A 115343-nucleotide genomic window follows, 5' to 3' on the forward strand; every position below is an offset into this window, starting at 1 on the left:
AGCTATGTGCGGAAGGGATAAGTGCTGAAAGCATCTAAGCATGAAGCCCCCCTCGAGATGAGATTTCCCATCACGTATGTGAGTAAGATCCCTAGAAGATGACTAGGTAGATAGGTCAGAGATGGAAGCATGGCGACATGTGGAGTTGACTGATACTAATCGATCGAGGACTTAACCACAAAGAGTCATTTTTAAATGAACAGATTGGTCGGTACTCGGCTTTCTTGACATCAATTCTTTATCTAGTTTTGAAGGAACAATCCTTCAATTGAATATTCGTCTGGTGACAATGGCGAAGAGGTCACACCCGTTCCCATGCCGAACACGGAAGTTAAGCTCTTCAGCGCCGATGGTAGTTGGGGGATCTCCCCCTGTGAGAGTAGGACGTCGCCAGGCAAATATGAAAAAGAGTAGCTCTTAGGGGTTACTCTTTTTTTGTTGTGTGTGAATCGATAAGTGATTTGAATTATCCTCTCCACCTCTGTGTGGGATTGGGAGATGATTGGAAAAAGACGCATAAAATGAAAATTAGACGCAAAAACTGTCGGAAATGACGCATAAATTTAAAAAACGACGCAATAACTATCACTTCAGACGCAATCACTTAAGGTCAGAACCAAAGAACCAATGATATAAAGGTCTCTGTCCCCAAGTCGGAAGCAAAAATTACTAAATTTTCATAGAGTCTATCCATAATTCACTCATTCTCTACTAAAACGTGTAAAAAAATCAATTCTACCATTCTGTTAACTACCAATATCACATCCTTCTTTCAAAACTTTCCAATTAAACCCCAAATTCAAAACCAACTAAAAAACCTAAGTCATGAACATCCCCCCATCCCAATCGACCAACATACCCAGCCAAGCACATCGCTTTTCTTTCTAATGGATCCCTCTTATACTATATACAAGTTCTAAAGGAGGTAATTCACATGACAACTACTAACATGCGTGAACAATACAATGAATACATCTCAAAATTCAAAGAGAAAACTCCTCAGGAAATCCAGGATAAGATGGGAAAAGCGATTGAAGAGCTGGCGAAGTCTGATGATGGTAAAGGTCTCCGTGCAGGGGAGAAAGCACCAAATTTCACATTACCTGACGCGACAGGCAAAGAGATTCAACTGGAAGATATGCTTAAGAAGGGTCCAGTTATCCTTACATTCTACCGTGGCGGATGGTGCCCATATTGCAATATGGAGCTGCGTGCATACCAACAGCTGATGGAAGACATTAAAGAAGCGGGTGCTGAACTGATTGCTGTTAGTCCACAAACACCGGATGCATCCCTTTCTACAAAAGAAAAGAATGAGCTTGATTACGTTGTTTTAAGCGATGAAGGAAATAAAGTGGCAGATGAATATAAGCTTGTTTATAAGCTTCCTCCTTACTTAGTAGAGATATACAAAGGCAAAGGTCTGGATCTGGAGAAAGCGAATGACAGTGATTCATGGACGCTTCCTGTTTCAGCAACGTATATTATTAAGCAGGACGGAACGATTGCTTACGAATACACAAAAGCCGATTATAAAGATCGTGTGGAACCTTCTGAGGTTGTTGAGAAGTTAAAATCGTTATAATCCAAAGCAAGACGGCTTTATGGCTGCGATGACACGCTGCCATAAAGCCGTTTTTTGTTTTAATCAGGTCAAAATAGGAAAGACACAAAGTAGGAGATCAGATTTTCTAGAAATTGTCATCGGGAAATCATTCGTAATTTTTCTTGAAGTGGTTCATATTATGGAATTTTTCTAGTAAAATAGGAACTTAATTTGAGCATACTACAAGTAGTAGTGGAGAGAGGAGCATCTTGGTGTTAGACAATAGTTTTGTGATGGTAGCGATTATTTTGATCATCAATGTTGTATACGTATCCTTTTTTACGATCAGAATGATTTTGACGTTAAAGGGTTATCGATATATTGCTGCTTTTGTTAGTACATTTGAAGTAGTGATTTATGTTGTGGGTCTAGGGCTGGTTCTGGACAATTTGAATGAGATTCAGAATCTGATTGCGTATGCGGTCGGTTATGGCCTCGGGGTGATTGTAGGGATGAAAATCGAAGAGAAGCTTGCGCTTGGCTATATTACGGTCAATGTGATTACGAAAGAATATGATAAGGCCCTTCCGAATGAACTCCGTGCAAGGGGCTACGGGGTCACGAACTGGGAAGCCAATGGACTGGAAGGAAACCGGATGGCCCTGCAGATCCTGACTCCGCGAAAGTATGAGATGAAGCTGTATAATACAATTAAAGAGCTTGACCCAAAGGCATTTATCATTGCGTATGAACCGAAAGCGATTCACGGAGGGTTCTGGGTGAAGACAGTCCGAAATATTCGTAAAGGAAAAATAAAAGAATGAGTAAAAAGAAATTATTATTTGAAGTACAAGAAAACGAGAAGATTGCGGATTGTTTAGACCGTATGAAAGAAATGGGTTATATACCGGTAAGACGGATGGAAAAACCTGTGTTTGAAGAACAAAAAGATGGAAAGAAAACAGAGTATGTCCCTATTAAACAGACAATTGTCTTCGAGGGGAAGAAGATTGAAGAGTAAACGCTTCAAATCCGAACATTAATTTTCAGACTTTTATTATCGTTCGATTATTCGTTGACAGAGCCTCTATATCACGTTATGATGGAGACAAATAAACCGAATACCCTCATATAATAATGGGAATATGGCCCATGAGTTTCTACCTGACTACCTTAAATGGTCGGACTATGAGGGAAAGTAGCTGTCTGGATACGAGCTCGTTTGTGGACCCTATCGGATAAAACGGGACCATTCTCTGTAAAATACCCAGATCAATTGCTTTCTCTCAAAAAGTAGAGAACAATTGATCTGGGTATTTTTTGTTAAGAGGGATTAAACTAGGGGAGGTGCCTGTCACCATTATGATATCAGTAATCATGGGAAGTACATCGGACTGGGAGACAATGAAGCATGCGTGTGAGGTATTGGAAGAGTTAGAGATTCCGTTTGAGAAACGAGTTGTATCGGCTCACAGGACACCCGATTATATGTTTGAGTTTGCGGAAGGTGCAAGAGCTCGCGGAGTGAAGGTCATTATTGCAGGTGCAGGCGGGGCTGCTCATCTGCCGGGAATGGTGGCTGCGAAGACCACATTGCCTGTGATCGGGGTACCGGTTCAGTCTAAGGCCTTGAACGGAATGGATTCACTGTTGTCGATCGTGCAGATGCCGGGCGGCGTTCCGGTGGCGACGGTGGCGATCGGGAAGGCAGGAGCTACCAACGCAGGACTCCTTGCCGCACAGATTCTTTCGATAGAAAATACAGAGTTGGCTGCAACTTTGGAAAATAGAAGAGATGCACTACGGGAAAAAGTGATGGAAAGCAGTGATGACCTTGAATAAAAAAACGATTTTACCAGGACAGATGATCGGGATCATCGGCGGAGGACAGCTTGGACGAATGATGGCCCTTGCTGCGAAACAAAATGGCTTTCGTGTGGCCGTTTTAGATCCGGCACCACAATCACCATGTGCCCAAGTGGCAGATCTTGTGATCACGGCCGGTTTTGACCAATATGATGCCCTTTATAGATTGGCAGAAGAGTGTGACGTAATCACATATGAATTTGAAAACATCGATTATGAAGCACTTAAATGGTTGTCGGAGCGTGCCTTTTTACCTCAAGGGGCAGAGCTCATCCGCATTACACAGGATCGCATCATGGAAAAGGAAGCCCTTACACTTGCAGGGGTGAAAGTAGCTCCTTATGCTGTGATTAAACAACAACAGGATATCTATGATAATATAGAAAAGCTTGGCTATCCAGTGGTTCTGAAAACATCAAGAGGTGGTTATGACGGGAAAGGACAGTATGTGATCAGTGAAGAGAGCGGGATAGAAGAAGCCGCTGCTTTATTGGAGAACGGTCCATGTGTGTTAGAGAAATGGATACCTTTTGAAAAAGAATTATCCGTCATCGTGACACGAAATCCCGATGGACAACAAACCAACTTCCCGGTAGTGGAAAATATTCATGTGGATAATATCTTACATGAAACGATTGCGCCGGCAAGGGTGAGTGAAGAAGTAGCAGATAATGCGATCGAGATGGCGAAGAGAATCAGTGAGACTCTTGAGCTAGTCGGAACTCTGGCCATTGAAATGTTCCTGACGGAGGGTGGAGACATCTATATCAATGAGCTGGCTCCAAGACCTCATAATTCCGGTCACTACTCAATTGAAGCGTGCGACTTCTCACAATTCGCCCAACATATCAAAGCTGTTTGTAACTGGCCGCTTGTTCAACCAACCTTATTAAAGGACGCTGTGATGGTTAACCTATTAGGAGAGCATATCGAGCCTATTATGAAGGCTGTTCCAAAGCATCCAGACTGGTTTATTCATCTTTACGGCAAGGATGTACCAAAGCCGAAACGTAAGATGGGGCATGTCACTCTTTTAACAAATGATATTGAAGAGACCTTGATGAACATAAACGAAGCTGGAATTTGGAAGGTTCAAGAGAAGATCGGAGGACGACTGGTATGATAGAACGTTATACACGCCCTGAAATGGGAGCAATTTGGACAGAGGAAAATCGTTTTCAAGCATGGCTTGAAGTAGAAATTTTGGCTTGTGAAGCGTGGGCTGAAATCGGGGACATTCCGAAAGAGGATGTTGCGAAGATTCGTGAGAACGCGGGATTCAATGTAGATCGCATTAAGGAAATAGAAGAAGAAACGCGACACGATGTTGTAGCTTTCACCAGAGCGGTTTCTGAAACCCTCGGAGAAGAAAGAAAATGGGTTCATTACGGATTGACTTCTACTGACGTAGTGGATACGGCACTTTCTTATCAATTAAAGCAGGCCAATGACATCATTCTAAAAGACTTAGAGCGATTCGTAGAAATTTTAAAGAACAAAGCGATCGAGCACAAACATACGGTCATGATGGGCCGTACGCACGGAGTTCATGCTGAGCCGACTACTTTCGGTTTGAAGCTCGCCCTTTGGTATGAAGAAATGAAGCGTAATGTTGAACGTTTCAAAGCAGCGGCAGATGGAGTGGAATTCGGTAAGATTTCCGGTGCAGTTGGAACGTATGCGAATATCGATCCATTTGTAGAATCGTATGTGTGTGAAAAACTTGGCATTAAGCCGGCACCAGTTTCAACACAAACACTTCAGCGTGATCGTCATGCTCATTACATGGGGATACTTGCCCTGATCGCGACTTCGATCGAAAAATTTGCCGTTGAGGTCCGTGGTCTTCAAAAGAGTGAAACCCGTGAGGTGGAAGAGTTCTTCGCAAAAGGTCAAAAAGGATCATCGGCCATGCCTCATAAACGTAACCCGATCGGTTCAGAGAATATGACGGGAATGGCTCGTGTAATCAGAGGCTACATGCTGACAGCTTATGAAAACGTGCCTCTATGGCATGAGCGTGATATCTCTCACTCATCAGCGGAGCGTGTAATCCTGCCGGATGCGACGATTGCTCTTAATTACATGCTGAACCGTTTTGGGAATATCATCAAGAACTTGACGGTCTTCCCGGAGAATATGCAGCGCAATATGGATCGTACGCTTGGCTTGATCTACTCTCAACGTGTTCTTTTGGCCCTTATCGATAAAGGGATGACACGTGAAGAAGCGTATGATACGGTTCAGCCGAAAGCGATGGAGGCATGGGAGAAGCAAGTGGCATTCCGTTCCTTGATTGAAGAAGACGACACGATTACGTCAAAGCTTTCTCCAGCGGACATTGATGATTGTTTCGATTACAATTATCATTTGAAGCATGTGGATACGATTTTTGAACGTTGCGGCTTGGTAGAATAAGTCCTTCTGATAATTGAATAGGGCAGGGGTTTTAGCAGAATCCCTCCCTTTTTTTATGGAAATATAGACTGAAGATTGGCAATATTACGTTAACAGGGGGATTTCATATGGAAAAAGGGACACTTTTATATGAAGGCAAAGCGAAACAAATCTTTGCAACACAGGATGAAGATGTTGTTTGGATTCAATATAAGAATTCCGCCACTGCTTTTAACGGGGAGAAAAAAGCGGACATCGACGGCAAAGGGGTTTTAAATAATAAGATTTCGAGCTTGCTATTTTCAAAGCTTGCTGAAAAAGGGATACAGAGTCACTTTATTAAACAGTTATCGGATTATGAGCAGCTGGTCAAACGTGTACGTATCATCCCGCTTGAAGTCGTGGTTCGCAATGTGATTGCGGGAAGCCTTTCGAAGCGACTCGGTAAAGAAGAGGGAACCCCACTTCAGAAGCCGATCATCGAATTTTACTATAAGGATGATGATCTGGGTGACCCACTCATAACGGATGATCACATTGATTTCCTGGAGATTGCTTCACGGGAAGAACGCGCTGAGATAAGAGAAATGGCTCTTGGAGTAAATGAGGTCCTTCAAGGGATTTTCAAAGAAGTGGGAGTCACACTTGTCGATTTCAAATTAGAGTTTGGGAAAGATCGTAACGGTTCAATTTTATTAGGGGATGAAATATCGCCTGACACATGCCGTTTATGGGATGCAGAGACCAACCAAAAGCTGGATAAAGATGTTTTCAGAAGAGATTTAGGCAGTTTAACAGAAGTATATTCAATTATTTTAGAACGCTTAGGAGGAAACAAGCTATGTACAAAGTAAAAGTTTATATCACATTAAGAGAAAGTGTATTGGACCCTCAAGGAAGTGCTGTTAAACATGCGTTACATTCAATGGAATTCAAGGCTGTTGAAGATGTGCGCGTCGGTAAGTATATGGAGCTTACTCTTCCATCTTCTGTGGAAAACGTGGAGGCTGCGGTTGAAGAAATGTGTCACCGACTACTCGCAAACCCTGTCATTGAGGATTATCGATATGAAATCGAGGAGAGTGTGGCTCAATGAAGTTTGCAGTGATTGTATTCCCAGGTTCTAACTGTGACATCGATATGTACCATGCGATTAAAGACGAAATCGGCGAAGAAGTCGAATACGTTTGGCACGATGCTGATAATCTGGAAAACTATGATGCTATTCTATTACCAGGCGGATTCTCTTACGGGGATTACCTTCGTTCAGGTGCGATTGCCCGCTTCTCAAACGTCATGAAAGAGGTCGTGAAAGCGGCGGAGCAAGGAAAGCCGGTTTTAGGTGTATGTAACGGATTTCAGATTTTACTAGAAACAGGCTTACTTCCGGGAGCTATGCGCAGAAATGATAGCTTGAAGTTCATTTGTAAAACCGTTCCGTTAACGGTAGAGAACAATGAAACGATGTTTACGAATGGTTATGAAAAGAATGAAGTAATCCAAATTCCGATAGCACACGGAGAAGGAAATTACTTCTGTGATGAAGATACGATGAACACTCTTAAGGAAAACAACCAAATTGTTTTCACGTATAGTGATGAAAATCCCAACGGTAGTGTGGAGAACATTGCGGGGATTACAAATGAGGCTGGAAATGTCCTCGGTATGATGCCTCATCCGGAACGGGCCATGGACACTTTATTAGGTAGTGAAGACGGGAAGAAACTATTTCAATCGATTGTGAAACACTGGAGGGAAAAACATGTCGTTAATGCTTGAACCAACTTCAACAAAAGTGAAAGAAGAACAGCTTTATCGTGAGATGGGTTTAACAGACGAAGAATTTTCAATGGTGGAAAACATCCTGGGAAGAACACCGAACTACACAGAGACCGGGCTTTTCTCTGTTATGTGGTCAGAGCATTGCAGCTATAAAAATTCGAAACCTGTACTTATGAAATTTCCAACGACAGGTGAAAGGGTTCTTCAAGGACCTGGAGAAGGAGCTGGAATTGTTGATATTGGCGATGATCAAGCAGTGGTGTTCAAAATCGAGAGTCACAATCATCCGTCAGCCATCGAGCCTTTCCAAGGAGCGGCAACGGGTGTCGGGGGTATTATACGAGACGTATTCTCGATGGGGGCAAGACCTATCGCACTCCTCAACTCTTTACGCTTTGGAGAGCTGGATTCTCCTCGTGTTCAGTATCTATTTAAAGAAGTCGTAGCAGGTATTGCCGGGTATGGAAACTGTATCGGGATCCCAACGGTAGGAGGGGAAGTTCAATTTGATGCCTCTTACGAAGGAAATCCACTTGTAAACGCCATGTGTGTCGGTTTGATTGATCATAAAGATATTAAAAAAGGTCAGGCCCATGGTGTTGGTAACACGGTGATGTATGTCGGGGCGAAAACAGGGCGTGATGGAATTCACGGAGCCACCTTCGCATCCGAGGAATTAAATGAAGGGTCAGAAGAGAAGCGCCCGGCGGTTCAAGTGGGAGATCCATTCATGGAAAAATTACTTCTTGAAGCGTGTCTTGAACTCGTTCAGAACGATGCCCTTGTTGGTATACAAGATATGGGAGCGGCTGGTCTTACAAGTTCATCAGCTGAAATGGCAAGTAAAGCGGGATCCGGGATCGAAATGAATCTTGACCTTGTCCCGCAGCGCGAAAGAGGCATGACGGCATATGAAATGATGCTTTCAGAATCCCAGGAGCGTATGCTGATCGTCGTTGAAAAAGGACGTGAGCAAGAAATCGTTGATCTTTTTTCAAAATATGACTTAGAGGCAGTTTCGATCGGTAAAGTAACGGATGATAAGCGTCTACGTCTTCTTCATAAAGGGGAAGTCGTGGCGGATGTGCCGGTAGATGCACTTGCTGAGGAAGCACCGGTTTATCATAAGCCATCTCAAGAAGCGGCTTACTACAAAGAGTTTCAAGCAATGGAAACAGTATCTCCAAAAGTAGACGATTATAAAGAAACCCTTAAGGCGCTCTTGCAGCAGCCGACGATTGCGAGTAAAGAATGGGTTTACGATCAATATGATCATCAAGTAAGAACAAGTACGGTTGTAAGTCCGGGTTCTGATGCAGCGGTCGTACGGGTACGCGGCACTAGAAAAGCCCTTGCCATGACAACGGATTGTAATTCCCGTTACCTTTACCTGGATCCGGAGGTCGGAGGAAAGATTGCGGTAGCTGAAGCGGCACGTAATATCGTTTGTTCAGGAGCGATTCCACTGGCGATTACGGACTGCTTAAACTTCGGGAATCCAGAGAAACCGGAAATCTTCTGGCAGATTGAAAAATCAGTTGACGGAATGAGTGAGGCGTGCCGTGAGCTATCGACTCCTGTCATCGGTGGAAATGTATCCCTTTATAACGAATCAATGGGTACTGCCGTTTATCCAACTCCGGTAGTTGGAATGGTTGGATTGATTGAAGACGTCGACCATATTACTACACAAAGCTTTAAGGAAGCTGGAGATTATATCTTTGTCATTGGTGAAACCCATGAAGAGTTTGGCGGAAGTGAGCTTCAAAAGCTGACTGAAGGAAAAATCTTCGGTAAGGCACCGAAAATTGACTTGAAAACGGAGCTTCGTCGTCAAATGCAGCTTTTAGAAGCGATTCAAAAAGGTCTTGTGGCATCGGCCCATGATATCGCTGAAGGTGGTTTCGCCGTCGCTCTTGCAGAATCCACGTTTGGAACAAATGGATTAGGAGCAAAAGTAGAGCTTTCGGGAGAAAACAATATAGCGGACCTTTTCAGTGAAACACAATCACGTTTCATCGTTTCAGTTAAACCTGAAAACAAAGACGAGTTCGAGAAGCTTGTTCCGGATGCCAAGGCAGTAGGAAACGTAGCAGATCATGAATCAATTACGGTGTCATCAGGAAATGGAGAAATCATCTTACAAGCTTCAGTTGAGGAATTAGAGTCAGCTTGGAAAGGAGCCATCCCATGCCTGCTGAAATCAAAGGCTTAAACGAAGAATGTGGAGTGTTTGGCATTTGGGGACATCCTAATGCCGCACAAATTACGTATTATGGACTTCATAGTTTACAGCATAGGGGACAAGAGGGAACAGGGATCGTCGTTTCTGACGGTGACAAGTTACGTTGCTTAAAAGGGGAAGGCCTCGTAACGGAAGTGTTCCAGGAGGGTACCATCGAGAAGCTTGATGGGGATGCAGCCATCGGTCATGTACGATATGCGACTGCTGGGGGCGGAGGCTATGAAAATGTTCAGCCTCTTCTTTTCAACTCCCAGAATGGCAGCCTTGCTCTTGCCCATAATGGAAATCTAGTCAATGCGAACGCCTTGAAGCATCAGCTTGAAGGACAGGGGAGTATTTTTCAAACAAGCTCGGATACAGAAGTGTTAGCTCACTTGATTAAAAGAAGCGGCTATTTCAACTTGAAGGACCGCGTGAAAAATGCGCTGACCATGTTGAAGGGCGCCTATGCATTTGTGGTGATGACGGAAACAGAAATGATGGTGGCCCTGGATCCGCACGGTCTACGCCCACTATCACTTGGTAAGCTTGGGGATGCTTACTGTGTTGCGTCAGAAACATGTGCCTTTGATATCGTGGGGGCTGAATTTGTACGGGATATCGAGCCCGGGGAACTTGTGATCATCAATGATGAGGGAATGACCTCAGAACGGTTCAGTTTTTCAGGTGGGAATGCGATGTGTACGATGGAATACGTATACTTCTCAAGACCTGACAGCAACATTCAAGGAATCAATGTCCATTCCGCCAGAAAAAGAATGGGAATGGAACTAGCGAAAGAAGCGCCGATTGAAGCGGATGTTGTAACGGGTGTACCTGACTCCAGCATCTCCAGTGCGATCGGCTATGCAGAAGCATCAGGAATTCCGTACGAATTAGGCCTTATTAAGAACCGTTATGTAGGTCGCACGTTTATCCAGCCTTCTCAATCTCTTCGTGAGCAGGGAGTGAAGATGAAGCTTTCGCCAGTCAGAGGAGTGGTAGAAGGGAAACGTGTGGTAATGGTAGATGATTCGATCGTACGCGGAACAACAAGTAGACGAATCGTCAGCATGCTGAAAGAAGCCGGAGCCAAGGAAGTTCATGTGTGCATCAGTTCGCCGCCCATCAAGAACCCTTGCTTCTACGGGATTGATACGTCGACTCATGAAGAGCTGATCGCTTCTTCCAATTCAGTGGAGGAAATGCGCCAGATCATCGGAGCCGACTCCCTGACCTTCTTGAGTACAGATGGTGTGTTAAAAGCGATTGACCGAAATGATTCGTCAGAGAATCGCGGTCAATGCTTGGCTTGCTTTACAGGGAAGTATCCAACCGAAATCTACCCGGATACACTTCATCCACATGAAAAAGAGTTAGTGAAATAGGGGGAATCATGATGGCAAACGCGTATCGTCAAGCAGGAGTAGATATAGAAGCGGGATACGAATCAGTCGACCGCATCAAAAAGCATGTGAAAAGAACAGCTCGAGAAGGGGTTCTTGGTCAATTAGGCAGCTTTGGCGGAATGTTCGATTTATCTCCTTTGAATTTAAAAGAGCCTGTTCTTGTATCAGGTACGGATGGAGTCGGAACGAAGCTGAAGCTTGCGTTCATGGCAGATAAGCACGATACGATCGGGATTGATTGTGTGGCCATGTGTGTGAATGACATTGTCGTTCAGGGGGCGGAACCCCTGTATTTCTTAGATTATATAGCTACTGGAAAAGCAATTCCAGAGAAGATAGAAGGTATTGTAAAGGGTATTGCGGACGGATGTGAAATGGCTGGCTGTGCGCTGATCGGTGGCGAAACTGCCGAGATGCCTGGTATGTATTCTGATGAAGAATATGATATCGCCGGCTTTGCGGTAGGGGCTTGTGAAAAAAAAGAGATTATCACAGGTGAAAAAATTTCTGATGGAAATGTGTTAGTCGGACTGGGTTCCAGTGGTATACACAGTAATGGGTACTCTTTAGTACGAAAAGTATTCTTCGAAGATCAGTCGTTCTCTTTGGAAGAAACATTACCAGAGCTTGGAGCCACACTAAAAGAAGCGTTACTGACACCAACCAAGATTTACGTGAAACCAGTGTTAGCTGCACTGAAGCAATTCTCCATCAAGGGGATGTCCCATATTACAGGCGGAGGCTTCATTGAAAATATCCCACGGATGCTGCCGGATCATTTGCAAGCAGACATTACAGAAGGAAGCTGGGATATCCCAAGTATTTTCACGGCCATTGAGCACTATGGGGAAATTCCCCGCAGCGAAATGTACAACATATTTAATATGGGAATTGGATTTGTGTTAGCGGTTGAAGAAAAGGAAGCAGAAGACATTCTTCAATTCTTCAACGAACAGGGTGAAGAAGCCTTTATCATCGGACGTGTGACCAGTGGAACCGGGGTACGTTTCGTTCGTTGAAATGAAGGGTGAGTAAGTCAATATCGGGGGCGAGTCATGAGACAGATTGCCATTTTTGCATCAGGAAGCGGAAGTAATTTTCAAGCATTGGTAGATGCTGTTCAAGGTGGAACACTGAAAGCGAATATTAAACTTCTTGTATGTGATCAGCCGGGAGCGTTCGTTATTCAACGCGCCCAATCAGCAGGTATCCCTGTTTTCATTTTTCGGGCGAAAGATTATGAAAACAAGCAGGCGTTTGAACAGGAAATCCTAAATGAGCTGGCTCATTTGGGTGTTGATTTTATTGTATTAGCAGGGTATATGAGATTGATTGGCCCTACCTTATTGGAAAGTTTCGGAGGACGGATCGTGAATATCCACCCTTCCCTTCTTCCATCCTTTCCGGGAAAAGATGCCATCGGTCAAGCCATCGATGGGGGAGTGAAGATCACCGGCGTCACCATTCACTATGTAGACGCTGGAATGGATACAGGCGAAATCATCGCACAGGAAATCGTCCGGGTGACAACAGGCGAAACCAAACAATCACTCCAGGACAAAATCCAGCACGTCGAGCACCACCTATACCCAACTACCCTCAACCACCTCTTCCTCACCACAGGCCACTAAAGGTGTAGAGTGAAAAGGGATTGCTTTATCGTGGTAGTGTGGTAAAGTGTTGGGGGGCGGACCTTGGGTTTGATTTCATTATAAGGAATGGGTGGAGCAGTGATAGCGTGGGCATACGGTCAGGGTTGGGTGCGTTATTTGCAATTTGGCACAACAAAAGCTGAAAGTGGCACAACATTCCCCAATCCGGGTGGAATGGAGTAAACAAAACAGCCCAGATAAACCGTTTCATAAACCCCGCCCTGCCTTTCCACCCTTTTATTTTATGAAAGCCCTCTAATCAATCTCCAATTTAAGAAAATAATGAAATAAAATCAGCATTACAGCAGGCAGAGGAGGATCAGACATTGAAAAAGAGAGCATTGATCAGTGTTTCAGATAAAAGCGGAGTCATCGAATTTGCTAAAGAATTAAAGTCACTCGGGTACGAGATCATTTCTACAGGTGGAACAAAAAAGCTTCTTCTGGAAAGTGACGTTGACGTTATGGGAGTTGAAGAAGTAACAGGTTTTCCTGAAATTTTAGAAGGCCGTGTGAAGACCCTTCATCCTAATATCCACGGTGGGCTACTTGCGAAACGCGGGGAAGAAAGCCATCGCCAGCAGCTTCAGGAGCAAGGAATCGAAGGAATCGACCTGGTATGTGTCAACCTTTATCCGTTTCAACAAACCATCGCTAAACCGAATGTCGGCGTAGAAGAAGCAATCGAGAATATCGATATCGGCGGTCCAACGATGCTGCGAGCGGCAGCAAAAAATCATCAATACGTAACGGTGGTAGTCGATGCGCTGGACTACGATGAAGTCATCAATGACTTGAAGCTGCAAGGGGAATTATCATTAGAAAAACGCCGCAAGCTGGCGGCTAAGGTGTTCCGTCATACGGCAGCTTATGATGCATTTATCGCTGAGTACATGACTGACATTTCAGGTGAAGAAAACCCGGAGCGCTTTACAAGAACGTACGAGTTAAAACAGACGTTGCGCTATGGGGAAAACCCTCATCAGCAGGCCTCTTTCTACCGTGCACCACTTGGCTCTGAATTCTCTGTAGCCATGGCAAGACAGCTTCACGGAAAAGAGCTCTCTTATAATAATATCAATGACGCGAATGCGGCTCTTCAAATTGTGAAAGAGTTTACGGAACCAGCGGCAGTCGCTGTAAAGCATATGAATCCATGTGGTGTTGGAGTAGGTACGACGATTTATGAAGCCTTCTCTAAAGCCTATGAAGCCGATTCTACTTCTATTTTTGGTGGAATCGTGGCACTGAACCGTATCGTGGATGAAGAAACGGCCAAGCAGCTTCATGAAATTTTCTTGGAGATTGTCATTGCTCCTGCTTTTAGCGATGAAGCATTTGAGATTCTTTCAAGCAAGAAGAATATCCGTTTATTAACGGTTCCATTTGAATCCACAAACAAAATGGAACGTAAATTGACAACCGTTGAAGGTGGATTGCTTGTTCAGGCGGATGACACATTTACCCTTGATGATGCTGATCTGAGAGTGGTAACAAAACGTCAGCCAACAGAAGCAGAGTGGGCAAGCATGAAATTAGGTTGGAAAGTTGTTAAGCACGTGAAATCCAACGCAATCGTTGTAACGGATGCTCACATGACAGTGGGAGTCGGGGCAGGTCAAATGAACCGCGTAGGAGCTGCAAATATTGCCTTGGAGCAAGCAGGCGAAAAAGCAAAAGGAGCAGCGATGGCATCTGACGCCTTCTTCCCAATGGACGACACCGTAGAAGCAGCAGCCAAAGCAGGGATAACAGCCATCATCCAGCCAGGAGGCTCCATCCGGGACGAAGACTCCATCAAAAAAGCCGACCAATACGGCATCACCATGGTCTTCACCGGAATCCGCCACTTCAAACATTAATTTGAGGGACGGACCTCCCTTATAGAAAGAAGCTTTTGTGAAATTACCGTATAAACCATGTGGGGGAACGATTTGTTGGGAACTGGGTGATTAGTCAGAGAGTGGGCAGAGGGACGGACCTCGGCCAAGCTCATACCCATTACCATATCTCTACCCCCGCCTAACCATAGATCCATTCCACATACAACCTCTCCTCATCTTCAACTCTGGTAGGAGAGGTTTTCTTAAAAAGGGGGCTTTTCAAGATGAAAGTACTTGTTATCGGTCGCGGTGGTCGTGAGCATGCCATATGTAAGAAGTTAGCGGAAAGTGAAAGTGTGACAGAGGTGTTTTGCGCACCTGGGAACGCAGGGATTGCCGGTGTTGCTACAAATCTTCCTTATAGTGAATCCAATGTGAGTGAATTAATCGCTTTTGCAAAAAGCGAGAACGTTGCTTATACCTTTGTTGGACCTGAAAATCCATTATTGGATGGAATCGTTAACAGCTTCCAAGCTGAAGGTCTGCAAATTTTTGGCCCGACCAAAGAAGCCGCCATCATAGAAGGAAGCAAATCTTTTTCTAAGGATTTAATGAAAAAATATAGCATTCCTACGGCAAAATATGAGGTATTCACAAGTGTTGAGAAAGCAATCGAATATGTAAAAGAAGTTGGCGCACCTATAGTCGTGAAGGCGGATGGGTTGGCAGCAGGCAAGGGTGTAGTAGTTGCTGAAACGGAAGAAGAAGCGATTGGTGCATTGGAAGAAATGCTTCTTGATGAAAAATTTGGAGATGCTTCTTCTAAAGTGGTAGTGGAAGAGTGTCTGTTTGGGGAAGAGTTTTCTTTAATGGCCTTTGTAAATGGTGAATCCGTTTATCCGATGGTGATTGCACAAGACCATAAGCGAGCCTTTGATGGTGATCAAGGACCGAATACAGGCGGAATGGGTGCGTATTCCCCGGTTCCTCATATTTCGGACGAAGTCGTGCAAGAAGCGATTTCAACTGTTCTTTATCCTACGGCTCAAGCGATGGTAAAGGAGAAACGTCCGTTTACCGGCATTCTGTATGCAGGTCTAATGTTCACAAATGAGGGCCCAAAGGTCATCGAATTCAATGCCCGATTTGGCGATCCGGAAACACAGGTGGTACTGCCGCGTTTAACTTCTGATTTCGGTCTCGTTGTAAAGAACATGATCGAAGGAAAGCCTGTGCAATTAGAATGGTCAGATGAAGCAGTTCTTGGAGTCGTTTTGGCGGCAGATGGTTATCCCGGTAAATATGAAAAAGGGATTGCCATCCCAAATCTTAATCAGTCATTAAAAGAAGGAACCCTTGTGTACCACGCTGGAACTGAGTTAGATGATAAAGGTGCCCTCGTTTCAAATGGTGGAAGAGTGTTACTTGTAGCTTCCTCTGCCGCTTCCGTTGAAGAAGCGCAGGCTAAAGTGTATAAAGAATTAAATAAGGTAGAATTCAATGGATTGTTCTATAGAAGTGACATCGGGAAGAAAGCTATCGAACACGTCTCTTCCTAGTTCTGCGAACATAAACAAAAGCAATGGCAATAATGCCGCCAATCAGGGAAAACAACACATACGACATATCCGTTAAATACTCCCAAAACATAAATAACAACTCCTTATTAATAAAAATATATTAAATCAAGAGTGCCAGGTCCTACCCCATTTAAGGGACGGACCTCGGCACTCTTGCCATTATTGGAATTCAAAGGCGGAATTCAGTTCAGGTAAACATGCCTTTGAATTGGGAAAGGGAGGGAGAGGTCCGTCCCTCAGCGGAGGTCCTTCCCTTCCATATTATCGCCATTTAGTGCTGCTTGGACTTCTTTGTTGGTGAGCTCTTCGGGATTGAAGTTGGATTCTTTTTTTGTATTGTCGAGCGGGTCTTGTTTGTGTTCGTTTGCTTGATGGTGATCTTGGTGACCTGTTGATTTGTCGGATTTCAGCATGTCTTTAAAGTTCATCATATCCTTGGCTTTGAATCCGGCAAATCCTCCGCTTCCGCCATTTCCCTCTGCGCCTTTTTCAAATAAGGCTGTAACAGGGCAGTAGCGCAGAATTCCTTCTCCTACTTTCATGGCGCCAATCACAGCCATCACGAGATAAGAGTCTCTCCAAGGACGTCTCGCAAGCTTTGATGTGCTCCAAGCCAGAATCGTGAAACCAACGGTGATGCGGATCAGGGCATTGATAATGCCGATGTTTGATGATACTTTCATTTGTAAACTCCTCCTTAATAGAAAATTCACATAATTGTTGTAAACCGTTAATGCGTTAAATAGTAAAATATGTTAACATAAAATGAAACTTAAACTAATACCATTCCACTAGAGGAGTGTTCACATTGGAACAGCGCTACAGATGGAAGAACAAACAACTACGAGAACATGTACAAGTACTGAACGGAGAAATATCTCCGAGCCTTCTTTTAAAGAATGCAACGTACCTTCACTCGACTCTAAAGAAATGGGTGCAGGGACACATTTGGGTTTACCGTGATCGAATTGTCTATACAGGCGATCTGCTCCCGGAAAACCTTGAGAATTGCGAAATAGTGGACTGTGACTCACAGTACCTCGTTCCCGGATATATCGAACCGCATGTACATCCGTTTCAGCTTTATAATCCCCAATCTTTTTCCAAGTATGCATCCCAAACTGGTACAACGACATTCGTAAATGATAACCTGATGATGTTTTTACAATTGGAAAAAAAGAAAGCGTTTTCTTTATTGGGGGAATTCAATAAGCTACCTGTCACCATGTATTGGTGGACAAGGTTCGATTCTCAAACGGAGATGGCGAATGAAGAGGTAACCTTTTCAAATGGTGAAGTGAAATCATGGCTGGAACATGATTCCGTACTTCAAGGAGGAGAATTGACTGCTTGGCCGAGACTGCTTCAGGGAGATGACCTGATTCTCCACTGGATGCAGGAAGCGAAAAGAATGGGCAAGATCGTTGAAGGGCATCTGCCGGGGGCATCTGACAAAACCATTGCCAAGCTTGGCTTACTGGGGATTGATGGTGATCATGAAGCCATGACGGGTGAGGATGTATACAAGCGGCTTATTCAAGGGCTGACCGTCACATTGCGTCATTCCTCCATCAGGCCGGATTTGCCGGTCCTATTAGACGGCTTAAAAGAAAAGGGCATCGATTCGTATGATTCCTTATTGTTTACAACGGACGGATCGACACCAGGCTTTTATGAACAAGGTGTATTGGATTTCATGATAAAAATGGCGATTGATAAGGGCGTACCACCAATCGAAGCATATAATATGGCTAGCTACAACGTCGCCAATTACTATCACATCACTCATTTGCATGGGATGATCGCTACAGGCAGAGTGGCGAATATTAACTTCCTTTCGGCAATTGATGACCCGACTCCGATTTCTGTTCTCTCAAAGGGGATTTGGGTACGTAGAGATGGCGAGGAAATGGAGGATTCGACAGAAATAAACTGGGCATCAAACGGATTCAAGCCATTGTCCCTGAACTGGGAAGTGGGATATGATGACCTCCAGTTTTCCATGCCCTTTGGAATTGAAATGGTGAACGATGTCATCACCAAGCCTTACTCCATATCCATCAATCCATCTACTGATGAGCTGGATCTTGATCATGATCAATCGTTCCTCATGCTTCTTGATCGAAAGGGAGAATGGAGAATCAGTACAATGATCAAGGGATTCTCAACGGGTGTCATGGGATTTGCTTCTTCCTATTCGAATACAGGGGACATCATTTTAATTGGAAAAAACAAATCAGATATGATTGCTGCCTTTAAAAGAATGAAGGAAATCGGAGGCGGAATTGTTTTGACGGAGAAGGGGGAAGTCCTTCACGAAATTCCACTTCCATTAAGCGGCATGCTCTCTCATAAAGAGATGCCGGAGCTTATTGAGGAAGAAAAAGCACTTAAAGGTTTGTTAAAAGAAAGGGGCTATCGCTTTTCGGATCCCATTTATACATTGCTATTCCTTCAGTCTACTCATCTGCCTTATATACGGATGACACAAAAGGGAATCTATGATGTAATGAAGAAAACGGTACTCTTTCCAACGATAATGCGTTAAAATAGTAAAGTATAGGGAAAAGGATTTCTATAAAATAGGGGTGTCTAAAAACATGCTGAAAAGAGCTTTGATCATTGCTTTAAGCTCGTTTACACTTGTCGCATGTAGTTCAGATAAAGAGATAAAGAAAGAATCTGATAAAGAAGCTGCAACTCCGGTTGTGAAAGAGGAGACAGGAGTAGAAACGGAAGAGAAAAACCAATCACCTTTAACTGGTGAGGTACAAGAGAGAGAATCCACGGCGCGAGCGATTGCGGTCATGGTGAATAATCACCCAAAGGCCCGTCCACAATCAGGACTTTCAAAAGCAGACATTGTATATGAAGTCTTAGCAGAAGGTGATGTCACTCGGTTCCTGGCTATATATCAAAGCCAAAAGCCTAAAGAAATCGGTCCTGTACGAAGTGCCAGAGATTACTATGTGGAGCTTGCCAAAGGATATGATAGTCTATATGTAGCTCATGGATATAGTCCCGAAGCACAAGAAATGCTGACTAGCGGCTTCATCGACAATTTAAACGGCATGAAATATGATGGAACGCTGTTTAAGCGTGCAAGCTTCCGCAAAGCTCCTCATAATTCCTATATCTCCTTTGAGCATATCAAAGAGGGAGCGGAGCAGAACGGCTTTGATATGAAACGTCCACCGGAAGCATTGAACTTTAGTGACAAAGGGCCTGTAAGCGGAGAAGCATCCCAATCGGTCATGATTTCATATAACGATAATCCGCTGTTTAACGTAGTGTATGATTTCAACGAAGAAGAGGGCAAATACGAACGCTACTCAAATGGTGAACAGACCATCGATTACGATTCCAATGACCCTGTTTTAGTAGAAAATCTCTTTATAGTGGAAGCGTCGCATAAAATAGTCGACGATGCTGGCAGGAGAAACATTGATTTTGATTCCGGCGGGAATGCGTACTTGATTCAAGAAGGAAAACTCCGGGAAGTTCAGTGGAAGAACGTAGAAGGTAGAATTCTACCTTTTGAAAATAATAAACCTATCAGTTTGCGAAAAGGATCTACGTGGATCAATATCATTCCAAGTTCTTCAGGCTTGGCGGGGTCGGTATCATATCAAGAATAGATGGAAAAAGGAGTCTTTTTAATGCAAATAAATAAACTAAGAGGCAAGGAGTTGGATCAGTTATTCAATGCTGTTCTATCTCTACAAGATCTTGAAGAATGTTATCGTTTCTTCGATGACCTTTGCACAATCAATGAAATTCAATCTCTTGCTCAGCGCCTTGAAGTAGCTCGTATGCTGCAGGATGGGAAAACATATCATAAGATTGAAACAGAAACAGGTGCAAGTACTGCAACCATTTCCCGTGTGAAGCGTTGTTTAAACTACGGAAATGATGCCTATCAGCTGGTATTGGATCGTGTACATCAGGAAGAGAAATAATAGAAGAAGGACCGCTGTCGTCATGATGAGCGGTCTTTGTTTTTTTGTGTGATTTCATCGATCTCCCCCTTAGAATCATACAAAGTTTAACAATAGACGAGGTGATGCGGCCCCTTCCTACAAATGATATAATACGTTAGATGGATGTAAGAATGGAGGAACAAAGCATGTATGATGTCCAAAAATGGAGCCATGTATTTAAACTAGATCCGAATAAGACAATCGATGATGGAGATTTAGAAGCTGTATGTGAATCAGGGACAGACGCCATTATTGTAGGGGGAACGGACGGTGTAACCCTTGAAAAGGTTCTTGATTTGATGGCACGGGTGAGACGATATACTGTTCCTTGTATTCTGGAGGTATCAAATTTGGAGTCGATTACTCCGGGCTTTGATTTATATTTCATTCCGATGGTGATGAACAGCAGGGATATGAACTGGGTGACAGGATTGCATCACCGTGCTGTAAAGGAATATGGGGAGATCATGAATTGGGATGAAATCCTTGTAGAAGGATATTGTATATTAAACAAAGACTGTAAGGCGGCACAGGTTACGGAGGCCGATACAGATATTTCAAGTGAAGACGCGGCTGCATATGCCATGATGGCAGAAAGAATGTTCAATCTGCCGATCTTTTACCTGGAGTACAGTGGTACATATGGGGATGTTGAAACGGTGAAAGAGGTAAGAGATTCACTGGAAAACACAACATTATTCTACGGTGGTGGCATCAAAACCGTCGAGCAGGCGAATGAAATGGCTGCAGTATCAGATGTTGTCGTAGTAGGAAATGCTGTCTATGACAATTTGAAAGAAGCGTTAAAAACAGTAAAAGCAGTAAAAGGGTAAGGATTGAACTGGAGATCCGTCCCTAAATAGGATATAATGGAAACATAAATATAGAACGTACGTTCGTTATGGTGGTGTGAGAGTATGCAATTTTTGACTGATCGATTGTTGAATGGAATGAATCCCGAGCAGGCGGAAGCTGTGAAGGCGACAGAAGGGCCGTTACTGATCATGGCAGGGGCAGGCTCCGGGAAGACGAGAGTATTGACGCATCGAATTGCGTATTTAATGGTGGAAAAAGGGGTCAATCCTTATAATATTTTAGCGATTACCTTTACAAATAAAGCAGCGAGAGAAATGAAGGATCGTATTCATAACATACTGGGCGGGGCTTCTGAGAACATTTGGATCTCAACCTTCCACAGCATGTGTGTGCGAATCCTGCGACGGGATATTGATCGCATCGGGATGAACCGTAATTTTACGATCCTTGATTCTACCGATCAGCAGTCGGTTATCAAAGCGATTTTAAAAGAAAAAAATATAGACCCGAAAAAATTTGATCCCCGTTCGCTTTTGGGATCCATCAGCTCTGCAAAAAATGAGCTGACGACTCCTGAAGAATTGTCCAAGCAAGTAGGGGGTTATTACGATCAAGTGGTATCTGATGTGTATACAGAATATCAGAAGCGTTTACGGAAGAATCAGGCCCTCGATTTTGATGATTTGATCATGACGACGATCCAGTTGTTTCAGCGTGTACCGGAAGTATTGGAATTCTATCAAAGAAAGTTCCAATACATCCATGTCGATGAGTATCAAGATACGAACAGGGCTCAATATATGCTCGTTAAACTGCTGGCTTCCCGTTTTCAGAACTTGTGTGTCGTCGGGGATTCCGATCAATCGATATATCGCTGGCGAGGTGCGGACATTGCCAATATCCTTTCCTTTGAAAAGGATTATCCAAGAGCAACCGTTATTTTCCTTGAACAAAATTATCGTTCAACGAAGAGGATCCTGCAGGCAGCAAACGAAGTGATCCAGAAGAACTCGAATCGTAAACCGAAGAATCTATGGACGGAAAATCATGACGGTGAAAAGATCTCGTATTTCAGAGCGGATACCGAGCAGACCGAGGCTCAATTTGTTACCGGTAAAATCAAAGAGATGATGGAAAGCGGTAAGAGGAAGTACTCTGATTTCGCCATCCTTTATCGTACAAACGCTCAGTCCCGTGTGATGGAGGAAGTTTTACTCAAATCGAATATCGAGTACTCCATCGTCGGCGGCATCAAGTTCTATGACCGCAAAGAGATCAAGGACATATTGGCTTACCTGAGACTCATCTCGAATCCGGATGATGACATCAGCCTAATACGTGTCATTAATGTTCCGAAGCGGGGCGTAGGGGCAACCTCTGTGGATAAAATTGCCCGTTATGCACAGGATCATGATATTTCCATGTTCAGAGCGTTGGAAGAAGCGGACTTTATCGGGCTCAGTCCGAAAATAACGAAAGCTGTCATTGAATTCAAGGAAATGGTGAAAGGCTATACGGCCATGCAGGAATATCTGTCCGTAACCGAGCTTGTAGAAGAAATACTGGAGAAATCCGGCTACATCGAGATGTTAAAAGCAGAAAAGTCGATCGAGTCTCAAAGTCGCTTGGAGAACTTGGACGAGTTCCTGTCTGTGACGAAAAGCTTTGAGCAATCCAACGATGACAAGAGTCTGGTTGCATTTTTAACGGACCTGGCATTAGTGGCGGATATCGATAAGCTTGATGAAGACGATCAGCCAAAAGACTCGGTTATTTTGATGACCCTTCATGCTGCAAAAGGTCTTGAGTTCCCTGTCGTATTCTTAATGGGGATGGAGGAAGGGGTTTTCCCTCACAGCCGTTCCCTGATGGAAGAAGATGAGATGGAAGAAGAGCGCAGACTGGCTTATGTAGGAATTACCCGTGCTGAGGAACAGCTCTATTTAACAAATGCACAAATGAGAACTCTCTTCGGGCAAACGAAGATGAACCCTGTGTCCCGGTTCATTCAGGAGATCCCAGCTGAACTGTTGGATGATGTGATGGCAGAAAAGAAGAGTGCCTTCACACCTTTCGGGAAATCAGCAGCGAAAGCACCAGCGCGTCCTGCCCCGCGTAAGCCCGTTTCACGACCGGTTCAAACGACAACCGGTGGAGAATCTGTTGCATGGCAAGTAGGGGACAAAGCACAGCATAAGAAATGGGGGACAGGGACGGTCGTCAGTGTGAAAGGCTCTGGAGACAGTGTAGAGCTTGACATTGCGTTCCCGAGCCCAATGGGAATCAAGCGTCTTCTTGCCAAATTTGCTCCTATTGAAAAAGCGTAGCTTGTCGAGAGGGAATTCCCTCTCGGCTATCTTTAAATATCTGAACACTTTAGCAAGAAAGGGTTGTGGAAATGGATCGACAATCAGCCGAAAACCGTTTAAATGAATTACATGAACTGTTAAATCAATACAATTATGAGTACCATGTGCTCGACAAACCTTCTGTGCCAGATTCTGAATATGATCAACTACTGAGGGAACTTATCGAACTCGAAGATCAATTCCCTGATCTGAAAACATCCGATTCACCTTCTCAACGCGTTGGAGGAGCGATACTGGATGCCTTTGAAAAAGTGGAACACCGTACGCCCATGCTCAGCTTAGGGAATGCCTTCAATGAAGAGGATCTTCGTGACTTTGATCGTCGTGTCCGTCAAGCAGTCGGGGAGGACTTCTCCTATGTTTGTGAGCTCAAGATCGATGGGTTGGCAGTGTCCCTTCGTTACGAGGATGGTGTGTTTATCCAAGGAGCAACAAGGGGAGATGGCTCAATAGGTGAAGATATTACATCGAATCTGAAGACAATCCGTTCCATTCCATTGAAGATTTCTGAAAAGATTTCCTTTGAAGTTCGCGGTGAAGCATTTATGCCAAAAAGATCCTTCGAGGCGTTAAATAAAATCAAAGACGAAAAAGGAGAAGAGCCTTTTGCCAACCCCCGCAATGCAGCGGCAGGTTCACTTCGTCAATTGGACCCTAAAATTGCAGCTTCACGAAATCTCGATATCTTCTTATATGCGTTAGCGGATATTGGGGATACGGGAATTCATTCGCATAGTGAAGGATTAGATAAATTAGAAGGTTTGGGATTTAAAACAAATCCTGAACGAAAACAATGTGCCACGATTGAAGAAGTGATTGAATTTGTTGGAAAGTGGACCGATCAACGTCCTAATCTTTCCTATGATATTGACGGGATTGTGATTAAGGTCAATTCCTTAGAGCATCAGAAGCAGCTCGGAACGACAGCAAAAAGTCCACGATGGGCGATTGCCTTCAAGTTCCCTGCTGAAGAAGTGGTAACCGTGTTAAAAGAGATTGAATTAAGCGTAGGCCGTACCGGGGTGGTGACACCTACAGCGATTTTGGAACCGGTCCGTGTTGCGGGTACAACGGTTCAACGTGCGTCTCTTCATAATGAAGATCTTATTCGAGAAAAAGATATCAAAATCGGTGATCATGTCGTGATTAAAAAAGCCGGGGATATCATCCCTGAAGTGGTCAACGTATTAGAAGAAAAGAGAACAGGTGATGAACAGGAATTCCATATGCCTACTCATTGTCCTGAATGCGAAAGTGAGCTGGTCAGACTGGAAGGGGAAGTCGCCCTTCGCTGCATCAATCCCAAATGTCCTGCTCAGATTCGGGAAGGTCTGATTCACTTTGTGTCCCGAAACGCCATGAACATCGATGGTCTTGGAGAAAAAGTGATCAGCCAGTTATTCAGGGAGAAATTGATTGAAGATGTGGCTGATCTGTACCGTTTAGAGCGGGAGCAGCTTCTTCAACTGGAGCGCATGGGTGAAAAATCCGCAGATAACCTATTGGATGCCATTCAAGCATCAAAAGCCAATTCCCTGGAAAAATTGCTCTTTGGACTTGGAATCCGTCATGTTGGAGCAAAAGCGGCGAAAACATTGGCTCAAGAGTTCGGATCAATGGATAAGTTAATGACCTTGGGCAAAGAAGAGCTGACCAATGTAAACGAAATCGGTGATAAAATGGCAGATGCCATTGTGGCCTACTTTGAAAATGATGAAGCGAAAGAACTGATCCAGGAATTGAAGGATGCCGGTGTCAATCTTGAATACAAAGGACCAAAGCCGGTAGCTGCAAGTGAAGTCGACTCTTATTTTGCAGGAAAAACCATTGTGTTAACCGGAAAGATTGAACGATTAAGCAGAAATGAAGCAAAAGAAAAGATCGAAATGCTCGGTGGAAAAGTCACTGGCAGTGTCAGTAAGAAAACCGATCTTGTCATCGCAGGGGAAGAAGCAGGATCAAAGCTTACGAAAGCCAATGAACTGAACATTGAAGTATGGGATGAGGACAAGCTGATGGAAGAACTTAACCGATAAGAGGTGTAACGAGTAATGAAAAAAGGGATCTCGGTCGCTCTCTCCGCACTATTGTTATTAGGAGGCTGTGCTCCGACATTTGAAAAGCAGGATCAGGTCGTTCAGGAAAATCAAGATAGCGAAGCAAAAAAAGCGATCATTCCAAGCTTCCAGATATCCAAGGAATACTACAAGACGATGCTTCCATATGAAACGAGTAAAACCCGTGGAGTGGTCGTTAATGATTTAGGATCAAGATACGATATCAATGAAATCGAAACGGGCTTATTGAGGGTAGCCCAAAATCGTTTCTCAACGGATGAATACTTTTTCAAAGAAGGCCAATTCCTCACGAAGAAAACAGTTGATAGCTGGCTTCAACGAAAATATACAAGTGAACAGTTGAAAGAAAAGGGAATTCAAGAGTCTGAGAATGTAGGGCTTAACCCTGTCCAGGCAAACGGTGAGAGCGCACCCATCTACTTAGCACATGTGATTGAACATAATTACTTGATGAAAAAAGAAGACAACAAGGTCCACCTGGGTGGAGTGGCAATCGCTCTTTCGTTGAATTCTGTTCAGTACGAAACCAATCTCTCATCTGGAACAAGGACAGTAAAGAACATTAGCAATGATGTCTTAAAGGAACAAGGAGCGAGAATTGCCGACGAAGTCCTCAATCGTCTTCGTCAGAAAAAAGAACTTCAAAACGTTCCGATCATGATCTCACTTTATAAACAGGCTCCGAAAGAACAGGTCGTCCCGGGTCATTTCTTTGCCTACACAACCGTTGAAGCGAACGAAAGCAGTATCCAAAACTGGGAAGGAATCAATGAAGAATTTTACTTATTCCCTTCACCGGAAGCACAAGAAAATCATCCAAACGATTACAAAGTATTTAACGAGCTGAAAACGGATATCGAAAAATACTTTCCTGTTTACACGGGTCTGACGGGACAAGCACTTTACCAGAACCAAAAGCTGTCCAATATGAAATTCGAGGTTGCCCTGTCCTTCCAAGGAAAAGCTGAAACCATCGGATTTGCCCAGCATCTTTCCAGCATGATCAGCAAACAGACGCCAGATACCTGGGATGTGGAACTCCTCGTGTCATCGTCCTATGGACCGGAAGCTCTGATCGTGAAGAAGCCTGGAAGTAAAGAAACGTATTTGCACATTTATGAATAAAAGAGGAAAAGGACTAATCTTATAGGTTAGTTCTTTTTTTTGTTGAGGGATAGAACTGTAGAAGTGTCACAGAAATTAGGCGGATCCTTTCGATAAATAAAAATAAGGTTGGTATATTGAAAATACGGCCGATAAATCATTTTAAAGGTTGATGAGATTGAGTAAGGGTTGATAAATCTCAACAAGGGTCGATAAACCTGATCCTACCATTGTCATGTACTTCACGATATTTACAAAAAACGAAACCAAATGTGACGGATATACGTAATACATATATAGATTGAAGACAGGAAAGGGGAAAAGGCTGATGGAAATAATCGCATTTGTTTTAGCCGGAGGGGCTTTCTCGATTGTCATGATCCTTCTTGAACAAAACAAGAAATTAGAAAAGAGAGTGAAGAAATTGGAGGACAAAATGTAATCGGTAAAAAGCTTGGGGAATCTCAGGCTTTTTTGTTTGGCTTTTACATAGAAATGACCTATCTGCATCAGCGACAATTAACCAGTTTCAAAAAGCCATCCAGGAAATTTCCTATTCCCCACCGTCTCACCATGTATATGGATGTATCATTTGTTGCAAAATAAAGATGCTAACGTTAGTGAAAAACTGTAATCGTAACAGAATGGTGAACAAAAAGTAACTTAATTTTATAAATTTTTATGAATAGATATAGCTAAAAAAGCGCTTTCATAAAAATATATGCATTTTACTTGAATAATTATTCATACGAATGAATGTATTTAGAAAATTCCGTCTGTTAATGTGGTAAATGTATGTTAGTATTAATAACGTTGTGAACTTGTTACGGAACGTCGCTTCGCAGAAAAAACTTTTTCAAACATTATTGAGTGAATAAGTTTACAACCCGTATGCATGGGGTAAAGAACTGTTGGATTTACAATTCGAGAGGTCTTTTAGCATGGTTCGAAAGTTAGATTAAGCACCTAACGAAAAGCAGTACAAATTTCTTGAAAGGAGAATGCTAACTACACAATGGATATAGCTACTTTAGTCACCTTTATCGTATATTTAGTTGGAATGCTCGCAATCGGTATTATCTCTTACAAATTAACAAGCAATTTATCGGATTACGTTCTTGGAGGACGTAGTTTAGGACCGGGGGTAGCAGCATTAAGTGCTGGTGCTTCAGATATGAGTTCATGGTTATTACTGGGACTGCCTGGCCTTGCTTATGCAATTGGTTTAGGTTCGATCTGGTTAAGTATTGGGTTAGTAATTGGTGCTTATTTAAACTGGAGATTCGTAGCTTCAAGACTACGCGCTTACACGGAGGTTGCAAACGATTCTATTACGGTTCCGGACTTCTTTGAAAATCGTTTTAGAGATGGTTCCCGTCTCCTTCGTGTTATTTCAGCAGTTATTATCTTGGTATTCTTTACCTTCTACACATCTTCAGGTCTTGTAGGCGGAGCGTTATTATTCCAGGAAACGTTCGGAATGTCTTACAATCAATCACTTTGGATTGGTGCTGCAGTAATCATTTCTTACACATTCCTTGGAGGATTCTTAGCAGTAAGCTGGACTGACTTCGTACAAGGTATTCTAATGTTCCTTGCGTTAATCATTACACCAATCGTTGCTATTACAGAGCTGGGTGGATGGAATGCTACAGTTGATGCTGTTCGTTCTGTTGACGCGGCAAATCTTGATACAATGAACACGATGACGGTTATGGGAGTCATTTCACTCCTCGCCTGGGGACTTGGTTACTTCGGTCAGCCGCATATCATCACCCGTTTTATGGCACTTAAATCCACCAAAGATGTACCAAAGGCACGCTGGATTGGTATGAGCTGGATGACATTATCAATGATTGGTGCTGTACTGGTTGGTTTCTCCGGTATCGCCTATTTTGCTGATATGCCATTGATTACAGGTGATGTTGATAATTCTGAGAAAGTATTTATCTTTTTTACAGATGTCTTATTTAACCCATGGGTATCTGGTATTCTGTTAGCAGCGATTCTATCTGCTATCATGAGTACAATCGATTCCCAATTACTTGTTTCTTCCAGTGCGTTAGCGGAGGATTTCTATAAAGCGATCATCCGTAAGAATGCTTCTGACAACGAACTTGTATGGGTGGGTCGTATCGGAGTGCTTCTAATTGCATTTATCGCGATTATGCTTGCTATTCAAGGTAACCCTGCGAATGGCGGCGGTACGAAGATCCTCGATCTGGTAAGTTACGCTTGGGGTGGATTTGGTGCCGCGTTCGGACCAATCGTCCTGTTGTCTCTATACTGGAAAGGTATGACACGAAACGGGGCATTGGCAGGTATGATCACTGGTGCTGTAACAGTCGTCGTTTGGAAACAGCTGACTGCAGCTGGAGTTATTCCATTCGAACTGTATGAAATTGTTCCAGGATTCTTCCTTGCTATTCTGGCAATCGTGATCTTCAGTAAGGTTGGACCACAGCCAAGTGCTGAAATCCAAGCTGAATTCGATGAAGCAGTTGCCAAAGACATCGTTAAATAATTAGAGTATCGATAAGAGGTCCGTCCTTCGTCACTAAAGAGTGGCTGAGGGACGGACCTCTTTTTTGTTGGCTAGTCTTGATATTTATATTTCAGGGGAGAATTTGTGATACATGTCCTCCTTTGTAGGTGTTGCGAAATTTGTCGAAAGAAAATTACCAAAAAGTTGTTCCAAAACCAAATATACTGTTATATAATACAAACATGTTAAATAATCTGTATTATAACAATGAAGACTTGTTTAATACTGCTAAGGAGTGATGGTGTTCAATGTCTACAAAAATGGTTGGTATCAAGGTAACTGGGGAGCTTCAGCCAGGCTTTGATAAAATTTTATCTAAACAAGCATTGCAGTTTTTGGAACAACTGGAGCGCCGATTCGGAGCAAAACGGAGAGAACTGTTACACAACAGAGAGAAACAGCAGGAACGAATCAATGGAGGAGAGCTTCCTCACTTTTTGTCTGAAACAGAATCGATTCGACAAAGTGAATGGAAAGTAAGTCCGATTCCTCAAGCTTTACAAGATCGAAGGGTAGAGATCACTGGACCGGTTGATCGGAAAATGGTCATCAACGCATTGAACTCAGGCGCAAAATGTTTTATGGCATGTTTTGAAGATGCCACTTCACCTACATGGACGAACCTCATAGAAGGACAAATCAACCTCAGAGATGCAGTACATCAAACAATAGACTTCACGAATCCAAATGGTAAGCGTTATGAATTAAACAAAGAACATGCTGTATTAATTGTTCGACCCAGAGGATTACATCTGGAAGAGAAACATATCGAACTGGATGGGAAATCAATATCGGCAAGCCTTGTCGACTTTGGATTATTCTTTTTTCATAATGCGACTCATTTAACCTCAACGAACAAAGGCCCTTATTTTTACTTACCTAAATTAGAGAGTCACCTGGAAGCGCGCTTCTGGAATGACGTGTTTATATTTGCCCAGGAATATATCGGGATTCCTCAAGGAACGATTAAAGCAACTGTACTGATTGAAACCATCACGGCCGCGTTTGAAATGGATGAAATTCTTTATGAACTAAAGGAGCATTCAGCGGGTTTGAACTGTGGAAGATGGGATTATATTTTCAGTTATATTAAAAAACTTCGGGACCAAGAGGATGTTATCTTACCGGACCGTTCAACGGTCACAATGACAGCTCCTTTTATGAGATCGTATTCTTTGCTCACGATTAAAACTTGTCACAGAAGAGGAGCTTCTGCAATCGGAGGGATGGCGGCACAAATTCCTGTAAAGAACGATCCTGTGAAAAACGAAGAGGCGTTTAACAAGGTGAGAGCAGATAAAGAAAGAGAAGCGCAGGATGGTCATGATGGCACCTGGGTAGCTCATCCTGGGCTTGTGCCGGTTGCCATGGACGTTTTCAATCAGGAAATGAAAAATGATAATCAAATTGCAGAGAAAACTTTAGATGATCTCGAAGTGTCAGAGCAGGATCTTCTTGAAGTTCCTCAAGGGACGATAACAGAAGAAGGTGTCCGCTTAAATATAAACGTCGGAATTCAATATATCTCTTCTTGGCTGAGCGGCCAAGGTGCAGCACCGATCCACAACTTAATGGAAGACGTGGCGACGGCTGAAATTTCCCGGGCTCAGCTATGGCAATGGATCCGCCATCCTAAAGGAGTTCTTGACGACGGCCGAAACATCACCATCGATCTCTACGAACGACTAAAGCAAGAAGAACTAACCAAACTCAAAAGCCAAATGGGAGAACAACTGTACAAAGAGCGCCGGTTCACAGAAGCCGTCCAACTATTCGACCAACTCATCCAGAACGACCAATTCACAGACTTCCTCACCATCCCGGGCTACCGTATCCTTTAAAGGGACGGACCTGCAAAAAGCATCATCAAAGCTAAAAAGGTTGAATACACAAGCCTAATTACTTTAATAAATTACCGCTGCAGTGAATGGAGGGACGGACCTCTCAAACTAACTGCACACCGGTTAAATAGAATTCAACAAAGAACTTCGCTTAATTCTTATAGAAATACAAAACCAATAAGCAAACAAAAGGGAGAGATTATCAATGGTAAAAGCAAATAACGAACGCGTAAAAGCACTACAAGAAAACTGGGAATTGGATCAAAGATGGAAGGGTGTATCCCGACCGTATTCGGCTGAAGATGTCATTCGTTTAAGAGGATCAATTGATATCGAGCATACTCTTGCTCGACGCGGATCTGAAAAGCTGTGGGATCTGCTTCACAAAGAGGACTATATCAATGCACTTGGTGCCTTGACCGGAAACCAGGCTGTCCAACAAGTCAGAGCCGGCCTGAAAGCGATTTACTTAAGTGGATGGCAGGTAGCGGCCGATGCCAACCTTGCCGGGCAAATGTATCCCGACCAAAGCTTATATCCTGCGAACTCAGTACCATCCGTGGTAAAGAGAATCAATCAAGCCCTGCAGCGTGCAGACCAGGTTCATTATGTAGAAGGGGATGAATCGATTGATTGGTTTGTGCCGATTGTAGCCGATGCAGAAGCGGGCTTCGGAGGACAGCTTAATGTATTCGAACTCATGAAGGGTATGATCGAATCAGGGGCTTCAGCCGTCCACTTTGAAGATCAGCTTTCTTCTGAAAAGAAATGCGGACACTTGGGAGGCAAAGTATTACTGCCGACACAAACGTCCGTGAAGAATTTAATTTCAGCACGTCTGGCAGCTGATGTAATGGGTGTACCAACATTAATCGTAGCCCGTACAGATGCGAATGCCGCAGATTTAATCACGAGTGATGTGGATCCGTACGATGCGCAGTTCATTACAGGGGAACGCACTCCTGAAGGGTTCTTCCGTACAAGAGCGGGACTTGATCAGGCGATTGCAAGAGGCTTGGCTTATGCTCCTTATGCAGATCTTGTGTGGTGTGAAACATCAGAACCGAGCCTTGAAGAAGCTCGCCAATTTGCTGAGGCGATTCACGCTGAGCATCCAGGGAAATTATTGGCGTATAACTGCTCACCATCCTTTAACTGGAAAAAGAAACTGGACGATGAAACGATCGCTAAGTTCCAAAAGGAGCTTGGGAAAATGGGCTATAAGTTCCAGTTCGTAACGCTTGCAGGATTCCATGCACTGAACCATAGCATGTTCGAGCTTGCGAGAGGATACAAAGAGCGCGGAATGGCTGCATATTCTCAGCTTCAAGAAGCGGAATTTGCCAGCGAGAAATATGGCTATTCAGCTACGAGACATCAGCGCGAAGTAGGAACAGGCTACTTTGATGAAGTATCGATGGTGATCTCAGGTGGAACATCCTCTACAACAGCCCTTAAAGGTTCAACAGAGGCTGCTCAATTCTAAAGAATTCAATTGCATAAAAATATAAATGAAGGTCCGTCCCTCGGGGGTTGCTATACCCTGAGGGACGGACCTTTCTTTTGGGCGCTTCTCCGGGTAGTACTATCGATGCAAATTTGTGAATAAATTAACTTTATAGAAAATATTTATAAATATACTATTGATTTTATTAATATACATACATATAATTAGAGCTAATTTAAATTTAATCTGCGTGGTGAATAGATATGAATGTTGGTATTGTTGGTAGTACGGGTTACGGTGGAGTGGAGCTTCATCGATTGTTGGTAAATCATCCGAATGTGGATAATTGTATTTTGTATTCATCTTCTTTGGAGGGGGCACTTTATGCAGATCAATATCCACACCTCTTTAACCTGTCACATGAAGTAGTGAATCCTATTAAAATCGAGGAAATGAAGCAGCTTGATTTCGTCTTTTTGGCCGTTCCTTCCGGTGTATCGAAGGAATTATCTCAGAATCTACTCGGTGAAAAGGCGAAAGTGATCGATCTTTCAGGGGACTTGCGTTTGAAGAATCCTCAAGAATACGAAGAGTGGTACAAAGGAGAATCAGCATCTTCAGATGTTTTACAGAAAGCGGTGTATGGTCTCACAGAATGCAATCGACAATCCATTCAAGAGGCGGAACTGATCGCGAACCCAGGCTGCTTTCCGACAGCCACCCTTCTAGGATTGGCTCCGCTTTTTCACCATGAGCTTGTTGAGCCCCACTCCATCATTATCGATGCCAAAACGGGATTATCGGGAGCAGGGAGAAAAGCGACTCAATCCAGTCATTTTTCAGAGACTCAAGAAAATCTACGAATCTATAAGGTTCATCAACACCAGCACACTCCTGAAATTGAACAACAATTGAAGGAGTGGCACAGCGAAGCGGGACCCATTACCTTTACGACACACCTTATTCCCATGACCCGTGGGATTATGGCTACGATGTACACGGAATTAAAAAGCACATACACCACTGAGCAGTTACACAACATTTACCAAGCCTATTACGAGATTCACCCATTCATCAGGATTCGTCCTAAGGGCCAGTTCCCAAGTACAAAAGAAGTATTCGGCACGAATTTCTGCGATATTGCGATAAAAGTAGATTCACGGACGAATCGCGTGACGATTGTGTCTGTGATCGATAACTTACTTAAAGGAGCTGCCGGCCAGGCGGTTCAAAATATGAATGTAATGCTGGGGTTAGACGAAACGACAGGACTTCATCACTATCCAATTTATCCATAAGAGGGGGAGAATCAATGAAACTAGTAAAAGAAAAGGCTGTTCAGCACATTCCTGGAGGAACGATTCTTTCGCCTTTTGGATACAAGGCAGGGGGGATGCATACCGGTCTTCGATACGCAAAGAAAGACTTTGGAGTCATCTACAGTGAGAAACCTGCACGAGTCGGAGCTGTTTATACGCAAAGTCATTTTCAAGCTGCTCCCCTTAAAGTCACACAAGAAAGTATCTTGAAATCACGCACTCTACAAGCAATTGTTGTCAACAGTGCGATCGCAAATGCCTGTACGGGTAAACAAGGATTAAAAGATGCCTATCAAACGAGGGAGTGGGCGGCCAAGCGATTTCAAATTCCGGAAGAGTACGTAGCCGTCGCTTCGACAGGAGTCATTGGTGAGTGGCTTCCTATGGAGAAGATTGAAAAGGGCTGCAACGAAATCGAGGTTGATTCGACGGAACAGAGTGCAGAGTCTTTTCAACAGGCCATCCTAACGACGGATCTTATCGAAAAGACTTCATGCTATGGAGTAAAAATAGATGGGGAAACGGTCACAATCGGAGGATGTGCAAAGGGATCAGGTATGATTCATCCCAATATGGCGACGATGCTTGGCTTCATCACAACGGATGCTTCGATTTCATCCACCGACCTTCAAAAAGCTCTTAAAACAGCAATCGATCAATCTTTTAATCAGATCACTGTAGATGGAGAAACGTCTACGAATGATATGGTCATTGCGATGGCAAACGGGATGGTAGAGCACGACACTTTACATGAAAGCCATCCTGATTGGCATCACTTTCAAGAGGGGTTAATTCACGTATGTCAAGATCTGGCCAAACAAATTGCCCGGGATGGTGAAGGAGCGACCAAACTTGTGGAAGTGAACGTCACAGGAGCTCACTCCCATCAAGACGCAAACATTTTAGCAAAAAAAATCGTCGGTTCCAATTTAGTCAAAACGGCACTCTTTGGCGGTGACCCAAACTGGGGAAGGATTGTTGGTGCCATGGGACACAGTGAGGTGACGATCGAGCCCCATCAATGTGACATTTATATTGGAGAAACACTCGTGTTTTCAAATGGTACTCCTCAGCCATTCAATGAAGAGAGTGTAAGTCAGTATATGCAAGCTGAACATGTGAACATATCCATCGCGTTGCATGGTGGAGAAGGAAAAGGAAAAGCCTGGGGGTGTGATCTTACGTATGATTACGTCAAAATCAATGCAAGTTATCGAACCTAAGCCAGTGATTGCAATCAAACTGGGAGGAAGTGTCCTTTCTAAGCTCTCATCCCTTTTTTATGAAAGTATAAAAGACCTTCAGCAACACTACCATGTAGTACTTGTTCACGGGGGAGGTCCTGAGATCACGGCCATGCTGAATAAACTGGCCATCGAATCCACCTTCATTAATGGCCAGCGAAAAACCACAAAGAAGGTTTTTGGAGTCGTCGAACAGGTGTTAAAGGGCAAAGTGAATAGCGAGTTAACACATCAACTCAATCTGGCAGGGATAAAAGCAATCGGATTAAGCGGGTACGATGCCCATTTGTTAAAGGCCAGCATCATGGATGAAGGGTCACTAGGTTATGTTGGCAAAATTGAAAAGGTTAATCTTACCTTATTAAACAATCTGCTTTCGCTTAACTACGTGCCTGTTATCACTCCCCTTGCCACTACAAACAATGGGGAAAAGCTAAATGTGAATGCAGATCTGGCTGCATCTGCCATAGCAGAAGCCCTGGAGGTAGAGAAGCTGGTCTTTGTCACAGACGTTCCCGGAATTTTAAAAGAAGGGGAAATTGTTTCACGTGTAACAAAGGAAGAGATCCTTCAATATATAGAAACCGGAATCATCCACGGCGGAATGATTCCGAAGGTGCAGGCAGCCCTGTCGGTTCTTGGGTTTAACATTAAAGAAGTCATGATCGTCGGGTGTCAGGACACGATCTTTCAAGATGGCGAAATGCTAGGTACACGTATAACAGACGGAGGAGGAGTCGGGGCGGTATGAGTCACTTATTTCCTACTTATAATCGGTTGGATATTGAATTGGTTTCAGGAAACGGCACGGTTGTTCAAGATCAAAACGGGAAATCCTATTTGGATTTCATTTCAGGTATTGCGGTTTGTAATTTAGGTCACTCTCCTTATGTTGTTAAAGAGGCTCTTGAACAACAATTGGATAAACTTTGGCATGTATCCAACCTGTTTCCGATTACGCTGCAGGAAGATGCAGCTTCACTCCTTGCTTCCGCCAGCGGCTTAGATGCTGTTTTCTTCTGTAATAGTGGAGCTGAAGCGAACGAAGCAGCGATTAAGTTAGCCAAAAAGCATACGGGTAAAACGAAGATCCTGACTTTCAAGCAATCGTTTCATGGCCGGACCTTTGCGACCATGAGTGCAACGGGGCAGGAGAAGATTCATAGCGGATTCGGTCCATTGGTTCCAACCTTTGACTATCTTCCTTATAACGATGAACAGGCTCTTTCGAAAGTGGAAGGAAATGACGTTGCGGCCATCATGGTGGAAGTGATTCAAGGGGAAGGCGGGGTGAATCCTGGTATTCTTTCTTTTTTACAGGCAGTAGAAATGAAGTGCAAGGAGATGGATGCTTTATTCATTGTTGATGAAGTCCAAACAGGGATCGGTCGTACGGGAGTTCCATTTGCTTACCAGCATTATTCCCTGCAACCGGATATCGTCACGACGGCTAAAGGACTGGGAAGTGGTTTTCCAGTAGGTGCGATGATGGGTGAAAAAGATCTTGTTTCCTCCTTTTCGCCAGGAACTCACGGGTCGACATTCGGAGGTAATCCATTAGCGATGGCAGCAGTGAAAGCGACTCTTGAAACGATTTTTGATGAAGTGTTTCTAAAAGAAGTACAAAGTAAATCTGAGTACTTTATGCAAAAGCTGAAGAATCAACTACAAGAATTTCGTTGCGTAAAAGAGGTAAAAGGGATAGGCTTTATGATCGGCATCCAATTCGATATGGAAGTAAAAGAAATCATCGATGAGCTGCGGGAAAATGGATTATTGACGCTGCCGGCAGGTACGCATGTGATCCGTCTATTACCACCTTTAACGGTCAACTATGACGAGCTCGATCAGGCACTTCACATACTGGTCGATACGCTGAAACAGCATCAATCAGCTGGTGTATACTAATCTATTTTTTTTAGCAACAAATGTATAAAAATTCTTTAATATAAATAAAAATTCAATTTAAGGGGCGATCTCATGACAGGTTACTTATGTTTAGAAAACGGAAAGACCTTTATAGGTGAAGTCACAATGGATGAAGAAGATCCCGTTCAGGGTGAGATTGTATTTTTTACGGGAATGACGGGGTATCAGGAAGTACTGACCGATCCTTCCTACAAAGATCAAATCGTTGTTTTCACGTATCCGCTCATCGGTCAATATGGCGTAAACGAAGATGACTTCGAGAGCTCACAGCCGCAGGTGAAGGGAGTCATCATGCTCCAATCACCTGCGCTGTACTCCCATTATCATGCGACTTCTTCCCTTAAAGACTATCTCAAAAAGTGGAAGATCCCATTCATGACAGGTGTGGATACGAGGCAGGTAGTGAAGGCGATCAGAGATGTTGGAACTCAAAACGCGTGTATATCTTATACAGAAGTACTTCCAGGAAAAGAGAAACTCACAGGCCAAGTTGAAAAGGTAGCCCTTACTCAGATCCGCAAGATGGGTAGTGGAAACAAGCATATAGCCGTCGTCGATTTCGGTGTGAAGAAATCGATTGTATCCAGTTTGATAAAGATGGATTGTCTTGTTACCGTCATTCCCTATCATCAGCTTGAGCTTCTGGATCAGATGAATGTTGACGGACTGGTTCTGTCGAACGGTCCTGGAGATCCGAAAGAAATGATGAGTCTTTTACCTAAGCTGAAGGAGAAAATCATGGAGCTTCCGACCCTCGGAATTTGTTTAGGACATCAATTAATCGCACTGGCACTCGGAGGGAATACCGAACGATTATTATTCGGTCATAGAGGGGCGAATCATCCTGTCATTGATAACCAAACCGGAGAGGTGTTTATCACATCACAAAATCATAATTACGTCGTGAACGGGGCCAGTTTAACAGGAACCGGGTTAGAACCGCGTTTTATGAACGTCAATGACGGTTCCCTTGAAGGGCTTCAACATAATAGCAAGCCTATTCTTTCGGTTCAATTTCATCCTGAAGCGCGTCCGGGTCCTGAAGATGCTTCGTGGATATTCCAACAATTCTATCAAACGATTAAACAACCAGGGAGAGAGAAGATGTATGCCTAAAGATTCCAGTATTCAAAAAATCCTCATAATCGGATCAGGCCCTATCATCATCGGGCAAGCAGCAGAGTTTGATTACTCAGGTACACAAGGCTGCCTTGCCCTGAAGGATGAAGGGTATGAAGTGATTCTCGTGAATCATAATCCGGCGACGATCATGACAGATACGACCTACGCTGACAAAGTGTACTGCGAGCCCTTAACGGTCAAAACATTAACTGCGATTATCGCTGCTGAACGCCCAGACGGAATCGTCGCAAATCTTGGAGGTCAAACCGCTCTGAATCTCGCAGTGGAGCTGGATGAAAGAGGAGTTCTCGCGGAATATGGAGTGACACTGCTTGGGACCTCTGTGGATTCGATTCAAAAAGGGGAAGACAGAGAGAAATTTCGAACCTTGATGAACACATTGGGACATCCAACGGCAGAAAGTGCTATCGTACACGACCTTCAAGGGGCTATCCTTTTTTCTGAAAAGATTTCCTTCCCGATCATTGTGCGCCCGGCTTATACATTGGGGGGAAGAGGAGGCGGCATCGCTTCTACCAAGGAGGAATATAGTAAACTCGTTCAAACCGGATTAAAGGCTAGCCCGATTCATCAAGTACTGGTGGAAAAAAGCATTGCCGGGTTCAAAGAGATTGAGTATGAAGTCATGAGAGATTCGAAAGGAAATTGTATATCCGTCTGTAATATGGAAAATTTCGACCCTGTTGGTGTCCATACGGGTGATTCCATCGTCGTCGCTCCTTCTCAAACTCTGACAGATCAAGAGTTTCATATGCTTCGTACAGCAGCGTTTAATATTATCAGTGCGCTAGAAGTGGTGGGAGGATGCAATATACAATTTGCTTTAGACCCTAACAGTAACCAATACTATGTGATTGAAGTGAACCCAAGGGTGAGCAGGTCTTCTGCTTTGGCATCGAAGGCAACGGGCTATCCCATTGCCAAAATTGCGGTGAAGCTTGCTGTTGGCTATACATTGAACGAAATTATCAACCCACTGACGAGAACCACTTTTGCAAGCTTTGAACCTGCTCTTGATTACGTGGTCGTCAAGTTTCCAAGATGGCCATTCGATAAATTTCCTGAGGCGAATCGGGTGCTCGGAACGAAGATGAAAGCAACGGGAGAAGTGATGTCGATCGAGCGTTCGTTAGAGGCTGCCTTTCATAAAGCTCTTCAGTCGTTGGATCTGTCCTTAGAAAACATTTATAGCGAACTGGCCGGCTTATCTCAGGAAGAGCTTGAAGAGAGGATTGGAATACCAACGGATCTCCGCTTTTTTGAACTGTTGGAATTGTTGAGACGAGACCATTCGATTCACACTCTTCATGAAAAGACAGGAATCGATAAGCTGTTCTTGTCTATCTTGAGTAACTTAGTATTCATGGAAAATAAGCTGAGAACATCCGACTTCACTTCTGTTCTTTTGAAAGAAGCAAAGCAATTCCGGTTTGAGGATAAAACCATTGCCGGATTAATGGGGAAACCGGAAGCGTCCATTGAAAAAATGAGAGTGGACGAAGGAATCGTGCCCGCCTTTAAAATGGTGGATACATGTGCAGGTGAATTCGAAGCGATCACCAATTATGCCTACTCTACTTATTATGGAGACAATGAGATTCAACCTTTACAAGGAGGGAAAAAGGTCCTGATTGTTGGAGCGGGTCCGATTCGAATCGGTCAGGGTGTCGAGTTTGACTATAGTGCCGTTAAAGCGATTCACCGATTGAAAGAGCATGGATATACGACCATCATGGTGAACAATAACCCGGAAACCGTGAGTACGGATTATGAGACGGCAGATCGATTGTACTTTGAACCTATTACGAAAGAATCGGTCCTTTCCATTATCCAGCACGAGAAAGTCGATACCGTACTCGTTCAATTCGGCGGACAAACGGCCTTAAACCTGGCTTCTATTTTAGAGAAGAAGGGCATCCAATTATTTGGGACATCTTCAGACATCATTGACCGTGTAGAAGATCGCGAACGCTTTTATCAACTGCTGGACGAACTGGGGATTCCTCGTGTGAAGGGAGATATCTGCCACAGTAAAGAGGAAGCATTAAAAGTAGCACAGTATTTAACCTTTCCTCTTCTTTGCCGTCCATCCTATGTGATTGGAGGGAAAGGGATGGTGAAAGTAACGACACAAGCCGAAATCGAGAAGTTCATACAGGAAGCGGATGAAGAGTACTTCCCTATTTTAATTGATGAATTCAAAGAGGGTCAGGAAATCGAAGTTGACTTGGTGGGGGACGGAGACGGAGTGTATGTTCCCGGAGTCATGGAGCATATTGAACGGGCAGGCGTCCATTCAGGGGACAGCATGTCTATTTTTCCTTCTGAATCCCTGTCAATTGAAATCAAGAGAACGATTGAAGGCTATGCTCAAAAGATTGTGTCTTCCCTTCATTACAAAGGGATCATGAATATTCAATTTTTGCTGCAGGGTGAAGAGGTATTCGTGTTGGAAGTGAACCCGAGAGCAAGCCGGACGGTTCCGGTGGTCAGCAAGGTTCTTGGTTACTCATTAATCGATATGGCGACAGACCTTATGTGCGATGAGTCGTTGAAGATAGACGCCTTTAGCCCTCCTGCAGAAATAGACGTTGTAGGAGTGAAATATCCTGTATTTTCATCACATGCCCTGCCGGAGATCGATCAAACACTCGGGGCCAATATGAAGTCAACGGGAGAAGGATTATGTCTTGGTAAGACGGTTGAAGAAGCCCTGTATAAAGTATTTGAAGGGCTGCATGAAGCTATAGAAACTGGTGGGACGGTTTATATCGATAGTGACCAAAAAGAATTAAAACAGTATCAGACTTCTACGGAAACTTCGTTTAGTGACTGGGTTGAAACAAGCAATGCTTCTGTGTATTTCAGTCATGAAGAAACTGTTGAAATGAAGAAGAGAAGAATTGCAGCGTTAGAAGCAGGGGTCACCGTTTTAACGGAAGCAGAGACCTTATTGGCCTTTTTTCGAAGTATGAAAGTGAATAAAGTGAACCCCATTTCATTGGCACCATCAAAATCCGTACAGGGAGTGAGCAGAGTATGATGAATCCAAATGTTGCGACGTCGCCGGTTTCCTTGAAAGGGAGAGATCTTGTCACGTGGTTGGATTACTCAACGGAAGAGGTAGATGAGCTCTTAGCACTGGCTCAGTACTTGAAGAAAAATCCTTATTCAAAGGTGTTGGAAGGAAAGACACTTGGGATGATTTTTGAAAAGTCGTCCACAAGAACCCGTGTCTCTTTTGAAGCGGGAATGCTCCAGATGGGAGGTCATGCCATCTACCTCAATGCCCGTGATATACAACTGGGTAGAGGAGAGTCGATTGCAGATACGGCACGTGTCCTTTCCTCTTATGTGGATGGAATCATGATCCGTACGTTTGAAACTGAGAAGGTTATGGAACTTGCCCAGTACGCGAAGGTCCCAGTCATCAACGGACTTTGCGATACGTACCATCCTTGTCAGGCATTGGCGGATGTTCTCACGATTTTGGAGCTTAAGGGAACGCTAAAAGGATTGAAGGTTGTGTATATTGGGGACGGGAATAATGTGGCACACTCCTTTATGATTCTATGTGCGAAGCTTGGAATGGATGTCGTCATTTCTTGTCCTGAAGGATATGAACCCGTTAAAGAAATTATCGGTAAGACGGTTGAGCTTGCCGGAATGAACGGAGGAAGCTTTACTCTTTCTTACGATCCGGTAGAAGCAGTTAAGAATGCGGATATCGTATACACTGATGTATGGGCAAGCATGGGTCAGGAGGAAGAAGCGATTAAGCGTCTTAAAGACTTCAAACCTTATCAAGTGAATGAACAGCTGCTACAGCATGCTGCACCCCAAGTGAAATTTCTTCATTGTCTCCCGGCACACCGTGAAGAAGAGGTGACAGCGGCTGTCATTGACGGACCATGTTCTGCCGTATTTCAGCAAGCGGAAAATCGACTACATGTACAGAAGGCTATATTGCAATCACTGTTTGTATAAGATCATTATTTTTCTGAAAGATTGTCGTTTATATAAATGATTTTGTGAAAGTCGACCTAAGATAAGTTGATTGGACCGGAAAGTGTTCGACTCCTGAGGGAATAGAAGGACAGGTGAGGCACCGCAGGAGCGCAGCGTCGAGGAGGCCCGCCGCCCGCCCCGCGGAAAGTGAACCCCTGTAGAGGAAATCAACCACTACTCGCTATTGGTTATCTAGTTACATCCATATAAATCAAAAAGGTCCGCTTCTGGATGGAAGCGGACCTTTTAGTTGCCTGAAAGCATTTCCATAAGAGAAAATAAGACTGAACCAAACAAACACATGTAAACATATAGTGTAGGAGAAACTGTAATTAGACCGTTTTGGAGGTGCTTGTGGTTTTGAGTAAACCAACGATTGATGATTACCTGGATAATGGAATATATGGCCAGAAGCAAACAAAGCCTGATGAAAGAAGAAAGTTTCTCGGAAGCCTGCGGGAACGAATCGTCGTTGCCCTGACTCAGAGTCAGGTAAGGGAAAAGGGAGTATACAAGGAAGTTCAGGAGAGTCTGAAGAAGCATCCTGAGGCGAAGCTTTTATTAAATGGTAATATGAGCTACTCTTTCTTATCTAAATACATCAAGCTCGCTGATACGTATCATGTCTCTTTTTCAATGGTGACCAATAAGGAGATCGAAACCGATATAGGCCTCGTCCTCGCTTATGATCATGCCATTGATAAAGAGGAAATCTATGTGAAGAAAAAAAATGAAAAAGCCGCTGAAGAAAAACCAAAGGCAAAGCAGAAGCAAAAGAAAAGCCTATTTTCATCCATTAAAAACAAGCTTTTCTAATTTTGTCTGCCCTTTTGGAAAATAGAGAGTCTAAACAGTCCTTTCAAAGTCGCGGGGATGATGAAAAGAATGAACAGGATCCGAAATAAATGGTACCCGGTAATGATGGAAAGATCTGCGTTGACGGCTTGCCCTACCAGCGCCATCTCGGCCATGCCTCCGGGAGCCAGGCTGATAAAGGCAGTCAGGAATGAAATGTCATGCCAGCGACTTAATAAAAAGCTAAGGCCAGCACAGTATAGGAGCAGGCAGAGTGACGTGAATAAAGACCACATGATAAACTTGCCCATCGTTTTGGACGACGAGAAATTCATCATGAAGCTAAAGTAAATGCCGAGTGATAATTGAGCCAGGATGATGAACAGTCCGGGCATATGCGGGACCGGTGATTCAGCCACCATGAAGCCGCCGATGACCAGGATCGGGCCAAGCAAGGTCGCGGTGGGCAGGTGGATTTTTTTAGCCAGGAACCCTGCTGCGACGGCAATTGTGAAAAAGAGGACAAACTCCCAGTGTAAGGCAGGCATCTCAAACGAACGCGCGGCCGTCCCCGCGCCGGCTCCTTCTCCAGTCAAAAGGGGACTGAAGACGAGGAACGGTACGACAAAGATGACAGACAGCAGCCGGATGACCTGAAGGATCGTCACGACCGTTAAGTCGATACTCTTCATCTCCTCCCCAAGTGCCACCATTTGCGAAAGTCCACCGGGGATACTCCCGGTTATCGTCGAAGGCAGGCCGATTCCCGTCATCTTAGACGTGATATAGGCAAGGACCATACTGAACACAATAATCGCAATCGTCATCGTCAGCATAGAAGGGAGCTGAGTGAAAATTTCGATCATGGTTTTCTGACTGAAAGATTGCCCAATGGTATAGCCTACGATAATCAATCCAAGATCTCTGAAATAGGATGGCCAGGCGAGCTCAAGGGTCGTGCATTTGTTGATGAGAAAGACAGAAACCATGGAACCGAGCAGCCAGGACAGGGGAAGATCAAGGAGCGTGAACACCAACCCGCCTATAGCTCCGGCTATAAAGGCTAATAGAATGGGATGCATATTGAAAATCCTCTCCATTTCATTACTCTATTTAAAGGTAATCAAATGGAAGAGAGGAAGCAAATGGAATGCTTTAGTTGGTAGGGAGATATCGCTCGGGGTCGAGTCTGCTTCCTTCTGCAACAATTGCAGTCATTCCGCCATCAGATCCGGATTCATGCATTTCCCCTTCCTCCCAAAAGACGGCCATTCCTGGTTCCACTACGATCTTTTCTTCCCCTTAGACTCTCACCCATCCACTTCCCGATGTGATCATCAGAAGCTGATCGCACATGGCGGGATGCATTCCCAGTACGCTGTTTGCTTCTAAATAAAAGTAACCGATCTGAAATGGCTCATCAGGCTTTAATAATGGATGGATGCTCACGTTTCGGCTGTTGAATTTTTGAATGGATTTACCGGTATTTTGTTTGAAGCTATAAATTTTCATGGAATCACCTCTTTTATAGGTTCGGTTTTGGGGATGAGATATCCTTTAACGGGGAGGAGAGAATGAAGTTTTGGCCATTATATGGGAAATGACGCAATTATAAGGATATTGACGCAATTAAGTGTGAAATTGACGCAATTATCCGGAAAAAGACGCAATCGAAGCCTGAAATGACGCAATTATCCGGAAAAAGACGCAATCGAAGCCTGAAATGACGCAATTATCCGGAAAAGACGCAATCCCCCGCGCACTGGTCCACGTTGACGGTCCTTCGTCCATCAGACCATACACAAATGGACCAGTTTTCCCCTTTGAAAATCCTCCCAAAATCGTGTCCAACTCATCGATTGCTACCATCTTGAATCCTCGATTCTTCTTGGGGACCATACAGAGACCCCCCCACCCAAGGTCCGTCCCTCACAAAATGGCACATCCCCTCCCTGATTCGTGGTAGAATGAATGGAGGTATGGACAAGAATCAGCCATGCTCCTAACAATCGTTATCTCTTATCATAGTTGCTTTAATGAAGCGAATTTTGGTATTATCAATAGTATTGTGAGTGTTCGAACATATACGGAGGTGAAGAAGATGTCTAGAATTTCTGAAGAGCAGGTGAAGCACGTAGCGCACCTTGCGCGACTAGCCATCACAGAGGACGAAGCGAAAAAGTTTACAACTCAATTAGATGCGATCATCGGGTTTGCCGAGCAGCTGAATGAATTGGATACTTCAAATGTGGAAGCGACGAGTCATGTGTTGGATATGAAGAACGTTATGCGTGAAGATAAGCCTGTTGAAGGACTGCCACGTGAAGAAGTATTAAAGAACGCACCAGACAAACAAGATGGACAAGTACGCGTTCCATCGATCTTGGACTAAGGAGGGGACCTCATGTCATTATTTGACCATAAATTATCAGAGCTTCATGAGCTTTTACATAAGAAAGAAGTATCTGTCACAGATCTAGTAGACGAATCATACAAACGTATTGATGCCGTTGAAGATAAAGTAAAAGCATTTTTAACATTAGATGAAGAAAATGCCCGCAATAAAGCGAAAGAAATGGATGCAAAGCTTGGTACAGACGAAAGCAAAGGTCTTCTTTTCGGAATGCCGATCGGAATTAAGGATAATATCGTCACAAAAGGGCTCCGTACAACATGTGCCAGTAAAATCCTTGAAAACTTCAATCCTATTTATGATGCTACGGTTATCAATAAATTACATAGTGCCGATACGATTACGATCGGAAAACTGAATATGGATGAATTCGCGATGGGTTCATCTACTGAGAACTCCGGTTTCCAAAAGACGAGCAATCCATGGAATCTGGAAACGGTTCCCGGGGGATCTTCAGGTGGGTCAGCAGCATCCGTTGCAGCTGGAGAAGTACCTTTCTCACTTGGTTCAGATACAGGCGGATCGATTCGCCAGCCAGCGGCATTTACAGGTACTGTCGGTTTAAAACCTACGTACGGAAGGGTATCCCGTTTCGGTCTAGTGGCATTCGCTTCTTCACTGGATCAAATCGGACCGATCACTCGTAACGTAGAAGATAATGCATACCTACTGCAAGCGATCGCTGGTCTTGATCCGAATGATTCTACTTCAGCCAATGTTGAGGTTCCGAACTACGCGGCAGCTCTGACAGGTGATGTGAAAGGCTTAAAGATTGCTGTTCCAAAAGAATATTTAGGTGAAGGTGTCGGTGAGGAAGCCCGTCAAGCAGTGCTTGCTTCATTAAAAGTGTTGGAAGGCATGGGAGCTACATGGGAAGAAGTTTCTCTTCCTCATTCTAAATTTGGTGTGTCAACATACTACCTGTTAGCATCGTCTGAAGCATCTGCCAACCTTGCACGTTTCGATGGTGTCCGTTACGGTTACCGAACTGCGAACGCAGAGAATCTTCTTGATCTCTACAAGAATACCCGTGCAGAAGGATTTGGGGACGAAGTGAAGCGTCGTATTATGCTTGGAACGTTTGCATTAAGTTCTGGATACTATGATGCCTACTACAAAAAAGCACAGCAGGCACGTACACTGATCAAGAAAGACTTTGAAGACGTATTTGCGAAATATGATGTCATCATCGGACCAACAACACCGACTCCGGCGTTTAAAATCGGGGAAAAAATCGATGATCCATTAACGATGTATGCCAATGATATTTTAACGATTCCAGTAAACCTTGCAGGAGTACCGGGAATTTCTGTTCCTTGTGGATTCTCTTCAACTGGACTGCCACTTGGACTGCAAATCATCGGGAAGCATTTTGACGAAAGCACGATTTATCGCGTAGCCCATGCATTCGAGCAAGCTACAGATTTCCATACAAAAAGACCACAACTGTAAGGGGTGAAATCAATGAATTTTGAACCAGTAATCGGACTAGAAGTCCACGTAGAATTAAAAACGGACAGTAAGATGTTCTCTCCGGCACCGAACCATTTCGGAGCAGAGCCAAACACTAACACAAACGTAATCGACCTTGGATATCCCGGTGTTCTTCCGGTCGTTAACAAACGTGCCATTGAGTTCGGGATGAAAGCAGCGATCGCATTGAACTGTGAAATCGCAACGGATACGAAGTTTGACCGTAAAAACTATTTCTATCCGGATAACCCGAAAGCCTACCAAATTTCTCAATTTGACAAGCCGATCGGTGAAAACGGCTGGATCGAAATTGAAGTGAACGGTGAGAAGAAACGCATCGGAATCACTCGTCTTCACCTGGAAGAGGATGCTGGAAAGCTGACACACTCAGGCGACGGTTATTCCCTTGTCGACTATAACCGCCAAGGTACTCCTCTTATTGAGATTGTATCTGAGCCAGACATCCGCACACCGGAAGAAGCGTATGCGTATCTTGAGAAACTTAAATCCATCATTCAATATACAGGGGTTTCCGACTGTAAGATGGAAGAAGGATCGCTTCGCTGTGACGCCAACATTTCCCTTCGTCCAATCGGACAAGAGAAATTCGGTACGAAGGCCGAGCTTAAAAACCTGAACTCCTTTAACTTTGTTAAAAAAGGATTGGAGTATGAAATCGTCCGTCAGGAAAAGGTTCTTTTATCCGGAGGAATGATTCAACAGGAAACGCTTCGTTTCGATGAATCAACAGGTAAAACGATCCTTATGCGTGTAAAAGAAGGATCGGATGATTACCGTTACTTCCCTGAACCTGATTTATTACACCTTCACATCGATCAAGAGTGGATGGACCGCATCCGTGCAGAGATCCCTGAGCTTCCGGATGAGCGTAAAAAGCGCTATGTAGAAGATTTAGGCTTACCTGCGTATGATGCCATGGTTCTGACATTAACGAAAGAAATGTCCGATTTCTTCCAGGAAACCGTTGAAGCGGGTGCAGACGCGAAGCTTGCGTCCAACTGGCTGATGGGTGAGGTTTCAGCTTACTTAAATGCACAGCAAAAAGAACTTGAAGATGTTAAGCTGACTCCTCAAGGACTGGCAGGCATGATCGAATTAATCGAAAAAGGAACGATTTCTTCCAAAATTGCGAAGAAAGTGTTCAAGGAACTAGTGGAAAACGGTGGAGATCCAGAACAAATCGTCAAAGATAAGGGTCTCGTTCAAATCTCTGACGAAGGTGCCTTGCTCAAGATCGTGACGGAGACGCTTGATGCCAATCCACAATCCATCGAAGATTATAAGAACGGGAAAGATCGCGCCATCGGCTTCTTGGTTGGTCAAATCATGAAAGCAACAAAAGGACAGGCCAACCCGCCGCTTGTTAACAAGCTGCTGCTTCAAGAAATTCAAAAACGCTAAAAATATAATCGCAGCCCCTGGAAACCTAATATTTCCAGGGGTGATTTTTTTGTGAAAGAGGGACGGACCTTGATTTAAATCAAGGTCCGTCCCTCTTTTTTAGTTCAAGTTTTCCTGAAAAACATGATTTTTCTGCGTTTTATGCAGGTATTTTAACCCGATGTTGAAAAAGGAAATATGTAGGTATTTTGGCTCGTTCGAGGTGGATAGTGCTTGTACTATAGTATATTTAATGTTTTAAATAGTTAGAAAATTCTTATAAAGAGGTGTTGTAATTGAAGAAAAAAGTCGTAGCATTAGGTTTAACAGCAGGATTAATGATGAGCCCGGTATTTTCTCCGGAAGCATTGGGTGCATCAAATGTGAGTGAAAAGGTGAACTTCAATGCGAAGTTGGGGACTCCCCAATTTATATCCGGTAAATTAACAAAGGCATCTACCAATGCCCCGGAATCGATCGTATTTGATTATTTAATGGAAAAACAGCAGGCGTTCAAGTTCAAAGGAGACGCAAAGCTATCTTTTCAAGTGAAAGAAAAGCGTAAAGATGACTTAGGGTATACATATCTACGCATTCAACAAGTATATAAAGGAACGCCTGTATACGGCGCCGTCCTGACTGCTCATGTGAATAAAGATGGTGTCCTGACTGCATTATCCGGGGCTCCGATAGCTAATTTAGATGAAAAACAAAACTTAAAGCAAACCAAAAAATTATCTAAAAAAGAAGCCCTTTCTAAAGGGGAAACTGATTTAGTGAAACACGTAGGCAGCCAGCCTGACTATGAATATGCACCTAAATCTGAATCCGTGATTTATGTAAAAGATGGAGAAGCCCATTATGCGTATCTCGTAAACTATAATTTCCTTGCTCCGGAACCAGGGAACTGGAATTATTTCGTTGATGCTGTAACCGGCGACATTCTAGGCAAAGTAAATAATATCCATGAAGCGAACAACGGAGCTGGTAAACCAGGCGGCGGAGGTGGAGCCGTTGGAGGAACGGATACTGTCGGCTCAGGAAAGGGAGTATTGGGCGATACGAAATCGTTGAACACGTACCTTTCTTCTTCAACTTATTATTTACAGGACCGCACGAGAGGTAACGGAGTGTTCACGTATGACGCTTCGAACAGGACACGTCTGCCGGGATCACTGTGGGCGGATAGCGACAATCTTTTCAACGCAAGCTATGATGGAGCTGCTGTTGATGCTCATTATTATGCGGGGCAGACATACGATTACTATTTGAACACACATAATCGTAATAGCTATGATGGCAATGGGGCAGCACTGAAGTCGACTGTTCACTATGGAAGAAACTATAATAATGCATTCTGGAATGGGCAGCAAATGGTATATGGTGATGGGGATGGAACGACATTCGTTCCATTATCAGGAGGACTGGATGTCATTGCCCATGAGCTGACACATGCCGTAACGGATACAACAGCGGATCTAATTTATCAAAATGAGTCCGGGGCTATCAATGAATCTATGTCCGATATTTTTGGAACATTGGTAGAATACGATACGAATAATAATCCGGATTGGGAAATCGGGGAAGACATTTACACACCTAATAAGAGTGGCGATGCACTTCGCTCCATGTCAGATCCGGCAAAATACGGTGATCCTGACCACTATTCTGTAAGATACACAGGGACGCAGGACAACGGTGGGGTTCATATCAATAGTGGAATAGGAAATAAAGCAGCCTACTTGCTAAGTCAAGGTGGCACTCACTATGGTGTGAAGGTGACGGGAATCGGAACCGATAAAACAGGGGCAATCTATTACCGTGCGTTAACTCAATACTTAACACCATCTTCAAACTTCAGCCAGCTTCGTTCAGCAGCGGTTCAAGCTGCTACAGATTTATATGGTGCAGGAAGTGCTGAGGTGGCGAGTGTGAATGCCGCGTATAATGCGGTTGGCGTCAACTAAATATGCTGAATGAGGAGAAGGGCTGTAATGGCTCTTCTTTTCTTTGTTCTTCCTGGTACTATATGGTGCGGGTTTTATTTGAATCCTACATGTGGTCATGGTTATATTTGTTTCTTCTTTGCTTTTTCCAGAATCTTCTTGGCTAATCGATAATACGTATCCGCTTCGACTTTTGATTCAGCTCTCTTTAGCTGCATCATATAGTTTTGGAATCGAAGTTTGTCGACGGACGAGACTTTCATCACAATTTTTCTCATTTCGGCACTCCTTTAGTGGACAAAATTGCGTCCAATTATCTATTCTGAATTTTCTGTAAATAATGTATAATAATAGTAAATGATTCCAGAGGGTGGATAGAATGTCCTTATTCGAAGTGATCTTGTTGCCAATGTTAATGGGTGGTATTGGAGGCTTAGGACATATTCTGGTTTTCAAAAATGGTCATTTCACTTTTCCGCGAAAATTTATCGATGACCAAGGTGAGAGGCACTATCTTTTTGGTTCAACAAAGGATATTATCATAGGCATTCTAGCAGGGTATCTGTCAGTATTACCGGTTGTTGAAACGGTCCCGATCTGGTATGTCATCTATATTAGTTTATTATCAGGTATCGGGGGAAGTTCCGTCATCACACGAAAAATCGAACAAAATTTAGCAAGCACCAAAGCGTCTTATATTCAAGAGCTATCTCATTATCAGCTCGAACCGACCTCTAAGGGAGGGACTCCAAACCATAATGAGGTGAAACCTGTTGGCGAAGTGGAAGAAAAAGAGAATCAAGGTTGAGCTGCCACCAGAAGATTATGAAAAAGCAAATCATTATCTAAAAAGACTGAAGGAGGCAGATAGCCTAGTCGAGCTGAACTACTACTATAATAAAGTGGCAAAAATTATAGAAAAATCACAAAATGTTTAAGATGGTTCAATTCAAGAGTAGTCCTATACCTATCTACTTTAACCAAAAAATGTGAGGGTGAAACTGACAATTGAGTCAGCTTTTTTTCTGTTAAGAAAAGATGTATGAAAGATAGTTCTCTTCACATACTTACTTATTCCATCCCCCTCTGGAAAAAAATAGTCTGGGAGTAGCACTATGCTATTCCTTTTTTTAGATTGAAGGATTATAAGAAATAGAGTTCATAAGAACCTGTAAACCTGCCCGTTACGGTGCTTTTCTTATATTATATTCCTACAGGCATAATCGTACAATTGAAATTTTGAATAGAATGAAAATTATATTTTCCTTGTGAAATACGAGAAACATGAATATGCTATAAGGAGAATTTAAGAGAGAAAAGATGTTGGTGCTTCACTGGAATGAGTGTGGGGCTGGAGGAGGAAGAAACATGAACTTAGAGCAATGGTTCACTAAAGGGATGACACCTGAAGATTACTTGGAATATATGAGTGTACATAAAGAAAATACCGAAGCGATCAGGAAGAACTTTACGATTCCACAAGAAGACATAGAAGTTTTGGCTAAACTAGGAGAACACTCCTTACGGGTGATTGCCATCACGGAAGATTGGTGTGGAGATGCCATGCTGAATATCCCGATTCTGTTGAAACTGGCAAAATCCGCTGACATGGACGTACGGATGATTTTACGGGATGAAAACCTTGAACTGATGGATCAATACTTAACGAATGGCATCTCGAGAGCGATCCCCATTTTCATTTTCATCGATCGTGATGGAAATGAAAAGCTGGTATGGGGACCCAGAGCCCCTATGGTAAAGAAGATCGTGGATGATGAACGGGCGAAGCTGCCACCGAAGGATCATGAGCTTTTCCCAAAAAAGCAGAGGGAAATGATTCAACGCTTAACTTCTCAATATTCGAAAGATGAAGAAGTATGGCAGGAAGTGTATGAAAGCTTGAAAACAAGTCTTGTCCAGAATGTGCTGATGTAAAAAGGATCCGAATATAAGAAGACATCCGGTCGTTTCTGGAGTCTTCTTTTTTAAAAGGCATGATGTCTTCATACTCACTCAAAATAGAATGGTAAAAAGTACCCGTCGACATGGGATTTTTTGCCGGTTCACGAATGACGGAATTCGCGTTAATATGGTATAGGATGAGGAGTTGAAGCATCATGATTCACCAAAAGACAAATACAATTGTTATAGAAGCGCTAAATAAATTTCCCCATAAAATTCACATTAAATTGGGAGAAATCCTGCGTGAACGAGGATTGACACAAGGCGATCTTCATCGCTTAACAGGGCTAAGAGTGGCTACGATCAATGAGCTAGTGAATTTCAAGAAGAAATCCTTAACGGTGGCTCATCTTGTTTCCATTATGATCGCCCTTAGAATTACAGACATTCGTGATCTCATCGAAATAGAATTTGATCAAGAAGTTCGGGACTACTTCAATGAAGAAAATCAACGAATGAAAAACGGATTTACTCCTGACCTGACAAAAACCGCTGAACAAAATGTAAAGCGAATCGCAGCTGGAGCAAACAACTAAACATCATTGCATCTCAAACGGTCATTTCTGATGGCCGTTTTTTTTAGGTTGGGGACGGACCTCTATTTCTTATTCATATTCCCATGTCAAATGATAGAAATATAATATATTTCAAGGTTTACAACTAGTCAAAACAGGATAATTCCTTAAGGTAAGTAATAATTTAGCAGTTTTTTAACTATAACGATATAAAGACCATGGAGGTCCGTCCCTCTAACATTCAGACAGCAGGAGTTTTGGGACAGGATACAGAATGTAGTATGTATGGAATAGCCAGGTTTTTGTGTTGGAGTTGAAATGAAATCGTAACGTTCATTTTAGTGAAAATCAATTATGATAGGGGAAGAGAGTAAATGGAAGTTAATTTTGGTCATGTGACCTCTCGTTATGCTGCGTCTTGTGATGATATACCGCATCAATTTTTTGATACGTTAAAGGTCAGGGGAATTGTGTGGGAAGGCAGAAAAGTGGCTGAAATTGGTTCTGGTACCGGTGCTATGACTCGAAAGCTTCACAAGCGTGGAGCCGAAGTGATAGGGGTCGAGCCGTCTATTGAACTTAGGAAAGCTGCCAAGGCATTAGAGAGTAAGAAATACTTGGAAATCCCATATCTTACAGGTACAGCTGAATCTACGAATCTGCCGGATCAATACTATGATATTACCATGATCCACAGAAGCTGGCATTTATTCGACCGCCCGAAAGCGATTAGCGAAATGAAGCGGATACTTAAGGAAAAAGGAATGTTCATTGTGAGTGATTCAAGCTTCCTTCCACATCACGAAGTGGTAAAGGATACGATGACGTTTTTACATGAACATATAGAGATAACCCCACCAGGATCAAAAGTCGATTCAGTGAAACGGTTGAATGGATTTCCAGTGGAATGGCTGTTAGAATGGCAGGAAGCTGACTTTAACTTGAAAGATTTTTACACATTTTATTACCCAGTCGACTTTACGTTACAGTCTTGGTGTGAGCGAGTAGGCTCCTTATCCTGGCTCACTCATTTAGAGGATAGTGAGAGAGAGGGATTACTGCAATCATTACATACGTTCCTGTCCGAACGTTACGATGCTCTTCATGAGTTTACTCTTCAGCACCAGTTTACAGTCTGCCTGATGAAAAAGTAGAAAGAGTGATCGGATTGGAAGCAGTAAAAAAATATGTAAACTATTTAAATATGGATATAGAGCCCCCAACGTTAAACTATTTGCAACGACTAATCCAGCAGCACTTAATCAGGATTCCATATGAAACCTTCAGTAAATTTTATTATTTCTCTCAAGGTGAATCCTTTGTGCCTTCTTTACACACCTTCGCAGAAAATCTCCACTCGAAAGGGTGGGGAGGCACCTGTTTTACATTAAATATTAATTTTGGGAGACTATTGAAGAAATTAGGATTTGATTGTCAATTTGTCAGAGTGCAGCCGGGTCACCTTGGATTGATGATTACCATTGATAACCGTAAGCTCTACGTGGATGTGGGATATGGGTCACCGATCATGAAGCCTGTCGAGCTTGAAGCGAGACAAAGACATCTTCTTCACGGCTTCGGGGAAGAAATTATTTTCACCCAGAAAGACATTCGTGAATTTGAAGTGGATCGCCGTTCAAATGGCAAATCCTTTGTGAAAAAAACCATTGAGTGGATCCCATTAGAGGAAGAAGAATTAGAAGCCGACATAGAAGCATCCTACTTGGATTCCGATGATAACATTACAATGAGAAGAATCACCGCCGTTCGCTTCCAGGGCAATCAGTGCTACTTCCTGCGTAATGAGACATTGAAAGTGATGACCTACCGGAACATCCGTGAATATCAGATGAAGGATCTTGATAAGTGGAAAGATATCGTCGGGGAAGTCTACCACTTTGATTCTTCGTCCCTACAGGAATCCATCCAGTTTTTACATCAGCGGAATATCAAACTGTTCCCATAAGCCGTCTGGAATATCGAACTGATATTCTGGATGGTTTTTTTGTTTATACTTAAGGTTTCATAATCATAAGAATGAATAGTAGAACTCCGAGAGTGGATGCCATATAAAAGTAACGGTCAACTTTCACTAAGTGACGTTGGATTTCTTCGGGTGGCGCCCCTGTAAGGTGCTCATTCTCCGGCAAGGATATCCATTCGCTTATTTTTTTGGAGAGGGGTGTGATGAAACCAATGACGATGATTTGAATGAGAATATAAAGTATAACAGACCCCAGAATCCACAACTGTGCAAAACTCCCATAATCCCCTTTATAAAAAAGGATAAATCCTGTTAACACGGCAATGCTTCCACCAATTTTAGGGAAATATTCTAATCGTCTATTCAATTCTGTCGTCACCTTCAATTGTTCAACGCTTTTGTCAGGACGGGTCAATACATGTGCGAAAAACGTTGGCCCAACCCCGATAATGGCAGACAGTACATGTAAAAGAATCAACCATTCCATCTGAGCACCTCCATGATGAGTAATCTATAAACATTACGAAAGAGAGTGCCGATTTATGTATTTTTTATAACAATGAGCGGGGGAGGCTGCTATACGACATAACAATTTTCATTTTTCATTAGATTTTTCCAGCGAAAAGAGTTATGATATTGACCGGTAGACGCTTTATAATAGATAGCCTATTGAATTAAAATTGCATGAAAAAAAATAATTAGTATATGATGTTAAAAGATGGAATATAACAGGACGAGTTTTTGGAATTAATACAGATTAGGATGATGGGGTATGAAACGAGCAAGAATTATTTATAATCCTACTTCTGGCCGAGAGCTATTTAAGAAGCACCTTGCAGAAGTATTAATTAAATTAGAACAAGCTGGATATGAAACCTCTGTTCACGCAACCATTTGCGAAGGAGATGCGACAGAAGCTGCGCGCATTGCTGTAGAACGCAAGTACGATATTGTTGTCGCTGCAGGAGGAGATGGCACTCTAAATGAAGTAGTCAACGGTTTAGCCGAACAGGATTACCGACCGAAACTTGGAATTGTTCCAATGGGGACAACGAATGACTTCGCACGGGCTCTTCACATTCCAAAGGATATTGGATCAGCCATTGATGTCATCACTAAGGGTGAATCCATTCCTGTCGATATCGGGCGCATGAATGAACGCTACTTCATTAACATAGCCGGTGGAGGAAGAATCACAGAATTGACCTATGAAGTGCCAAGTAAGCTTAAAACGATGATGGGGCAGCTGGCCTACTATTTAAAAGGAATTGAAATGCTTCCATCCATCAAGCCGACTGATGTTTCCATTGAGTATGATGGAAAGCTATTTGAAGGAGAAGCGATGCTATTCCTCATTGGTTTAACGAACTCTGTCGGGGGCTTTGAAAAGTTGGCACCGGATGCCTCGATCAATGATGGCTTATTTTCTCTCTTAATTTTAAAGAAAACAAATCTGGCTGAGTTTATCCGCATTGCGACATTAGCCGTTCGTGGCGAGCACGTAAATGATCCTAACGTGATTTACACCCAAGCCAATCGAATTAAAATCAAAGCAAAAGAAAAAGTACAGCTGAATGTAGATGGTGAGCTGGGCGGTGTCCTTCCAGCAGAATTCGAAAACCTTTACCGCCATTTGCAAGTATTTGTCCCTCTTGATAAGATTCGCCCTGAAGATAAAGCTGAATAATGATAAAAGGAATGCCGTGGTGGCATTCCTTTTTTGTATATTTGATTCTCTAGTTAACGAACAAAAACACACTAAAAGACAATGGGAAACCAATTAGAAAACCCCATCCAATCTGTTGTTTATGACGGAAAGGAACTTTTCTCACAATCCAAGACAGAATGTGGGCCACAATCACAAATGTAAAGACCCAAATGAGTTGTCCCACCACAAACACAAATAAATAAGCAAGGATGGATTCTTTATTTAGTAAGAGGGAAATCCCAAAACCAAAGGTCAAGGTTAAAAAAGTGACTGCAATCAGGGTGTAGGGTAGCCACCATCTTCTTGACTTGAGAGCGAATAATACTCCAAGAAAAACATTTCCTACGAGGATAAGGTTTACTAAGAAGTCTGGGTTCATATTTATCTACCTTCTCTTTCTAGAATTGTTGCACATACCATTTTACCCTTTGTTCATCGGATAAAACGAGGTAAGTTTTAACATCAAATCTAGTAAAATGAAGAATTACATGAACCTGTTAAAAGAATAGGTCTTATAGAATACTCTGGATGATGCCGCCTTCGACACGTTGAGCTGCACCGTTGATGGCGGAAGCTTTCTCGGAAGCCAGGAAAACAATTGTATCAGCCACTTCCTCCACTGTTGCATAGCGTTGTAAAAGGGAAGTTGGTTGATCGTTTTTAAAATATTCAGTGATAAATATGTCCAGATCCTGACCGTTTTCATTCGCTAAGTCTGTGATGAATGTGCCGAATCCTTCTGTCCATGTTGGTCCCGGCAGAACAGAGTTGACAGTTACATTTGTTCCTTTTGCCACCTCAGCAAGACCTCTGGATAACGTGATAAGAGCAGTCTTAGAAACACCATACGGAATAAGCTCAGGATACGGTTTAATTCCTGCTTCACTTGCAATCGTAATGATACGGCCTGCATTGCGGTCCATCATTTTTCCAAGGAATGCCCGTGAGAGGCGAACGGCACTCATGACGTTGATCTGATAATATTCAAGCCATTCTTCATCCGTGACTTCTTCAAAAGGTTTTACTGTGAAGACGCCGGTGTTGTTTACAAGTACATCCAGATCTCCTAGTTCGTTTACTCTCGAAATTAATTCGTCTGACTCATCTTTCTTCGAAACATCTGCACGGATGCCATAAACGGTCCCAAAGTAGGACAACTCTTTTACGGTAGCATCGACTGTAGAGTCCGAGCGCCCATTGATAATGACTTTAGCTCCTTCTTTTAAGAAACTGATGGTGGTTGCTTTTCCTATTCCTGATGTAGAACCTGTAACAAGCACTAATTTATCTTTTAAACTTAATTCATTTCAAACATCTCACTTTCAAAGCATTTTATTATTTGAGCTCTTTCCCGCTAGCAACATAAGTATGCAACACGCTGCCAGACTTGAAAAGTACGCACTTTCCAGTGATATTGATACTTACCGGTGATATAGGTACTAAGCGGTAACTTTTAATAAAATCCTTTATTTCATATTGAAAATTCATCTTAGGAGGTCCAAATGAAGAAGTATCATTTACCGATAGAAGCGACTTTGGATATTATTGGTGGAAAATGGAAGGTGGTCATTATGTGCCACTTGATTCTTGGAACGAGAAGAACAAGCGAACTTAAGAAATTAATGAGTGGAATCTCACAGAAGATGCTTATACAGCAATTGAAGGAATTAGATGAAGATGGATTGATCCAGAGAAAGGTCTATCACCAGGTCCCACCGAAAGTGGAGTATTCCCTGACAGAGTACGGTTGGACTTTGAAGGACGCTTTGGACGCACTCTGTGTATGGGGAGAGAAGCATATTGAAAAAAATTATGAAAATAAATATGACGTCTTAGAAGAAAGTATTCTCAATCGGTAACTCCTGTTAAATTTTGTATTCCCCACCACTCCACGACTATGTTACAGTGGATAAAAAGCATGTCGGACAACAGTGCCACTGGAAGGGTGAATTCAATGTATATTGTACATTCAACATTTGTAGTTCCTGATGAGAAGGCTGATGAGGTGATTTCAATCTACCATTCCCGTTCAGGAATAGTCGACAAGGCGGAAGGGTTTCAACGATTCCTGCTCTTGCAAAATGAGAAAAAACCGGGAGAAATCACGGTTCATATGGAATGGGATACGAAGGAACATTTTATGACGTGGGTGCAAAGTGAAGACTATAAACGGATTCACGAATTGGAGAAAAAGTACCCTGATCAGGAGCTTGCTTCGATTATCCCTTCCATTCATCGCTTTAAGGTGGTGGCGTACTAATGGAAAGTAAGTATAAGAGTGTCATAGAAGAAGCGGTGGCAAAGCTGTACGAACGATATCCTGAATTAGATGAAAAGTACGGCGAAGTCGGACGAAAGAAATGCTATGAAGATAATATTCACCATTTCAACTATCTGGAATCGGCATCTGATGTTGGTGAATCAAAGGTTTTTTCTGACTATGCCCTTTGGCTCAACAGCGTGCTGGTGAGCAGAGGCATGAAATCTGATCATCTCATTGATAACTTCAATTGTATCAACGAATCGCTTAAAGAGTGCGATATTGAAAAAGGCGAAGAATTCAAGCTTTATCTGAACGAAGCAATAGAGTCCATTCAAGAGGCAGATCGCAGAAACATGCCATCATCCTAAACGATAAAAGCATCGAACCACCGCGTTCGTTGCTTTTTTACATAGAGAGGGACGGACCTTCATCCATTTCATTCTCCACCTCCATTTATGGTACAATCAGTAGAGTCTTAAAAAGGAATTCGTAAAGGAAGATATTCGTGAGTAAAAAAGCGCCAGTTCAAAAAAATGATTATATAGATGAAGCAGTATTTGAAGATCTGACCCATGACGGGAATGGGGTGACGAAGGTGGACGGATACCCATTATTCGTTCCCAATGCACTACCAGGTGAGGAAGGCAAGGTTAAAGTGGTGAAAACGAGTAAAGGCTATGGATTTGGGCGGCTGACAGAGCGCACCAAGGAAAGTCCGTTTCGCCAGGAGCCTCCATGTCCGATCTACAAAGAATGCGGCGGCTGCCAGATTCAGCACATGACCTATGAAGGACAGCTGCAAGCAAAAGAAAAAAATGTTCGTGATGTCATGCAGCGTATCGGAAAGCTTGGAGACATTCATGTCCATCCGGTAATGGGGATGGAAGAACCGTGGCGTTATCGTAACAAAGCCCAAGTGCCTGTAGGGGAAAAGGAAGGGCGCTTTGTAGCGGGCTTCTATCAAAAACGAAGCCATGAAATCATCGATATGGACAAATGTATCATCCAGTATGAAAAAAATGATGAAGTGATTCAGCATGTGAAGAATATATGCGAGAAACTGGAGGTCCGTCCCTATGATGAGAAGAATCATAAGGGGATATTGCGTCACATTATGACCCGGACGGCGTATACGACTGGAGAGGTGATGGTCGTATTGGTAACAAGGACGCCTGAGCTCCCTCATAAGAATCGGATTGTAGAGGAGCTTGTTGAGAATATTGAAGGATTGAAATCGGTTGTTCATAATGTGAATCCTAAGAAAACGAACGTGATTATGGGGGATACCACTCGGGTTCTATGGGGGGAAGAAGTGATCTATGATTACATCGGAGACGTGAAATTTGCGATTTCCGCCAGATCCTTCTATCAGGTGAACCCTGAGCAAACGAAGGTTCTCTATGATAAAGCATTGGAATACGCTGATTTACAAGGAGAAGAAACCGTCATCGATGCGTATTGCGGAATTGGAACGATCTCTCTATTCCTTGCCCAAAAAGCGAAGAAAGTGTACGGGGTTGAAATTGTCCCGCAGGCGATAGAAGATGCGAAGCAAAATGCCGAGTTAAATGAAATGACCAATGTAGAGTTTAAAGCAGGACCTGCCGAGGTGGTCATTCCAGATTGGTATAAAGAAGGGATCAGAGCTGACGTCCTTGTCGTGGACCCTCCACGTAAGGGGTGTGATGAAGCACTTCTAAATACGATCCTGGCCATGAAGCCGAAGAAGGTCGTCTATGTATCCTGTAACCCCGGTACACTTGCACGAGACCTTAGAATATTAGAAGATGGCGGGTATAAAACAAAAGAGGTCCAGCCTGTTGATATGTTTCCGCAAACGATGCACTGTGAAGCCGTTGCGAAGATTGAGTTAGTAGAATAAGCGAGGAAGAAAGCCGATGTATCTCACAATTAAAGAAACAGCCGAATATCTGTCACTGCCGGAAACGTATATTGAGAGCCTCATTCAGCAAAATAAAATTCGGGCGGTTCACGACGGAAATCAATATTTATTATACCGGGACCAATTCAATCAGCATCTGGAGCAGATGGAAAAAATGAAGCGTCAGCTTGCTGAATATCTAAGTGAACCGATTCCGGAAGATATCGATGTGAAGGATGAAGACTAGCCTTTTGGAAATTACCTAATGAAACGGGGAAATACAATGAGCGGACAACAGCGTTCTAATATCAAACAAGGTCTTGAAGTGGATATCGTCCTGAAAAAAGACCAAAGAACAAACAAACTGACACGTGGGGTTGTAAAAGATATTTTAACCAACTCACCGAATCATCCCCACGGTATTAAAGTCCGTTTAGAAGATGGACAAGTCGGGCGAGTGAAGAATATTATTCAGTAGTGTTTGGAGAGAGGCCTTTAATGGTCTCTTTTTTTATGGCTCTTTTCGCAGAGGTTGTTGTTTTTTTAACAAAAAGGCCTCGACCCTAAACGGATCGAGGCTCTTCTTTTCCACTTAACTAAACAATTGAGGAATGCCCTTGATTAACGAGTATACACCCATGTAAGACATGGCCACGACAATGAGGGCCCCGAAAATGGTCATCCAGATCGGGTGCTTGTAATCACCGACGATTTTGGTTTTATGAGCGGCGATAAGCATAACACCTAATGCTATGGGCAAAATCAATCCGTTAAGTGCACCAACAAGGATTAAAATCGCGACAGGCTTACCTACAAGGACGAATACTAGTGTTGAAACGGTAATGAATCCAACGATTAGCCACTTATGATATTTCTCGAGAAGCGGGCTGAACGTCCGAATGAAGGACACTGATGTATAGGCAGCGCCCACAACGGATGAAACAGCAGCGGACCACATGACGATCCCGAACATCTTGTAACCTATATCTCCTGCAGCCAGTTGGAATACGGAGGCTGGCGGGTTGGAAGGGTCCAATTGCAGACCTTGTGACACAATCCCTAAAGCAGCAAGGAAAAGGAAGATTCGCATGATGGACGCGATACCGATGGCAGATACTGAGCTTTTCGTGATCTCAGGAATTGCCTGTTTCCCTGTTATTCCGGCTTCTAATAACCGGTGACCACCGGCGAATGTGATATATCCACCAACGGTTCCGCCTACCAGCGTAATGATGGCCAGGAAATCAATGGTGTCTGGGGCGAATGTTTTCGTAACGGCTTCTCCTACAGGAGGATTTGCTGTAAACATCACGTATACCGTAAGGATAATCATGAGTAACCCGAGGATCTGGGCGAACTTGTCCATTAATCTACCGGCTTCTTTCACCAGGAAGATTCCTACAGCGACAATTCCACTGAATAATGCGCCCATTTCAGGGGAAATACCAAACAGGACATTCGTACCCAATCCAGCTCCCGCAATATTTCCAATGTTAAAGGCCAATCCGCCCAGCACAATTAGGATGGCAAGAAAGTAGCCTAATCCCGGCAAGACATCGTTGGCAATATCCTGAGCCCTTTTTTCAGAAATGGCTATGATGCGCCATATATTAAGCTGGGCACCAATATCAATGAGAATTGAAACAAGGATGACGAAACCAAAGCTTGCCGCCAAGGTTTGAGTAAATACGGTTGTTTGAGTCAGGAAGCCTGGTCCGATGGCGGATGTGGCCATTAAGAACGCAGCCCCTAACAATACGCTGAAATTTGATTTTTTCTTCAATAAGTTCGCTCCTTTGCTGTCATGTGAATAGCTGCTTAGTTGAATTTCAAGGAAATTCCTTGTTTTAAATGCCTAAGTTGTCGTTCGCGATCTATGTAGAGTTCCTGTGCTTTTTCATGAGAAATCATCGTAAAGGTCAACTCTTCTCCAGGCTTTGCCTGTGCAATCAGTGGAAGATCCACTGATGCGATTTGACCGATTCTTGGATAGCCTCCCGTCGTTTGCCGGTCCGCTAACAGAACAATAGGCTTCCCATTCGAAGGAACCTGAATGGTTCCAAAGGCAACCGCTTCTGAAATCATATCAAAATCCTTCTCGAGATGGAGGGACGGACCTTCCAGACGGTAGCCCATGCGATCTGATTGAGCAGACACTTTAAAGGGTTCATTGAAAAAGTGTTCCCGGCTTTCTGCTGAAAATAAATCGTACTCGGCCCCGGTCATCACTCGAATGATTTTCTTCTGTTGATAAGCCGAGATGAATTCAGAAGAAATCGACCAATCAATTTCCGTGAAATCATTGTCCTCTAAATAGGGAAGTAAATAGTCGATCATATTTTCAGATTCCTTCGAAAGCGTCCCGGCTTTCAGGTTGTCACCTTCTTTTAAGGAACGACCATTCAATCCTCCAATCCCGGCTCTTACGTAAGTTGATTTGCTGTTCATGACGGTTGCTACATTGAATCCACCTGCAATCGCAAGGTAACTGCGGCAGCCGCTTTTGCATGCCCCGAATTTAAGAACGCTTCCAGCTTTGATCAATAGTGATCTCCTTAAAGGAACCGGCTTCCCGTCTATGGTTGGAGATAAGTCTCCTCCACAAATCGAAATGAGGGAGGTTTCCTGGAACTCAAGCATTGGACCCATAAGTGTCATTTCAAGAGTGGCCTCGTTCTCATCATTCCCTACCAGCAGGTTAGAGATTTTATGGGCAAGTGGATCCATACTTCCACTCACGATGACGCCATATTTTTGATAGCCATACCTTCCAAGGTCCTGAATCGTTGAAAGGAGGCCCGATTTCATTACATTAATCATTGTTCCTCCTCCAATGCTTTATATTCTTCAAATGAAATGGGGGTGAAACGAATTCGATCACCTGCTTTTAGTAAGCTTGGTGAGTCGCCGTTATTTGGTTTGAATAATTTTAAGGGGGTTCGGCCAATCAGCTGCCACCCTCCAGGTGTTTCAATCGGGTAAACGCCTGTTTGTTTTCCGGCAATCCCAACTGAGCCAGCCGGGATCTTGAGGCGGGGGGATTCTCTTCTCGGTGTCGCAATATCCGGGGACATGCCTCCGATATAAGGGAATCCCGGGGCGAATCCAATCATGTATACGAGGTAGTCACCATTGGAATGTTTCGCGATGACTTCTTCGGTAGACATGTGATTGTGGTTCGCGACTTCTTCAAGGTCCGGTCCGAATTCTCTACCGTAGCAGACGGGAATGTCGATGATTCGGGAATCTGATTGTTCACTGATTGTAAGTTGGGAAAGCATATGTTCAATTTCTGAACAGACAATTGTGTACGGTAATGTACTCTGAAAAGGTTTTTGAGATTCTATGATTTTGATTGGGTCGTAATAAAGTGTGACGGTTGTAAATGCGGGTATGTATTCAACTAGCCAGTCGATTTTCCGGGTTTCAAAAAAGGCGGTGACGACTTTAACCTTTTCGTGTGTTTCTTGCTGAATTGAATCTCCTAATTGTATAACGACGGCATGATCGCCCAATGGTCGTAACGTAAAATTCAAAGAACTACCTCCATTCGTGATTGTATGATTATAAAAAATATAAAATAATTATGTATGAGTAGGCGTACAAATATGATTATTCAGAAATTTAAGCCATGTTGTTATTATAGTATAATTCTTTGTGTTTTCAATAAAAGGTTGGGAATTAGTTGGTTCTTCCAAGAATCATGGTATGTGGGGGGAGGGTTATTCTGCATTTGTTTTTTTGGCTCATTCGAGTGAAACGAACGTTTCACTCGCCTTTCAGCGTGCGCTGAAAGGCCGGGTAGAGAAGAAGAGCCGAGAGGAGCAAATGAATTCTCTATCGGCTCTTCTTCTCTACCCGGAATGAGCCAAAAAAACAGTTAGTACTACTATCCCTTTAAATACTTGAATTCAATCATAAAATCCTTCAATTTCCACTTCGCAATATTTGTAAAAAACTAGCATGTTTTCATCGATTATAAACGTATCGCAATTGTGTTTTATGTGCTATTATTTAGTAATCCGAAATATTATCTTCCTGAATGTATTGTGAGGATTATTGATAGATGGTGGAAGGAGGTTTTCTTATGGATAAGGTAAAGGATCCTTTATGGACGAGGTCTTTTATTATGTTAATGGTAGGAAACTTGTTTGTGTTTATGTCATTTCAGATGCTGATTCCGACACTTCCTCCTTATATAAAGTCGATAGGGGCTTCAGGTTTGGAAATTGGATTAGTAACGACGTTATTTTCCATAGGTGCTGTTTTAAGTCGGCCTTTTATTGGATTTATGTTGGAATATAGAGACAGGAAACCTCTCGTTTTAATAGGAGGGATCTCGTTATTATTGATAACGGTTATTTATCCATTGTCCAGTGTGGTCTTCATCTTTCTTTTATTCAGGTTTGTACACGGATTGGCGTGGGGATGGTCTACAACGGTTAATGGGACGGCAGCAGTGGATGTGGTACCGAAATCCCGTCTGGGTGAAGGGATGGGGTATTACGGATTGTCGATTACGATTGGAATGATCATAGCTCCGAGTCTCGGAATATATTTATTCCAGGTAACGACGTTTACGAATCTGATCATAACTTCCAGTGCTCTGGGTGTCATCGCGATTATTTTGTTAGGAATCGTTCATTACCGAACACCTCAAGTCGTCAAAGAAACGAAAAAGGAAGACCTGAAGTTCTCATATCTTGGCTCTTTAGTTGAAAAATCCAGCTGGTTCCCTGCGTTTATTACAATTATGGTGACCTTTGGATACGGATCGATCGTAACATTTATCGTCATCTTTGGAGAAGAGCGTGGAATACAGCATATCTTTTTATTCTATTTATGTAATGCGATCATGGCTTCCCTATCAAGACCGATCGCCGGGAAATGGTTCGATGAACGTGGACCTAAAGGTCTTGTGCTCTTTTGTATCGTGATTACCTTTATCGGCATGTGGGTATTATCCTATGCTCATTCAGATTTCCTAATCGTCGTATCAGGTATTTTGTTTGGAGTTGGGTTTGGTTCACTTATTCCAACACTCCAATCCTGGACACTGTCGTTAACCCCGGACAATAGAAGGGGAGTGGCAAATGGTATGTTTTTCTCCTCCATTGATCTTGGGATCGGCTTAAGCGGATTAGTATTCGGAGTGCTGGCTCAATATGTTGAGACGGGTGTCTTATTCCAGATATCAAGCCTATTCTTGCTCATTGCTTTAGTCGTAGCGATACTGGAAGGGCGCAAACAAAAAAAGTTTGTTCACCAGACATCAGCGTAGTTTGATGACTGAATATTGGTGGTAAGTAGAAAGGACTATCTGTTTTTGAAGGTGTTTGCCGCCTTTAGTAACGGATAGTCCTTTCTTCTGTAATGGATGTGATTCCTATGAATCACGGCAGAAAGTATCAATCGGAAATTGAAAAGGAAATGAAATTTTATCCCAATGAAATTCTGTTAGAATGATAGAAATAGACTAGTCTGTGAGGTTTCTTTAATAAGGAGATCCACATATAACGGAGGACATTATGACAGAAGAAAAATTACTAATGGAAAAGTCATTCTATGGAACTTTTTTAGTAGACTATGACACGAACCGTCATCCAATTGAAGTTCTTGGTCAAGCTTTTGTAGAAGAGCAGCAAAATGAACCGTATGATTTAACGTTCATTCGCTATGCTCAGGGTGAGGTCTATTTTCATAGCAAGGACTATGAAGCGGCTATATTCAAATGGGAAAGCATACAGAACGAATTAGAACCTTGGGCAAAGAAGAATATCGCGGATTCTTACTATGAGCTGGGGATGTTATCTTCAGCGGAGGATGTATATACAGCTATCCAATCGGAAAGCACGATTTTAACGTTGGAAGTTTCCCTTCAGCTATTCTCCCTTTATATCGAACGGAACAAGATCAAGTCAGCCTATCGTACGATTGAGAAAGCATTGACGATTGATCCGGACTATCCTAACGTAACTGAACTCGCCCGGACTTTTTATGAAGAACAAGAGGACTGGAATAAAGCCGTGGAACTGGCGGTTCAGGAATCGATCCGGACCCAGGATCCCGCTTGGTTCATGATTCTGAGGGAATATGGTGATCAAGGTTACACGACCTCCTTTGCGCCTACCTATTTCTACGATTTATTGATTGCGGTTTATGAAAAGGATCGTAAACAATTCAAAGGTCTCGTGACTTCTCTATGGACAAGCTACAGAAGCAATCCGGTCGCCCATATTGAATGGATGCTGACGGTAAATACAATCTTTGAATATGTGGAAATACTCCCCAACGAATCATGGGAGGACATCCTATCCCAATTCCAGGAAGCATACGTAGGATTCCTTGAAGGCAACTACTTAGTGAAAGACCTGGAAAATTTTATGCCAAGCATGCTGAGCAATTGGCTCAAAGTGAGCAGGGATCATCAACCACTTTTCCCGGCAGCTGCCGTTTTAGCCTGGAACGATGTATTCTCGTACAGCATTGAACCGATGGTGACGGAAGAGGCGGAAACGATCCTGCTGGAAGGGGACTCCTATCAAGCACGCTTTGAAGACATTATCCTTTTCTTAAATAAAATTATTGATTGGTCAGAACGAAATGAAGCTCCTGTAGGGTACAAAACTAAATGGATTGCGGAGCAGTTAATGGATCTGAGTGAACACCACTTATTAATCGCAGGGAGTGGCTCAAGCGGAAAGTCTTCCTTCGTTCAATCCGTTTTAGGTGAGAGCGTCGGTGAGGCTGAAGACTCCACCATCATTTATAGTTATCATGATCAGCAGGTAGAAGTAAAGGAGATTCACGATCATGGAGTTCACAAAGTAGAGAGCATCGCTGATTTTGAAGAACTGATGCAAAGAGAAGCATTTGTAGAATATAGGCTTCCGTCTGAGTTTCTTAAGAAAAATAGAAGTGCCATCATTGACGTTCAAACAGGCAAAAGGCATCTTGATGATCTGACAGCCTTTTATCCTGTAGCTGATGGATTACTGTATGTATTGAATGCTGATGCCCCGTTTAATGCAGAGGACAGACAAACCTTAAGAAAATTAACGGAAATCGGCCAGCCTGTGAACGTTCATTTCTTATTAAATAAGATGGACAAAGTATCTCATTCTGACCGTACAGAAGAGATCATCGAATCAGCCCGAAACAAAGCCCGGGAATGGTTCCCGGACGCAGAGGTATTACCGTATTCATCCCTGGAAGCCGTTCATCTGCAACGACAGGATGTTCAGGCATTTCTAAAGGAACAGTATAGGGTGAATGGAAATGCGCTCAAAGCGGAACGTGGGGCCAAACTATTTTATCTAGTCAGAAAAACATTAAGAGATCTTTACTCAAAGCGTAAGAATCGTGAAAATGAGTTGAAAGATACAATCGAGAAGAATGAAGATATCCTGTCGCGTTTGAATGGCTTTGAAAACTACCTGGGTGACATGCAAGGCGATAAAGTCTCCGTCATTAAGGATTCCTTCTATCAAAAGAAAGAAGCCATGAAAAAGGAAATCTCTGAGAAGATCCCTGGTATCCTTAGTGGCTGCTCTGATCTGATCAGTGAAGAAAGTGATTTCAGACAGATTCATACGGAATTGAATGAAGCCATGAATACCCGTATTCAAGCCTATATACAAGAAGATCTCATGCCTCGTTATGTCAAATCCCTTGAGGAGTGGCTTGCCTTCTCGAAAGAGGAGCTTCAAGACAGCCAGAATTATTTGAATGAAATGAGTGAAACCTTCAACGAGCTATTCGGTAAGGATAAAGTCGTTTTACAATGTGATTTTCAAGTAATAGACGACTGGCGTCGGGATGTAAGCCGAATGGGAACGAGAGCGCAGATTGATAAAGAGAATATCTTATTGCGATTTAAACCGGCACAGTTCTTATTAAAGAGTGCAGGGAAGCTGTTAGGTGTTTTACCTCAGAATAAGTCCTTACTCTACAACCAATATAAACGCTATTTAGAGAACGAAGATTATCAGGATATCACGGCATCTGTTGTTAATAAATTCTTCCTTCAGTTTGATTTGTTCGAAAAATCACTGCAGCAGGATGTTCACTCTTTCTTCGCTGAGCCATTTAATCAACTGGAAATCACGATTAAAGATACAGAAACAGATATTGCATCAGACGAAGAAACACTAAAGAAAATGAAAGCCGATCCGGAACGATATTTCGATCCGATCACTCTATTCGAAGTGAAACTGCTTCAGCAAGAGTACATGGTGAAAGCCAGCTATAAAGCTTCTCATCATTATTCATAAGAAAAAAGACTGATTCGAAGGGCATTCCCCTTTTAGAATCAGTCTTTTTATTTGGCTCTTTTCCCAAAAATTGTTTCTTTTTACCATGCGTTCTGCAAGGCTCTGTCAATTAGTGTGTGCTGGATGGTGAGGGGGAACTGCTCCGCTTGCAGCTAGCGTTCGGCCAAGCCTCCTCAGCTTAGCCGAACGGGGTCTCTGCACGCCCAAAATCCGCCGGAGTCTGCGCAGTTCCCCTCACCATCTTTAACAGAATATTTGTGACAGAGCTTCAACTTGCGCAAGAAGACCATGTAACTAGAAAAAACAATTCTTCTTTCAGAAAAGGGAAAACAATCTCTACCCTTAAATAAGGTTGTTTTCTAAAGTTCTTACTTATATTGATTTTCATTAAGGATACATGCTCAGAAAGTTGATTGGAGCGGAAGGATGATCGACTCCTGCGGGAATAGCTGGACAGTCCGAAATGCGGAGGCGGCTTGCTCAGCCCCGACAAGCATAAGATGAATGGACCGGGAAGGCGTTCTTTGCCTTCTTGGACCATTTAGCTTATGACCTCGAGGGGCTAGCCGCTGGAGCTGGACAGGTGAGGCCCCGGAGGCGCAGCCGAGGAGGCTCACCGCCAGCCCCCGCGGAAAGCGAGCATCCTGGAGCGGAAATCAACTATTACTTTCTTCTCTACAATAGCCACAAACTTTAAAGAAAGAGCGTTTTATTTATTACCTTTCTAAACTTGCAAGAATTCGCTATTTTCCTGAATCACTTCGGCAATAATCCGTTCAAGAGAATTTTTAGTGTGAATGGTAGAGAAATCTAATCCAAGATGAATGGCTGTCTGAGCTACCTCGGGACGGATGCCGGTGATGACGGATTTTACTCCAAGTAGATTTAAGGCGTCGATAAGGTGGAAGATTTGCTGAGCGACCATGGTATCAACCAATACCACACCTGATAAGTCAATGATCAACATGGATAAATGGGCATCGGCACTTTGTTGAAGGGTTGATTCTAATATCGTACGGGCGCGCGTCGTATCAATATCTCCGATGATAGGCAGAAGTCCTACCTCTGAAGTTAAAGAAATGACCGGAGTACTTAATTCCTTAATCAGGGTAGACTGTGCTTGTAGTCGATCCATTAATATATTCAGGAACGTGGAAGTAAATGTTTCCAGCACATAATCCAATGCGAAGTTGATCTTTCGTTCCCACTCAAATACTTCTTTCAACTGGATGTTTACGTTCGATTCTTCTACAAACTTTTCGACATACGTCCAATACACTCTTCTGAACACACCTGAGTTACGAACAACCTCATCGAGAGTCGTACTGGATTTACTTCGATCTGCAGCTGTTTGTGAAGTCCAGTTAGAAATCAATTCCTTTGACTCTGTTTGAGAAAGTAACAGACACTTGGCGATGATCTTCACATAATTAGAGTTTTGTTCTTTTATTTTGTTGAGTACCTCTGGCGAAGAATCAGGCGAATAGTGAGATCCGGATTTAATATTCTGGAACTTCAACCAGTCTTCAGTGAAATCTAAAGCATGATCAACTAAGTATTCATATAAATCGGACGAATGTGTATCCATAAACTCTCCCTTTAAACTTGGCTTATACTCTTATTCTGAAACCTATAGAGGAGACTGTCAATGTTAAAGGTAAAACAAATAAATAAAATACTTCTTTAATTATGCAAATAAATATAAAAGAGGAGAAGGCACTTCTTTTGATATGCGAAAAAATATGCAAAAAAATCCATAATAGTAGATACGAATTAGTCTGAATACTAGTAATCTTATAATATTTATTGGTTTTCTAGTAAAATATATGTATAATTATAATTATTAGAAAATACAAACTATTTTAGGGGGACTACGATGAAGAAGAAAGTAAGAGGATTATTTCTAGTATTGATGATAGGGATGGCAGGGATAATGACTGCCTGCGGAAGCGAAGAAGCGAGCTCAGGCGAAGATAAAAAAGAGAAGCTTGTAGTGGGTACCGATGCGGCCTTTGCTCCATTTGAGTATATGGATAAAGGGGAAATTGTCGGATTTGATATCGATTTTTTAGAGGCTGTCATGAAAGAAGCCGGATATGAGTATGAAGTGAAGAACATTGGATGGGATCCACTGTTTGCAGCAGTACAAGGCGGCAAGGAAGTAGATATGGGCATCTCCGGAATCACGATTAATGATGATCGTAAAGAAACGTTTGATTTTTCCAATCCTTACTTCGAATCCACACACATGATCATGTTTGGTGAAGGTGTGGATATCAAGAGTGCAGATGACCTAAAAGGGCTAAAGATCGGGGTTCAGAATGGAACGACCGGTCAGGCGGCAGCAGAGAAGATTGTTGGGCAAAACAGCTCTGATATTTCTAAATACGAAAACAATGTAGTAGCCATTACGGCATTAAAGCAAGGTCAAGTAGATGCTGTTGTAACCGATAATACGGTTGTAAATGAATATGTGAAAAACAATCCGGATGACAATTTCAACACAGTAGAAGATCCGGAAAACTTCGAATCTGAATTTTATGGCTTAATGTTTCCGAAAGACAGTGAGTTGAAATCTGAATTTGATAAAGCGGTAAAAGAAGTGATTGAAAATGGAACATATGCTGAGATTTATAAAGAATGGTTTGGTACAGAGCCGAACACTGACGCTTTATTAGAACAAGCAGAATAAGGGAACAAGGGGCGTAGTGAAAGGTATGGAAGATCTTCTTTATAGATTTTAAAGAAGATTTTTCCTTCTTCACCTGCCCCTTTTATATGAGTCTATTTACTACTATTGAAAAGGAAAGTGGCTAAAGCTGCTACCGAGACAAAAGGAGTTATTATATGCTGGATTTCAGATGGGACATAATTGGGGAATACCTGCCTTTTTTTCTAAAGGGAGCATTATTAACAATCGGTTTATCCGTGGGAGCTATCTTTTTAGGTTTAATCTTCGGACTGCTGATGGGGATATTCAGGATTTCTCCCTACCTGCTCGTTCGAACGCCTTTCATTTGGTACATAAACTTTTTTAGAGGTACTCCATTATTTGTACAGATTCTTCTCATTCATTTTGGTGTGATGCCAATGATCATGACGGAGATTAATCCGGCCGTGTCTGCGTTAGTGGCACTATCGTTGAATGCCACGGCATATATCGCCGAAATATTCCGCGGGGGTATTCAGTCCATTGACCGGGGGCAGATGGAAGCTGCCAGGTCATTGGGGATGACCAATATCCAGGCGATGAGGCATATCATTATCCCTCAAGCATTTAAGCGGATGATTCCTCCACTTGGAAATGAGTTTATCGTGTTACTGAAAGACTCTTCCCTGGCAGCGGTTATCGCAGCTCCTGAGCTTATGTACTGGGGGCGTGCCATGCAGGGGCAGTATTATCGTGTATGGGAACCGTATTTAGCAGTCGCTATTATCTATTTAATCCTTACTCTATCTCTTACGTATCTACTAAACTATATTGAGCGGAGGATGGCAACCGAATGATTAAAGCAGTGAACCTTAAGAAATCCTTTGGAGAATTGGAAGTATTGAAAGATATTAACGTCAATATCAAACCGCAAGAAGTGGTTGTAGTAATAGGGCCTTCAGGTTCAGGAAAATCAACGTTTCTGCGTTGTTTGAACCTTTTAGAATCGATTACCGATGGTCATGTTTATATTAAAGACCGGGATATAACGGCCAAACAAACAGATATCAATAAAGTACGTACGGATGTGGGAATGGTTTTTCAGCAATTTAATCTTTTCCCTCATAAAACCGTGATCCAGAACATTATGCTCTCACCGATGAAGGTAAGAAAGTGGCAAAAGGATAGGGCGGAGAAGAAGGCATTAGAGTTACTTGATAAGGTGGGACTCAGGGAAAAAGCGTATGTGTACCCGGACTCCTTATCAGGCGGGCAGAAGCAACGGGTGGCCATTGCACGGGCCTTGGCCATGGAGCCTGAGATCATGCTGTTCGATGAGCCTACTTCAGCCCTTGATCCAGAAATGGTAGGAGAGGTGCTGGAGGTAATGAAACAGCTTGCGAAAGAGGGCATGACCATGGTCGTGGTCACCCATGAAATGGGGTTTGCGAGAGAAGTCGGGGACCGTGTCATCTTTATGGACGGAGGGTACATCGTGGAAGAAAACAGACCGTCTGAACTCTTCGGGAACCCCAAACATGAAAGAACTCAAGCGTTTTTAAGTAAAGTGTTATAATTTGAGTCAAATGAAGGGGAAGCGTTCTAAATTTAGAGGTCATGTCCAAAGTTGAAAAACATTTATTTTCAACTTTAGATGATTTGTTTTCAAAATACTGGATTTATTTTCAATTTCAGTGTATTTGTTTTCAACTTTCAACATTTATTTTCAAATCCTGAATTCCACAACAAAAGGAGCCTTCTCAACAAGGCTCCTTTTTCTATGCGGTATGTTCTACATAAATGATCGAGTGCAGCTGCTTTCTTGCCCGGTGAAAACGGGTTTTGACGGTGGAAGGAGTGAGGTTCAGCTTTAAAGCAATCTCCCCATCACTAAGATCCTGTGTCACTTTCAATGACATGACTTCCTGCTGAGAAAGTGGCAGCCTCTTAATGTTTTCCTGGATGCTGTACTTAAGAAACTGTGCTTCAATTTCCATTTCCAGAGGGTTATAATCCTGTATTGATTGAACCTCTTCATCATTTTCCATATAGACTTCATTGCGTTTCGATTCTTTTCGGATGAAATCGATTGCTGTACATCTTGCGATAGAAGTGAGCCAGGACTTCGTTTTGGTCGAATCCAGTAAAGTATCGATTTTGATGTACGCTTTAAGAAATGTTTCCTGGACGATGTCCTGTGATAAGTAAGTGTTTTTCGTTAAGTTATAAGCAATATGATAAATCAGCTTGTGAAATTGTTCATACATCTCCTCAAATGAGGGGGGAGATGAGGGTAGCTGAAGTGTGTCCATAGGATTTAACCTCGACTTTCTATTCTAAATCATTCATTTCCTTTATTAAAAAAGGAGGAGCATCCTTTTCTTCCAATCCACGTATCTCCACATATCCATGGTTTTTATACTTAATGATGACCATATATTCGTTTGTTATGGAATGGTAGACGAACTCATTCATGATTCCTTCGATGTGTTTGGAATCCGTAATTTCAATCCCTTTACCTTCCTTCTTTAACTCAAGTGCCGCTTGTTGTTGGTCCATGACGTTATATAGACGATTCCTGTAATTCTTTTGATCGATCACATACATCCACTCAATATCCGATGAAGTGACTTTAATATCATCTAGATACCCGTTGTTCTGCAACCAAGTTTCAAAATTCTTATAGTTATTTTTCACTCCAACATTGATCCATCGATTCTCTGATAGGAGAAATTCGACGTTGTAGAGGTTTACTTTGTCCCGGTCTTCAAATGTACCATTATATGTTTCTTCTTTTAATAGATTGATGGCTTCCTTGATCTGTTTCGTATCGATAATAGATATCTGCTTTCGCCCGCCCATGTCAGCATAAATCGACAGCTTGTCTACACTGTTTGGATCTACGGAGAAGATTTCTTCTGTTGTTTCTTTAAAACTCTTCATTTTATATAAAGCAGTATAATGTGATTTAATCTCTTCTATATTTATCCGATAGTTTCTCACTAGCTTGCTTCCATTATGCATTTTGTAATAAAGGAAGACCTGTTCGCTATCCTCGTCTGTAACGGTACGATCCTGATTGTTGACGATTTCCTTATGAAGGTTCAGGACGGCTTTAATGGTTTGAGGGTCGTTTATAAAGTGATCCTTGATAAGGCTATCTGGATTGTCCCTCAGGGAATAATAGCTGTTGCTGATATGGACCTTTTCTATGCCCTTTAAATCAGGAATCTTCTTTTCATATTGAAATAAATCGAACTGAATGAATAAACCGATAAGAGAGATGGACACGGCAAACCCGGCAAAGCCCTTCCAATGACGGAACACTCTCCAATGTTTTTGTAAAACCATTTCTGCAAGATAATAGCCTATGAATGAACCGATGAAATAGCCGAATAAGGTCCATCCCGTCTCTTGATAGATTCCATTGAAGTACATACCGCCGACCAGCATGAAACAGAATGCGACTCCATATTTGAATAGGGGTCGGAGGACAGGGAATACAATAGCAAGTGACGCTGCTTCTACTTTTCTCGTTTTATATAATACATACGATAAAACATAGAGTAGGAGAGTGATAGCTATGAACAGTGTTACATCTAATCCGGAAAAGATTTTATTCTCAAGATATACGGCCTTGATGACAGGGGAATATTGTTCGATTTTGATATTGAAAAAATAATCCTCTGGAAATCCATATAAAAGATTTTTCAAGCTAAAGCATACGAGCATAAACATTCCAGCCGGTAATAGGAGCAGGATGTAAGTCATTACTCCCTGTACAGCTGTTAGTCCCGTTATCATGCCCACAAAGGTAGCGGCTGTGAACAGAAGGATGTTCATTAGGATCGTGATGCCGCACCAGACTAAAATGTCTTGAACATCAATGAATTGCTGAAGATCCGTAAATGAATAAAAGGAAAGTAAAATCGCTGTATTCAGTACAATTGGCATGATGAGGATGACGATTCCTGTAACGGTAAAATGATAAAACAATTTGCTGCGTGTCAGCGGAAGGCTATGCATGAAGTCTGCAGCCTGCTTTACATGTAAATAACGGAAAAGGAAAAGGGATAAGATGACCGGAACGAACAGCATCAAACCCATTTGAATCGGGTATTGCATTTTAAACAGGTTCTCGTAAATGGCAATCGGATAGGGTTGATTGTCGTTGGAAAGTTTACCGATAATGTCAACCGGCAACGAAAAGAGAAGTCCGATAAAATAAACGATCCCTACCCATCCAACATTCCTAAGGCTTTGAAGGATGACTTCCTTATTGATCCATGATGTTTTGGATGGCATATCCGACGTCCTCCATTTCATAAACAAAAATTTCTTCAAGGGTCAACGGTAACATATCGAAAATAACTGGATGATAAGGTTGGATCTTGCTTCTTACCTGTTGTTCATCCCCTCGAACGATGCAGAGGGATACGCTTCCCCTGGTCTCTTCGTGCAGAAGGTCAAGTTCGGTAAAGAGCTTCTGCGGCATTTCGCCTTTAAAGGCCAACTGAACTTTATGAATCCCGGATTTCAAATCATCAAGCTCTTTCTCCAATAGAAATCTTCCTTGATGCAAAATTCCGATATGATCACAAACATCCTCCACTTCACGAAGGTTGTGAGAGGAAATAAGGATCGTCATCTCCCGATTGGCAACTTCTGTGATCAGCACGCTTTTTACTTTCTTACGAACGACAGGATCCAATCCATCAAGGGGCTCATCCAGAATGAGCACATCCGGCTGAGTGGATAATCCTAGAATGAAGGCTGCTTGACGCTGGACGCCTTTCGAAAATTTATGAAGCTTTTTATGAGGGTTTACCTCAAATAGGCCGGTTAGAGATTGATACTGATGTTCATTCCAGCGACTATAGGTGTTTTGATAAAATTTTGCCATTTGATTCAAGGTATAGTGAGCGAAGAAAAAGGGTTGATCAGGAATGAAAAACAGGGTTTCTTTCGTTTTGATATTCTCAAAGATCGCTTGGTCTCTTAAGAGAACGTTCCCGCTATCCGGCTTTAACACTCCCGCAATGGTTTTGAGTAGTGTCGTTTTTCCTGCCCCATTCGATCCGAGCAGTCCATAAATCGATCCTTTTTGAACAGAGAACGAAACGTCATGAATAATTGTAGTACCTTCAAAGGATTTACTTAATGATTTAATCTCTATCATCAGATTGATTCCCTCCTGCCGATGCCTCGATGTCAGCAATCATCTGCTTTAAGTCTTCAGGCGTAATCCCTAAATAAAGAGCTTCAGACAAAAGTTTAGACAACTCTTCCTTTACTTTCATAATTTTCTCCGCATTTTGAATGTGACTTGAAGGATTAACAAAGCTACCCCGTCCTTTCACCGAATAAATAAACCTTTGAGTTTCTAGTTCCCTATAAGCTTTTTGGATTGTGTTTGGATTTATGGTCAGCTGTTGGGCCAATGCACGAACGGAAGGCAATTGTTCGTCAGGCTTCAACACCTCATTAATGATCAACTCTTTTAATTTCTCGACTAATTGTTCATATATGGGCTTTCGACTTCTTAAATCAAGCTCAAACATATCCACCCTCCCAACCGTATAAAGTGTACTATGTGTCTTAATACAGTTAAAGTATATAACAAGTTCTACCAGTTTGGGAAGAGGGGAAATGAAAATATTCTTGAAAAGCTGGTAAGTGTGGTATTCACTTTGACTTTTGTGAATAAGGACTCCAGGTTTGGGAGTAAAAAGAATGATACAAACACAAACTGAGATGAATAACATATATATAGAAAAGTGATAAAGCATGGTAAAGATGACATTTCCTTTGACAAAGAAAGTTTCCTTGATGCAAAATGGTGGTATTAAAATTTTTGATCGGAGGAGAGGGTCGGTTATGTTCTTAGATTGGTTAAGTGGATTCAACCCAGCCGTCCAGGCACTTTTTGGCGGTACATTGACATGGGGATTAACCGCACTGGGGGCCGCGACGGTTTTTTTCTTTACCAAAATAGAAAAGCATACTCTGAACATGATGCTTGGGTTTGCTGCAGGTGTCATGATAGCAGCATCGTTTTGGTCACTTCTTGCTCCATCAATAGAGTTCAGTGAACAAAACGGTCAGATTCCGTGGCTCGCTCCTGCAATCGGTTTTTTGCTTGGCGGCCTTTTCATTCGACTATTAGATTTTGTCGTACCTCATTTACACTTAGGGAACTCAGCAGAAAAAGCGGAGGGACCTCCGACTAAATTTAAAAAATCAACCTTACTATTTCTTGCGATTACCCTTCATAACATTCCCGAAGGTTTAGCCATCGGTGTGGCTTTTGGGGCAGCGTCAATGGGACTTGGTGACGCAACATTGGTAGGGGCGATCGGGCTCGCGATCGGAATTGGTATTCAGAATATGCCTGAAGGGGCGGCCCTTTCTATTCCATTGCGCGGAGAAGGGATGTCACGTCTGAGGTCCTTCAACTATGGTCAGCTTTCAGCTATCGTTGAGCCCATTGCTGCCGTAGTTGGTGCAGCTGCTGTCCTATTAGTGCAGCCATTGCTTCCTTACGCACTTGCTTTTGCTGCAGGGGCAATGATTTTCGTAGTAGTGGAAGAGCTGATCCCAGAGTCTCAATCCTCTGGAAGTACAGACTTGGCCACATTGGGACTCATGTTGGGATTTGTTGTAATGATGATTCTGGACGTATCGTTGGGTTAATAAAAGTAAGCATGCGACTTAGGTCGCATGCTTTTTTTATTTCCAAAAATAGTATAATGGTAGTGAAGGGGGTGAAAATGTGAAGATTGGTCTCGTAAGGCATTTTAAAGTAAAAAGAGGATACCCTGAAAGATTTGTAACATCCGAAGAACTAATGAAGTGGGTAGAAGAGTACGATGAGTCTGATGTAGAAGAGAATGAGGTTGATCTTCATGATATTGAATGGAAGAAGTGCTACGCAAGTGACTTAACCAGGGCAGAAGTAACTGCTCGAAAAGTCTATGCCGGGGATATCGTATCGTTGAAGGAACTACGTGAAATCAGACTATCTCCCTTATTCAATTACAAGAGAAAGCTTCCTCTGTTTTTACATTTGTTTATGATCCGGGTAGCCTGGTGGTTTAATCATCGTTCTCAGCCTGAAAGTAAGAATGAAATCCTTAAAAGAATCAACAGGATTGTCGAAGCGATCATACATGAGGGTGAGGACGTTCTCATTGTTGGGCATGGCGGGATTATGATGTTTATGAGAAAAGAGCTGATTAAACGAGGGTTTAATGGCCCTAAGTTTAGAAGACCAGCAAACGGGAAGCTATATGTTTTTCAAGACAAAAAAGGATGATTCCGGGGAATCATCCTAAGTCATTGTTCTATAAGGTCAGTTCTTAACAATCAATAATATCTTTCCTTCATCGAGCTTTCCTTCGTACTGATCCGCTTCTGCGTGGGAAAATCCAACTTCCATCAGCTTGTTTCGGAGTTCGTCGCCTTTATTCAGAATCATGTTCCCTACTGCAGTCCCGATGCCTGTTTCCTTAACACCGATCTCATTGGCGTCAGCCCGATCAGCGACTCTGTCCGTCCGGTCATCATCATGGGATAATACATAAAGATTGTGTTTGTCGATACCTTGAGAAGAAAGCTTTTCAACTTCTGTAATTAATTCCTTATCGTCATAAAATTCCTTAACAGTCGGTTTCAATTCAATCTCCTCCATTTTTCAAATTATTTTGTCTTCGTTTATCTTTTCCCGCGGGTTCCTATTAGTAAACCTTTGAATAGGTGGGTATACATATTACTAGTGTGTGTAATGAAAGAAGGGAGACGGTTAGATATGGAAGAAGTTCATTCTTTAGAAACTATCAATGCTACTCTGGCAGGAGAAAAGATGGTGTTACTATACATATCCAGACCCAATTGCTCTGTTTGTCACGCTCTACTGCCCCAAGTGAAAGGGGTGCTGGAAGAGTTTCAAGATGTAAAGTCCATTCATGCCGATGCAGGGGAAATACCGGAAATAGCTGGTGGGTTCTCTATCTTTACTGTGCCGGTGGTCATCGTATTTGTAGATGGAAAAGAAATGTTCAGGAAGGCCCGATTCGTTCCAATCGATGAGTTACATACCCAAATGTCCCGTCTGGTGAAGATGTTAGACAACTAAACAAACGTTTGATTAAGCGTGAAAGTTGTTGGTTTGTCAAAGTTTACAGTATTAAACGGTTGTTTAATACTGTGAAAATTAAAAATCGAGAGCTGTTTTAAGTTGGGGATTATAGACAATGAAAAAGAGCTGCTAAAAAAGTAGCTCTTTTGTCATGGTTCGGTGAATAGGTATATAATAGAGAGTATACGAGTATAGTAGTCATGAAGAAATAAAAGGGGGCTTGATGAATGATCAGATTGTCCAGGACAAAGAAAGTCATGTTACTTGGTTTAGCAATCATCCTCATAATAGTAGCCAACCGGATTTCCAGTGTACAACACTTGACAGCAAGAATTGCCACTAACCTGTATATCAGCCTGAAGTATCAAGATCTGGACCTCGAATACCAGAACGTCGAATTCTCACCCCAGTTTGGAGATTATTCTGTAGCGTATAAGGACAAGGACGGAAAAGTCTATGGATTCATGGTTACCCCTAAGTCAATGCCCGTCATCATACTTCACGATCCTCTTAATGAGTCACCTTAATCAATAGCGAAGTTAAAGAGTGAACCTCTCTATCTTTTATCATTTCATTCTTCATGTATAATAAAACCAAACAACTTTATAAACGTTACCACAAGGGGAGCGAAAGCTGAGAGTGAACAATCTGTTCTGACCCTCTGAACCTGTTAGTTAGTACTAGCGTAGGGATGTGGATAGTAAGCAGCATGGCTTATTTTTCCTTTTACATTCAGCCCCCTTATGGTTTCGTTTCATCTTACAAGGGGGATTCTTTTATGAAAAACATGCGTCTTGTCGTTTTACTTGAAGCCTCATTGATGGCGGCATTCGCCGTTATCCTTGATATGCTTCCTTCTATTAAGCTATCACCCAGTATCTCCATTTCGATAGCAATGGTTCCTATTTTTCTATTGTCATATCGAAGAGGATGGAAGGCTGGTATACTGGCTGGATTTGTATGGGGCCTATTGCAGATTGCCTTGGGTGACGCTTGGATTGCGACTCCAGTGCAAATGGTAATTGAATATTTCATCGCCTTTGCCTTTATCGGTCTTGCCGGATTCTTTTCCGGTAAGATCCAATCCTCAGTAAGAAGTAACCGTCGAACTAGAGCGGTCATGTGGGTAGTGGCTGCTACGTTTTTAGGTAGTCTGGGTCGATATTTTTGGCACTTCATCGCAGGATATGTCTTCTTTGCAGAATATGCGCCAAAAGGCATGTCGCCGCTACTTTTTTCATTAGCAGCAAACGGAATCACCATGTTGGGCTCAGCTCTTCTTTGTTCAATCGCTCTGCTGATCGTACTCAACACAGTGCCAAGATTGATCAAAGTAAGGGTATCTCCTCAAGAAAGCAACCGAAAGGCATCCTAAGTTATTTGGACCGGTCACTATAAAGAGGCTGGTCTTTTTTCTATGAAAATACATCCCAGGTCTTAGAAGTATTTACTTCTACGGCTTCTGTTTGCATGTTGGTGATTTTTTTATACTTAAGTTATTCGTTCATATAGGAGTGACCTCGATGGAAGAAATCATGGCAAATTATTCGGCAGAGTGGGGGATATGGGGTGTATTGCTTTCTCTATTTATTGAAGGAAGTGCTTTCCCTTTTGTGGGCACTTTTTTCATCGTAACAATGGGATTTATTTTAGAATTAACGTGGATGGAGATAGGAGTGCTTTCTCTAATAGGAAGCTTTCTTTATACAGCGGGTAGCTATATTCCTTATTTTATCAGTTCAAAATTAGGTGCGAAGCTTGAGGCAAGGTTGAAACCTGAAAAACGGAAGAAGCTCAAAGAAGCTCAGGAAAAGTTCAACCGTTACGGAATCTGGAGCGTAGCAATTGCAAGTCCCCTTCATTTAGGAAATATCATCCCCTTCATGGCAGGCATGGCAAAAATGGATTTGAAAGTGTATTCTCTCCTTACTATGCTTGGGATAGCTCCGTCTACCTTTTTTTTCTTAAGTATAGGCAAGTTCTATGATGGTGATAGAGAAGTGATCTTGGGGTTGGTAGAAGAATATCAACTGTTGGTTCTAACAGGATTTGTGCTGGTAACTGTTTTGTACATTCTCTTTAAAAGGAAGAGAAAAGGGAATAGAAGGATGATTAGTAAAGATTCGGAGACTGAAAAATTTTCGTCAAGTTACAAAAAAACTCAATCCTAAAACCCTCTACGCAGATTAAATCTTCGTAAAATCATCCCCTTCCTCATTGCTTACACCCATTCTTTCCTATAAACTAGACCTATTCAAAAAATAGCACGTGTGGAGAGATCTATATTGGAAGCAAAAATGATAAGAAGATATGACATTATGGAGGTAAGTTTGCTGGCGGGTAAGATTATGCTGCAAAGTGGTGCAGAAACGTATCGCGTAGAGGATACGATGATGCGGATCGCCGCTTCTTATGGGATTTCAGAATCTCACAGCTATGTTACACCAACAGGGATCATCTTCTCGATTGAAACGTCTGAACCAACGAAAACGAAGCTTATTCGAATAAACGAACGGTCTACCGATCTTGAAAAAGTAACCCTAGTGAATAGTATTTCAAGGCAAATCAGTAAGGGGCATCTCACCCTTGAAGAAGCATACAATGCTTTGGAAAAGCTTGATCAATCTGATCTTTCTTACTCCTTTGTGATTCAGGTATTGGCCGCTTCGATTGCAAGCGGATGTTTTCTCATCATGTTCCAGGGAATGTGGAATGACTTCATTCCTGCGCTTTTCGCTGGTGGAGTCGGGTTTACGAGCCTGATCTATTTTCATCGACTCGTGCCCATTAAATTCTTCGCCGAGTTTCTCGCTTCCTTTATTATCGGAATGCTTTCCTATGGGTTCGTCCAGCTTGGAGTCGGACAGGAGCTGGATAAGATTATTATTGGATCAGTGATGCCTCTGGTTCCCGGGCTCCTCATTACCAATGCCGTCCGGGACTTAATGGCAGGGCATTTGGTGTCGGGTTTATCGAAGGGAGCAGAAGCTTTTTTAACGGCGTTTGCCATCGGGACGGGTATTGCCGTAGTTTTCACTCTGACGTAGGGTGACTTTGTTTAGTATTAGGAAAAAAGAATGAGGTGAAAAGGGAATGCTCATCATAGAACAATTAGTGACCAGCTTCATCTCCGCTGCTGCATTCGGGATTATCTTCAATGCTCCAAAGCAGTCCCTTTTCAAATGCGGAATTGTTGGAATGTTAGGCTGGATCATCTACATAGTAATGAGTTTAAACGACGCCGATGCGGTACTTGCGACGTTACTTGCATCCTTTGTCGTGGCCGTGATCAGTCAGGTGTTTGCGAAAATGTATAAAACCCCGGTCATCATCTTCTCTGTAGCCGGCATTATACCTCTTGTACCTGGAGGACTGGCGTACGATGCCATGAGAAATTTTGTTCAAAACGATTACAATGCCGCCATCAACCTGGCAGCTAAAGCTTTTATGATTTCAGGCTCCATCGCCATCGGACTCATCTTCTCAGAAGTCATCAACCAAGTCATCCGAAACGCTCGGCTGAACGTAAGTGCAAGGCGAATGAGATAGAGGGACGGACCTTACTTTTGTGGGGTCTTTTTTTATTGGCTTCAGCAGAGAATAGGAACAAAGTCGGGCGTAATGAATCCCCTGCAAACTCACACCCCATGTAACATTTTCTCTCTCCTGACGTCTAATCAACAAATAGAACATATAGGAGGGTCATAGCATGAGTAAGAAATCGTATCTGCTCATCATTGCTGGTATTATGTTGCTGGTGGCACTTGGAACGTTTGTGTATAGTCAAAGACCTGTCGTGAAGGCCGAGGGGAAGATGGAGGGCGACCTTCTCGTGATGGAGAATAATTCATGGAATCTGCAATTTTCAACGGCCCTGAATAAGGAAACGGTGACGCCCCAGAACATTTATGTAGAAGACTCCAATGGAGAGAGGATCAATGTCTCCTTGAAGGTGGATGAAAATCGAAAGACACTGCAAATTCAAGCACCGCCAGAAGGATATCCTTCTGATCCACACCAGTATACACTTCATATTTCTCCTAAAGTGAAAACCAAATGGGGTTTTTCTTATGATGGAGATACAGAAATACCCTTTTCTGTCACCTCTAAACTACCCAGTATTCAATCCAAGGAAGAACTAACGAACTATTTTAAACGAATGTTAAAGAAAAATAAGGAAGATACGGAGTTTTCTCTGTTCGGAAGAGAAGGGAATATGGAGTCCAAATCATCGGAAGATAGTGCAGCTGGGGAGTCGTCTCAATCGGAATCCAATTTTTCTGAAACGAATAATCAGGTTAAAGGAGTTGACGAAGGGGATATCGTGAAGACCGATGGAAGCTATATTTACCAATTAACCGACCGCAGGCTGCTGATTACAAAGGCAAATCCTGTGAAAGAAATGAAAGTGGTATCCTCTACCAGCTATAAAGAAAATATGCAGCCGCATCATCTGTTTCTACAGAAGGATAAGCTGCTCGTCATCGGGAATAGCTGGTCGGCTGTCCATTTTCAAGAGGGTAAACAAGAGTCAATTGCTTCCACTATGCCTGTAGACGGAACGACCGTTGCGCTTCTTTATGATATCTCGGACAAAGCCAAACCATCCCTTCTCAGGCATGTTGAGCTTGAAGGTCAATATGTAACGTCCAGGAAGATTGATTCCACTGTATATTTGATTTCGAATCTGTATCCAAACTACTGGATGCTTGAACAGGGGGGGAATCCTGATCTGAGACCCCGTGTGAAAGATAGTTTAACAGGTGGTGAAACGACACCCCTTCCAATAGAAGATATTAAGTACTTTCCACAGTCCCAGTCCCCAAACTATACCTTATTGACGGGAATGAATATGGAAGATCCAAAGGCTTCTCTAAACGTTCAATCCTATCTTGGAAGCGGCGATAAAGTGTATATGTCTAAAAATAATCTTTATGTGGCTGTAGAAAAATACAATGAAGATGCTATGAAAAAATGGACCTCTTCAAACACGGAGATTTATAAATTTTCCGTAAGTGATGGAAAGATTGAATATGCTTCATCAGGTCAGGTAGAAGGAAGGGTGATAAATCAATTTTCCATGGATGAACATAAAGGTTACTTTCGGATTGCAACGACAAAAGGGGAGGTGTGGAACAGTGACTCCCCTTCATCCAATGCTCTCTATATTTTGGATGAAAACATGAAGAATGTTGGGGAAGTAACGGATTTAGCCAGGGGAGAACAAATCTATTCTGTCAGGTTTATGGGAGATAAGGCATATATGGTGACCTTTAAACAAGTCGATCCCCTTTTTGTCATCGATACGGCAGATCCGAAAGCTCCAAAGGTTCTGGGGGAGCTGAAGATTCCGGGTTTTAGCACCTATCTTCACCCCATTGACGAACATCACCTCATCGGGTTTGGGTTTGATACGAAAGTGGTGCACGATGACAAAGCAACCAATGAGGAACCCAGAATCGTTCGACAAGGAATGAAGATCTCATTATTCGATATTACAGACTTTCAGCAGCCAAAGGAGACGGATACTGAAATAATAGGGGGACAGGGTACTCACTCATATTTGTTGGACGATCACAAAGCACTGCTTCATGAACCTTCACGAAATCTATATGGCTTTCCCATTTCTGTTTATCATGAAAAAGAAGGAAGCCGGCATGAACTGGATTTTGACTATCAAGGCGCAATCCTGTATGAAATCACACCTGAAAAAGGAATCGTCTTAAAGTCTCAGCTCACAGAAGAAGAAAACAAACACAAAGAATATTACGAACAGTGGGAAGACCAGATTCAAAGACTCCTATATATTGATGATCAGCTGTATACAGTATCACATAAGAGAGTGACTGCTTACTCTTTAGATGATTTCATTAAAGAAAACGCGATTGACCTCCCGTGATGAAAACCCTTAAGGCGCTTTGCCTTAAGGGTTTTCTATTACTTAAGACTCCTTGGTGAATCAAATAGACTATCTTTTTTTGTCAGGTTTTGAAAAAAAATCTTTGGGTAGATAACTATTAGCATTATACAATTTCCATAATTGAAGGGAGAACATCGAATGAACAATGATATAACGCAAGAATGGTACGGGTACTTAGGGAAGCTTCCTGATCTGTTATTAGCTCTATTAGTGTTATTGATCGGATGGATCATTGCTAAGGCTGTTGAAAAAGCCGTTTACGGAATTTTAAAACGGGTGAAGATCGATGATAACCTTTATTTTGGCAGCAGGAACGGAGAACGGAAATGGACATCGGAGAAAGTCATTAGTAAAATTGTGTACTTTATTCTGCTTGTGTTTGTGTTTATTGCCTTCTTCAATATGCTTGACTTGAACTTCATTGCTTCACCTTTAGTCGGTATGTTGAGTACGATGGCGGCAGCGATTCCGAATGTATTAAAAGCAGCACTCATTCTATTATTTGCATGGATTGTTGCATCTGTACTGAAGGTATTGATTGAGAAACTGGGTACGAGACCTGCAGTTAAAAGCACGCTGGTAAGATCTAAATTAGCAAAAGATGAAAATGATGTCCATCGATACGTCTATACGGCTGCTAGAATTGTATTCTATCTCGTGCTTCTCATATTCTTACCGGGAGTGTTAGCAGCTCTTAATATCACAGGGGTTTCAGGGCCTTTCACGGAAATGCTCCAAAACTTCCTAGGGTTTATTCCTAAACTGTTTGCCGCAGCTATCATTCTCCTTGTTGGCTGGTTTGTAGCCAAAATCGTCCGGGATATCGTCACGAACTTTTTACAGGCGATTGGAACAGAGAGAGTCGCTGAACGATTCGGCATTGGCAAGCTCTTTCAAGGAACAACGGTTTCATCGGTCATTGGTACGATCATATTCGTGCTCATTATGATTCCGGTTACCATTTCTGCATTGGATCAGCTGGACATTCGCGGGATTTCAGAACCGGCGATTAACATGCTGAATCAGGTCCTTGTGATGCTTCCGAATATTGCGATTGCAATTCTACTCATTCTTGCAGGAATCTGGGTTGGTAAATGGGTTGGAGCCATGGTTGCCCGTTTATTGAACCGGGTAGGATTCAATTCTCTATTACGTAATATGGGTATTGGACGTATGAACGTCAATAAGAATCCGTATGAACCAACGGGCTCATCCTATATGAATCTATCAGGGCTTGTAGGTAGAGTGGTTCAAATTATCATTGTTTTCCTATTTGTTGTAGAAGCCCTGGAAATTGTGCGATTGGAATTCCTGGTCGCTCTGGCAACGGGTGTCCTTGCGTATTTACCACATGTATTGGCAGCCATCGTCATTCTTGGGGCAGGCTTATACTTAGGTAACTTGGTCAAGAGCATCATATCCAATGTATTGAGTGATAACTTCCAAGTACTTTCGACCATCACGAAATATGCAATTATTGCCTTGAGCTTCTTTATGGCCTTGGATCAATTAAAAGTAGCTGATTCCATCGTCAATATTGCATTCATGCTGATTCTGGGTGGACTGGCACTAGCCTTCGGTTTGGCCTTTGGTCTGGGTGGAAAGGACTTTGCACAAAAATATCTATCTAAACTCGATCGGAAAATTGAAGAAGAAAAGAACAGACCTAATAATGGTGGTACAGATACACCACCTTTTAATCAATAAGTGTAAAAACCACACGATTCTTTTAGATCGTGTGGTTTTTGTTAGGGGATAATGGTGGATTCGATAAATCCTACGGAAATGACCTTCAGCTTCTGCATGAACACTTCCAACTACCACCCGGTATAAAAAAACGATATGATGATACATATATATACATAATGGAAGTTTAATGTAAGAGGGGTGTTCATTTGAAGGTCATACGTTTTTTAAAGCCTTACCGTGTTGCCATGGCGGTTGCCTGGAGTTTAATGCTGGTAGAGCTTGCTGTTGAATTATTAAATCCGCTGTTTATGGCACGGATTATTGATGAAGGCATTATGAATGGAGACTTGGACGTGGTGATGAAATGGGGCTTCATCATGGTGGGGATGTCTCTCCTCGCGTTTATTTCAGGCGTGACGAATTCATTTTTCGCCGCTCATACGAGTCAGGGATTTGGCTATGATGTACGGGAAAGCTTATATAAAAAGGTTCAGTCATTTTCCTTTGCAAGCTTTCATAAGCTTCCGACGTCATCCTTGATCACCAGGATGACCAATGACGTAAGGCAGCTGCAGAATACCATCTTCATGAGCTTACGTATTATGCTAAGAGCCCCGCTGCTTGTTGTCGGATCAGCGATCATGGCACTTATCGTCAATGTCCGTCTGGCCCTTATTTTATTAATCGTGATTCCGGTTTTATGGATGTTCCTGATATGGGTCCTGAAACGTGGATGGAGCCTTTTTGAAAGAGTTCAATCCCGTCTCGACAAAGTAAACGAGGTCATGAAGGAAAACCTCTCCGGGATGAGGTTAATTAAAGCTTATACACGAAGCAAATATGAAGAAGGCCGATTTCATGGTGCAAATGAAGATTTGAAGGATCGGACTGTCGGGGCTCTTCGTTTCATGGAAATTATCATGCCTCTTCTGATGCTCGTGATGAATCTTGCCCTCTTATCCGTTTTGTGGTTCGGAAGTATAGATGTTGCCTCAGGTGGGGCGAATGTTGGAGAAGTCGTAGCGATCGTCACCTATGTTACGAGAATCTCTTCTGTTTTTTCAATTTTCTCATTTATCATTACAAGTTTTTCAAGAGCAAGGGCTTCTGCCGGGCGGGTAGAAGAAGTTCTCCAAACAGAGGTAGATCTAAAAGACGGAGAAGGTGCCAGACTGGAAAACACTGTGGTGAACGGAGAGATTACATTCAAAGATGTGTCGTTTCAATACCCTTCAACCCGCGGCAAGGTGCTTGAGAGTGTATCGTTTAAAGTGGAGGCTGGCGAAACGGTTTCGATCCTCGGAGCAACGGGATCCGGCAAAACATCACTGTTCCAACTCATTCCCCGCCTGTACGATGCGACGGAAGGGTCTGTTGAACTGGATGGTCAATGCATACGGTCCATCCCTTTGGCTCATGTAAGGAAAAATATTGGGTACGTGCCCCAGGAAGCGGTATTGTTTTCTGGATCCGTATCCGAAAACCTCCTCTGGGGAAAAGAAGATGCAACCAGGGAAGAAATGATCCAAGCCGCAAAGGATGCCCAGATCCATGAGACCATCCTGAATCTTCCTCATGGATATGACACAGTTCTCGGTCAAAAAGGGGTCAATCTTTCAGGAGGACAGAAACAGCGTCTGTCGATTGCGAGAGCACTCATTCGAAAACCAAAGATTTTATTACTGGACGATAGCACGAGTGCTTTGGATTTGAAAACAGAATCGAAATTACTCCAAGCTCTGAAGCAATACGAATGTACGACGATGATCATTACACAGAAAATAAGTACGGCCATGGAATCTGATACGATTCTGCTCCTTGAAGATGGAGTGTTAATCGGAGAAGGGACCCATACATCCCTATTAGAAGATTCCTCCCTCTATCAGGCGATTTTTCAATCTCAATTCGGAGAGGAGGAAATACATCATGTCTAGGCATATGCGAAAGAAACTGGGGGAAAACGATAAAGCGAAAGATGCAAGAGGGACGCTGCGTCGTCTTTGGGACTACCTTTCCGAAATGAAAGTGATCCTGTACCTCGTGATTTTAATGGTGTTCATTAGTTCAGCAGCAGCTCTTCTGGGACCTTTCCTTGTAGGGAAAGCGATTGATGAATACATTGTAACGAAAGAGACTTCCGGATTGATTGAGCTTGTTTTAGGTTTAATAGCCGTGTACATCTTCCATTCCCTTTCCGTATGGTTCCAGAATTATTGGATGATCGGTGTGGCTCAGGATACGGTCTACCGCTTGCGGAAGGACCTTTTTCATCAATTGCATCAACTATCGATCCCATTCTTTGATAAACGGAAACATGGGGAGTTAATGAGCAGAGTGACAAATGATATTGATAATGTGAGTGCCACATTGAATAGCTCGTTCATTCAAATCATTTCCAGTGTCCTGACGTTGGTGGGGACTGTCTCGATCATGCTCTTGCTAAGTCCGTTGCTAACGTTGATCACGTTGACCATCGTACCTCTGATGGTTCTCGGTATGAAGTGGATTACGAAAAGGACAGGACGTTTGTTTAAACAATATCAACAAAATATCGGTGAGTTAAACGGATATATAGAAGAGACGATTTCAGGTCATAGTATTATTAAAACCTTTTCCCGTGAGGACACTGCCATAAAGGACTTTGGAGAAAAAAATCAGCGGTTGAGAACGGCCGCGTATTGGGCCGATACCTATTCCGGGTTTATTCCGAAGCTTATGAATGTGTTGAACAATTTAAGTTTTGCCGTCATTGCCGGAGTCGGAGGGGTCTTCGCATTAAATGGCATGATAACCATTGGAGTGATTGTGATCTTTGCTGAATATGCCCGTCAATTCACCCGTCCGTTGAATGAGCTAGCGAACCAATATAACACGTTATTATCTGCCATTGCCGGTGCAGAGAGAGTATTTCAAATTTTAGACGAAGAGGAAGAGGCCAAGGATGAAGGTGATGCCGTGGAGATCGATTCCGTTGAAGGGAAAGTGGAATTTCAGCATGTATCCTTCTCGTATGAAAAAGGGGATCAAACGCTTCAGGATGTATCCTTCACCATAACACCGGGTGAAACCGTTGCATTGGTCGGACCGACAGGAGCAGGTAAAACGACGATTACCAATCTACTGTCCCGTTTCTATGAACTGAATGATGGCACCATTGAGATAGATGACCAGAACATCCAAAGCATTAAACGAAAGAGTCTTCGTCAGCAGATGGGATTTGTCCTGCAGGATAGCTTCTTGTTTCAAGGAACGATTGCAGACAATATCCGCTACGGCAGACTCGATGCGGGCGATGAAGAAATAAGGGAAGCGGCTAAATTGGCCAATGCCCATTCCTTCATTGAAAAAATGCCAGAGGGCTACGATACTTTATTAAGACATGATGGCAGTGGAATCAGCCAGGGGCAAAAACAATTATTATCGATTGCAAGAGCGATCCTTTCAAATCCTTCCATTCTTATACTTGATGAAGCCACGAGCAGCATCGATACGATTACAGAGCTGAAGATTCAGGAAGCTCTTAAACGATTAATGATGGGAAGAACGAGCGTAGTGGTGGCCCACCGTCTCAATACCATCCGACAGGCTGATCAAATCCTGGTCCTTGATCAAGGAAGAATCATTGAACGGGGCTCTCATGATGAGCTTCTCAAGCAGAAAGGGTTCTATTATGGTTTGTATCATAGTCAGCTGAAGGAGAGCAGTTGATGGATTGTGTGAATTTGCGAGGGAATACCGGTTTTGAAAATAAATTCTTAGATTTGAAAATAAAATCGGTGGAATTGAAAATAAAATGCGAAATTTGAAAATAAAAGTAGAGATTTTGAAAATAAAATGGAAATCGACTGCGAAACAGAGAGAGATACGAACTGCATTCACCCAGAACATAAAAAAACACCTCAAAAGTCAGCACTTTTGAGGTGTTTTTACCTTGTAGAGGGGCTAATCATCCCGTTAGCGATCCCTCTGATATTGCCTTAATCGGATAAAGGCAACTCTGTAACTTGCAACATCACAAGTAATATATTTATATCTTGAACGTTGTTTGCAGATAATAAACAGCCGCGGGCAATTCCTTGAGTCGTTTGATATACCTAAACGACGTAAGCCCTACCTCTCTTACATCCTAACGGCTCCGAAGCCGATCCAGTGTGAATAAGTTGTTAAATCAAAACAGAATAGAATTACGAATTATCTTCTCTATCGTTTCAATGTATGTTACAAGGTTACAATAAATAAATATAACATCAATATTAAAACGTGTCAAGGGAATTTCGATTATAATTCAAGCGACTGCGGCGAATCCTCATCGTCATTCATTAAGCGGATGGCGGTGGGTTGAATTTTTAAGACGATGTAATTCGGGTCGTCCGGACCTTCAAACCATCTTTTCATATGGTCATTCCAAAGTTTTTCCTTATAATGAGTGGACTCTTCAATGGAGGCGCGACCTTCGATTTCCACGAAAGTATCCCCATACCCCTCTCCTTCGTAACCAAGAAGGATATGTACATTAGGATTGTCCTCAATTTCATCTGTCTTATGTGTTTCCTTGCTTGTTGGCGTATACAGAGTCAGGTCATCATGAGAAAACGTCATATAACGGGAATGAGGCTTATTATTATTAACCGTTGCCAGTGTCCCTACTTTGCTTTCATCGAGCACTTTTAAGATTTGTTGTTTCAGTTCAGCTTGTGACACTCAATCCATCTCCTTTAATGGTTCATTTATATCCATACTATTCCTTTTCTTAAGGTGAAATAAACATGGGAATGTGTAATTGGGGTGCTGTCCGGGAATAACGGAAATAACAATGAAACTAAGGATGATGAGCGTGATACCGGAAGAATTAGTCGATATCTGTAAGAAAAGGATGGAGCCCTATCCCTGTGAGGGGTTTGTATACGGACGCGGCCCAGTGAAGCCGACGATCATGATTGTCGGGGAAGCCCCGGGTGAAACCGAGATTCATAATGGAATGCCATTTAGCGGACGGGCAGGAAAAGTCCTGGATGAGTTCTTTCGTTATATAGAGGTTCCACGGGAAGATATATATTTTACCTCGTCGGTCAGAAGCAGACCTTATAAAGTTGTCCCTAAGAAAGTAGGGGATGAGATCATAGAGAAGAAGTACAATAGGGCCCCGAATCTGAAGGAACAGCTGGCACATGCACCCATTCTGGATTATGAGCTGCAGCATATTAAGCCAAAACAACTTGTGACATTGGGGAATATCGGGTTACAGAGGCTGCTGGGGAAACGCTATACCATTTCTCAAGCGCACGGCCAGTTAATTGAATCGAAAGTCAGAAGGTTGAAAGATCTTCAGTCAAATGAGTGGATCATGAGTGAAGAAAGCTACTCAATCTTTCCAACCTTTCATCCTGCATCGATTTTCTACAATCGCTCTTTAGAAAAAGAAATATACAAAGACCTGGATAAGTTGAAAGAAATACTGGGAAGAAGTCATAATAAAGGAGGCTGACATCCATGGAGTGTCAGCCTCCTTTACGCTAATTCTTGTTTAAATTCTCCTGAGCCATTCTCACAAGTTCCTTCACCATGTTACCGCCAATCCTTCCGCCAACTTTTCCTGCTTGCTCCGATGTTAATTTTCCGTTATATCCTCTTTGAAGAGGAATGCCTTGCTCTCTGGCAATTTCATATTTCGCTTCTTTGGGATCTTGCGTACCGGAAACTTTGGCTTTTAATTGATCCATTGCAGCTCGTGATTCAGGTACAAGAAGTTTTCGTTTCGACATATTATCACCCCTTTTTTAGATTACCCAAATATTTTTTTATGAGTATAGAGTCTTGACATATAAGGGTTTTTCCACGTTTAAGAAAATTTCGTCACAAAAAAAAGATTGTCTAATTTGTGTCAAATAAAATATAATTCTTAATAGTTAGATTATTTTTAAAAAGAAAAGGGGGAAATGCCGTGGAAGAATTAGTTGGCAAGTTGGTAGGAATACTTTGGTCTCCGGTCATGATTTACTTCTGTTTGGGTGTGGGATTATTATTTTCTATTTTAACGAAGTTTTTACAAGTCCGGTTGATTAAAGATATGGTGGTTCAAATGTTTAAGGGTGGTAGCTCCAAAGCAGGTGTGTCTTCATTCCAGGCCTTGGCGCTGTCGTTATCAGGACGTGTCGGGACAGGGAACATCGCCGGTACTGCAACGGCCATCGCTTTCGGTGGTCCAGGGGCGGTATTCTGGATGTGGACGATTGCATTCATCGGCGCAAGCAGTGCCTTCATTGAGTCCACACTTGCTCAAATTTACAAAGTGAAGCAGGATGGGGAATACCGTGGAGGGCCAGCCTATTACATTGAAAAAGGGATCGGCTGGAAATGGTATGCCGTGCTATTCTCACTTGCTACATTGCTTGCAATGAGTATTTTAATGCCTGGAATTCAATCAAACTCCATCGCATTAGGTCTTGAAAATGCATTCGGTCTTAGCACAACGGTAACGGGTATTGGTCTTGTCGTGTTAATCGGGGTCATCATTTTCGGTGGGGTCAAACGGATCGCTGGAGTAGCTTCTTACGTAGTCCCATTTATGGCGATTGCCTATATTCTTCTATCTCTTATCATTGTAGGAATGAATATCACTGAAATCCCGGCAGTTTTTGCTCTTATCTTCAAGAGTGCATTCGGCTTTGATTCAGCATTCGGTGGAATCATCGGGATGGCTGTGTCTTGGGGAGTGAAACGTGGAATCTATTCCAACGAAGCAGGTCAAGGTACAGGACCGCATGCTGCAGCGGCAGCTGAAGTGTCCCACCCTGCTAAACAAGGTCTGGTTCAAGCGTTCTCCGTTTACATCGATACTCTTCTGGTTTGTTCGGCAACAGCATTCATGATCTTGTTTACTGGATCCTTCAACACAGAAGCACCTGATGGAACCATGCTTGCGAACAATTTAGAAGGCATCGAAGCGGGGCCTGGTTATACACAGGCAGCGATTGAATCAGTCATCCCTGGATTCGGAGCATCATTCGTCGCGATTGCATTATTCTTCTTTGCTTTTACAACTATTATGGCTTACTACTACATGGCGGAAACGAATGTTGCCTACCTATTGAGAGGTAAGAATTCAAAAGTCGCGATGACCATCTTAAAGTTTGTTCTGCTTGCTGCTACATTCTACGGAGCAGTGAGAGAAGCCGCTTTAGCATGGGCGTTGGGTGATATTGGTCTTGGAATCATGGTATGGCTGAACTTAATCGCCATCCTTATCCTGGCCAAACCTGCTTTAAAAGCACTCAAGGATTATGAAGAACAGAAGAAGCAAGGTCTTGACCCAGTCTTCAACTCTACAAAGCTCGGTATCAAGAATGCAGAGTTCTGGGAGCAAGAGTATAAAGTAGAAGATAAAGAAAATGCATCTTAACCTACCAAAAAAACCTGATGCCTGTATGGGCAACAGGTTTTTTTTATTGTTCTTTTCGCGAAAACGAGCACCTGTAGCGAAAATCAACCAGCACTTACCTTTTACAGCAACAACGTTTACGGAAACAGCCTTTCATAAAACAGTCACATTATTTTGAAACAGGACTCTCAATCTTAGAATAAAGTCGTTCTCCGACATATTTCTGAAATACATACATAAGCAATGATTTAATGGAAAACAGGACAGTTAACTGGTATTGCTTTAAACGGATCAGGTTCCATACACCAAGATTTTTGAATAAGGAGTAAAATGGGTATGTAAAGAACGTATCGACCAGAAAATTAACAAGCACATAAAGATAAAAATTTTTATAGGTGAATTTGAGGATCCAAACAGAACCGCTCAAAAATACCCCAATCACAAAAGGCATAATACCATTCACTTTCGGGAAAAGCCTGGTGTGGTGGTGATGGTCCACCATTTCACCCTTTCTGCAAAAACATTTTCTGAATAAACGAGTAATGACATAAATATAGAGGCAGGTAAATATTTTTTTAAGCTCTCTTTTCCTGCTAGTAAGAGGAATACCCAAGAAACGAGCATCAGAAAAAAGTATGTACAGTTCATTTCTTTTATGAACCACGGTGACTCCTCCTAAAGGATGACGAGATACCTTACTCATAGATTGGTTTAATGAAAATAGAATTATACGGATAATAGTAAAATGTATTCCCATCAGATTAGTAGACAATATCTTTGAGTTAGACGTCTAAATTGATTATGATAATTAGAAGAAGTAAAAGCGTGACTTTTATCAGGAGGTGCTATTTCATTGGACTTATATGAACCGTATATACAGAATGACCGTCAAAGAAAGCTGGTTGATTTAGCTGGTGGGCTGGCTGATGCGTTTGATGAACGAGGGGAAGCGTATGACCGTGAAGATGCCTTTCCTTATGAAAATTTCAATGACCTGAAGAAAAAGGGATATGGAACTTTATCTCTTCCTAAAGAGTACGGCGGAGAAGAAATCAGCTTATATGAGCTGGTGATGATTCAAGAAAGGCTTGCTACAGGGGACGCAGCAACGGCTTTGTCCATTGGCTGGCATCTCGGAGGATTGATGGAACTGACGGAAACCCGGACGTGGGATGAAGGGGTGTTTAAGGAGCTTTGTGAGGAGATTATAGTGAACAATGCTCTTATTAACCGGGCAGCATCTGAACCGGCAACGGGGAGCCCCACTCGTGGAGGACTTCCCGAAACCAAAGCAGTGAAAACGGAAGAAGGATGGAAAGTAAGCGGCAGGAAATCTTTTACTTCTATGGCGAGAATTCTGGATTATTCTTTAGTATCGGCAACAATCGGTGACACCCAAGAAAAAGGATTCTTCTTGGTGAATCATGATCTGGAAGGAGTAAGTTTGGAAGAAACATGGGACACGATTTCCATGAAGGGAACGGGCAGTGATGATCTCGTCCTAACAGATGTCCTTCTTCCATCTTCTGCCCTGGTAGAACGTGATCGTGCAAATCCAAGAGGGAAGAATGATCTTCCTAAAGCATGGCTCCTGCACATTCCGGCTTGCTATATAGGAGTTGCGATTGCAGCACGCAACTATGCCATCCAATTTGCGAAGGACTATTCACCAAACAGTTTACCGGGACCGATCAAGGATGTACCTGAAGTTCAACGGAAAATTGGTGAAATAGAATTAGAACTATTTAAGGCCAGGCAAATTCTCTATTCAGTAGCTGACAAGTGGGTGATGGAGCCTCAAAAACGGAAAGATATGGCTTTAGAGCTTGCTTCTGTAAAACATGTTGTGACGAACAGCGCCTTTCACATTGTGGACATCGCCATGAGGATCGTTGGAGCAAAAAGTCTGTTCCTCTCGAACCCGATGCAGCGTTATTATCGTGATGTGAGGTCAGGCCTTCACAATCCGCCCATGGATGATATGGTGATTGGAATGTTAGCGAATAACGCATTAAAATAAGATTTCAATAGAAAAGGTATAGACAGTATTTGTCTATACCTTTATGAGTGTCTATGGGTGTAACGTTTTCTCCAGTACAGTTTGATGCTGAGCTTCTAACACATGTATTTCACTAAGCTCCTCTATCAGGTCATGAATGGATAGTAGTTCGTATAGCATGACCGTTTCACAGGAAAAATGATGCTTCATGGACTGAAAAGGTTTCGTATGAAGCCCCTCTTGATCTTCCCAGAATTCCTCCAGGAGATCTTTCATGAGAGTGAAATGTTGTTCAGGTATGTGAAACGACGGATGATGCATGATGCTTTTTAACGATTGGGTGGCATGTAAGATGCGATCTTTCTCTTCCTCACTGAATGAATACTGAACCGGTAAGTAAATTAAGTTCCCAATATGAAAAAGGATCTGCCTTAAAAGGTTAAGTTTTTTGTACTCATAATGGAAATAACGCAATTCCTCACGACTGGAGCGGTGAAGCTTCCATTCTTCCTTTTGATATTCGCAAAGGGTGTCCGTCGATTCTATGTCTCTTAAAATATCATTGAAGATCAATTTTGTATCCCGGTGAAGAGAGTGATTCTGAAGAACTTCAGAGCCTCTTTTTTCTAATAAATTGCCCGTTTTGAAATAGAGATTATGAATCTTGGTCGTAATCGTTTTCGAGTATTTTGGTGGAAGGATCCACAAGTTCACTAATGTAGACACAATCAGCCCGATGGTGGTCGTACCCAGGCGAATGAAAAAGGTAGCTACATAATGATCGTGTATGGTGGGAATCATGGCAATCCCCGTTAATGTAGCGACCAGGATGCCTGCGCCTAAATGAAGCTTGTGGCAGGTAATGATTGTGAGCAGTGCGACCAGTGCATATGTAATGGGGCGATCCCCGAACGTGGAAGCAATGATCACCGCAAATAGCGCTCCTATAGCCGAAGCGGGAAAACGGATGAATGCTTTCTTGATAGAATTGGCGGCTGTGGGCTCGATGGTGACTATGGCTGTAATGACGGCAAAGGTCGCTGGCCAATTTAAAAACTCACACACAAGAGCCGTTAAGAAAACGGCAATACCGGTTTTGGCTATTCTGCCTCCTGCAAATTGAAATTTTTTCAAAAACTCCATAATTTAACCCTCTTTTATAAATGGCTGTCGCCTTCATTATAAAGTAAGAAAAACCCAATTGAAATGAATGGACAAAAAAAGAACTGTTCCCGGAACAGTTCTTTTTTATATGATAACTCATCTTAGAGGTAAAGGTCTTAACATAATCTTGATTGATTTAGGCATCTTGTGTTCACTCTGAGCCTCTTTTAAATACTTGAACATTTGTTTGCCTGCAACAGAGTTGGCGGAATGAATCGTGATGCGTTCTGCAAATAGCTGCTTTTCTACCATATAGTGTACGAGCATTAATCCATTACGGGTCTTGCTTTCTAAGTCATGATCCAATGAAAGATGAGCGATAGAAAAATTCAGAAGCAGGTCAATACATTCATCGATGTCTTTCGCGAGAATGTACCCTTGAGGACAGTGGCGATAATCGTCTAAAAATACATTTACTGTCATATTAATTCTTCTTTCGTCATTTGACTTAATTTAAGCCTAACAGAGTTTGACTTTTTTCTATATAGGTAAATAGTATGATTATTACAAATATAATTGTAATTATTTTGTTGATTTATGGGGGTTAATCTTTATGCGCTTTCTGAATGATAGAGGGAAATGACTATTTTTTACAGGGGATTTTCACCTCCTATTTAGTACTTCCATTAATAAATCAGGGCGATCTGTGATTATACCGTCTGCTCCCCTTATTACGAGCATTTCCATGGTTTCTTTGTCATTAATCGTCCAATAATGAATGTGAATGCCTTTACGATGGGCTCCCTCGATCAATGTGGGCCGGGTTAAGTCAATATTCCTTTCTTGAAGGGGAAGCTGGAAGGCATCGACAGTGGGGTTGTAAAGGTTTCTCAGAAAAAAAGTATGAAGGAGGACGAATTTTTTCGCTTCTTGTTTCCCTCCTTGAGTGGCCACTCTACCTTTTGAGTATGATTCAAATAGATTAATAATGTTCTGATCGAATGAAGCGATGAGAACATTTTCTTCCATATCATATTCCTGGATGAGCTTCAATAATTTCTGTACGATTTCCTCCATCCTTTTATCAGGATTGTCGTCTTTAATTTCAATGTTAACCCTCATGTTTGGGAACCGTTGAAACACTTCCTCAAGAGTAGGAACGTATACATTCTTTCCGCGGAATGAGTATTCACCATTCAGATCTTGAAAGGTGTAAGCAGCATCAAGTCGCTGAAGCTCCTTCAGCGTGTAATCTTTAACAAATCCACTGCCGTCCGTTGTGGCATCAACGGTTGGATCATGAATCGTTACCAAATGGCCGTCTTTCGTAATATGTATATCCGTTTCGATGACGTCCACTCCTAAATCAACGGCAGTCTGAAATGCTTCGATTGTGTTACCGGGTGCAAGAAGTTTTCCGCCTTGGTGAGCGATGACAAGGGGCTCCCCATTTTCTTTTTGCAGGAATGGTGGTGGATTCACTTTATTAACGGGGAGCCAGTAGACGAAAGTAGAAAATATCATAAGGAAAGCAGCGACCATCGTTATGACGATTTGACGCTGTTTTTTAGAAGGTTTTAAGACTTCGGGATTCGTATTTTTCATAAACTGTCATCCTTTTTTCGGGAAGATTCTTATTTTCTATTATAAGTACGACCTGGTTTATTTAGGACAATAAATTAGGGTAATTTGTTCGAGCGTCCTGTAGCGGAAATAAACGACTGCTTTTTCTGTGAAAATAGCTGCAATGTGTACGAAAGCAGCCTTCTAAAAGAGCCTTATGAAATCTCGTTTACCTTTAAGAGTAAAAAAATTACGTTTAAATGTTAAATAACTATTGCTTTTAGAAGTAAAATAGATTACTCTTTAAAGTAAGGAGGGGATATTTACCATGAAAGAGAATTTAAGGTTGAATGTATCGTTGCTTCGGCGCCGTGTACCCAATTTAACGTCAGCTGCCAAAACGGTAGGGCTAAGGGCTGCGACGGTATCGAACTTGTGTACCGGAAAAATTTCTGTAGGTCGCGCCGAGGTGAAAACGATGGTAACGTTAGCGAATTTAGCCAACTGCACGCTGGACGAATTAATTATTCAAGGAGGGAAATTAAGTATGATTGAAACGGGGATTAAACCACTTGATTTGTTTGCTCCCATTGTTCAAGGTGGTACGAATGGATTTGTGGCCAGATCACAAGTTGGTCAATTTGTTGTACTGGCAGAATTAACGAAAGTACTGAAAGACAAAGGCTACCAATCGATTTTATTGACATCAAGTAAATCGTTTCCCGGGTTGAGTGATCTTGAAGGATTCGGCGATTCGAAATGCCACACGATAGACGATGTCTTTGCAGAAGTAGCCCTTGTTGAGGACAAAGAGAGCATCCTTCTATATATTGATCGTTCTTTTATCGTGTCAGGGGACTTATATGAATTAAGAGAACGATTCGAAGCAGAGAACTACCCTGAAATCACCACGATTTTGTTTGACCCAAGTGGAGAAGCGGTCGATGAAGATGATCCGTTCGGTCCACTCGACACCTTATGTTACTTCGACATTGACCTTGCTACCAGGGGCATTTATCCAGCCATACATCCCGTACAATCTACATCGATATTAATAGAAGACGATGCCCTGGACGCAAGCCACACGGCTATTCACAAGAAAGCAAAGAAACTACTAAGGCGTTACAAAGAAATACGCGTCCTCATGAATACGATTGGTAAAGATAAAATACCTGAAGCAGATCTCGAACTTTTTCATATAGGAGAGCGATTGGAAGCCTACTTGAGTCAGCCATTCTACGTAGCAGAAGAATTCACCAAGACAAAAGGCCAAACCGTCCATATCCAAGACACCATCCAAGACATCCAAAAAATACTCCAAGGCAACTACAACCACATCAAACCAACTGACCTAACTTACAAAGGGAAACTGAACTGAGGGACGGACCTCCAGATCCCATTCGTGTAAATGAAAATCGCATAGGGGCGGGCCTCGACAGAAATGTCTTAGGTCCGTCCCTTTGCCATTACTTTTTTCTTAATTTTGTGTAGGAGGAAAGAGGATTTCCGAGAAATTTGTCGTATGTGTAAAGTAATGACTTTATTTAGTGGGAGACAATTCGATGATTATCGAGAAATTATTATTACATGTGTTGATTATATTGGCTCCCGTTCTTATTCAAACCTCACTCCTTGAAAATCATAGGCTAGGGAAATCTCCTGTTTTTATCGGCGTATTACACGGGATCGCCGCGTTTATGTGCTTGATCTTTGCTTATGAAAGCTTCGGGTTGTATTGGGATTTCCGTTACATTCCACTGGTCCTTTCGATGTTATATGGAGGGAGAAAAGCCGGGGTCATTGTACTCATCTTTATTTTAACCGCTCGGGTGATTAACGGCGGAGACGCCATCGTTTTCGGTTTTATCAGTGCGTTTTTAGCAGGAACCCTGCCTTTTCTTATTTCAAACCGCTTCTGGACGTTTCCTCCAAAGAAACGGGTGACTTTTGCCGTGTTACTTGGATTCTGGCCTGCCCTGGTGATGTTAGGGATTCTTCTTTCCTTCGCTCTCATTTCGGGTGTTCCTGTTTCAGGTAATAAAGAAATGGGCATCTATGTTCTTATATTCGGTGGGATTCAGGTGTTAGGGGTTGGAGTTGCAGCACAGCTCAATGAGTGGATGATCGAGAAACGATTGCTGCGGGAAGAAATTTTGAAATCTGAAAAGCTCAACACATTGGGAGAGCTGGCTGCTTCGATTGCTCATGAAGTTCGGAACCCTCTAACCGTCGTCAAGGGGTTTCTTCAATTAATGAAGAAACAGGCGACAGGGGATCATGATGAGTATTTGAAGATTGTATTAAGTGAGTTAGGAAGGGCGGAAGAGATCATCAATGATTACTTGAATTTTGCCAAGCCGGAATTCGAAAAGTTAGAGAAAGTAAATGTGAAAGATGTTCTCTCAGATGTTACGGTTCTCCTAAACGCATATGCCCTGAAAGATGGTGTATACCTTGATGCTGCCCTGAAAGAGGATGGTTTTCTATTAACGGATCGGAATAAATTAAAGCAGGCTTTCGTCAACATCATTAAGAATGCCATTGAGGCCACTCCCCCTCAAGGAAACGTAGCCGTAAATTTAGAAGTCACCCATACCCAAGCAGTCATTACGGTAGAAGACACAGGAAAAGGGATGACAAAAGAACAAATCGCCAGACTTGGAACACTATTCTTTACAACAAAAGACCACGGTACTGGCTTAGGAACCTCAGTGTCCCTGAGGATTATTGAAGCCATGGGTGGCCATATTCATTATTCTAGCATTGTTAATAAGGGAACGGTCGTTACAATCAATCTTCCTTTGAACAGAGACAAGGTTGCAAAATTTGATTCGCATCTTGCAAACACGCATATGAACAATCAAAACGCTTAGGAAATCATCTAAGTGTTTTTTTGATTTAATTAAGAAATAAGGGAAAATAAAATCTTTCATCTCCATTTCCCGTACATACGTTCCATGATAGGATAGAAGATATGAATGATAAAACCTAATGTACAGGCGACAATCACTGTTCCAATGCCAACAGCGCCATGAAACACCATGGCAAGCGTAATGGCAATTGCTTCGTTTAATAAACGTGAATTGCGTAAATTCAAACCGAACCTGCGATGAATGGCCACCATGAAGGTATCCATCGGACTTGAAGGAAGCTTGGCTTGAAGGTAAATGGAGATTCCGATACCCAATAGCAAAATGCCAGTCAGTACGAGAGACAACTGTTGAATAAACCCTACCGGTTCAAGTGTTTTAAGGCCAACCGAAATCCAATAATCAACCATCATTCCAATCACAAAGATCGAGAGCGCAGCTAACCATTGAATGGGTTCTTTTAATAACAATGCGTTTATACAGATGAGAATACATCCATTGATGAAGATGCATGTCCCGATCGAAAGGTGGAACAAGGTAGACTCCCCTACGGCAAGTGCATCCCACGGAGCCGCTCCCAAATCTCCTTTAATAATCAGGGACACACCTAATGATAGCGATAGTAATCCTATACAGTAAAAGATGAATCTTGCCTTCATTCCAGAATCCTCCGTTCCAAAAAAAGCTTGTCTAATATATATGTTCACTGAAAAAAAGTTAGAATGATAATTTATGTGAGAAAGCCCGAGGTGAAACGTCACATGATGAAAAGCGTCAAGATCTCAATCAGGGAATTAGTTGAGTTTGTGTATAAAGAAGGGAGCATAGATGTCAGGTTTCAAGCCCGCTCCTCCATGACCATCGGAACAAAGCTACATCAAAAACTGCAAAAAGAATACAAAGAAGGTGATGAGAAAGAAGTCTTTCTGAAGGGAGAAAGAGTGGCTGAGGATATTCTCTATCAACTTGAAGGCCGGTGTGATGGAATCCACTATAAAAATAAAGAAGTCATTGTCGAAGAAATTAAGTCAACGGCAAGAACCCTGTCCCAGATTGAAGAAGGATCCCGTGTCCACTGGGCACAAGGAGAATGCTACGCTTACTTATTGGCGAAAGAAAAGCAGCTCACCCATATTAGCGTACAGCTCACGTATATAGAGGTTGAATCGGAAAAAACGAAGTCATTCATCCGCACGTACACCCTTGAAGAGCTGGAGCATATCGTTGACGAGACCCTGGCTGCCTATAGTCCATTTGCTTCCATGTTACTGACAAACCAGGATAGTCGATTAAAGAGCATTGCAGACCTAAGCTTTCCGTATCCTGTGTATCGAAAAGGCCAGAAAAAGCTCGCTGGTGCTGTCTATAAAACGGTCGCTGAATCCAAATCCCTGTATGCGAATGCACCGACGGGGACAGGAAAAACCATTTCAACCTTATTCCCGACCATTAAAGCAATGAGCGGGAAATGGTTTTATGTCACGGCAAAAACGATTACCCGTACGGTGGCAGAAGAAGCGCTACTCCTATTAGAAAGGGAAGGTTTGTCACAGCGTACCGTTACGATTACGGCAAAAGACAAAATCTGCTTTAAAGAAGAAACGATTTGTCAGAAAGAGTATTGTGAATTTGCCAATGGCTATTATGATCGAATTAATGGGGCGCTCATTGATATATTGACCTGTGAAACCACCATCACACGTCCAATTGTTGAATCGTATGCCAGGAAGCACAAGGTGTGCCCATTCGAATATTCAATCGACCTTTCCTATTTGGCAGACGGTGTCATCTGTGATTATAACTACATTTTCGACCCTAAAGTTTCTTTAAAAAGAATAAGCGAAGAAAGTAAGAAAAAGACCACTCTTCTCATTGATGAAGCACATAATCTTGTTGGCCGGGGACGGGAAATGTATTCAGCAACCCTGAAAAAATCCGCTTTTTTAGAAATTAAAAGAATGTATCCTGAGCAAGTTGCGTTAAAGCAGAGCTTGACAACGGTCAACAAACAATTTCTCCGTTTGAAAAATGAACAAGAAGGAGACATGCGGATTGAACTGGATGCACAATTAGTCGATGCGGTGGAAAGTTTTGTTGAGGCATCAGAAAAATGCTTGGGAGAAGCAGATGGAGATTGGTCTGAAGGCTTTCTTCAGTTATACTTTGATGCGTTAAGCTTTGTGAGGATTGCCAACCTCTTTTCTGACGAGCACCGCTTTGTGATTACTAAAAGCTCTAATGAAATAGAGGTGAAGCTCTTTTGCATAGACCCTTCAAAGCTTATTAAACATATAACCAAGTCTTTTCACTCATCGATCTTTTTCTCAGCTACCCTTCACCCTTTTTCATATTATTTTCAGCAATTAGGTGGAAGTGAAGACGATTATCGGTTTCTGATTCCTTCCCCATTTGAAAGAGAACAATGGCAGGTGGGGATCCATCCGATTTCAACTCGATTTAAGGATAGAGATCGTACCCTTTCCTCGATTACACGTTCCATTACAGAAGCGTTCAATGAGAAAAAAGGAAACTATCTAGTCTTTTTTTCATCTTACGCCTATATGCAGGAAGCCTTCGAGGAAATGAATCAGGATGCAATGAATGCAGATTTCATCATTCAGGAGCCTAATATGAAAGAAGTGGACAGAGAGGAATTTCTAAATGAGTATCGAAGCGGCAGAGACCGCCCGGTTATTGGATTTGCCGTATTGGGAGGGATTTTCTCAGAGGGTATCGATCTGAGAGGAGATCGATTAAAGGGTGTAATTGTTGTAGGAGTAGGTCTGCCTCAGCCAAGCAGGGATCATGAAATCATTAAGGACTATTTTAATGAACGGGGGTTGAATGGATTCGACTATGCCTATGTATACCCGGGGTTAAATAAAGTATTTCAATCCGGAGGGAGACTCATCCGTTCAGAGGTGGATACGGGAGTCCTCAGATTGATTGACGACCGCTATCTGTCACAGAAATATCAGTCATTACTGCTTGAAGAATGGAAGGATTATCAAATCATCACATGAAAAAAGACCGCTCATATAGCGGCCTTTTTTCGTATATCAGTTAAAAGAAGGATCTTTTAGTAAGCGATCGAATTCTTCAAGATGATGGGTTTCATCTGCAATCATATCGTCAAGCTTGATGCTGAGCTCGACGAGACCCAATTCTTCTGCTTGTTCTTTACGCTTCTTATAACGCTCGATTGTATCAGCCTCGGCTTTACGGCCTTCCTCTAACATTTCCTTCACATTATCTGTTTGCTTAACAGAAGCCGGAGTTGTTGTAGGATCTCCGCCTAATGTTTTAATTTTTTCAGCTAAGTATAAAGCATGTCCCTGCTCATCAGGAATTTCCTCTTCGAAGAACGGTTTTAGTATTTGACGATATAAACCGCTCACAACAGCAGCGTAGTTTGTATAAAGAATAACTGCAGCATACTCATTAGCTAAATCTTCATTTAGTCCATCAATTAACTCTTTTAATTTTGCTTCATCCATTAAAATACCACCCTTTTGTGTGTTGTTATATAGGCTATTTACCCAGACAAGAGAAAAAATAAACATTCAGAAATGAATCGAATGCTCCTCAAATATTTTGCCTGGAAATGGGGATTCTAATTCTATAAAAGTCAGAGGAGGGATGAGAATGTCTAAACAAGGAAAGAAGAGTATGGACCAAACATCTGAACAGTTGGCTAAGCAAAAAGCCAAGAATGACGTGGAATTCGGATCTGATATCCAGGTAGGGAATTCAAAAAGTCAAAGTCAGAAAAAAAGTGGCAAACAAGTAAATAAAAAATAAATGACGAATATCTTTTTCCCTGAAAGAAAAACCTATATGTAGAACCAGGAGGTGTAAAGGCATGACAAGAAGAATTGGTGTTGAACAATCCCTGCAGAACGTTGTACAAGCCTTACGTGAAAAGGGGCATGACGTTGTTGAACTTAAGCAGGAATCAGATGCAAATGGCTGTGACTGCTGCGTAGTGACAGGAATGGATTCCAATGTAATGGGTATTCAAAACGTGGCTACCCAAGGATCTGTTATTGAAGCAAGCGGATTAAGTGCTGATGAAGTGTGTCAGCAAGTTGAGAGCAGACTACAATAGTAGAAAAGCTGTGTAGTACAATAAGAACAGTCAGTAATGGCTGTTCTTTTTCAGTATAGTAATAAGAAGAGTGAGTGCACGATTTTTGGCTCATTCGAGTGAAACGTACGTTTCACTCGCCTTTGAGCAAAGCTGAAAGGTCGCCTGAATGAAAAGAACCCCCAGCATAAATGCATTTATGCTGGGGGTTCTTTTCATTCAGGCAGAAATGAGCCAAAAATCAACCAGTCTAAAGTCCATCACCCAATCTGAGCTAACGGCTGATTTCTTAAATGCTCTCTCAGTAAGTCAGGTGCTGTTAAAAACAATAGACCATTTCCTTCCAATGTTTTTGGGAATCCGAGTGGAACGGTGCGTTTAATGAGTTGTGCATACACTTCGGTTTCTGAAAGTTTACGGTCAAAAGATATTTGCTCCAATTCTTTGATGAGGGCTAATGCGCCGGACACGTGTGGAGCCGACATGGAGGTACCGCTGAGCTTAGCATACTTTTCACCAGGAATGGTAGACAAAATTTGTTCACCAGGTGCCACTAAGTCAACTTCATTATTAGAATTCGTAAAGTAAGAAGATTTTCTTTGAAGGTCGATGGCTCCTACAGAAATCACTTCATTGTAACAAGCAGGAAAAGAAAACTCATCGGTACTGCTATTTGAGTCACCTTCGTTACCTGCTGCACAAACAACTGATATATTTGCATCCACCGCTTTTTGGATCGCTTCGTGCAGAGGCTTGTGGTCAGTGGGGCCTCCCAATGACATGGAGATGATGTCCACCTTTTGTTCGATTGCATACAGAATGCCGTTCACGATCCAATCGTATTTTCCACTTCCACGGCTGCCTGCAAGTACTTTAATGACCAATAAATCGGCCAGTGGCGCAACACCGATAACCCCATTACCATTTTCACTTGCAGCAATCGTACCCGCCACATGGGTACCGTGTCCGCTATAATCGGTAACGTTATCTTCAGCACCGTTATCATCGTCGGTGAAATTGCGGAATCCCTTCACTTTCCCTGCCAGATCAGGATGGTTCATATCGCAGCCTGTATCCAGGACAGCGATTGTCGTTCCTTTTCCTTTGTACCCATTCTTCCACATACTAGGAGCTTGGATTAAATCAACGCCTTTAGGAATTTCATTTGCATCAACAATCATTTCGTCCATGAAATATGGAATTAACCTAATTTCACCTTGCATATCAATCCCTCCTAAAATGGTACTGCGTAGTAAAAATCTGAAGTTTCTGAAAATATAACATTTTTTGGACAAAATGAAAAGGGATAATAGTAGTAGGAAAATAAAACCAATCATATTTTTCTCTCTTTAAGCATACGGGTGGGGATTTTTTTAGTTTTTAAAGGTAGGATCCAATAGAAGAATGGGTGAGGACTTACGGGTTAGCCGTCAATGTATCAATCCCATTAGCCGAAATTTAAACAAACGTTTGATTAAGAGGATGAACCATTGCGTAGACAAGGTTTTTAGAGGTTAAACAAACGTTTGGTTAAAAAGAGAAGTTCTGGTATTTTCATCATGTCATCCACACTTTCAACATAAAATGTCTTGAAGGAAGGTGAACCAATGATGAATTATTATCAGTATGGCTATCCTGGCTATTCATATTATCGAAACGCACCTGACATGGCCTTCGCTCAAATACAGGGAGGTCCATTAGCACCAGGATTGCAAGGGTATATTTTTTTTCGGGAAGTGCAAAATGGGGTGGAAGTATATGCAGAGATAACAGGTTTACCATCATATAGGGAAGGAAAAGGTGATCAAAATCCGATCGGGCCTCATGGATTTCACTTACATGAAAAGGGAGTCTGTGAAATAGGGGACCCAAAGGAACCCTTTTCTTCTGCCGGGGGACATTGGAATCCGACGAACCAGCCTCATGGTAATCATGCGGGTGATTTTCCTGTACTGTTCTCAAATGACGGATACGCTAAAATGTCCTTTTTTACAAATAAATTCAAAGTGAAAGACGTCATAGGCAAAGGGGTCATCATCCATCAAAGCCCGGATGACTACAGATCCCAGCCCTCGGGAGATGCGGGGAAACGGCTCGCATGCGGAGTCATTATGGGGTATGGGGTCTAACGAAAAAGGGTTGACCTTATTGACAGGTCAACCCTTTTTTATCATTTATTAGAATAGGCCCAATACATCAAGCATGACAATAACGATTAGCAACGGAGCCACAAAACGTATCAGGAAGAACCAGGCTTCGAATAATCCCCGCTTCAATCCACTTCCTTGCTTCAACTCTTCGTAAAGTGCTGTTTTCTTCATTTTCATAGGTACGAACAGTGCAATAAGCAGTGATCCAATCGGAAGCAGCACATTGCTGACAGCGAAATCAGCCAAGTCAAAAATGGTCTTATCGAATAGCGTGATATTCCCAAGAATCCCAAACGATAATGCCGACGGAATACCGAAAACAAAGATGGCAAGTCCGATGATCCAAGACCATTTCTTGCGCTTCTCAGGTTCTCCTTTTGAAATGACCGAAACAATGATTTCGAGCATGGAGAATGCAGATGTTAACGCTGCGAACAAGAACAGAACAAGGAACGCAATAAAGAAGAACATCCCAAAAGGAATTTGACTGAAAACGGTTGGTAAAACATTAAACAGTAGTACAGGGCCAGCCCCAGGTTCTAAATCAAAGGCAAAGACCGCAGGGAAAATGGCCAATCCTGCTAACAGTACAATGAAAATATTCATAGCCACAATGGAAATGGCTGATCTGGGCAGACTCTGTGTTTTCGGCAGATAAGAACTGTATGTCACCATCACCGATACACCTACACTTAGTGTGAAGAACGATTGTCCCATCGCTTCCAAAATCGTTTGTGATGTCACTTTTGAAAAATCTGGTTGCAGCAGGAATGTGATTCCATCCACCGCATTATCAAGGGTTACAGCACGAACGACCAAGAGAATAAATAAAATAAATAATGCCGGCATCATGATTTTACTGGCCAGCTCAATACCTTTTTGAACCCCTTTAGCAACCACGAAGATGGTCATCAAGATGAAAAGGAATTGAACGAATACACTTGTTACAGGATTTGAGATCGTCGCACCAAATACTTCTGCGTATTGGTCAGAGGAAAGATTGTTCAATTGACCCGTAATGGCTTTAAATAAATAAACAACAATCCATCCCCCGATCACGCTGTAGAAGGAAAGTAAGATAAAGGATGTAACCATTCCAAGAATCCCGACCCAGTGCCAGTGCGTACCAGGAGCGATTTTTCGATACGAATCAACGGCATTGCTTCCGGCTGTCCGTCCGATTGAGAATTCTGCCAATAGTAATGGAAGTCCGAGTAATAAAGTAAATAGAATGAAGATCAGGAAGAATGCTCCACCTCCATTTTGACCAGCGATATAAGGGAATTTCCAAATTGCCCCCAATCCAATCGCAGACCCTGCTGCCGCTAATATAAAGCCAATCTTTGATGACCATTGTTCGCGTTGACTCATTCTCATTCTCCTTTCTGTTTTCTGTATTATTGACGTGTGGGGGGAGCCGATGCCAAACAAAATAAAAAAATCGCCCCTACATATCGTAGGGACGATTTGGATATCGCGGTACCACCCTAGTTATGAGAAAACAATTCTCATCACTCTTCACACATAACGGCCTTAACCGTCTTTTGATCTCGTCAAAAGAAGCTCCGGAATCGAAATTCACCAATCATCTTTGTACCGGTTCACACCAACCACCGGCTCTCTTTAACAGGGAAATGTATGCTACTTGTTTCCATCAAAGCTTATTCAATATTAGGTTATACAATTTTTATCATGAATCAAAACAACTTGTCAATCTATTTCGGAAAAAGTAGTGAGAATTGTCTGGAATTGTTGGTGGTTTTTGGTGTTGTCATGATGTATGTGTACCGCGGGATAGATGCTTTGAATTGTACCTGGTACAACTAAATCCACTCGCTGAAACCCGCACCTCCATTGAGTTCACCCTCCTTCTCAAGTAAAATAAAGAAAAAACGTAATGAAAAGGTGTTTTAAATGAAATCATATATTGTTGTGGGTGCGGGAATACTTGGTGCTTCTACGGCGTATCATCTTGCTAAGGCAGGGGCAGAGGTCACAGTGGTAGATCGTCAGGACCCTGGACAAGCAACGGATGCAGCGGCGGGGATTGTTTGTCCATGGCTGTCGCAGCGTCGGAATAAAGTGTGGTATCGACTGGCCAAAGGTGGGGCGAAGTATTATCCGAGCATCATTCAACAGCTGGAAGCTGACGGAGAATCAGAAACAGGGTATAAGCGAGTAGGAGCGATCAGTCTGCATACAGATGAAAATAAGCTTCGAAAAATGGTTGAGAGAGCGGAAAAGCGCAGGGAAGATGCACCTGAAATCGGTGAACTCACTATTCTTACGGCTGAGGAAACACGTCAACGTTTCCCGCTTTTATCTGAAGAGTATCAAGCTGTTCATGTAAGTGGGGCTGCACGAGTTGATGGAAGAGCGATGCGGCAGGCGCTTATTAATGGAGCCAAAAAGAACGGGGCGATATTCCGGCAAGGGGATGCCAAGCTTCTGAAAGAACAAAACAGGATCACAGGTGTCACGATAGGCGAACAAAAGCTTGCAGCAGATGAAGTGATTGTCACAGCAGGTGTTTGGGCGAAGGAACTTTTTGAACCGGTGGGAATAAACTTCTTGGTATCTTCGCAAAAAGCGCAAATTCTTCATTTACAGGTAAAGGGTGAAGAAACGAATGGGTGGCCTGTTGTCATGCCACCGAATGACCAATACCTTCTCGCGTTTCCTGAGGGAAGAGTTGTCGCAGGTGCGACCCATGAAAATGATGTCGGCCTCGACCGCCGGGTGACAGCAGGTGGTTTACATGAAGTTCTTCACAAAGCGATGGAAGTAGCACCCGGCATCCATGACAGTACAGTGATGGAAACAAGGGTGGGGTTTCGCCCGTTCACTCCAGGTTTTCTCCCCGTTTTCGGAACGATGCCTGGACTTCCTGGGGTGCTGGTAGCGAATGGACTTGGGGCATCCGGACTGACGGTCGGCCCATATCTTGGTTCTGAGCTTGCGAAGCTTGCACTCGGTGAACCTACAGAACTGGATCCTTCCGACTACGATGTAGCGGGTGCGATGGAGTAAAGGAAGAAAAAAGCATCAGCTCATTTCCCTCTATCTTCTAAGCAAAATGACCCTTATAATAGAGAGAGCGAAGTTTAGTATATAAAGAAAAGGTGTTTACTATATGAGTTTATTAACAGTCAAAAATTTAACTCACGGGTTCGGTGACCGTGCGATTTTTAATGACGTTTCTTTCCGTTTGTTAAAGGGTGAGCATATCGGCTTGATCGGTGCCAATGGAGAAGGAAAGTCTACATTTATGAATATCATTACAGGTAAGCTTGAGCCCGATGAAGGAAAAGTGGAGTGGGCGAAGCGGATCCGTATCGGTTATCTGGATCAACATGCACAGTTGAAGCAGGGCATGACAATCCGGGATGTGTTGAAGACAGCCTTTCAATACCTGTTTGATATGGAAACAGAAATGAATGAGCTCTTTGCCAAAATGGGGGAAGCATCTCCGGAAGAGCTGGAAGAATTGCTCGAGGAAACAGGGACACTACAGGATGCCCTGACAAATAATGATTTTTATATCATAGACGCAAAAGTAGAGGAAATTGGCCGTGGCCTTGGATTAGATGATATAGGGTTGGATAAGGATGTCCACGATTTAAGTGGAGGGCAACGAACGAAAGTCTTACTGGCCAAGCTTCTACTGGAAAAACCGGATATTCTTTTACTCGATGAGCCTACTAACTACCTTGACGAGCAGCATATCAATTGGTTGAGACGCTATCTGCAGGAATATGAAAATGCGTTTATCCTGATCTCACATGATATTCCATTCTTAAATAGTGTCATTAATCTTATTTATCATATGGAAAATCAAGAATTGAATCGTTACGCGGGAGATTATCATGAATTCAAACGGGTTCATGAAATGAAGAAGCAGCAACTCGAATCTGCATTCAAGAGACAACAGCAGGAAATTTCAGAGCTGAAGGATTTCGTTGCCCGCAATAAAGCGCGTGTGTCGACCCGTAACATGGCGATGTCACGTCAGAAGAAGCTGGATAAGATGGATATGATTGAACTGGCTGCCGAAAAGCCGAAGCCAGAGTTTCATTTCAAACAAGCGAGAACCGCTGGCAGGGTCATTTTTGAAACGAAAGACCTTGTAATTGGATATGATGAACCATTGTCGAAGCCACTCAATCTCAAGATGGAGCGCGGTCAGAAGATTGCCCTATCTGGAGCGAACGGGATCGGGAAGACGACTCTTCTACGCAGTATTTTAGGAGAAATCAAACCAATATCAGGCTCAGTGGAATTGGGAGACTATCTTCATATTGGTTATTTTGAGCAGGAAATCAAGACAAAGAATAATAATACGTGCATCGAAGAGGTGTGGAATGAGTTCCCATCCCTAAATCAAGCAGAAGTGCGTGCCGCCCTTGCAAAATGCGGACTGACGACAAAGCATATCGAAAGCAAGGTAGAAGTACTGAGCGGGGGAGAAAAAGCAAAGGTACGACTATGTAAATTGATGAACAAAGAATCGAATGTCCTGGTGTTTGACGAGCCGACCAACCACTTAGACGTAGAGGCAAAAGAAGAATTGAAACGTGCCCTTAAAGAATATAAAGGTACCGTCCTTTTAATCAGTCACGAACCTGAATTCTATCAGGATGTGGCGACGGAAGTATGGAACTGTGAAAACTGGACGACGAAATTATTCTAAATGAAAAAGCGGATTCACAAGCATTTAAAGCTTGAGAATCCGCCTTTTTATGTTAGTCCTCCAAAACATCTTCCAATGATGAATATCCATTATCCTCTAAACGTAAGTCATCAAAACTATGCTTCATATGAAGGTCGATTAATTCCAGCAGGGTTTGTTGATCGCGGTTTTCGATGGCTTTGACCATTTCTTCGTGTTCTCTGAAACGTACGTTTTCGCCGGGTTCCACATGATAAAATACATCAAATAAGAATAGATAGACGTTGGACTGAGTAAGCATTTCATCCATGTAGCGCATCAGGAATTTATTCCCGCTGACTTCGGCCAGGAATAGATGAAACTGCTTATTGAGTTCTACATATTTTAACAGGTCCTTTTGTCTATAGGTTTCCTGTTCATCCTTAAGAAAGGTGTAGAGCCTCGGCATGTCGGTTTTTTTAACTTTAGGCAGACCATACTTAACGGTAAGGTATTCAAGTTCCTTCCTTAACTCGAAGAAAGAGATGATCTCTTCTCTTGTGGGATGGACGACAAAAGCTCCCCGGTTTGGGATGATCTGAACCAGTCCTTCTAATTCAAGTCTTTTCAACGCATGTCGAATGGGGGTTCTGCTTACAGCCATCTTCATAGAGATGACTTGTTCGACAAGCTGGGTTCCCGGGGCGATCTTTCTGGCCAGTAAGGCATCCTTCAGTTGCCCATATACTCTAAACTCTGCGGTTTGTCTCTTCTTCACGTTCATCATCCATTCAATCTAATATTTCATAGTACCTATCATATACGAAAAAGAGGATGATCCATAATCACGTGTCTTCAAAATCGGTTGAGATTTGAGAAAACACCTGACTGAATCATCCACTTAAAAACCTCTTAAGCGAAGGATTTAAAATTCTGTCCCCATATTTCATTCATGCTGTGTACGGTAATAAATGCTTTTTCATCGGTTGATTGAATATATGATTTTAATTTCGAGAAGTCTTTGCGATCAAGAATGGTCGTGATGACTTCTTTTTGATCATCTGAAAATGCGCCTTTAGCTGAATGCAGCGTTGCTCCTTTTTCCAGGTCTCCGACAATAAATTGCTTAATTTCCTCACTATGCTCGCTGATGATCACTACTTCTTTGTTTTCATTGAAAAACTGAAGAGTTCTGTCAATCATCATTCCCTTCAATAGCAATCCAAAGAATGCATACAAACCAATCTGAAGTCCGAATAAGTAGGCAGACGAAATGACGATCAGAATATCAGATGCGAGGACTGCGCGTCCCAGCTCAAGACCTGTGAACTTGTGAATGATCTTGGCAAGAACCCCCGTTCCACCGGCGGAAGCTTCTTGATTAAAGATCATTGCGACTCCAATGGCCCCAATGAGCGTACCAATCACAATTTGAATGAGAACATCATGACCAATGGGATTATGGAGGGGATGATACACCTCTAAAGCCCATACCATGCCACTTAGTGAGAGGCTTGCGAAGACCGATTTCAGACCGAAGCTGGGGCCGATCAGAAGTAAGCCGAGAATAAATAGAATCATATCGAGTGCAAACATAATCACTCCAACAGGTAAATCCATGAATTGTGATAGAACGATGCCTGCACCACTGGTCCCACCTGTGCCGATCCTATTTGGTGATAAGAAAAAATGTATATTCAGCGCAATCAAAAAAGCGCCCAAAGTTATATTTAGTAAGGATTGAACTTGTTTCATCTTGGAGCAAGCTCCTTTCAGTAACGGTAGTTTTAAAAACAATCAACCCGATTATAAAGAGTGGAAACTGGGATGTAAATGGAAAAATCCAATGTAAGCATTTACTTATAAAAGTTTTTATTATGGATTTTTTCTGACTTTTTTTAAGCAGAATACATGGAGAAAAAAGGATTGACTTTTTTACGTAACCTAATTAATATTTAAACAGGTTAAATATTAATGACATGAAAAGAGATGGAGGGGTAAAGTGGACTTAGAACATATTAAACATTCCTATATAGATCGTTTATTTACAGCTTTTCAAATTTCGAATCGTCATATTCAACAAGATCTGGCTTCCTCATTAAAAGAAATGAACTTAACAGGTCCCCAGTTTTATATTCTTTATCTCCTTTCCACATCGGAAGGAACAAAATCAACGGAACTTGCGGATAAGCTCGATGTAAAACCCAGTGCGATCACGGTGATGATCGACCGTTTACTTAAAAACAATTTTGTTATCCGGGAAAGAGATGAGAAGGATCGCAGAATTGTGAAGCTGGAACTAACCTCTGAAGGACATGAGGTTTTCGAGAAAGGAAAAGCTAAAAGGAAAGAAATTTTTTCAAAGTATCTCGCTTATCTTGATGAAGAAGATGTAAATCAACTGGTAACGATTTACGAGAAGCTCGCTGCA

The 115343-nt window shown here is 42.5% G+C and carries 108 protein-coding genes, 2 rRNA genes, 2 riboswitches and 1 other annotated feature (1 of these 113 running past the window's edge); of the genes, 81 read left to right on the plus strand and 29 right to left on the minus strand.

Features of this window, described 5'->3' with window-relative positions:
- The 17 genes from Q1B03_RS11295 to purD form a co-directional block, all read left to right on the plus strand.
- Positions 1-179: ribosomal RNA gene (locus Q1B03_RS11295) — 23S ribosomal RNA — on the plus strand; the annotation flags it as partial.
- Between the two features lie 100 nt (positions 180-279).
- Positions 280-396, plus strand: a 5S ribosomal RNA gene (rrf, locus tag Q1B03_RS11300).
- Between the two features lie 538 nt (positions 397-934).
- Positions 935-1585: a peroxiredoxin-like family protein gene (locus tag Q1B03_RS11305; protein ID WP_299741304.1), complete on the plus strand. Its 651-nt coding sequence runs from the start codon at positions 935-937 to the stop codon at positions 1583-1585.
- Between the two features lie 233 nt (positions 1586-1818).
- A complete protein-coding gene (locus Q1B03_RS11310; RefSeq protein WP_299741305.1) occupies positions 1819-2370 on the plus strand; it encodes a DUF2179 domain-containing protein in 552 nt (183 codons plus the stop codon).
- On the plus strand, positions 2367-2567 hold the full coding sequence (locus Q1B03_RS11315) for an NETI motif-containing protein (RefSeq protein WP_299741306.1): 201 nt from the start codon (positions 2367-2369) through the stop codon (positions 2565-2567). Before Q1B03_RS11310 ends, Q1B03_RS11315 begins: the two co-directional genes overlap by 4 nt.
- Positions 2568-2653: 86 nt before the next feature.
- Positions 2654-2755, plus strand: a riboswitch (purine riboswitch).
- A 153-nt stretch (positions 2756-2908) separates the two neighbouring features.
- A complete protein-coding gene (gene purE / locus Q1B03_RS11320; protein WP_299741307.1) occupies positions 2909-3388 on the plus strand; it encodes a 5-(carboxyamino)imidazole ribonucleotide mutase in 480 nt (159 codons plus the stop codon).
- Entirely contained in the window at positions 3375-4535 is a 1161-nt protein-coding gene (purK, locus tag Q1B03_RS11325) for a 5-(carboxyamino)imidazole ribonucleotide synthase (RefSeq protein WP_299741308.1), read from the plus strand. Before purE ends, purK begins: the two co-directional genes overlap by 14 nt.
- Complete coding sequence (gene purB, locus Q1B03_RS11330) at positions 4532-5830, plus strand: adenylosuccinate lyase (protein WP_299741309.1); 1299 nt, start codon at positions 4532-4534, stop codon at positions 5828-5830. Before purK ends, purB begins: the two co-directional genes overlap by 4 nt.
- Before the next feature lie 107 nt (positions 5831-5937).
- Positions 5938-6663 carry a phosphoribosylaminoimidazolesuccinocarboxamide synthase gene (purC, locus tag Q1B03_RS11335; protein ID WP_299741310.1) on the plus strand — a complete coding sequence of 242 codons (726 nt, stop codon included), beginning with the start codon at positions 5938-5940 and terminating at the stop codon, positions 6661-6663.
- Positions 6651-6905, plus strand: a complete 255-nt coding sequence (purS, locus tag Q1B03_RS11340; protein ID WP_299741311.1) for a phosphoribosylformylglycinamidine synthase subunit PurS — start codon at positions 6651-6653, stop codon at positions 6903-6905. The genes purC and purS overlap by 13 nt, the downstream gene beginning before the upstream one ends.
- Positions 6902-7588 carry a phosphoribosylformylglycinamidine synthase subunit PurQ gene (purQ, locus tag Q1B03_RS11345; protein ID WP_299741312.1) on the plus strand — a complete coding sequence of 229 codons (687 nt, stop codon included), beginning with the start codon at positions 6902-6904 and terminating at the stop codon, positions 7586-7588. The genes purS and purQ overlap by 4 nt, the downstream gene beginning before the upstream one ends.
- Positions 7572-9806 (plus strand): phosphoribosylformylglycinamidine synthase subunit PurL, encoded by a 2235-nt coding sequence (gene purL, locus Q1B03_RS11350; RefSeq protein WP_299741313.1) that lies wholly within the window; start codon positions 7572-7574, stop codon positions 9804-9806. Before purQ ends, purL begins: the two co-directional genes overlap by 17 nt.
- Complete coding sequence (gene purF, locus Q1B03_RS11355; protein ID WP_299741314.1) at positions 9782-11203, plus strand: amidophosphoribosyltransferase; 1422 nt, start codon at positions 9782-9784, stop codon at positions 11201-11203. Before purL ends, purF begins: the two co-directional genes overlap by 25 nt.
- Positions 11204-11214: 11 nt before the next feature.
- A complete protein-coding gene (purM, locus tag Q1B03_RS11360) occupies positions 11215-12243 on the plus strand; it encodes a phosphoribosylformylglycinamidine cyclo-ligase (protein WP_299742597.1) in 1029 nt (342 codons plus the stop codon).
- A 36-nt stretch (positions 12244-12279) separates the two neighbouring features.
- Entirely contained in the window at positions 12280-12855 is a 576-nt protein-coding gene (gene purN / locus Q1B03_RS11365) for a phosphoribosylglycinamide formyltransferase (RefSeq protein WP_299741315.1), read from the plus strand.
- Positions 12856-13202: 347 nt separating this feature from the next.
- Positions 13203-14738, plus strand: coding sequence for a bifunctional phosphoribosylaminoimidazolecarboxamide formyltransferase/IMP cyclohydrolase (gene purH / locus Q1B03_RS11370; RefSeq protein WP_299741316.1), 1536 nt, complete (start codon positions 13203-13205; stop codon positions 14736-14738).
- Positions 14739-14983: 245 nt separating this feature from the next.
- A complete protein-coding gene (gene purD, locus Q1B03_RS11375; RefSeq protein WP_299741317.1) occupies positions 14984-16258 on the plus strand; it encodes a phosphoribosylamine--glycine ligase in 1275 nt (424 codons plus the stop codon).
- Here the strand turns inward: purD and Q1B03_RS22150 are convergent.
- Positions 16236-16349: an EYxxD motif small membrane protein gene (locus Q1B03_RS22150; protein ID WP_324746437.1), complete on the minus strand. Its 114-nt coding sequence runs from the start codon at positions 16347-16349 to the stop codon at positions 16236-16238. The genes purD and Q1B03_RS22150 overlap by 23 nt on opposite strands.
- Before the next feature lie 166 nt (positions 16350-16515).
- Positions 16516-16962, minus strand: coding sequence for a DUF2892 domain-containing protein (locus Q1B03_RS22155; RefSeq protein ID WP_366141290.1), 447 nt, complete (start codon positions 16960-16962; stop codon positions 16516-16518).
- 125 nt (positions 16963-17087) lie between these two features.
- On the opposite strand from Q1B03_RS22155, the gene Q1B03_RS11385 reads away from it, so the two are divergent.
- The 18 genes from Q1B03_RS11385 (at position 17088) to Q1B03_RS11470 (ending at position 42918) form a co-directional block, all read left to right on the plus strand.
- Positions 17088-18827, plus strand: a complete 1740-nt coding sequence (locus tag Q1B03_RS11385) for an adenine deaminase C-terminal domain-containing protein (protein WP_299741318.1) — start codon at positions 17088-17090, stop codon at positions 18825-18827.
- 52 nt (positions 18828-18879) lie between these two features.
- Complete coding sequence (locus Q1B03_RS11390) at positions 18880-19917, plus strand: DUF3048 domain-containing protein (protein ID WP_299741319.1); 1038 nt, start codon at positions 18880-18882, stop codon at positions 19915-19917.
- Between the two features lie 21 nt (positions 19918-19938).
- Positions 19939-20238 carry a YerC/YecD family TrpR-related protein gene (locus Q1B03_RS11395; RefSeq protein WP_034760840.1) on the plus strand — a complete coding sequence of 100 codons (300 nt, stop codon included), beginning with the start codon at positions 19939-19941 and terminating at the stop codon, positions 20236-20238.
- Positions 20239-20405: 167 nt separating this feature from the next.
- Positions 20406-21092 carry a heptaprenylglyceryl phosphate synthase gene (locus Q1B03_RS11400; RefSeq protein ID WP_299741320.1) on the plus strand — a complete coding sequence of 229 codons (687 nt, stop codon included), beginning with the start codon at positions 20406-20408 and terminating at the stop codon, positions 21090-21092.
- A gap of 84 nt (positions 21093-21176) precedes the next feature.
- The gene (gene pcrA, locus Q1B03_RS11405; RefSeq protein ID WP_299741321.1) at positions 21177-23402 is read left to right on the plus strand and encodes a DNA helicase PcrA; all 2226 of its coding nucleotides are present in this window, start codon (positions 21177-21179) and stop codon (positions 23400-23402) included.
- Positions 23403-23473: 71 nt separating this feature from the next.
- Positions 23474-25480, plus strand: coding sequence for an NAD-dependent DNA ligase LigA (gene ligA / locus Q1B03_RS11410; protein WP_299741322.1), 2007 nt, complete (start codon positions 23474-23476; stop codon positions 25478-25480).
- A 15-nt stretch (positions 25481-25495) separates the two neighbouring features.
- Positions 25496-26647: a CamS family sex pheromone protein gene (locus Q1B03_RS11415; RefSeq protein ID WP_299741323.1), complete on the plus strand. Its 1152-nt coding sequence runs from the start codon at positions 25496-25498 to the stop codon at positions 26645-26647.
- A gap of 994 nt (positions 26648-27641) precedes the next feature.
- A complete protein-coding gene (gene putP, locus Q1B03_RS11420; RefSeq protein ID WP_299741324.1) occupies positions 27642-29150 on the plus strand; it encodes a sodium/proline symporter PutP in 1509 nt (502 codons plus the stop codon).
- 269 nt (positions 29151-29419) lie between these two features.
- Complete coding sequence (aceB, locus tag Q1B03_RS11425) at positions 29420-31012, plus strand: malate synthase A (RefSeq protein ID WP_299741325.1); 1593 nt, start codon at positions 29420-29422, stop codon at positions 31010-31012.
- A gap of 205 nt (positions 31013-31217) precedes the next feature.
- Complete coding sequence (gene aceA / locus Q1B03_RS11430; protein WP_299741326.1) at positions 31218-32498, plus strand: isocitrate lyase; 1281 nt, start codon at positions 31218-31220, stop codon at positions 32496-32498.
- Positions 32499-32722: 224 nt separating this feature from the next.
- The gene (gene argC, locus Q1B03_RS11435; RefSeq protein WP_299741327.1) at positions 32723-33757 is read left to right on the plus strand and encodes an N-acetyl-gamma-glutamyl-phosphate reductase; all 1035 of its coding nucleotides are present in this window, start codon (positions 32723-32725) and stop codon (positions 33755-33757) included.
- A gap of 14 nt (positions 33758-33771) precedes the next feature.
- Entirely contained in the window at positions 33772-35001 is a 1230-nt protein-coding gene (argJ, locus tag Q1B03_RS11440; protein ID WP_299741328.1) for a bifunctional ornithine acetyltransferase/N-acetylglutamate synthase, read from the plus strand.
- On the plus strand, positions 34964-35773 hold the full coding sequence (gene argB, locus Q1B03_RS11445; RefSeq protein ID WP_299741329.1) for an acetylglutamate kinase: 810 nt from the start codon (positions 34964-34966) through the stop codon (positions 35771-35773). Before argJ ends, argB begins: the two co-directional genes overlap by 38 nt.
- Positions 35770-36930, plus strand: a complete 1161-nt coding sequence (locus tag Q1B03_RS11450; protein WP_299741330.1) for an acetylornithine transaminase — start codon at positions 35770-35772, stop codon at positions 36928-36930. The genes argB and Q1B03_RS11450 overlap by 4 nt, the downstream gene beginning before the upstream one ends.
- A 72-nt stretch (positions 36931-37002) precedes the next feature.
- Positions 37003-38067, plus strand: a complete 1065-nt coding sequence (locus Q1B03_RS11455; RefSeq protein WP_299741331.1) for a carbamoyl phosphate synthase small subunit — start codon at positions 37003-37005, stop codon at positions 38065-38067.
- Positions 38060-41137 carry a carbamoyl phosphate synthase large subunit gene (locus Q1B03_RS11460; protein ID WP_299741332.1) on the plus strand — a complete coding sequence of 1026 codons (3078 nt, stop codon included), beginning with the start codon at positions 38060-38062 and terminating at the stop codon, positions 41135-41137. The genes Q1B03_RS11455 and Q1B03_RS11460 overlap by 8 nt, the downstream gene beginning before the upstream one ends.
- Complete coding sequence (gene argF, locus Q1B03_RS11465) at positions 41134-42081, plus strand: ornithine carbamoyltransferase (RefSeq protein ID WP_299741333.1); 948 nt, start codon at positions 41134-41136, stop codon at positions 42079-42081. The genes Q1B03_RS11460 and argF overlap by 4 nt, the downstream gene beginning before the upstream one ends.
- Positions 42082-42456: 375 nt before the next feature.
- A complete protein-coding gene (locus Q1B03_RS11470) occupies positions 42457-42918 on the plus strand; it encodes a YueI family protein (protein WP_341357278.1) in 462 nt (153 codons plus the stop codon).
- Here Q1B03_RS11470 and Q1B03_RS11475 read toward each other — a convergent pair.
- The 3 genes from Q1B03_RS11475 to Q1B03_RS11485 all read right to left on the minus strand — a co-directional run bounded on the left by Q1B03_RS11475 (position 42915) and on the right by Q1B03_RS11485 (position 44796).
- Positions 42915-43979, minus strand: a complete 1065-nt coding sequence (locus tag Q1B03_RS11475) for an AbrB family transcriptional regulator (RefSeq protein WP_299741335.1) — start codon at positions 43977-43979, stop codon at positions 42915-42917. The genes Q1B03_RS11470 and Q1B03_RS11475 overlap by 4 nt on opposite strands.
- 220 nt (positions 43980-44199) lie before the next feature.
- Positions 44200-44409, minus strand: coding sequence for a hypothetical protein (locus tag Q1B03_RS11480; protein ID WP_299741336.1), 210 nt, complete (start codon positions 44407-44409; stop codon positions 44200-44202).
- A 138-nt stretch (positions 44410-44547) separates the two neighbouring features.
- Complete coding sequence (locus tag Q1B03_RS11485; protein ID WP_299741337.1) at positions 44548-44796, minus strand: hypothetical protein; 249 nt, start codon at positions 44794-44796, stop codon at positions 44548-44550.
- A gap of 202 nt (positions 44797-44998) precedes the next feature.
- Between Q1B03_RS11485 and gatC the strand changes: the two genes are divergently transcribed.
- The 4 genes from gatC (at position 44999) to Q1B03_RS11505 (ending at position 50151) form a co-directional block, all read left to right on the plus strand.
- Positions 44999-45289 carry an Asp-tRNA(Asn)/Glu-tRNA(Gln) amidotransferase subunit GatC gene (gene gatC / locus Q1B03_RS11490; RefSeq protein WP_034760864.1) on the plus strand — a complete coding sequence of 97 codons (291 nt, stop codon included), beginning with the start codon at positions 44999-45001 and terminating at the stop codon, positions 45287-45289.
- Positions 45290-45301: 12 nt separating this feature from the next.
- On the plus strand, positions 45302-46762 hold the full coding sequence (gene gatA, locus Q1B03_RS11495; protein WP_299741338.1) for an Asp-tRNA(Asn)/Glu-tRNA(Gln) amidotransferase subunit GatA: 1461 nt from the start codon (positions 45302-45304) through the stop codon (positions 46760-46762).
- A gap of 12 nt (positions 46763-46774) precedes the next feature.
- Positions 46775-48205, plus strand: a complete 1431-nt coding sequence (gene gatB, locus Q1B03_RS11500; RefSeq protein WP_299741339.1) for an Asp-tRNA(Asn)/Glu-tRNA(Gln) amidotransferase subunit GatB — start codon at positions 46775-46777, stop codon at positions 48203-48205.
- Between the two features lie 275 nt (positions 48206-48480).
- Positions 48481-50151, plus strand: coding sequence for a M4 family metallopeptidase (locus tag Q1B03_RS11505; protein WP_299741340.1), 1671 nt, complete (start codon positions 48481-48483; stop codon positions 50149-50151).
- Between the two features lie 101 nt (positions 50152-50252).
- On the opposite strand, the gene Q1B03_RS11510 is transcribed toward Q1B03_RS11505, so the two are convergent.
- Positions 50253-50408 carry a hypothetical protein gene (locus Q1B03_RS11510; protein WP_299741341.1) on the minus strand — a complete coding sequence of 52 codons (156 nt, stop codon included), beginning with the start codon at positions 50406-50408 and terminating at the stop codon, positions 50253-50255.
- Between the two features lie 101 nt (positions 50409-50509).
- Between Q1B03_RS11510 and Q1B03_RS11515 the strand changes: the two genes are divergently transcribed.
- The 6 genes from Q1B03_RS11515 (at position 50510) to Q1B03_RS11540 (ending at position 54573) form a co-directional block, all read left to right on the plus strand.
- The gene (locus Q1B03_RS11515; RefSeq protein WP_299741342.1) at positions 50510-50938 is read left to right on the plus strand and encodes a DUF4257 domain-containing protein; all 429 of its coding nucleotides are present in this window, start codon (positions 50510-50512) and stop codon (positions 50936-50938) included.
- Entirely contained in the window at positions 50904-51068 is a 165-nt protein-coding gene (locus Q1B03_RS11520) for a hypothetical protein (protein ID WP_156142419.1), read from the plus strand. Before Q1B03_RS11515 ends, Q1B03_RS11520 begins: the two co-directional genes overlap by 35 nt.
- Before the next feature lie 430 nt (positions 51069-51498).
- Positions 51499-52065 carry a thioredoxin family protein gene (locus Q1B03_RS11525; RefSeq protein ID WP_299741343.1) on the plus strand — a complete coding sequence of 189 codons (567 nt, stop codon included), beginning with the start codon at positions 51499-51501 and terminating at the stop codon, positions 52063-52065.
- A gap of 182 nt (positions 52066-52247) precedes the next feature.
- Positions 52248-52628 carry a helix-turn-helix transcriptional regulator gene (locus Q1B03_RS11530; protein ID WP_299741344.1) on the plus strand — a complete coding sequence of 127 codons (381 nt, stop codon included), beginning with the start codon at positions 52248-52250 and terminating at the stop codon, positions 52626-52628.
- Between the two features lie 353 nt (positions 52629-52981).
- A complete protein-coding gene (locus Q1B03_RS11535; RefSeq protein ID WP_299741345.1) occupies positions 52982-53761 on the plus strand; it encodes a class I SAM-dependent methyltransferase in 780 nt (259 codons plus the stop codon).
- Between the two features lie 14 nt (positions 53762-53775).
- Positions 53776-54573 (plus strand): arylamine N-acetyltransferase, encoded by a 798-nt coding sequence (locus Q1B03_RS11540; protein ID WP_299741346.1) that lies wholly within the window; start codon positions 53776-53778, stop codon positions 54571-54573.
- A gap of 49 nt (positions 54574-54622) precedes the next feature.
- Here Q1B03_RS11540 and Q1B03_RS11545 read toward each other — a convergent pair whose 3' ends face one another.
- A complete protein-coding gene (locus tag Q1B03_RS11545; protein ID WP_299741347.1) occupies positions 54623-55078 on the minus strand; it encodes a DUF2269 family protein in 456 nt (151 codons plus the stop codon).
- 285 nt (positions 55079-55363) lie between these two features.
- Here Q1B03_RS11545 and Q1B03_RS11550 point away from each other — a divergent pair, with 285 nt between their 5' ends.
- On the plus strand, positions 55364-56278 hold the full coding sequence (locus tag Q1B03_RS11550; protein ID WP_299741348.1) for a diacylglycerol kinase: 915 nt from the start codon (positions 55364-55366) through the stop codon (positions 56276-56278).
- A gap of 49 nt (positions 56279-56327) precedes the next feature.
- Here Q1B03_RS11550 and Q1B03_RS11555 read toward each other — a convergent pair whose 3' ends face one another.
- Positions 56328-56678: a hypothetical protein gene (locus Q1B03_RS11555; protein ID WP_299741349.1), complete on the minus strand. Its 351-nt coding sequence runs from the start codon at positions 56676-56678 to the stop codon at positions 56328-56330.
- Between the two features lie 133 nt (positions 56679-56811).
- Entirely contained in the window at positions 56812-57579 is a 768-nt protein-coding gene (locus Q1B03_RS11560; RefSeq protein WP_299741350.1) for an SDR family NAD(P)-dependent oxidoreductase, read from the minus strand.
- A 222-nt stretch (positions 57580-57801) separates the two neighbouring features.
- Here Q1B03_RS11560 and Q1B03_RS11565 point away from each other — a divergent pair, with 222 nt between their 5' ends.
- The 6 genes from Q1B03_RS11565 (at position 57802) to Q1B03_RS11590 (ending at position 60922) form a co-directional block, all read left to right on the plus strand.
- Positions 57802-58158, plus strand: a complete 357-nt coding sequence (locus tag Q1B03_RS11565) for a helix-turn-helix domain-containing protein (protein ID WP_299741351.1) — start codon at positions 57802-57804, stop codon at positions 58156-58158.
- 95 nt (positions 58159-58253) lie between these two features.
- Positions 58254-58559: an antibiotic biosynthesis monooxygenase gene (locus tag Q1B03_RS11570; RefSeq protein ID WP_299741352.1), complete on the plus strand. Its 306-nt coding sequence runs from the start codon at positions 58254-58256 to the stop codon at positions 58557-58559.
- The gene (locus tag Q1B03_RS11575; protein ID WP_299741353.1) at positions 58559-58930 is read left to right on the plus strand and encodes a hypothetical protein; all 372 of its coding nucleotides are present in this window, start codon (positions 58559-58561) and stop codon (positions 58928-58930) included. The genes Q1B03_RS11570 and Q1B03_RS11575 overlap by 1 nt, the downstream gene beginning before the upstream one ends.
- Before the next feature lie 137 nt (positions 58931-59067).
- On the plus strand, positions 59068-60444 hold the full coding sequence (rlmD, locus tag Q1B03_RS11580) for a 23S rRNA (uracil(1939)-C(5))-methyltransferase RlmD (RefSeq protein ID WP_299741354.1): 1377 nt from the start codon (positions 59068-59070) through the stop codon (positions 60442-60444).
- Positions 60445-60460: 16 nt separating this feature from the next.
- A complete protein-coding gene (locus Q1B03_RS11585) occupies positions 60461-60691 on the plus strand; it encodes a helix-turn-helix domain-containing protein (protein ID WP_299741355.1) in 231 nt (76 codons plus the stop codon).
- Positions 60692-60727: 36 nt separating this feature from the next.
- A complete protein-coding gene (locus Q1B03_RS11590; RefSeq protein WP_299741356.1) occupies positions 60728-60922 on the plus strand; it encodes a YwbE family protein in 195 nt (64 codons plus the stop codon).
- 114 nt (positions 60923-61036) lie between these two features.
- On the opposite strand, the gene Q1B03_RS11595 is transcribed toward Q1B03_RS11590, so the two are convergent.
- The 3 genes from Q1B03_RS11595 to pxpB all read right to left on the minus strand — a co-directional run bounded on the left by Q1B03_RS11595 (position 61037) and on the right by pxpB (position 63980).
- Entirely contained in the window at positions 61037-62179 is a 1143-nt protein-coding gene (locus Q1B03_RS11595; RefSeq protein ID WP_299742599.1) for an NRAMP family divalent metal transporter, read from the minus strand.
- A gap of 83 nt (positions 62180-62262) precedes the next feature.
- On the minus strand, positions 62263-63264 hold the full coding sequence (locus tag Q1B03_RS11600; RefSeq protein ID WP_299741357.1) for a biotin-dependent carboxyltransferase family protein: 1002 nt from the start codon (positions 63262-63264) through the stop codon (positions 62263-62265).
- A complete protein-coding gene (gene pxpB / locus Q1B03_RS11605) occupies positions 63261-63980 on the minus strand; it encodes a 5-oxoprolinase subunit PxpB (RefSeq protein ID WP_299741358.1) in 720 nt (239 codons plus the stop codon). The genes Q1B03_RS11600 and pxpB overlap by 4 nt, the downstream gene beginning before the upstream one ends.
- Positions 63981-64531: 551 nt before the next feature.
- Between pxpB and Q1B03_RS11610 the strand changes: the two genes are divergently transcribed.
- Both Q1B03_RS11610 and Q1B03_RS11615 read left to right on the plus strand, forming a co-directional pair.
- Complete coding sequence (locus Q1B03_RS11610) at positions 64532-65725, plus strand: MFS transporter (RefSeq protein ID WP_299741359.1); 1194 nt, start codon at positions 64532-64534, stop codon at positions 65723-65725.
- A 247-nt stretch (positions 65726-65972) separates the two neighbouring features.
- Positions 65973-68717 carry a GTP-binding protein gene (locus tag Q1B03_RS11615; RefSeq protein WP_299741360.1) on the plus strand — a complete coding sequence of 915 codons (2745 nt, stop codon included), beginning with the start codon at positions 65973-65975 and terminating at the stop codon, positions 68715-68717.
- Positions 68718-69441: 724 nt separating this feature from the next.
- Here the strand turns inward: Q1B03_RS11615 and Q1B03_RS11620 are convergent.
- The gene (locus tag Q1B03_RS11620) at positions 69442-70305 is read right to left on the minus strand and encodes an STAS domain-containing protein (RefSeq protein ID WP_299741361.1); all 864 of its coding nucleotides are present in this window, start codon (positions 70303-70305) and stop codon (positions 69442-69444) included.
- A gap of 333 nt (positions 70306-70638) precedes the next feature.
- Here Q1B03_RS11620 and Q1B03_RS11625 point away from each other — a divergent pair, with 333 nt between their 5' ends.
- The 3 genes from Q1B03_RS11625 (at position 70639) to Q1B03_RS11635 (ending at position 72943) form a co-directional block, all read left to right on the plus strand.
- Positions 70639-71409 (plus strand): basic amino acid ABC transporter substrate-binding protein, encoded by a 771-nt coding sequence (locus Q1B03_RS11625; protein WP_299742602.1) that lies wholly within the window; start codon positions 70639-70641, stop codon positions 71407-71409.
- 158 nt (positions 71410-71567) lie between these two features.
- On the plus strand, positions 71568-72224 hold the full coding sequence (locus tag Q1B03_RS11630; protein WP_044339227.1) for an amino acid ABC transporter permease: 657 nt from the start codon (positions 71568-71570) through the stop codon (positions 72222-72224).
- Complete coding sequence (locus tag Q1B03_RS11635; protein ID WP_299741362.1) at positions 72221-72943, plus strand: amino acid ABC transporter ATP-binding protein; 723 nt, start codon at positions 72221-72223, stop codon at positions 72941-72943. Before Q1B03_RS11630 ends, Q1B03_RS11635 begins: the two co-directional genes overlap by 4 nt.
- Positions 72944-73145: 202 nt before the next feature.
- On the opposite strand, the gene Q1B03_RS11640 is transcribed toward Q1B03_RS11635, so the two are convergent.
- From Q1B03_RS11640 to Q1B03_RS11655, 4 genes are all read right to left on the minus strand, one after another.
- Positions 73146-73634 (minus strand): RNA polymerase sigma factor, encoded by a 489-nt coding sequence (locus Q1B03_RS11640; RefSeq protein WP_299741363.1) that lies wholly within the window; start codon positions 73632-73634, stop codon positions 73146-73148.
- Positions 73635-73698: 64 nt separating this feature from the next.
- A complete protein-coding gene (locus tag Q1B03_RS11645) occupies positions 73699-75672 on the minus strand; it encodes a DUF6449 domain-containing protein (protein ID WP_299741364.1) in 1974 nt (657 codons plus the stop codon).
- On the minus strand, positions 75644-76546 hold the full coding sequence (locus Q1B03_RS11650) for an ABC transporter ATP-binding protein (protein ID WP_299741365.1): 903 nt from the start codon (positions 76544-76546) through the stop codon (positions 75644-75646). Before Q1B03_RS11650 ends, Q1B03_RS11645 begins: the two co-directional genes overlap by 29 nt.
- Positions 76533-76928 (minus strand): GntR family transcriptional regulator, encoded by a 396-nt coding sequence (locus Q1B03_RS11655; protein WP_299741366.1) that lies wholly within the window; start codon positions 76926-76928, stop codon positions 76533-76535. Before Q1B03_RS11655 ends, Q1B03_RS11650 begins: the two co-directional genes overlap by 14 nt.
- Positions 76929-77244: 316 nt before the next feature.
- On the opposite strand from Q1B03_RS11655, the gene Q1B03_RS11660 reads away from it, so the two are divergent.
- The gene (locus tag Q1B03_RS11660) at positions 77245-78060 is read left to right on the plus strand and encodes a ZIP family metal transporter (protein WP_299741367.1); all 816 of its coding nucleotides are present in this window, start codon (positions 77245-77247) and stop codon (positions 78058-78060) included.
- Between the two features lie 79 nt (positions 78061-78139).
- Complete coding sequence (locus Q1B03_RS11665; protein WP_299741368.1) at positions 78140-78682, plus strand: histidine phosphatase family protein; 543 nt, start codon at positions 78140-78142, stop codon at positions 78680-78682.
- 36 nt (positions 78683-78718) lie between these two features.
- On the opposite strand, the gene Q1B03_RS11670 is transcribed toward Q1B03_RS11665, so the two are convergent.
- Complete coding sequence (locus Q1B03_RS11670; protein ID WP_299741369.1) at positions 78719-79042, minus strand: general stress protein; 324 nt, start codon at positions 79040-79042, stop codon at positions 78719-78721.
- Between the two features lie 132 nt (positions 79043-79174).
- Here Q1B03_RS11670 and Q1B03_RS11675 point away from each other — a divergent pair, with 132 nt between their 5' ends.
- From Q1B03_RS11675 to Q1B03_RS11720, 10 genes are all read left to right on the plus strand, one after another.
- On the plus strand, positions 79175-79501 hold the full coding sequence (locus tag Q1B03_RS11675; RefSeq protein ID WP_299741370.1) for a thioredoxin family protein: 327 nt from the start codon (positions 79175-79177) through the stop codon (positions 79499-79501).
- A 230-nt stretch (positions 79502-79731) separates the two neighbouring features.
- Positions 79732-80031: a hypothetical protein gene (locus tag Q1B03_RS11680; protein WP_299741371.1), complete on the plus strand. Its 300-nt coding sequence runs from the start codon at positions 79732-79734 to the stop codon at positions 80029-80031.
- Between the two features lie 83 nt (positions 80032-80114).
- Positions 80115-80213: riboswitch (TPP riboswitch) on the plus strand.
- Positions 80214-80282: 69 nt separating this feature from the next.
- On the plus strand, positions 80283-80879 hold the full coding sequence (gene thiT, locus Q1B03_RS11685) for an energy-coupled thiamine transporter ThiT (protein WP_299741372.1): 597 nt from the start codon (positions 80283-80285) through the stop codon (positions 80877-80879).
- A 148-nt stretch (positions 80880-81027) separates the two neighbouring features.
- Complete coding sequence (locus tag Q1B03_RS11690) at positions 81028-81675, plus strand: DedA family protein (protein ID WP_299741373.1); 648 nt, start codon at positions 81028-81030, stop codon at positions 81673-81675.
- A 126-nt stretch (positions 81676-81801) separates the two neighbouring features.
- Entirely contained in the window at positions 81802-82551 is a 750-nt protein-coding gene (locus tag Q1B03_RS11695; protein WP_044339230.1) for a threonine/serine exporter family protein, read from the plus strand.
- A 46-nt stretch (positions 82552-82597) separates the two neighbouring features.
- On the plus strand, positions 82598-83053 hold the full coding sequence (locus tag Q1B03_RS11700; RefSeq protein ID WP_299741374.1) for a threonine/serine exporter family protein: 456 nt from the start codon (positions 82598-82600) through the stop codon (positions 83051-83053).
- 160 nt (positions 83054-83213) lie between these two features.
- Positions 83214-85403 (plus strand): beta-propeller domain-containing protein, encoded by a 2190-nt coding sequence (locus tag Q1B03_RS11705; RefSeq protein WP_299741375.1) that lies wholly within the window; start codon positions 83214-83216, stop codon positions 85401-85403.
- Between the two features lie 159 nt (positions 85404-85562).
- A complete protein-coding gene (locus Q1B03_RS11710) occupies positions 85563-87131 on the plus strand; it encodes a mechanosensitive ion channel (protein WP_299741376.1) in 1569 nt (522 codons plus the stop codon).
- 227 nt (positions 87132-87358) lie between these two features.
- Positions 87359-89047 carry an ABC transporter ATP-binding protein gene (locus Q1B03_RS11715; protein WP_299742612.1) on the plus strand — a complete coding sequence of 563 codons (1689 nt, stop codon included), beginning with the start codon at positions 87359-87361 and terminating at the stop codon, positions 89045-89047.
- Positions 89040-90821, plus strand: coding sequence for an ABC transporter ATP-binding protein (locus Q1B03_RS11720; RefSeq protein WP_299741377.1), 1782 nt, complete (start codon positions 89040-89042; stop codon positions 90819-90821). The genes Q1B03_RS11715 and Q1B03_RS11720 overlap by 8 nt, the downstream gene beginning before the upstream one ends.
- Before the next feature lie 570 nt (positions 90822-91391).
- Here Q1B03_RS11720 and Q1B03_RS11725 read toward each other — a convergent pair.
- Entirely contained in the window at positions 91392-91814 is a 423-nt protein-coding gene (locus Q1B03_RS11725) for a pyridoxamine 5'-phosphate oxidase family protein (protein WP_299741378.1), read from the minus strand.
- A 127-nt stretch (positions 91815-91941) separates the two neighbouring features.
- On the opposite strand from Q1B03_RS11725, the gene Q1B03_RS11730 reads away from it, so the two are divergent.
- Positions 91942-92598 (plus strand): uracil-DNA glycosylase, encoded by a 657-nt coding sequence (locus tag Q1B03_RS11730; protein WP_299742615.1) that lies wholly within the window; start codon positions 91942-91944, stop codon positions 92596-92598.
- 28 nt (positions 92599-92626) lie between these two features.
- On the opposite strand, the gene Q1B03_RS11735 is transcribed toward Q1B03_RS11730, so the two are convergent.
- Positions 92627-92875, minus strand: a complete 249-nt coding sequence (locus tag Q1B03_RS11735; RefSeq protein ID WP_299741379.1) for an alpha/beta-type small acid-soluble spore protein — start codon at positions 92873-92875, stop codon at positions 92627-92629.
- Between the two features lie 227 nt (positions 92876-93102).
- On the opposite strand from Q1B03_RS11735, the gene Q1B03_RS11740 reads away from it, so the two are divergent.
- Both Q1B03_RS11740 and Q1B03_RS11745 read left to right on the plus strand, forming a co-directional pair.
- Entirely contained in the window at positions 93103-94512 is a 1410-nt protein-coding gene (locus Q1B03_RS11740; RefSeq protein WP_299742618.1) for an alanine/glycine:cation symporter family protein, read from the plus strand.
- Between the two features lie 832 nt (positions 94513-95344).
- Complete coding sequence (locus Q1B03_RS11745; protein WP_299741380.1) at positions 95345-96511, plus strand: acyl-CoA dehydrogenase family protein; 1167 nt, start codon at positions 95345-95347, stop codon at positions 96509-96511.
- A gap of 51 nt (positions 96512-96562) precedes the next feature.
- On the opposite strand, the gene Q1B03_RS11750 is transcribed toward Q1B03_RS11745, so the two are convergent.
- The 3 genes from Q1B03_RS11750 to Q1B03_RS11760 all read right to left on the minus strand — a co-directional run bounded on the left by Q1B03_RS11750 (position 96563) and on the right by Q1B03_RS11760 (position 99199).
- Positions 96563-97633, minus strand: a complete 1071-nt coding sequence (locus Q1B03_RS11750) for an aromatic acid exporter family protein (protein WP_299741381.1) — start codon at positions 97631-97633, stop codon at positions 96563-96565.
- A 117-nt stretch (positions 97634-97750) separates the two neighbouring features.
- Complete coding sequence (locus Q1B03_RS11755) at positions 97751-98077, minus strand: cyclic-phosphate processing receiver domain-containing protein (protein WP_148995071.1); 327 nt, start codon at positions 98075-98077, stop codon at positions 97751-97753.
- Positions 98078-98257: 180 nt separating this feature from the next.
- A complete protein-coding gene (locus tag Q1B03_RS11760; protein WP_299741382.1) occupies positions 98258-99199 on the minus strand; it encodes a glycerophosphodiester phosphodiesterase in 942 nt (313 codons plus the stop codon).
- Between the two features lie 286 nt (positions 99200-99485).
- On the opposite strand from Q1B03_RS11760, the gene Q1B03_RS11765 reads away from it, so the two are divergent.
- On the plus strand, positions 99486-100535 hold the full coding sequence (locus tag Q1B03_RS11765) for a hypothetical protein (RefSeq protein WP_299741383.1): 1050 nt from the start codon (positions 99486-99488) through the stop codon (positions 100533-100535).
- 184 nt (positions 100536-100719) lie between these two features.
- The gene (locus Q1B03_RS11770; protein WP_299741384.1) at positions 100720-102030 is read left to right on the plus strand and encodes an ATP-binding protein; all 1311 of its coding nucleotides are present in this window, start codon (positions 100720-100722) and stop codon (positions 102028-102030) included.
- Positions 102031-102086: 56 nt separating this feature from the next.
- Here Q1B03_RS11770 and Q1B03_RS11775 read toward each other — a convergent pair whose 3' ends face one another.
- A complete protein-coding gene (locus Q1B03_RS11775; protein WP_299741385.1) occupies positions 102087-102686 on the minus strand; it encodes a YitT family protein in 600 nt (199 codons plus the stop codon).
- Positions 102687-102788: 102 nt separating this feature from the next.
- Here Q1B03_RS11775 and Q1B03_RS11780 point away from each other — a divergent pair, with 102 nt between their 5' ends.
- Positions 102789-105050 (plus strand): ATP-dependent DNA helicase, encoded by a 2262-nt coding sequence (locus tag Q1B03_RS11780; protein WP_299741386.1) that lies wholly within the window; start codon positions 102789-102791, stop codon positions 105048-105050.
- Between the two features lie 36 nt (positions 105051-105086).
- Here Q1B03_RS11780 and Q1B03_RS11785 read toward each other — a convergent pair whose 3' ends face one another.
- Positions 105087-105524: a ferritin-like domain-containing protein gene (locus Q1B03_RS11785; RefSeq protein ID WP_299741387.1), complete on the minus strand. Its 438-nt coding sequence runs from the start codon at positions 105522-105524 to the stop codon at positions 105087-105089.
- Between the two features lie 148 nt (positions 105525-105672).
- On the opposite strand from Q1B03_RS11785, the gene Q1B03_RS11790 reads away from it, so the two are divergent.
- Positions 105673-105828 carry a hypothetical protein gene (locus Q1B03_RS11790; protein WP_172655736.1) on the plus strand — a complete coding sequence of 52 codons (156 nt, stop codon included), beginning with the start codon at positions 105673-105675 and terminating at the stop codon, positions 105826-105828.
- Between the two features lie 61 nt (positions 105829-105889).
- The gene (locus Q1B03_RS11795; RefSeq protein ID WP_044339096.1) at positions 105890-106135 is read left to right on the plus strand and encodes a YkuS family protein; all 246 of its coding nucleotides are present in this window, start codon (positions 105890-105892) and stop codon (positions 106133-106135) included.
- A gap of 239 nt (positions 106136-106374) precedes the next feature.
- Here Q1B03_RS11795 and Q1B03_RS11800 read toward each other — a convergent pair whose 3' ends face one another.
- Positions 106375-107337, minus strand: a complete 963-nt coding sequence (locus Q1B03_RS11800) for a S8 family peptidase (RefSeq protein WP_299741388.1) — start codon at positions 107335-107337, stop codon at positions 106375-106377.
- 387 nt (positions 107338-107724) lie between these two features.
- Here Q1B03_RS11800 and Q1B03_RS11805 point away from each other — a divergent pair, with 387 nt between their 5' ends.
- The gene (locus tag Q1B03_RS11805; RefSeq protein WP_299742621.1) at positions 107725-108243 is read left to right on the plus strand and encodes a superoxide dismutase family protein; all 519 of its coding nucleotides are present in this window, start codon (positions 107725-107727) and stop codon (positions 108241-108243) included.
- A 48-nt stretch (positions 108244-108291) separates the two neighbouring features.
- Here Q1B03_RS11805 and Q1B03_RS11810 read toward each other — a convergent pair whose 3' ends face one another.
- Positions 108292-109635, minus strand: a complete 1344-nt coding sequence (locus tag Q1B03_RS11810; protein ID WP_299741389.1) for a sodium-dependent transporter — start codon at positions 109633-109635, stop codon at positions 108292-108294.
- A gap of 84 nt (positions 109636-109719) precedes the next feature.
- Positions 109720-109931, minus strand: a binding site (T-box leader).
- Between the two features lie 247 nt (positions 109932-110178).
- Between Q1B03_RS11810 and Q1B03_RS11815 the strand changes: the two genes are divergently transcribed.
- Entirely contained in the window at positions 110179-111294 is a 1116-nt protein-coding gene (locus Q1B03_RS11815) for an FAD-binding oxidoreductase (RefSeq protein ID WP_299741390.1), read from the plus strand.
- A 103-nt stretch (positions 111295-111397) separates the two neighbouring features.
- Entirely contained in the window at positions 111398-112954 is a 1557-nt protein-coding gene (locus Q1B03_RS11820; RefSeq protein WP_299741391.1) for an ABC-F family ATP-binding cassette domain-containing protein, read from the plus strand.
- A 52-nt stretch (positions 112955-113006) separates the two neighbouring features.
- Here Q1B03_RS11820 and Q1B03_RS11825 read toward each other — a convergent pair whose 3' ends face one another.
- Both Q1B03_RS11825 and Q1B03_RS11830 read right to left on the minus strand, forming a co-directional pair.
- Positions 113007-113690: a GntR family transcriptional regulator gene (locus tag Q1B03_RS11825; protein ID WP_299741392.1), complete on the minus strand. Its 684-nt coding sequence runs from the start codon at positions 113688-113690 to the stop codon at positions 113007-113009.
- Between the two features lie 134 nt (positions 113691-113824).
- Complete coding sequence (locus tag Q1B03_RS11830; RefSeq protein ID WP_299741393.1) at positions 113825-114667, minus strand: YitT family protein; 843 nt, start codon at positions 114665-114667, stop codon at positions 113825-113827.
- A gap of 247 nt (positions 114668-114914) precedes the next feature.
- Here Q1B03_RS11830 and Q1B03_RS11835 point away from each other — a divergent pair, with 247 nt between their 5' ends.
- On the plus strand, positions 114915-115343 hold the 5' portion of the coding sequence (locus Q1B03_RS11835) for a MarR family winged helix-turn-helix transcriptional regulator (RefSeq protein WP_299741394.1). It continues 27 nt past the right edge of the window; 429 of the gene's 456 nt are visible here — the first part of the coding sequence; it begins with the start codon at positions 114915-114917; its stop codon lies beyond the right edge, outside the window.

It is taken from the genome of uncultured Rossellomorea sp., assembly GCF_947488365.1.
In the GTDB taxonomy this organism is placed as follows: domain Bacteria; phylum Bacillota; class Bacilli; order Bacillales; family Bacillaceae_B; genus Rossellomorea.

Coding starts and splice junctions, on each gene's coding strand:
- Q1B03_RS11305 (WP_299741304.1), top strand. CDS start 935: ATGACAACTACTAACATGCGTGAACAATACAATGAATACATCTCAAAA.
- Q1B03_RS11315 (WP_299741306.1), top strand. CDS start 2,367: ATGAGTAAAAAGAAATTATTATTTGAAGTACAAGAAAACGAGAAGATT.
- purE (WP_299741307.1), top strand. CDS start 2,909: ATGATATCAGTAATCATGGGAAGTACATCGGACTGGGAGACAATGAAG.
- purK (WP_299741308.1), top strand. CDS start 3,375: ATGACCTTGAATAAAAAAACGATTTTACCAGGACAGATGATCGGGATC.
- purB (WP_299741309.1), top strand. CDS start 4,532: ATGATAGAACGTTATACACGCCCTGAAATGGGAGCAATTTGGACAGAG.
- purC (WP_299741310.1), top strand. CDS start 5,938: ATGGAAAAAGGGACACTTTTATATGAAGGCAAAGCGAAACAAATCTTT.
- purS (WP_299741311.1), top strand. CDS start 6,651: ATGTACAAAGTAAAAGTTTATATCACATTAAGAGAAAGTGTATTGGAC.
- purQ (WP_299741312.1), top strand. CDS start 6,902: ATGAAGTTTGCAGTGATTGTATTCCCAGGTTCTAACTGTGACATCGAT.
- purL (WP_299741313.1), top strand. CDS start 7,572: ATGTCGTTAATGCTTGAACCAACTTCAACAAAAGTGAAAGAAGAACAG.
- purF (WP_299741314.1), top strand. CDS start 9,782: ATGCCTGCTGAAATCAAAGGCTTAAACGAAGAATGTGGAGTGTTTGGC.
- purM (WP_299742597.1), top strand. CDS start 11,215: ATGGCAAACGCGTATCGTCAAGCAGGAGTAGATATAGAAGCGGGATAC.
- purN (WP_299741315.1), top strand. CDS start 12,280: ATGAGACAGATTGCCATTTTTGCATCAGGAAGCGGAAGTAATTTTCAA.
- purD (WP_299741317.1), top strand. CDS start 14,984: ATGAAAGTACTTGTTATCGGTCGCGGTGGTCGTGAGCATGCCATATGT.
- Q1B03_RS22150 (WP_324746437.1), bottom strand. CDS start 16,349: ATGTTTTGGGAGTATTTAACGGATATGTCGTATGTGTTGTTTTCCCTG.
- Q1B03_RS22155 (WP_366141290.1), bottom strand. CDS start 16,962: ATGAAAGTATCATCAAACATCGGCATTATCAATGCCCTGATCCGCATC.
- Q1B03_RS11390 (WP_299741319.1), top strand. CDS start 18,880: ATGCTGAAAAGAGCTTTGATCATTGCTTTAAGCTCGTTTACACTTGTC.
- Q1B03_RS11395 (WP_034760840.1), top strand. CDS start 19,939: ATGCAAATAAATAAACTAAGAGGCAAGGAGTTGGATCAGTTATTCAAT.
- Q1B03_RS11400 (WP_299741320.1), top strand. CDS start 20,406: ATGTATGATGTCCAAAAATGGAGCCATGTATTTAAACTAGATCCGAAT.
- pcrA (WP_299741321.1), top strand. CDS start 21,177: ATGCAATTTTTGACTGATCGATTGTTGAATGGAATGAATCCCGAGCAG.
- ligA (WP_299741322.1), top strand. CDS start 23,474: ATGGATCGACAATCAGCCGAAAACCGTTTAAATGAATTACATGAACTG.
- Q1B03_RS11415 (WP_299741323.1), top strand. CDS start 25,496: ATGAAAAAAGGGATCTCGGTCGCTCTCTCCGCACTATTGTTATTAGGA.
- putP (WP_299741324.1), top strand. CDS start 27,642: ATGGATATAGCTACTTTAGTCACCTTTATCGTATATTTAGTTGGAATG.
- aceB (WP_299741325.1), top strand. CDS start 29,420: ATGTCTACAAAAATGGTTGGTATCAAGGTAACTGGGGAGCTTCAGCCA.
- aceA (WP_299741326.1), top strand. CDS start 31,218: ATGGTAAAAGCAAATAACGAACGCGTAAAAGCACTACAAGAAAACTGG.
- argC (WP_299741327.1), top strand. CDS start 32,723: ATGAATGTTGGTATTGTTGGTAGTACGGGTTACGGTGGAGTGGAGCTT.
- argJ (WP_299741328.1), top strand. CDS start 33,772: ATGAAACTAGTAAAAGAAAAGGCTGTTCAGCACATTCCTGGAGGAACG.
- argB (WP_299741329.1), top strand. CDS start 34,964: ATGATTACGTCAAAATCAATGCAAGTTATCGAACCTAAGCCAGTGATT.
- Q1B03_RS11450 (WP_299741330.1), top strand. CDS start 35,770: ATGAGTCACTTATTTCCTACTTATAATCGGTTGGATATTGAATTGGTT.
- Q1B03_RS11455 (WP_299741331.1), top strand. CDS start 37,003: ATGACAGGTTACTTATGTTTAGAAAACGGAAAGACCTTTATAGGTGAA.
- Q1B03_RS11460 (WP_299741332.1), top strand. CDS start 38,060: ATGCCTAAAGATTCCAGTATTCAAAAAATCCTCATAATCGGATCAGGC.
- argF (WP_299741333.1), top strand. CDS start 41,134: ATGATGAATCCAAATGTTGCGACGTCGCCGGTTTCCTTGAAAGGGAGA.
- Q1B03_RS11475 (WP_299741335.1), bottom strand. CDS start 43,979: ATGCATCCCATTCTATTAGCCTTTATAGCCGGAGCTATAGGCGGGTTG.
- Q1B03_RS11480 (WP_299741336.1), bottom strand. CDS start 44,409: ATGAAAATTTATAGCTTCAAACAAAATACCGGTAAATCCATTCAAAAA.
- Q1B03_RS11485 (WP_299741337.1), bottom strand. CDS start 44,796: ATGGTCCCCAAGAAGAATCGAGGATTCAAGATGGTAGCAATCGATGAG.
- gatC (WP_034760864.1), top strand. CDS start 44,999: ATGTCTAGAATTTCTGAAGAGCAGGTGAAGCACGTAGCGCACCTTGCG.
- gatA (WP_299741338.1), top strand. CDS start 45,302: ATGTCATTATTTGACCATAAATTATCAGAGCTTCATGAGCTTTTACAT.
- gatB (WP_299741339.1), top strand. CDS start 46,775: ATGAATTTTGAACCAGTAATCGGACTAGAAGTCCACGTAGAATTAAAA.
- Q1B03_RS11510 (WP_299741341.1), bottom strand. CDS start 50,408: ATGAGAAAAATTGTGATGAAAGTCTCGTCCGTCGACAAACTTCGATTC.
- Q1B03_RS11515 (WP_299741342.1), top strand. CDS start 50,510: ATGTCCTTATTCGAAGTGATCTTGTTGCCAATGTTAATGGGTGGTATT.
- Q1B03_RS11525 (WP_299741343.1), top strand. CDS start 51,499: ATGAACTTAGAGCAATGGTTCACTAAAGGGATGACACCTGAAGATTAC.
- Q1B03_RS11530 (WP_299741344.1), top strand. CDS start 52,248: ATGATTCACCAAAAGACAAATACAATTGTTATAGAAGCGCTAAATAAA.
- Q1B03_RS11535 (WP_299741345.1), top strand. CDS start 52,982: ATGGAAGTTAATTTTGGTCATGTGACCTCTCGTTATGCTGCGTCTTGT.
- Q1B03_RS11545 (WP_299741347.1), bottom strand. CDS start 55,078: ATGGAATGGTTGATTCTTTTACATGTACTGTCTGCCATTATCGGGGTT.
- Q1B03_RS11550 (WP_299741348.1), top strand. CDS start 55,364: ATGAAACGAGCAAGAATTATTTATAATCCTACTTCTGGCCGAGAGCTA.
- Q1B03_RS11555 (WP_299741349.1), bottom strand. CDS start 56,678: ATGAACCCAGACTTCTTAGTAAACCTTATCCTCGTAGGAAATGTTTTT.
- Q1B03_RS11565 (WP_299741351.1), top strand. CDS start 57,802: ATGAAGAAGTATCATTTACCGATAGAAGCGACTTTGGATATTATTGGT.
- Q1B03_RS11570 (WP_299741352.1), top strand. CDS start 58,254: ATGTATATTGTACATTCAACATTTGTAGTTCCTGATGAGAAGGCTGAT.
- Q1B03_RS11575 (WP_299741353.1), top strand. CDS start 58,559: ATGGAAAGTAAGTATAAGAGTGTCATAGAAGAAGCGGTGGCAAAGCTG.
- Q1B03_RS11585 (WP_299741355.1), top strand. CDS start 60,461: ATGTATCTCACAATTAAAGAAACAGCCGAATATCTGTCACTGCCGGAA.
- Q1B03_RS11590 (WP_299741356.1), top strand. CDS start 60,728: ATGAGCGGACAACAGCGTTCTAATATCAAACAAGGTCTTGAAGTGGAT.
- Q1B03_RS11595 (WP_299742599.1), bottom strand. CDS start 62,179: ATGGCCACATCCGCCATCGGACCAGGCTTCCTGACTCAAACAACCGTA.
- Q1B03_RS11600 (WP_299741357.1), bottom strand. CDS start 63,264: ATGATTAATGTAATGAAATCGGGCCTCCTTTCAACGATTCAGGACCTT.
- Q1B03_RS11610 (WP_299741359.1), top strand. CDS start 64,532: ATGGATAAGGTAAAGGATCCTTTATGGACGAGGTCTTTTATTATGTTA.
- Q1B03_RS11615 (WP_299741360.1), top strand. CDS start 65,973: ATGACAGAAGAAAAATTACTAATGGAAAAGTCATTCTATGGAACTTTT.
- Q1B03_RS11620 (WP_299741361.1), bottom strand. CDS start 70,305: ATGGATACACATTCGTCCGATTTATATGAATACTTAGTTGATCATGCT.
- Q1B03_RS11625 (WP_299742602.1), top strand. CDS start 70,639: ATGGCAGGGATAATGACTGCCTGCGGAAGCGAAGAAGCGAGCTCAGGC.
- Q1B03_RS11635 (WP_299741362.1), top strand. CDS start 72,221: ATGATTAAAGCAGTGAACCTTAAGAAATCCTTTGGAGAATTGGAAGTA.
- Q1B03_RS11640 (WP_299741363.1), bottom strand. CDS start 73,634: ATGTATGAACAATTTCACAAGCTGATTTATCATATTGCTTATAACTTA.
- Q1B03_RS11645 (WP_299741364.1), bottom strand. CDS start 75,672: ATGCCATCCAAAACATCATGGATCAATAAGGAAGTCATCCTTCAAAGC.
- Q1B03_RS11650 (WP_299741365.1), bottom strand. CDS start 76,546: ATGATAGAGATTAAATCATTAAGTAAATCCTTTGAAGGTACTACAATT.
- Q1B03_RS11655 (WP_299741366.1), bottom strand. CDS start 76,928: ATGTTTGAGCTTGATTTAAGAAGTCGAAAGCCCATATATGAACAATTA.
- Q1B03_RS11660 (WP_299741367.1), top strand. CDS start 77,245: ATGTTCTTAGATTGGTTAAGTGGATTCAACCCAGCCGTCCAGGCACTT.
- Q1B03_RS11675 (WP_299741370.1), top strand. CDS start 79,175: ATGGAAGAAGTTCATTCTTTAGAAACTATCAATGCTACTCTGGCAGGA.
- Q1B03_RS11680 (WP_299741371.1), top strand. CDS start 79,732: ATGATCAGATTGTCCAGGACAAAGAAAGTCATGTTACTTGGTTTAGCA.
- thiT (WP_299741372.1), top strand. CDS start 80,283: ATGAAAAACATGCGTCTTGTCGTTTTACTTGAAGCCTCATTGATGGCG.
- Q1B03_RS11690 (WP_299741373.1), top strand. CDS start 81,028: ATGGAAGAAATCATGGCAAATTATTCGGCAGAGTGGGGGATATGGGGT.
- Q1B03_RS11695 (WP_044339230.1), top strand. CDS start 81,802: ATGATAAGAAGATATGACATTATGGAGGTAAGTTTGCTGGCGGGTAAG.
- Q1B03_RS11700 (WP_299741374.1), top strand. CDS start 82,598: ATGCTCATCATAGAACAATTAGTGACCAGCTTCATCTCCGCTGCTGCA.
- Q1B03_RS11705 (WP_299741375.1), top strand. CDS start 83,214: ATGAGTAAGAAATCGTATCTGCTCATCATTGCTGGTATTATGTTGCTG.
- Q1B03_RS11710 (WP_299741376.1), top strand. CDS start 85,563: ATGAACAATGATATAACGCAAGAATGGTACGGGTACTTAGGGAAGCTT.
- Q1B03_RS11715 (WP_299742612.1), top strand. CDS start 87,359: ATGGCGGTTGCCTGGAGTTTAATGCTGGTAGAGCTTGCTGTTGAATTA.
- Q1B03_RS11720 (WP_299741377.1), top strand. CDS start 89,040: ATGTCTAGGCATATGCGAAAGAAACTGGGGGAAAACGATAAAGCGAAA.
- Q1B03_RS11730 (WP_299742615.1), top strand. CDS start 91,942: ATGAGCGTGATACCGGAAGAATTAGTCGATATCTGTAAGAAAAGGATG.
- Q1B03_RS11735 (WP_299741379.1), bottom strand. CDS start 92,875: ATGTCGAAACGAAAACTTCTTGTACCTGAATCACGAGCTGCAATGGAT.
- Q1B03_RS11740 (WP_299742618.1), top strand. CDS start 93,103: ATGATTTACTTCTGTTTGGGTGTGGGATTATTATTTTCTATTTTAACG.
- Q1B03_RS11750 (WP_299741381.1), bottom strand. CDS start 97,633: ATGGAGTTTTTGAAAAAATTTCAATTTGCAGGAGGCAGAATAGCCAAA.
- Q1B03_RS11755 (WP_148995071.1), bottom strand. CDS start 98,077: ATGACAGTAAATGTATTTTTAGACGATTATCGCCACTGTCCTCAAGGG.
- Q1B03_RS11760 (WP_299741382.1), bottom strand. CDS start 99,199: ATGAAAAATACGAATCCCGAAGTCTTAAAACCTTCTAAAAAACAGCGT.
- Q1B03_RS11765 (WP_299741383.1), top strand. CDS start 99,486: ATGAAAGAGAATTTAAGGTTGAATGTATCGTTGCTTCGGCGCCGTGTA.
- Q1B03_RS11770 (WP_299741384.1), top strand. CDS start 100,720: ATGATTATCGAGAAATTATTATTACATGTGTTGATTATATTGGCTCCC.
- Q1B03_RS11775 (WP_299741385.1), bottom strand. CDS start 102,686: ATGAAGGCAAGATTCATCTTTTACTGTATAGGATTACTATCGCTATCA.
- Q1B03_RS11780 (WP_299741386.1), top strand. CDS start 102,789: ATGATGAAAAGCGTCAAGATCTCAATCAGGGAATTAGTTGAGTTTGTG.
- Q1B03_RS11785 (WP_299741387.1), bottom strand. CDS start 105,524: ATGGATGAAGCAAAATTAAAAGAGTTAATTGATGGACTAAATGAAGAT.
- Q1B03_RS11790 (WP_172655736.1), top strand. CDS start 105,673: ATGTCTAAACAAGGAAAGAAGAGTATGGACCAAACATCTGAACAGTTG.
- Q1B03_RS11795 (WP_044339096.1), top strand. CDS start 105,890: ATGACAAGAAGAATTGGTGTTGAACAATCCCTGCAGAACGTTGTACAA.
- Q1B03_RS11800 (WP_299741388.1), bottom strand. CDS start 107,337: ATGCAAGGTGAAATTAGGTTAATTCCATATTTCATGGACGAAATGATT.
- Q1B03_RS11805 (WP_299742621.1), top strand. CDS start 107,725: ATGAATTATTATCAGTATGGCTATCCTGGCTATTCATATTATCGAAAC.
- Q1B03_RS11810 (WP_299741389.1), bottom strand. CDS start 109,635: ATGAGTCAACGCGAACAATGGTCATCAAAGATTGGCTTTATATTAGCG.
- Q1B03_RS11815 (WP_299741390.1), top strand. CDS start 110,179: ATGAAATCATATATTGTTGTGGGTGCGGGAATACTTGGTGCTTCTACG.
- Q1B03_RS11820 (WP_299741391.1), top strand. CDS start 111,398: ATGAGTTTATTAACAGTCAAAAATTTAACTCACGGGTTCGGTGACCGT.
- Q1B03_RS11830 (WP_299741393.1), bottom strand. CDS start 114,667: ATGAAACAAGTTCAATCCTTACTAAATATAACTTTGGGCGCTTTTTTG.